The sequence below is a fragment of the Microbispora sp. CA-102843 genome (assembly GCF_050936215.1).
Lineage (GTDB): Bacteria > Actinomycetota > Actinomycetes > Streptosporangiales > Streptosporangiaceae > Microbispora.
Map to the genome: position 1 here is coordinate 7,635,190 of NZ_JBNJNF010000001.1, position 113,262 is coordinate 7,748,451.

General features: G+C 71.8%; 102 protein-coding genes and 1 pseudogene (2 of these 103 cut by a window edge). 47 read left to right on the top strand and 56 right to left on the bottom strand.

The features are described from left to right. A protein-coding gene (locus ACQEVJ_RS35355) for an N-6 DNA methylase (RefSeq protein ID WP_433108749.1) crosses the window boundary here: on the bottom strand, positions 1-1,240 show its 5' portion. Its footprint begins 755 nt before the window's first position; only the first 1,240 of its 1,995 coding nucleotides appear in the window; it begins with the start codon at positions 1,238-1,240; its stop codon lies beyond the left edge, outside the window. Positions 1,241-1,386: 146 nt separating this feature from the next. Between ACQEVJ_RS35355 and ACQEVJ_RS35360 the strand changes: the two genes are divergently transcribed. Both ACQEVJ_RS35360 and ACQEVJ_RS35365 read left to right on the top strand, forming a co-directional pair. Next, positions 1,387-1,866, top strand: coding sequence for a hypothetical protein (locus tag ACQEVJ_RS35360; protein WP_433108751.1), 480 nt, complete (start codon positions 1,387-1,389; stop codon positions 1,864-1,866). 242 nt (positions 1,867-2,108) lie between these two features. Next, positions 2,109-2,891 carry a hypothetical protein gene (locus ACQEVJ_RS35365; protein WP_433108753.1) on the top strand — a complete coding sequence of 261 codons (783 nt, stop codon included), beginning with the start codon at positions 2,109-2,111 and terminating at the stop codon, positions 2,889-2,891. Positions 2,892-3,029: 138 nt separating this feature from the next. On the opposite strand, the gene treZ is transcribed toward ACQEVJ_RS35365, so the two are convergent. The 5 genes from treZ to ACQEVJ_RS35390 form a co-directional block, all read right to left on the bottom strand. Further along, entirely contained in the window at positions 3,030-4,727 is a 1,698-nt protein-coding gene (gene treZ, locus ACQEVJ_RS35370) for a malto-oligosyltrehalose trehalohydrolase (protein ID WP_433108755.1), read from the bottom strand. Between the two features lie 28 nt (positions 4,728-4,755). Then, positions 4,756-6,990, bottom strand: a complete 2,235-nt coding sequence (gene treY, locus ACQEVJ_RS35375; protein ID WP_433108757.1) for a malto-oligosyltrehalose synthase — start codon at positions 6,988-6,990, stop codon at positions 4,756-4,758. A gap of 186 nt (positions 6,991-7,176) precedes the next feature. Next, positions 7,177-9,330: a glycogen debranching protein GlgX gene (gene glgX, locus ACQEVJ_RS35380; protein ID WP_433108759.1), complete on the bottom strand. Its 2,154-nt coding sequence runs from the start codon at positions 9,328-9,330 to the stop codon at positions 7,177-7,179. A 315-nt stretch (positions 9,331-9,645) separates the two neighbouring features. Continuing rightward, positions 9,646-10,395 (bottom strand): MBL fold metallo-hydrolase, encoded by a 750-nt coding sequence (locus ACQEVJ_RS35385; protein ID WP_433108761.1) that lies wholly within the window; start codon positions 10,393-10,395, stop codon positions 9,646-9,648. A 55-nt stretch (positions 10,396-10,450) separates the two neighbouring features. After that, positions 10,451-10,822, bottom strand: coding sequence for a winged helix-turn-helix transcriptional regulator (locus ACQEVJ_RS35390; RefSeq protein WP_433108763.1), 372 nt, complete (start codon positions 10,820-10,822; stop codon positions 10,451-10,453). 76 nt (positions 10,823-10,898) lie between these two features. Here ACQEVJ_RS35390 and ACQEVJ_RS35395 point away from each other — a divergent pair, with 76 nt between their 5' ends. Then, positions 10,899-11,759 (top strand): SDR family oxidoreductase, encoded by an 861-nt coding sequence (locus tag ACQEVJ_RS35395; protein WP_433108765.1) that lies wholly within the window; start codon positions 10,899-10,901, stop codon positions 11,757-11,759. A gap of 153 nt (positions 11,760-11,912) precedes the next feature. Further along, complete coding sequence (locus ACQEVJ_RS35400) at positions 11,913-12,518, top strand: hypothetical protein (protein WP_433108767.1); 606 nt, start codon at positions 11,913-11,915, stop codon at positions 12,516-12,518. Between the two features lie 3 nt (positions 12,519-12,521). On the opposite strand, the gene ACQEVJ_RS35405 is transcribed toward ACQEVJ_RS35400, so the two are convergent. From ACQEVJ_RS35405 to ACQEVJ_RS35415, 3 genes are all read right to left on the bottom strand, one after another. Further along, positions 12,522-15,824: a BTAD domain-containing putative transcriptional regulator gene (locus ACQEVJ_RS35405; protein ID WP_433108769.1), complete on the bottom strand. Its 3,303-nt coding sequence runs from the start codon at positions 15,822-15,824 to the stop codon at positions 12,522-12,524. 99 nt (positions 15,825-15,923) lie between these two features. Continuing rightward, entirely contained in the window at positions 15,924-17,243 is a 1,320-nt protein-coding gene (locus tag ACQEVJ_RS35410) for an ATP-binding protein (protein WP_433108771.1), read from the bottom strand. Positions 17,244-17,265: 22 nt separating this feature from the next. Continuing rightward, positions 17,266-17,949, bottom strand: coding sequence for a response regulator transcription factor (locus ACQEVJ_RS35415; RefSeq protein WP_433108773.1), 684 nt, complete (start codon positions 17,947-17,949; stop codon positions 17,266-17,268). 156 nt (positions 17,950-18,105) lie between these two features. Here ACQEVJ_RS35415 and ACQEVJ_RS35420 point away from each other — a divergent pair, with 156 nt between their 5' ends. Further along, positions 18,106-18,759 carry a hypothetical protein gene (locus ACQEVJ_RS35420; RefSeq protein ID WP_433108775.1) on the top strand — a complete coding sequence of 218 codons (654 nt, stop codon included), beginning with the start codon at positions 18,106-18,108 and terminating at the stop codon, positions 18,757-18,759. A gap of 26 nt (positions 18,760-18,785) precedes the next feature. Here the strand turns inward: ACQEVJ_RS35420 and ACQEVJ_RS35425 are convergent, their stop codons facing one another. Beyond that, entirely contained in the window at positions 18,786-19,496 is a 711-nt protein-coding gene (locus ACQEVJ_RS35425; protein WP_433108777.1) for a DUF305 domain-containing protein, read from the bottom strand. A 393-nt stretch (positions 19,497-19,889) separates the two neighbouring features. On the opposite strand from ACQEVJ_RS35425, the gene ACQEVJ_RS35430 reads away from it, so the two are divergent. Then, positions 19,890-20,894 carry a LacI family DNA-binding transcriptional regulator gene (locus ACQEVJ_RS35430; protein WP_142624718.1) on the top strand — a complete coding sequence of 335 codons (1,005 nt, stop codon included), beginning with the start codon at positions 19,890-19,892 and terminating at the stop codon, positions 20,892-20,894. Continuing rightward, a complete protein-coding gene (locus tag ACQEVJ_RS35435) occupies positions 20,881-22,350 on the top strand; it encodes a protein kinase domain-containing protein (protein WP_433108780.1) in 1,470 nt (489 codons plus the stop codon). Before ACQEVJ_RS35430 ends, ACQEVJ_RS35435 begins: the two co-directional genes overlap by 14 nt. Before the next feature lie 91 nt (positions 22,351-22,441). On the opposite strand, the gene ACQEVJ_RS35440 is transcribed toward ACQEVJ_RS35435, so the two are convergent. Further along, on the bottom strand, positions 22,442-23,158 hold the full coding sequence (locus ACQEVJ_RS35440; RefSeq protein ID WP_433108782.1) for a class I SAM-dependent methyltransferase: 717 nt from the start codon (positions 23,156-23,158) through the stop codon (positions 22,442-22,444). A 104-nt stretch (positions 23,159-23,262) separates the two neighbouring features. Here ACQEVJ_RS35440 and mscL point away from each other — a divergent pair, with 104 nt between their 5' ends. After that, complete coding sequence (mscL, locus tag ACQEVJ_RS35445; protein WP_433108784.1) at positions 23,263-23,691, top strand: large conductance mechanosensitive channel protein MscL; 429 nt, start codon at positions 23,263-23,265, stop codon at positions 23,689-23,691. Between the two features lie 93 nt (positions 23,692-23,784). Here the strand turns inward: mscL and ACQEVJ_RS35450 are convergent, their stop codons facing one another. The 7 genes from ACQEVJ_RS35450 to ACQEVJ_RS35480 all read right to left on the bottom strand — a co-directional run bounded on the left by ACQEVJ_RS35450 (position 23,785) and on the right by ACQEVJ_RS35480 (position 33,456). Next, a complete protein-coding gene (locus tag ACQEVJ_RS35450; RefSeq protein ID WP_433108786.1) occupies positions 23,785-24,549 on the bottom strand; it encodes a DUF6082 family protein in 765 nt (254 codons plus the stop codon). 166 nt (positions 24,550-24,715) lie between these two features. Beyond that, entirely contained in the window at positions 24,716-26,692 is a 1,977-nt protein-coding gene (locus ACQEVJ_RS35455) for a glycosyl hydrolase family 28-related protein (protein WP_433108788.1), read from the bottom strand. Further along, complete coding sequence (locus ACQEVJ_RS35460) at positions 26,689-28,257, bottom strand: glycoside hydrolase family 13 protein (protein WP_433108790.1); 1,569 nt, start codon at positions 28,255-28,257, stop codon at positions 26,689-26,691. The genes ACQEVJ_RS35455 and ACQEVJ_RS35460 overlap by 4 nt, the downstream gene beginning before the upstream one ends. Positions 28,258-28,308: 51 nt before the next feature. Next, positions 28,309-29,286, bottom strand: a complete 978-nt coding sequence (locus ACQEVJ_RS35465) for a carbohydrate ABC transporter permease (protein WP_433108792.1) — start codon at positions 29,284-29,286, stop codon at positions 28,309-28,311. 11 nt (positions 29,287-29,297) lie between these two features. After that, positions 29,298-30,221, bottom strand: a complete 924-nt coding sequence (locus tag ACQEVJ_RS35470) for a carbohydrate ABC transporter permease (protein ID WP_433108794.1) — start codon at positions 30,219-30,221, stop codon at positions 29,298-29,300. Between the two features lie 99 nt (positions 30,222-30,320). Next, positions 30,321-31,700: an extracellular solute-binding protein gene (locus ACQEVJ_RS35475; RefSeq protein ID WP_433108796.1), complete on the bottom strand. Its 1,380-nt coding sequence runs from the start codon at positions 31,698-31,700 to the stop codon at positions 30,321-30,323. 745 nt (positions 31,701-32,445) lie between these two features. Then, complete coding sequence (locus ACQEVJ_RS35480) at positions 32,446-33,456, bottom strand: LacI family DNA-binding transcriptional regulator (protein ID WP_079319737.1); 1,011 nt, start codon at positions 33,454-33,456, stop codon at positions 32,446-32,448. Positions 33,457-33,806: 350 nt separating this feature from the next. Here ACQEVJ_RS35480 and ACQEVJ_RS35485 point away from each other — a divergent pair, with 350 nt between their 5' ends. Further along, positions 33,807-36,629 (top strand): discoidin domain-containing protein, encoded by a 2,823-nt coding sequence (locus ACQEVJ_RS35485; protein ID WP_433108799.1) that lies wholly within the window; start codon positions 33,807-33,809, stop codon positions 36,627-36,629. 79 nt (positions 36,630-36,708) lie between these two features. On the opposite strand, the gene ACQEVJ_RS35490 is transcribed toward ACQEVJ_RS35485, so the two are convergent. Then, the gene (locus ACQEVJ_RS35490; protein ID WP_433108801.1) at positions 36,709-37,701 is read right to left on the bottom strand and encodes a LacI family DNA-binding transcriptional regulator; all 993 of its coding nucleotides are present in this window, start codon (positions 37,699-37,701) and stop codon (positions 36,709-36,711) included. Positions 37,702-37,831: 130 nt separating this feature from the next. Between ACQEVJ_RS35490 and ACQEVJ_RS35495 the strand changes: the two genes are divergently transcribed. Then, entirely contained in the window at positions 37,832-38,203 is a 372-nt protein-coding gene (locus tag ACQEVJ_RS35495) for a hypothetical protein (RefSeq protein WP_433108803.1), read from the top strand. Positions 38,204-38,684: 481 nt separating this feature from the next. Here ACQEVJ_RS35495 and ACQEVJ_RS35500 read toward each other — a convergent pair whose 3' ends face one another. The 5 genes from ACQEVJ_RS35500 to ACQEVJ_RS35520 are packed head-to-tail and all read right to left on the bottom strand — an operon-like array spanning position 38,685 to position 40,412. Beyond that, entirely contained in the window at positions 38,685-38,930 is a 246-nt protein-coding gene (locus tag ACQEVJ_RS35500; RefSeq protein ID WP_433108805.1) for a hypothetical protein, read from the bottom strand. Next, on the bottom strand, positions 38,923-39,150 hold the full coding sequence (locus tag ACQEVJ_RS35505) for a DUF6158 family protein (RefSeq protein ID WP_079319741.1): 228 nt from the start codon (positions 39,148-39,150) through the stop codon (positions 38,923-38,925). The genes ACQEVJ_RS35500 and ACQEVJ_RS35505 overlap by 8 nt, the downstream gene beginning before the upstream one ends. Positions 39,151-39,162: 12 nt before the next feature. After that, entirely contained in the window at positions 39,163-39,309 is a 147-nt protein-coding gene (locus tag ACQEVJ_RS35510) for a hypothetical protein (RefSeq protein ID WP_179155478.1), read from the bottom strand. 33 nt (positions 39,310-39,342) lie between these two features. Then, complete coding sequence (locus ACQEVJ_RS35515; protein ID WP_433108808.1) at positions 39,343-39,564, bottom strand: DUF397 domain-containing protein; 222 nt, start codon at positions 39,562-39,564, stop codon at positions 39,343-39,345. Continuing rightward, the gene (locus ACQEVJ_RS35520) at positions 39,561-40,412 is read right to left on the bottom strand and encodes a helix-turn-helix domain-containing protein (protein WP_433108810.1); all 852 of its coding nucleotides are present in this window, start codon (positions 40,410-40,412) and stop codon (positions 39,561-39,563) included. Before ACQEVJ_RS35520 ends, ACQEVJ_RS35515 begins: the two co-directional genes overlap by 4 nt. Positions 40,413-40,562: 150 nt before the next feature. On the opposite strand from ACQEVJ_RS35520, the gene ACQEVJ_RS35525 reads away from it, so the two are divergent. The 14 genes from ACQEVJ_RS35525 (at position 40,563) to ACQEVJ_RS35590 (ending at position 55,075) form a co-directional block, all read left to right on the top strand. Continuing rightward, positions 40,563-41,006, top strand: coding sequence for an ATP-binding protein (locus ACQEVJ_RS35525; RefSeq protein WP_433108812.1), 444 nt, complete (start codon positions 40,563-40,565; stop codon positions 41,004-41,006). 103 nt (positions 41,007-41,109) lie between these two features. Continuing rightward, a complete protein-coding gene (locus ACQEVJ_RS35530) occupies positions 41,110-42,549 on the top strand; it encodes an MFS transporter (RefSeq protein ID WP_433108814.1) in 1,440 nt (479 codons plus the stop codon). 128 nt (positions 42,550-42,677) lie between these two features. Beyond that, positions 42,678-42,809: a hypothetical protein gene (locus ACQEVJ_RS35535; RefSeq protein ID WP_256863183.1), complete on the top strand. Its 132-nt coding sequence runs from the start codon at positions 42,678-42,680 to the stop codon at positions 42,807-42,809. 200 nt (positions 42,810-43,009) lie between these two features. Next, a complete protein-coding gene (locus ACQEVJ_RS35540) occupies positions 43,010-43,849 on the top strand; it encodes an LLM class flavin-dependent oxidoreductase (protein WP_433108816.1) in 840 nt (279 codons plus the stop codon). 118 nt (positions 43,850-43,967) lie between these two features. Then, positions 43,968-44,471, top strand: coding sequence for a PH domain-containing protein (locus ACQEVJ_RS35545; RefSeq protein ID WP_433108818.1), 504 nt, complete (start codon positions 43,968-43,970; stop codon positions 44,469-44,471). Then, on the top strand, positions 44,468-46,075 hold the full coding sequence (locus ACQEVJ_RS35550; protein WP_433108821.1) for a PH domain-containing protein: 1,608 nt from the start codon (positions 44,468-44,470) through the stop codon (positions 46,073-46,075). Before ACQEVJ_RS35545 ends, ACQEVJ_RS35550 begins: the two co-directional genes overlap by 4 nt. Positions 46,076-46,109: 34 nt before the next feature. Further along, positions 46,110-47,123, top strand: a complete 1,014-nt coding sequence (gene speB, locus ACQEVJ_RS35555; protein ID WP_433108823.1) for an agmatinase — start codon at positions 46,110-46,112, stop codon at positions 47,121-47,123. 73 nt (positions 47,124-47,196) lie between these two features. Continuing rightward, positions 47,197-48,186: a hypothetical protein gene (locus tag ACQEVJ_RS35560; RefSeq protein ID WP_433108824.1), complete on the top strand. Its 990-nt coding sequence runs from the start codon at positions 47,197-47,199 to the stop codon at positions 48,184-48,186. A gap of 97 nt (positions 48,187-48,283) precedes the next feature. Then, positions 48,284-49,318: a rod shape-determining protein gene (locus ACQEVJ_RS35565; protein ID WP_433108826.1), complete on the top strand. Its 1,035-nt coding sequence runs from the start codon at positions 48,284-48,286 to the stop codon at positions 49,316-49,318. Next, positions 49,315-50,151, top strand: a complete 837-nt coding sequence (gene mreC / locus ACQEVJ_RS35570; protein WP_433108828.1) for a rod shape-determining protein MreC — start codon at positions 49,315-49,317, stop codon at positions 50,149-50,151. Before ACQEVJ_RS35565 ends, mreC begins: the two co-directional genes overlap by 4 nt. Next, entirely contained in the window at positions 50,151-50,732 is a 582-nt protein-coding gene (locus ACQEVJ_RS35575; RefSeq protein WP_433108830.1) for a hypothetical protein, read from the top strand. Before mreC ends, ACQEVJ_RS35575 begins: the two co-directional genes overlap by 1 nt. Further along, entirely contained in the window at positions 50,725-52,773 is a 2,049-nt protein-coding gene (gene mrdA / locus ACQEVJ_RS35580) for a penicillin-binding protein 2 (RefSeq protein WP_433108832.1), read from the top strand. The genes ACQEVJ_RS35575 and mrdA overlap by 8 nt, the downstream gene beginning before the upstream one ends. A gap of 76 nt (positions 52,774-52,849) precedes the next feature. After that, positions 52,850-54,016, top strand: a complete 1,167-nt coding sequence (gene rodA, locus ACQEVJ_RS35585) for a rod shape-determining protein RodA (protein WP_433108834.1) — start codon at positions 52,850-52,852, stop codon at positions 54,014-54,016. A gap of 15 nt (positions 54,017-54,031) precedes the next feature. Next, positions 54,032-55,075 carry a DUF2293 domain-containing protein gene (locus ACQEVJ_RS35590; RefSeq protein ID WP_433108836.1) on the top strand — a complete coding sequence of 348 codons (1,044 nt, stop codon included), beginning with the start codon at positions 54,032-54,034 and terminating at the stop codon, positions 55,073-55,075. Positions 55,076-55,084: 9 nt separating this feature from the next. On the opposite strand, the gene ACQEVJ_RS35595 is transcribed toward ACQEVJ_RS35590, so the two are convergent. Together ACQEVJ_RS35595 and ACQEVJ_RS35600 are read right to left on the bottom strand one after the other, a co-directional pair. Next, entirely contained in the window at positions 55,085-55,975 is an 891-nt protein-coding gene (locus ACQEVJ_RS35595) for a serine/threonine-protein kinase (protein WP_433108838.1), read from the bottom strand. Positions 55,976-56,095: 120 nt separating this feature from the next. Next, complete coding sequence (locus ACQEVJ_RS35600) at positions 56,096-58,147, bottom strand: N-6 DNA methylase (protein WP_433108840.1); 2,052 nt, start codon at positions 58,145-58,147, stop codon at positions 56,096-56,098. A gap of 58 nt (positions 58,148-58,205) precedes the next feature. On the opposite strand from ACQEVJ_RS35600, the gene ACQEVJ_RS35605 reads away from it, so the two are divergent. Next, positions 58,206-58,940 (top strand): PP2C family protein-serine/threonine phosphatase, encoded by a 735-nt coding sequence (locus ACQEVJ_RS35605; protein ID WP_433108842.1) that lies wholly within the window; start codon positions 58,206-58,208, stop codon positions 58,938-58,940. Between the two features lie 58 nt (positions 58,941-58,998). On the opposite strand, the gene ACQEVJ_RS35610 is transcribed toward ACQEVJ_RS35605, so the two are convergent. Next, positions 58,999-59,511, bottom strand: a complete 513-nt coding sequence (locus ACQEVJ_RS35610) for an effector-associated constant component EACC1 (RefSeq protein WP_433108844.1) — start codon at positions 59,509-59,511, stop codon at positions 58,999-59,001. Positions 59,512-59,835: 324 nt separating this feature from the next. On the opposite strand from ACQEVJ_RS35610, the gene ACQEVJ_RS35615 reads away from it, so the two are divergent. Both ACQEVJ_RS35615 and ACQEVJ_RS35620 read left to right on the top strand, forming a co-directional pair. Continuing rightward, the gene (locus ACQEVJ_RS35615; RefSeq protein ID WP_433108847.1) at positions 59,836-60,912 is read left to right on the top strand and encodes a M48 family metalloprotease; all 1,077 of its coding nucleotides are present in this window, start codon (positions 59,836-59,838) and stop codon (positions 60,910-60,912) included. Between the two features lie 11 nt (positions 60,913-60,923). After that, on the top strand, positions 60,924-62,156 hold the full coding sequence (locus ACQEVJ_RS35620) for a hypothetical protein (RefSeq protein WP_433108849.1): 1,233 nt from the start codon (positions 60,924-60,926) through the stop codon (positions 62,154-62,156). Positions 62,157-62,386: 230 nt separating this feature from the next. On the opposite strand, the gene ACQEVJ_RS35625 is transcribed toward ACQEVJ_RS35620, so the two are convergent. Continuing rightward, positions 62,387-63,136: an SDR family NAD(P)-dependent oxidoreductase gene (locus ACQEVJ_RS35625; protein WP_433108851.1), complete on the bottom strand. Its 750-nt coding sequence runs from the start codon at positions 63,134-63,136 to the stop codon at positions 62,387-62,389. Positions 63,137-63,255: 119 nt separating this feature from the next. Further along, on the bottom strand, positions 63,256-63,798 hold the full coding sequence (locus ACQEVJ_RS35630) for a CGNR zinc finger domain-containing protein (RefSeq protein ID WP_433108853.1): 543 nt from the start codon (positions 63,796-63,798) through the stop codon (positions 63,256-63,258). A 98-nt stretch (positions 63,799-63,896) separates the two neighbouring features. On the opposite strand from ACQEVJ_RS35630, the gene ACQEVJ_RS35635 reads away from it, so the two are divergent. From ACQEVJ_RS35635 to ACQEVJ_RS35645, 3 genes are all read left to right on the top strand, one after another. Next, the gene (locus ACQEVJ_RS35635) at positions 63,897-64,661 is read left to right on the top strand and encodes a class I SAM-dependent methyltransferase (protein ID WP_433108855.1); all 765 of its coding nucleotides are present in this window, start codon (positions 63,897-63,899) and stop codon (positions 64,659-64,661) included. Between the two features lie 69 nt (positions 64,662-64,730). Further along, a complete protein-coding gene (locus ACQEVJ_RS35640; RefSeq protein ID WP_433108857.1) occupies positions 64,731-65,831 on the top strand; it encodes an acetate/propionate family kinase in 1,101 nt (366 codons plus the stop codon). 59 nt (positions 65,832-65,890) lie between these two features. Then, a complete protein-coding gene (locus tag ACQEVJ_RS35645) occupies positions 65,891-66,673 on the top strand; it encodes a PhzF family phenazine biosynthesis protein (protein WP_433108859.1) in 783 nt (260 codons plus the stop codon). Positions 66,674-66,700: 27 nt separating this feature from the next. Here the strand turns inward: ACQEVJ_RS35645 and ACQEVJ_RS35650 are convergent, their stop codons facing one another. Then, positions 66,701-67,258 carry an NADPH-dependent FMN reductase gene (locus ACQEVJ_RS35650; protein WP_433108861.1) on the bottom strand — a complete coding sequence of 186 codons (558 nt, stop codon included), beginning with the start codon at positions 67,256-67,258 and terminating at the stop codon, positions 66,701-66,703. 145 nt (positions 67,259-67,403) lie between these two features. Here ACQEVJ_RS35650 and ACQEVJ_RS35655 point away from each other — a divergent pair, with 145 nt between their 5' ends. Further along, positions 67,404-68,339 (top strand): AraC family transcriptional regulator, encoded by a 936-nt coding sequence (locus tag ACQEVJ_RS35655; RefSeq protein WP_433108863.1) that lies wholly within the window; start codon positions 67,404-67,406, stop codon positions 68,337-68,339. 13 nt (positions 68,340-68,352) lie between these two features. On the opposite strand, the gene ACQEVJ_RS35660 is transcribed toward ACQEVJ_RS35655, so the two are convergent. Continuing rightward, entirely contained in the window at positions 68,353-69,396 is a 1,044-nt protein-coding gene (locus ACQEVJ_RS35660) for a carboxymuconolactone decarboxylase family protein (protein ID WP_433108865.1), read from the bottom strand. 161 nt (positions 69,397-69,557) lie between these two features. On the opposite strand from ACQEVJ_RS35660, the gene ACQEVJ_RS35665 reads away from it, so the two are divergent. Further along, a complete protein-coding gene (locus ACQEVJ_RS35665; RefSeq protein ID WP_433108867.1) occupies positions 69,558-70,943 on the top strand; it encodes a sensor histidine kinase in 1,386 nt (461 codons plus the stop codon). After that, a complete protein-coding gene (locus ACQEVJ_RS35670; RefSeq protein WP_433108869.1) occupies positions 70,940-71,614 on the top strand; it encodes a response regulator in 675 nt (224 codons plus the stop codon). Before ACQEVJ_RS35665 ends, ACQEVJ_RS35670 begins: the two co-directional genes overlap by 4 nt. A gap of 114 nt (positions 71,615-71,728) precedes the next feature. Here the strand turns inward: ACQEVJ_RS35670 and metE are convergent, their stop codons facing one another. Continuing rightward, positions 71,729-73,969 carry a 5-methyltetrahydropteroyltriglutamate--homocysteine S-methyltransferase gene (gene metE / locus ACQEVJ_RS35675; RefSeq protein WP_433108871.1) on the bottom strand — a complete coding sequence of 747 codons (2,241 nt, stop codon included), beginning with the start codon at positions 73,967-73,969 and terminating at the stop codon, positions 71,729-71,731. Positions 73,970-74,134: 165 nt separating this feature from the next. Continuing rightward, positions 74,135-74,986, bottom strand: a complete 852-nt coding sequence (locus tag ACQEVJ_RS35680) for a helix-turn-helix transcriptional regulator (protein WP_433108873.1) — start codon at positions 74,984-74,986, stop codon at positions 74,135-74,137. 85 nt (positions 74,987-75,071) lie between these two features. On the opposite strand from ACQEVJ_RS35680, the gene ACQEVJ_RS35685 reads away from it, so the two are divergent. Then, complete coding sequence (locus ACQEVJ_RS35685; protein ID WP_433108875.1) at positions 75,072-75,881, top strand: SDR family NAD(P)-dependent oxidoreductase; 810 nt, start codon at positions 75,072-75,074, stop codon at positions 75,879-75,881. Between the two features lie 33 nt (positions 75,882-75,914). Here ACQEVJ_RS35685 and ACQEVJ_RS35690 read toward each other — a convergent pair. From ACQEVJ_RS35690 to ACQEVJ_RS35700, 3 genes and pseudogenes are all read right to left on the bottom strand, one after another. Further along, positions 75,915-76,157: pseudogene (locus tag ACQEVJ_RS35690) on the bottom strand (DUF6247 family protein); the annotation flags it as partial. A 153-nt stretch (positions 76,158-76,310) separates the two neighbouring features. Continuing rightward, positions 76,311-76,652 (bottom strand): MmcQ/YjbR family DNA-binding protein, encoded by a 342-nt coding sequence (locus ACQEVJ_RS35695; protein ID WP_433108877.1) that lies wholly within the window; start codon positions 76,650-76,652, stop codon positions 76,311-76,313. Between the two features lie 148 nt (positions 76,653-76,800). After that, on the bottom strand, positions 76,801-77,541 hold the full coding sequence (locus tag ACQEVJ_RS35700; protein WP_433108880.1) for a methyltransferase domain-containing protein: 741 nt from the start codon (positions 77,539-77,541) through the stop codon (positions 76,801-76,803). 10 nt (positions 77,542-77,551) lie between these two features. On the opposite strand from ACQEVJ_RS35700, the gene ACQEVJ_RS35705 reads away from it, so the two are divergent. Continuing rightward, positions 77,552-77,686, top strand: coding sequence for a MerR family DNA-binding transcriptional regulator (locus ACQEVJ_RS35705; RefSeq protein WP_433108882.1), 135 nt, complete (start codon positions 77,552-77,554; stop codon positions 77,684-77,686). 194 nt (positions 77,687-77,880) lie between these two features. Here ACQEVJ_RS35705 and ACQEVJ_RS35710 read toward each other — a convergent pair whose 3' ends face one another. Beyond that, positions 77,881-79,218: an MFS transporter gene (locus ACQEVJ_RS35710; RefSeq protein WP_433108885.1), complete on the bottom strand. Its 1,338-nt coding sequence runs from the start codon at positions 79,216-79,218 to the stop codon at positions 77,881-77,883. A gap of 148 nt (positions 79,219-79,366) precedes the next feature. Continuing rightward, on the bottom strand, positions 79,367-80,359 hold the full coding sequence (locus ACQEVJ_RS35715) for a helix-turn-helix domain-containing protein (protein ID WP_433108887.1): 993 nt from the start codon (positions 80,357-80,359) through the stop codon (positions 79,367-79,369). 108 nt (positions 80,360-80,467) lie between these two features. On the opposite strand from ACQEVJ_RS35715, the gene ACQEVJ_RS35720 reads away from it, so the two are divergent. From ACQEVJ_RS35720 to ACQEVJ_RS35770, 11 genes are all read left to right on the top strand, one after another. Further along, entirely contained in the window at positions 80,468-81,496 is a 1,029-nt protein-coding gene (locus ACQEVJ_RS35720) for a saccharopine dehydrogenase family protein (RefSeq protein ID WP_433108889.1), read from the top strand. Positions 81,497-81,695: 199 nt separating this feature from the next. Continuing rightward, entirely contained in the window at positions 81,696-82,517 is an 822-nt protein-coding gene (locus ACQEVJ_RS35725) for an SAM-dependent methyltransferase (protein ID WP_433108891.1), read from the top strand. A 143-nt stretch (positions 82,518-82,660) separates the two neighbouring features. Further along, the gene (locus tag ACQEVJ_RS35730) at positions 82,661-83,557 is read left to right on the top strand and encodes a LysR family transcriptional regulator (protein ID WP_433108893.1); all 897 of its coding nucleotides are present in this window, start codon (positions 82,661-82,663) and stop codon (positions 83,555-83,557) included. Positions 83,558-84,118: 561 nt separating this feature from the next. After that, the gene (locus ACQEVJ_RS35735) at positions 84,119-84,562 is read left to right on the top strand and encodes a DoxX family protein (RefSeq protein WP_433108895.1); all 444 of its coding nucleotides are present in this window, start codon (positions 84,119-84,121) and stop codon (positions 84,560-84,562) included. 172 nt (positions 84,563-84,734) lie between these two features. Next, positions 84,735-85,271, top strand: coding sequence for an RNA polymerase sigma factor (locus ACQEVJ_RS35740; protein ID WP_433108897.1), 537 nt, complete (start codon positions 84,735-84,737; stop codon positions 85,269-85,271). Further along, positions 85,268-85,777, top strand: a complete 510-nt coding sequence (locus ACQEVJ_RS35745; RefSeq protein WP_433108899.1) for a hypothetical protein — start codon at positions 85,268-85,270, stop codon at positions 85,775-85,777. The genes ACQEVJ_RS35740 and ACQEVJ_RS35745 overlap by 4 nt, the downstream gene beginning before the upstream one ends. Before the next feature lie 260 nt (positions 85,778-86,037). Further along, positions 86,038-87,777: a glycoside hydrolase family 9 protein gene (locus tag ACQEVJ_RS35750; protein WP_433108902.1), complete on the top strand. Its 1,740-nt coding sequence runs from the start codon at positions 86,038-86,040 to the stop codon at positions 87,775-87,777. Positions 87,778-87,882: 105 nt separating this feature from the next. Beyond that, entirely contained in the window at positions 87,883-88,488 is a 606-nt protein-coding gene (locus tag ACQEVJ_RS35755) for a cellulose binding domain-containing protein (RefSeq protein WP_433108904.1), read from the top strand. 13 nt (positions 88,489-88,501) lie between these two features. Continuing rightward, positions 88,502-91,246 carry a glycoside hydrolase family 9 protein gene (locus ACQEVJ_RS35760; protein WP_433108906.1) on the top strand — a complete coding sequence of 915 codons (2,745 nt, stop codon included), beginning with the start codon at positions 88,502-88,504 and terminating at the stop codon, positions 91,244-91,246. After that, complete coding sequence (locus ACQEVJ_RS35765) at positions 91,243-92,808, top strand: cellulose binding domain-containing protein (RefSeq protein ID WP_433108908.1); 1,566 nt, start codon at positions 91,243-91,245, stop codon at positions 92,806-92,808. The genes ACQEVJ_RS35760 and ACQEVJ_RS35765 overlap by 4 nt, the downstream gene beginning before the upstream one ends. Positions 92,809-92,901: 93 nt before the next feature. Then, entirely contained in the window at positions 92,902-93,663 is a 762-nt protein-coding gene (locus ACQEVJ_RS35770) for a ribonuclease HII (protein ID WP_433108910.1), read from the top strand. A gap of 56 nt (positions 93,664-93,719) precedes the next feature. Here the strand turns inward: ACQEVJ_RS35770 and ACQEVJ_RS35775 are convergent, their stop codons facing one another. From ACQEVJ_RS35775 to ACQEVJ_RS35835, 13 genes are all read right to left on the bottom strand, one after another. Beyond that, positions 93,720-94,358, bottom strand: a complete 639-nt coding sequence (locus tag ACQEVJ_RS35775) for a hypothetical protein (RefSeq protein ID WP_433108912.1) — start codon at positions 94,356-94,358, stop codon at positions 93,720-93,722. A 14-nt stretch (positions 94,359-94,372) separates the two neighbouring features. Next, the gene (locus ACQEVJ_RS35780) at positions 94,373-95,392 is read right to left on the bottom strand and encodes a LacI family DNA-binding transcriptional regulator (protein ID WP_433108914.1); all 1,020 of its coding nucleotides are present in this window, start codon (positions 95,390-95,392) and stop codon (positions 94,373-94,375) included. Next, entirely contained in the window at positions 95,389-96,474 is a 1,086-nt protein-coding gene (locus ACQEVJ_RS35785; RefSeq protein WP_433108916.1) for a Gfo/Idh/MocA family protein, read from the bottom strand. The genes ACQEVJ_RS35780 and ACQEVJ_RS35785 overlap by 4 nt, the downstream gene beginning before the upstream one ends. A 1-nt stretch (position 96,475) precedes the next feature. Next, positions 96,476-97,318: an amidohydrolase family protein gene (locus tag ACQEVJ_RS35790; RefSeq protein ID WP_433108918.1), complete on the bottom strand. Its 843-nt coding sequence runs from the start codon at positions 97,316-97,318 to the stop codon at positions 96,476-96,478. A 61-nt stretch (positions 97,319-97,379) separates the two neighbouring features. After that, a complete protein-coding gene (locus ACQEVJ_RS35795; protein WP_433108920.1) occupies positions 97,380-97,847 on the bottom strand; it encodes a VOC family protein in 468 nt (155 codons plus the stop codon). Continuing rightward, positions 97,844-99,121: an ABC transporter permease gene (locus tag ACQEVJ_RS35800; RefSeq protein ID WP_433108922.1), complete on the bottom strand. Its 1,278-nt coding sequence runs from the start codon at positions 99,119-99,121 to the stop codon at positions 97,844-97,846. Before ACQEVJ_RS35800 ends, ACQEVJ_RS35795 begins: the two co-directional genes overlap by 4 nt. After that, positions 99,111-100,622, bottom strand: coding sequence for a sugar ABC transporter ATP-binding protein (locus ACQEVJ_RS35805; RefSeq protein ID WP_433108924.1), 1,512 nt, complete (start codon positions 100,620-100,622; stop codon positions 99,111-99,113). The genes ACQEVJ_RS35800 and ACQEVJ_RS35805 overlap by 11 nt, the downstream gene beginning before the upstream one ends. Next, positions 100,616-101,599 carry a sugar ABC transporter substrate-binding protein gene (locus ACQEVJ_RS35810; protein ID WP_433108926.1) on the bottom strand — a complete coding sequence of 328 codons (984 nt, stop codon included), beginning with the start codon at positions 101,597-101,599 and terminating at the stop codon, positions 100,616-100,618. The genes ACQEVJ_RS35805 and ACQEVJ_RS35810 overlap by 7 nt, the downstream gene beginning before the upstream one ends. Before the next feature lie 79 nt (positions 101,600-101,678). Beyond that, on the bottom strand, positions 101,679-102,674 hold the full coding sequence (locus tag ACQEVJ_RS35815; RefSeq protein ID WP_433108928.1) for an alpha-ketoacid dehydrogenase subunit beta: 996 nt from the start codon (positions 102,672-102,674) through the stop codon (positions 101,679-101,681). After that, positions 102,667-103,614: a thiamine pyrophosphate-dependent dehydrogenase E1 component subunit alpha gene (locus ACQEVJ_RS35820; RefSeq protein ID WP_433108930.1), complete on the bottom strand. Its 948-nt coding sequence runs from the start codon at positions 103,612-103,614 to the stop codon at positions 102,667-102,669. The genes ACQEVJ_RS35815 and ACQEVJ_RS35820 overlap by 8 nt, the downstream gene beginning before the upstream one ends. After that, entirely contained in the window at positions 103,611-104,981 is a 1,371-nt protein-coding gene (locus tag ACQEVJ_RS35825; RefSeq protein ID WP_433108932.1) for a class-II fumarase/aspartase family protein, read from the bottom strand. Before ACQEVJ_RS35825 ends, ACQEVJ_RS35820 begins: the two co-directional genes overlap by 4 nt. A 2-nt stretch (positions 104,982-104,983) precedes the next feature. Beyond that, positions 104,984-105,742, bottom strand: a complete 759-nt coding sequence (locus tag ACQEVJ_RS35830) for an SDR family NAD(P)-dependent oxidoreductase (RefSeq protein WP_433108934.1) — start codon at positions 105,740-105,742, stop codon at positions 104,984-104,986. Positions 105,743-105,980: 238 nt separating this feature from the next. Next, on the bottom strand, positions 105,981-107,756 hold the full coding sequence (locus tag ACQEVJ_RS35835) for an aldehyde ferredoxin oxidoreductase C-terminal domain-containing protein (protein ID WP_433108936.1): 1,776 nt from the start codon (positions 107,754-107,756) through the stop codon (positions 105,981-105,983). Between the two features lie 223 nt (positions 107,757-107,979). Between ACQEVJ_RS35835 and ACQEVJ_RS35840 the strand changes: the two genes are divergently transcribed. After that, positions 107,980-108,615 (top strand): hypothetical protein, encoded by a 636-nt coding sequence (locus ACQEVJ_RS35840; protein WP_433108938.1) that lies wholly within the window; start codon positions 107,980-107,982, stop codon positions 108,613-108,615. Positions 108,616-108,689: 74 nt separating this feature from the next. Here ACQEVJ_RS35840 and panD read toward each other — a convergent pair whose 3' ends face one another. From panD to ACQEVJ_RS35865, 5 genes are all read right to left on the bottom strand, one after another. Next, positions 108,690-109,115, bottom strand: coding sequence for an aspartate 1-decarboxylase (panD, locus tag ACQEVJ_RS35845; protein ID WP_433108940.1), 426 nt, complete (start codon positions 109,113-109,115; stop codon positions 108,690-108,692). Between the two features lie 154 nt (positions 109,116-109,269). After that, positions 109,270-109,872 carry a sarcosine oxidase subunit gamma gene (locus ACQEVJ_RS35850; protein WP_433108942.1) on the bottom strand — a complete coding sequence of 201 codons (603 nt, stop codon included), beginning with the start codon at positions 109,870-109,872 and terminating at the stop codon, positions 109,270-109,272. Beyond that, complete coding sequence (locus ACQEVJ_RS35855) at positions 109,865-112,744, bottom strand: 2Fe-2S iron-sulfur cluster-binding protein (protein WP_433108944.1); 2,880 nt, start codon at positions 112,742-112,744, stop codon at positions 109,865-109,867. Before ACQEVJ_RS35855 ends, ACQEVJ_RS35850 begins: the two co-directional genes overlap by 8 nt. Beyond that, positions 112,741-113,019, bottom strand: a complete 279-nt coding sequence (locus ACQEVJ_RS35860; RefSeq protein WP_433108946.1) for a sarcosine oxidase subunit delta — start codon at positions 113,017-113,019, stop codon at positions 112,741-112,743. Before ACQEVJ_RS35860 ends, ACQEVJ_RS35855 begins: the two co-directional genes overlap by 4 nt. A 13-nt stretch (positions 113,020-113,032) precedes the next feature. Continuing rightward, on the bottom strand, positions 113,033-113,262 hold the 3' portion of the coding sequence (locus tag ACQEVJ_RS35865; RefSeq protein WP_433108948.1) for a sarcosine oxidase subunit beta family protein. It continues 1,018 nt past the right edge of the window; only the last 230 of its 1,248 coding nucleotides appear in the window; its start codon lies off the right edge, out of view; its stop codon occupies positions 113,033-113,035.

Genomic DNA, 113,262 nt, shown 5'->3' on the forward strand with positions numbered 1-113,262 from the left:
CCGGCTCGTCCAGCTCGCGCCCCTCGCCGAACTCCCGCCACGCCGCGACGGCCACGCCGGCGTAATCGTCCGGCCTGCCGGAGGTGTCGACCATCAGGACATGGCTCGGTGTGCCGCCTTCGGCGGGCTGGCACAGGATCCACAGCGTGAGGCCGACCGCCACGTTGGGCACGGCGCCCTGCGGGAGCGTGATGACCGCGCGCAACGCGCCGCGCCGCAGCAGCTGGGACCTGATCCGCCTGCCCGACCTGCGGCTGGCGACGGCCGGGGGCATGAGGAGCACGGCCACGCCTCCCGGCGTGAGGTGGGCGAGCGCGTGCTGCACCCAGGCCAACTCGGGCTCCACGCGCGGCGGCAGACCGTACTCCCACCGGGGGTCGGCCGTCAGCTCCTCGTATCCCCAGTTGCGGTCGTTGAACGGCGGGTTGCACACCACCGCGTCCACCAACTCGCCGGGGAAGGCGTCCGCGCGCAGGGAGTCTCCCGGCCTGATCCGCGCGTTGTCGCAGCGCAGCGCGAGCCGTACGGCGGTGAGCCGGGCGGCCACGCGATCGATGTCCTGGCCGAGCAGCCGGGCTCCGGGCGAGCGCTCAAGCGCGCGGCCGAGGATGCGGCCCGAGCCGCAGGCCGGATCGAGCACGGAGCCGAACCCCTCGCCCACGAGGTCGAGCGTGAGCGTGACGATCTCGGCGGGGGTGGAGTAGACGCGCCGGGTGTGCACCTCGAAGTACCGCTCGCGCAGGAACTCGAAGGTGCCGCGGGCGCCGCGTTCCGCGGCCAGCCGGGCGATCGAGCGGACCAGCGGCACCCGGGTCGCCGGAACCGTCTCGGGGAACGCCTCCGCGCCGGCGGTCTTCTCGCACGTCGCGCGCACCCGGGCCGGAAGTTCCCGCGCCACCTCCTCGTCGGTCCCGGCCGAGAGCCCGTCCCAGTCGTCCGCCTCGTGCTGCACGTACACCAGGAAGGCCCCGAGGTCGGCGATCAGGTCGGCGAGGTCGTCGTCGTCGACGGTGGTGCGCAGGTCCTGCCAGAGCCACTCGTCCGGGGGGAGGTCCCTGCCCTCGGCGTGGCCGCGCAGCCAATCCCGGATCTCCGCGAGCGAGAACGCCGGGCTGGTGGACGTGCCCCCCACGGGCTCGGGAAAGTCGTCGTGCCTGCGCCGCCAGTTGCTGACCGCCGCACGTCCCACGCCGGCCAAACGGGCGATGTCCGCCGCGGTGACGTGTACGTCTCGCCGCACGCCGCTCCGCCTTCCGCCAGTTCTCCGATCAGACCGGACCATATCCGATGCCTCGGACATGGGCAACGTCCCGCCAAGTACTGGTTGATTGTGTCAACACATGGTCTAATGGACGCCAGGAGTTGTCATGGAAGGGAGCAATGATCGTGAGCACCCCCATCACACGCATCAGGTCACTTCGCCGTGGGCGCGCGATCCATCTCCTGGACATCGAGAACCTGACCGGGTCTCCCCTTCCGACGACCCACGACGTGCGGCGGGTGATGAGCGCCTACCAGCGCACGGTGCCGGTCGGGCCGCTGGACCAGTTCATCGTGGCGGTCAACCACAACGCGCTCGTCTCCGTGGGGATCGCGCTGCGCGGGGTGCAGTTGCTGGCCCGCTCGGGACCTGACGGCGCCGACCACGCCCTCGACGAGGCGGCCCGTACGACCCGGGTGGACCTGCGGTTCGAGCGGGCGGTGATCGGGTCGGGCGACGGCTACTTCGCCGACCTGGCCCTCTGGCTGGCGGGCTGCGGCCTGCACGTCACCGTCGTCTCCCAGCGCGACCACCTGAGCTGGCGGCTCTACACCGCGGTCCCCGACACCGTCACCTTCGAACTTCCCGTCGCCCAGGCCGCTTGAGCGAGCGGCCCACTGATTGGACGAGAGGCTGATCTGAACGCCTGTAAACGCTGAAGAGAAGGGCCCGGCACACAGCCGGGTCCTTCTTCTTTTCCCGCTTGACGGACCGCCGCCTTGCAATTCTCTTGCAGGGCGGACCGGCTAGCGGAGATCAAGGGACCTGAAAGGGGGCGGCCGTTCACTGGGTGCACAAGCCCGGCAGCCAGGGGCAACGCCGGGAGGCACCCCCTGAGGAGATCATTATGAAGCGCACCGCTCTTGGCATGGCCGCCGCCGCGATCACCGGCCTCACCGCCCTCCCCGCCGTCGCCACTCCCGCGTCCGCCACCGACTACGGTCCCGACACCTGTGCGAGCGGCTACGTCTGGCGCGAGGCACGCCCCTCCGACCACGTCTGCGTCACTCCCGCCGTCCGCACGCAGACCGCCAATGACAACAGTGTCAGGTTCTCCCGCTGGACCAACGGAGCATACGGCCCGCACACCTGCGTGACGGGCTACGTCTGGCGCGAGGCTTTCACCGGTGACGACGTCTGCGTCACGCCGGCCGTACGTCAGCAGGCGCGCGACGACAACGCCGCCGCGGCCGGCCGCCGGGCCTCGTCCTCCGGCATCGCCTCCCCGATCGTCATCAACCGTAGGGTCAACTTCAGCGGAGGGGTCCCGGTCGGTGGCTGGACCTCGCTGACCGTGTACCGCGACGGGACGTACCAGTGGTCCGGGCACATGCACGACTCGGGCGGCACCAGCTACAACTTCTCGGGCGTCTGCGTCGTCCGCACGTCGTCAGGCTCGGCTTTCGTCTTCGAGACCTTCGGGCGGCTCCACGGGACGTTCGACTCCGGATCCCGCGACCACAACTGGAACAAGTCAGGCACTATCTCCTCCCTGCCGACGGCCTGGCGTGCGTCCTCGGGGTACACGTGGAGCTGCCAGAACAGCGTCAAGCTCAACCTCGACGGCACGGTGAAGACCGCGCTCGACGCCGTCGGATACGTCAAGTCGTTCATCGCGATCGTCGCCTAGAGCGATCACCCGGTGGATCGGACAATCGAGAGGAGGGTCGGGTCGCCCGACCCTCCTCTCACACCACCACACCGGCACCGCCCGTCTCCTCGGCCTGGTCGGCCTGGCAGACCGGTGGTAGTGATCGTGGACGCCGTCTCAGACCTCCGCGATGGCCAGGGAGCGGCCGGGCAGGTCGAGAACCTCATCGGTCAGGCGGGCGGACTCGTCGGAGGCGAGCAGGAGCCGCGACGCGGCCAGCCGTACGGGGACCGGGCCTTCGGCGAAGTTGGCGGCGATCCGCAGCGAGCCGCGTTCGATCACCACGACGCGCCGGTCCTCGTCCACCTCGACCCGCACCCGGTCCAGGCGGGGATCGGTGAGATCGGGATGAGACTTGCGGAGCGCGAGCAGGTCTCGATACCAGCCCAGCAGCGAGGCGTGCTCGTCCTTGGTCAGCTCCTCCCAGTCGAGCTTGGAGCGCAGGAACGTGTCCTCGTCGCCCGGCTCGGGGGCCTTCCAGTCGTAGCCGAAGCCCTCGAACTCCTTCCTGCGCCGTTCGCCCTCGCCCGCCGCGAGGTGCGGCTCGAAGTGGTCGGTGAAGAAGTAGAACGGGGTGGTCGCCCCCCATTCCTCGCCCATGAACAGCATCGGGGTGAACGGCGAGGTGAGCAGCAGTCCGGAGGCGAGGCGGAGCTGCTCGGGCCGCATGCGGTCGCCCTCGGGCCGGTTGCCGATCTGGTCGTGGTTCTGCGCGCAGCAGACGAACCGGTGGCCGGACACCCCGGTCGCCGGCCTGCCGTGAGAGCGGCCGCGGAACGACGAGTAGGTGCCGTCGTGGAAGTATCCCCTGGTCAGCACCTTGGCGAGGGACGACAGAGTGGCGAAGTCCCCGTAGTAGGCGTTGGTCTCCCCGGTGACGTTCGCGTGGATGGCGTGGTGGACGTCGTCGTTCCAGCTCGCGTGCATGCCGAGGCCGCCGGCCTCGCGCGGGGTGACCATGCGGGGGTCGTTGAGGTCCGACTCGGCGATGAGCGTCAGCGGACGGCCCACGGTGGCGGACAGCGCGTCGACCTCGGCCGACAGCTCCTCCAGGAAGTGGACGGCGCGCTTGTCGTGCAGGGCGTGCACGGCGTCGAGGCGCAGCCCGTCGACGTGGTAGTCGCGCAGCCACTGCAGGGCGTTCTCGATGAAGTAGCGCCGCACCTGGTCGGAGCCGGGCCCGTCCAGGTTGACCGCGTCGCCCCAGTAGGACCCCTTCGCGTCGTGGAAGTACGGCCCGAACTTGGCCAGGTAGTTGCCCGACGGCCCGAGGTGGTTGTAGACGACGTCGAGGATCACGCCGAGACCGGCCCGGTGGCAGGCGTCCACGAGGCTCTTGAGCCCGTCCGGCCCGCCGTACTCCTCGAAGACCGCGTAGAGGTCCACGCCGTCGTAGCCCCAGTTGCGCTTCCCTGGCACGGGCGGCACCGGCATGATCTCGATGAAGTCGACGCCGAGGTCCACCAGATGCTCCAGCCGGTCGGCCACTCCGCGGAAGGTGCCCTCGGGCGAGAACGTCCCGACGTGCAGCTCGTAGATCACCGCGCCGCGCAGGTCGCGGCCGAGCCAGTCTTGGTCTCTCCACGTGAATTCGTCGTGGTGGTAGACCCGGCTCGGGCCGTTCACCCCGTGCGGCTGCCGCCGTGTCCGGGGGTCGGGGAACGGCCCGTCGCCGTCCACGAAGAAGGCGTAGTCGAGGTCGTGCTCGTCGCCGGGGGCGCTCCACCGGCCGCCCTCGCCCCGCGACATCTCGTGCCGGACGCCTCCGTACTCGACCTGGACCCGCACCGCCTCGGGCGCCCAGACCTCGAACATGCGCATCTCTCCCTATTGGACGAAGCCGTCAGCCTTCGAGAATCGCGACCGGATACGCGGACAGCAGGTCGGCCATCCGCACCTCACCCGCGTACTCGTCGCCGGTGAGCAGGTCGCGCCAGCGCCCCTGCGGCAGCGTGATCGTCTCACTTCCCCAGCCGCCCCTGCGCTCCAGCCCGACCGGCAGCCGGGTCGCGACCACGACCGCGGCCGTCCGCTGCCCGGGAACGCCCCGCGTGAACGCGACCGCGTGCTCCCCCGCCTCGATCGGCGCGTACGGCGCCTCGGGGTCGAGCCGCGTGCGCAGGCCCAGCGCGGCGGCGGTGACGCGGATCTTCTGGCCGTCCCAGCTGTCGTCGGGATCGGCCAGCAACCGGCGGCGCCGCTCGAAGTCCACCGGCCGCCGGTTGTCCGGGTCGACCAGGGAGAAGTCGGTGATCTCGTTGCCCTGGTAGACGTCCGGGATGCCCGGCATGAGGAGCTGGACGGCCTTCTGCCCCAGCGAGTTGACCCGGGCGTACCGGTCCACGACCTCGGTGAACGAGGCGACCGAGTAGCCGCAGGCGTCGACGGCCCGCCGGGCGAAGTCCCTGATGCCCTCCTCGTACGCCGGGTCGGGGTTCAGCCAGGAGATGGACGTCTTGGCCTCGCGCGCCGCCTTGAGCAGGTAGTCGGTGAAGCGGTCGAGGGAGATCGGCCAGGCCGCCATCAGCGACTGCCAGGCGAGGTAGTCGAGCTTGGGGTCGAACGACACGGCCGCCGCCCAGGAGTCGACGGCCATCGCCCACTCCTCGGGCAGCTCCGACAGCACGGCCAGGCGGGCGCGCACGTCCTCCGACCGCTTCGTGTCGTGGGTGGACAGCGTGGTCATCGTCCGCGGCGGCAACCCGGCGCAGAAGTCGTGGAACTCGGCAGGCGAGACCCCGAACCTGTCGGGCTCCCCGCCCACCTCGTTGAGGCAGGCCAGCGGATACCACCGGTAGAGCGCGGTGTCCTCGACGCCCTTGGCCATCACCGGCCCGCAGGTCTGCTGGAAGCGGACGACCGCCTCGGGCGGGCCGTACAGGACGAGCTTGGCGGCCTTGGCCACCGCGTCGGGGTCGGTCCTGGTGGCCGCCACCCCGGCCGCCTCCTGGACGATCGCCTCCGACTCGGAGGACGGCTGCTCGCCCGGGTTGACGTACGCCCGGTAGACGGGCATCGCGGCCAGCAGTTCCACGACGGCCTCGCGCAGGTCCGGGTCGCCGAGGTCGTCGGTCAGCCGGTCGACCTCTCCCGTGAAAAACAGGTCGATGACGTATTTCTTGGAGTCGTGGCGCACGGTCTCGTAGTCGTCGCGTACGCCGGTGTGGCGGCCGAACGTCTCGACCAGCGCGTCGCGGCCCGCCGGGTCGACGAACAGCCGGGTGACCATGTTGAGCGCGTCGTATCCGGTGGTGCCGTCGCACGGCCAGTCGGCGGGCAGCCGTTCGCCGTCGATGAGGATCTTCTCCACCCACAGATGGCCGGGCACATGCGGGCGCAGCCACCGGAGGTAGCCGCGGGGGTCGGCCAGTCCGTCCGGGTGGTCGACGCGCAGCCCGTGGACCAGCCCCTCCTCGATGAGGCGGAAGGTGACGGCGTGGGTGGCCTCGAAGACCTCGGGGTCCTCCACACGCAGGCCCATCAGCGACGACACGTCGAAGAACCGCCGGTAACCGGGGCTCTCCCGCCAGTGGGCCAGCCGGTAGTGCTGGGCCTCCAGCAGTTCCGGCAGCGGCAGGTGCTCGGTGCCGGGCCTGATCGGGAACGCGTGGTCGTGGTAGCGCAGCACCCTGCCGTCCACGCCGCCGTCCATGCCGCCGTCCACGCCGCCGTCCACGCGGAGCGCCTCGTCGGCGTCGTCGCCGAGCAGCGGCAGCGTGACCGGCCACTGGAAGTCGAACCACCGGGAGGCCGGCGACCCCGGGCCGTCCCGCAGCGCCGCCCACAGCTGGGCGTTGTCCGACTCCGGCACCGGCACGGTCATGTGGTTGGGCACGATGTCGGAGACCAGCGGCATGCCCTCGGCCGCCAGCGCCCGCAGGCCCTGCTCGCCGCCGAACTCCTCGCGTACGCGGCCGTGGTCGGTCACGTCGTACCCGTGCTGCGACTCCCGGCAGGCCTGGAGGATCGGCGACAGGTAGAGGTGGCCCACCCCCAGCTCGCGGAGGTATCCGACGAGGCTCGCGGCCTGGGCGAATCCGAAGTCAGGCGTCAGCTGCACCCGATAGGTAGAAGTCACCGAACCGCCTTTCGCAACGCGTTTCCGGAGGTCGTGTTCATAGTGCACGTCACGACCGCGCCCCGGCCAGCACCGCGACGGCCAGGAGGAGCGCCGGACCGGCTCCCCTCCTGCCCAATGTGACGCGGACTAACGCCGAAGCGCACTCTAGTGCGGCATCGCCCCTGGTCAGGCCATCGCACCACGTCAGACGCGGCGCAGCACCCGCACCGACCGCCCGGTGACGGGCACGGCCTCGCCGGCCCGGCACACGCGCGACTCACTCAGCACCGGCATCGCCGAGTCCAGCTCGGTCGCCCACAGCTCGCCGTAGTCGTCGGGGATCGTGAACTTGATGACCTCGTGGTGGGCGTTGAACAGCAGCAGGAACGAGTCGTCGGAGATCCGCCGGCCGCGCCGGTCGGGCTCGGTGATGGCGTCGCCGTTCAGGAACACCGCCAGCGCCTTGGCGTAGCCGTTCGTCCAGTCGGCGTCGGCCATCTCCGTGCCGGACGGCGTGAGCCAGGCGATGTCGCTCAGCTCGTCGTGCGATCCGCGTACGGGCCGGCCGTAGAAGAAGCGGCGGCGGCGGAAGACCGGGTGGTCGCGGCGCAGCCGGGCCAGGCGCCGGGTGAAGTCGAGGAGCTGGCGCTTCTCCCGCGTCCCCGCGTCGTCCTTCGCGTTGGAGTCCCTCGCGCCGGCCTCCAGGATCGCGCCCCAGTCGACCCAGCTGATCTCGTTGTCCTGGCAGTAGGAGTTGTTGTTGCCCTGCTGCGTGCGGCCGATCTCGTCGCCGTGCGACAGCATCGGCACGCCCTGCGACAGGAACAGCGTGGCCAGGAAGTTGCGCTTCTGCCGCTCGCGGAGCTGGGCGACCGGCCCGGTGGCCGGGCCCTCCACCCCGCAGTTCCAGGAGCGGTTGTCGTCCGCGCCGTCGCGGTTGTCCTCGCCGTTGGCCTCGTTGTGCTTGTCGTTGTACGACACCAGGTCCTGGAGCGTGAAGCCGTCGTGGCAGGTGACGAAGTTGATCGACGCGGCCGGGCGGCGGCTGTCGTCCTGATAGAGGTCGCTCGACCCGGTGAGGCGGCTGGCGAACTCCGGCAGCGCGGCGGGCTCGCCCCGCCACAGGTCGCGGATCGTGTCGCGGTAGCGGCCGTTCCACTCGGTCCAGCGGGCCGGGAAGTTGCCGACCTGGTAGCCGCCGGGGCCGACGTCCCACGGCTCGGCGATGAGCTTGACCTGCGACAGCACCGGGTCCTGCTGGACGAGGTCGAAGAACGCGCTCAGCCGGTCGACCTCGTGCAGCTCGCGGGCGAGGGAGGCCGCGAGGTCGAAGCGGAAGCCGTCCACGTGCATGTCGCGCACCCAGTAGCGCAGCGAGTCCATGATCAGCTGGAGCGCGTGCGGGCTGCGCATCAGCAGGCTGTTGCCGGTGCCGGTGGTGTCCATGTAGTACCGCCGGTCGTCCTCGACCAGCCGGTAGTAGTTGGCGTTGTCGATGCCGCGCATGGACAGGGTCGGGCCCAGGTGGTTGCCCTCCGACGTGTGGTTGTAGACGACGTCGAGGATCACCTCGATGCCCGCCTCGTGCAGGGCCTTCACCATCGCCTTGAACTCCAGCACCTGCCCGCCGCGCTGCCCGGAGCTGGAGTAGGCGTTGTGCGGCGCGAAGAAGCCGATCGTGTTGTAGCCCCAGTAGTTGGACAGTCCCCGCTTCTCCAGCATGTGGTCGGTCACGAACTGGTGGACCGGCATGAGCTCGATCGCGGTGACGCCGAGCGAGGTGAGGTGGTCGAGGATCTCGGGGTGGCCCAGGGCGGCGTACGTGCCCCTGATCCGCTCGGGGATCTTCGGGTGGCTGATCGTGAGGCCGCGCACGTGTGCCTCGTAGATCACCGTGTCGTGGTACGGCGTGGCCGGCGGCCGGTCGTGTCCCCAGCCGAAGAAGGGGTTGACGACGACCGACCTCGGCACGTACGGCGCCGAGTCGCTGTCGTCCCGGCTGTCCGGCTCGCCGAAGCGGTAGCCGTAGACCGCCTGGTCCCAGTTGACGGAGCCCTCCACCGCCTTGGCGTACGGGTCGATCAGCAGCTTGTTGGGGTTGCAGCGCAGGCCGTCGGCGGGCGAGTAGGGCCCGTGGACCCGGTAGCCGTACCGCTGGCCCGGCCCCACCCCGGGCAGGTAGCAGTGCCAGACGAAGCCGTCCACCTCGCTCAGCGTGACGCGCTCCTCGTTGCCGTCGTCGTCGAAAAGGCACAGCTCGACGCGCTCGGCCACCTCGGAGAAGAGCGCGAAGTTGGTGCCCGCGCCGTCGTACGTCGCCCCGAGCGGATAGGAATCCCCCGGCCAGATCTCCCTCACTGGACCTCCTCGCCCTCCGGCTCGGCGGTCATGCCGGGAAGGTCCCGGAGCCCACCGGCTCTATGGTCGCGCTCGCTCACGGTCCGGCCCCTCCCGGGAATCCCGCGCACGAGATCGTGGTGCTGGATGTCGTTCACAAGACATCGTGCCTGCCCAGAAAAGGCTTCGACAGTCCCGCCACGTTAACTGCGTGTATGGCAACGGGGTGAACCGGCCATCAACGAGCAAAGCGCCGGTGACCTGGACCGACTCGCCGCTTCCGGACACGGGGGCGTCCGTCCCGCCCGTCACGGAGCGCAGCCGTTCCGCTGTGACTCACCAGGGAGCGGGCGGCGCCCCGGCGAGGCCGCGTACGGCGCCGATCGCCCGGGCGACGCGGTCCCCGGTCGCGGTGGGCCCGTGGGCCGAGGCGACAGCGATGATCTCCATGGCCGCGAGCCGGTCGACATACCGGCCGAAGACCCGCGGGTCGAGCCAGCGGTGCCAGGGGCTGAGCCCGGAGCCGAAGGCACGCACGGCCTCCAGGTAGTCCTCAAGCGGGAGGTCCCCCGCGTCCGCGGTCGCGAGCGGCGTCTCGGCCCCGAAGCAGTCGGCCGCCCAGTAGACGCCGCTGCGGTCGTCGTACAGCCCGCGGGTCGCCGGCGCGTCGTAGAGCGGGGGCCGCACCGCGGTCAGCCGCCGGTCGCCCGCGTCGAACGACTCGTCGTCGGCGATCCGGCGCGTGCGGCCCGGCGGCGGCGCGAAGCCGCGCCCCGGACGCGGGGGCGAGCCGGTGACGAGCGTCGCGGCCGGGCACATCTCCAGGGCGACCTCCAGGTTGCCCGCGTGGTCGGGGTCGTCGTGGCTCAAGAAGATCCACCGCACGTCGCGCGGCTCCACGACCGCGAAGACGTCCTCGGTCCAGCGCTTACGGTGCCCGGCCGCGCCGGTGTCCACGATCACCGGCTCGCGTCCGGTGATGACCATGGAGTTGGTGTGCGCGTACCCCGTCGCGACCGGTTCGATCACCGGGACGAGCACCACGTCGGGCGCGATCCGCCAGGGACCTGTCAGCTGTGTGTCCATGTCCCACAGACTCGGCGGACGGTCTTGTTCCGAACTTGGCGCGGGCTTGCCGGGTTCACCGTCCCTCGTGGCGCTCCCGGGCGGCGACGACCTCGGGCATGCGCTCCTCCGTCCAGGCGATGAGCGGGAGCAGGCGCTCGGCGGCCTCGCGGCCGAGCGGGGTGAGGCTGTATTCGACCCGGGGCGGGATCGTGTGCTCGGCCTCCCGCAGCACCATGCCGTCGCGTTCGAGCGCCTGGAGGGTCTGGGACAGCATCTTCTCGCTCACCCCGTCCACGCGGCGGCGCAGCGCGTTGAAACGGTAGGGCCCCTCGTGCAGGGCCGCCAGCGCCAGGATCGCCCATCGGCCGGTGAGGGTCTCCAGCACGGTGCGCGAGGTGCACTTCCGTGAGAAGACGTCGGCGACGAGCTCCTCGAACTCCTCCATGGCCGCCAGCTTACGCTCTCGAAGTACTTTCTGATAGAAAGCACTAACCAGTAGAAAGCACTGTGGAGGGGAAACCATGATTGTCGTGACCGGAGCCACCGGGCACCTCGGCCGGCTGGTCGTCGAGGAACTCGCCGGGCGCGTGCCCGCCTCGCTGATCGTCGCGGCGGTGCGCAGCCCGGAGAAGGCGGCCGACCTGGCCGAGCGGGGCATCCAGGTGCGCGAGGCGGACTACGACAGGCCCGCCACGCTGGGACCGGCGTTCGAGGGCGCGACCAGGGTGCTGCTCGTCTCCGGCACCGAGCCCGGCCGGCGCGTCGACCAGCACAAGGCCGTGGTGGACGCCGCCCAGGCGGCCGGCGCCGAACTGCTCGCCTACACGAGCATCCCGCGCGCCGACACCACCCCGCTGGGCCTCGCGCCCGACCACAAGGCGACCGAGGAGTACATCCGCGCGAGCGGGCTGCCCTTCGCCTTCCTGCGCAACGGCTGGTATCACGAGAACTACATCGCGACGGCCCGGCAGGGCGCGCAGAGCGGCGTCATCCTGGGCAGCGCCCGCGACGGCCGCGTCGCCTCGGCGGCGCGCGCCGACTTCGCCGCCGCCGCTGCCGCGGTCCTGGCCACGGAGGGGCACCGGGACGCGGTGTACGAGCTGACGGGCGACGTCGCCTGGAGCATGCCCGAGCTGGCCGCCGTGGTCTCCGAACTGTCCGGCACGCCGGTCGAGTATCGGGACCTGCCGGTCGCCGAGTACGCCAAGGCGCTGGAGGCGAACGGCCTGCCCGAACCGGTCGCGGCCCTGTTCGCCCAGGTCGACGCCGACATCGCCGACGGCTGGCTCGGCGAAACCCCCGGCGACCTGGCCCGCCTCATCGGCCGCCCGACCACCCCGCTGCGCGACACCCTCGCGGAAGCCCTGAAGAACGGCGAGTGACCGGCGGCGGCCGGGACCCGCACGGCTCCCGGTCGCCTTCCGCCGGACCGTCGCGGTGTCGGGCAAGCATTTCGCAAGTCGTGTCGGCCCGTTGAAAGCGGCCGGTCGTACACCTGAGGCGTCCACCCCGTCCTCCTGGAAAGGACCAGTCCGATGGGCCGCGCCTCCCGCTCTCTCCTCGGTCTCGCCACCGCTGTCGTCACCGCTGCCGGCGCCGTGGCCACCGTCCTCGCGGCCGGCGTCTCCCCCGCCGCCGCGGCCACCTGCGACCCCGCCCTCGTGGCCCCCGCGGGCAGCCTGGTCGGCGACCTGTGGCGGTCCAACGGCGGCGAGAACAGCGTGTACGGCTGCCCGATCACCAAGGAGTACGGCTTCGCCGGCAAGCGCGGTTCCTACCAGGAGTTCCGCAACGGCAAGATCGTGTGGTCGCCCAACCTCGGTGGAGGCGCCCTCGTCCGCGCCTACTACGCGCAGGGCAAGGCCGTGTTCCGCTGGAGCGGCCTCGGCCGTGACTGGGACTTCTTCAACGTCCGCTGGAGCATGGACGGCGGTCCCGCCACCCAGGTGAAGGTCGGCAGGCTGACCCCGTGGAGCGGCGCCTACTCTATCGACCCCTACTGCGGGAACGGCGTCTGCAGCACCACCAACGGCCACGCGGTCAACCGGGTCGTCTTCGTCGTCCAGGGCTGCGACCGCGGCACCTTCAGCTCCGACTGCGGCCCGTGGAGCATCGCCACCTCGGTCAGGCTCGCCCACTGACCGTCACAGGCGAGCGAGCAGGGCCAGGATCGGCTTCTCGTAGAGGGTCGCCCCGGAGCGGCGGACGAGAGCGAGCGCGGCGCGCAGGCGGCGGGCCGCGTCCTCGCGGTCGTCCAGGGCGAGCGCCAGGCGGGCCAGGCACAGGTCGGTCACCGACCAGCCGAGCAGGCGGCCCTGATGCGGCAGGAGCAGGTCGTGCAGCGCCGCCGCCGCGGCCGTGTCGCCCAGGGCCAGGCACACCTCGCTCAGCAGGTCGGGGATGAACCGGTAGGCGAGGTCGCCCCGCATGCCGGCGAAGCCGTCGCGGGCCAGCCCCGCGAGGACCTCCACGGCCTCATCTCTCCTGCCGAGGTCGAGCAGGGCCGCGCAGCGCAGCACCCGCCATCCGGGCTGGCCGCCGGGCCGCCGCGCCAGCGCCTCCTCCGCCAGCGCCAGCGCCGCCGCCGCGTCACCCCGCGTACGCGCTTCCAGGCAGCGGAACACGCGGGCCCGGCTCTCGGCGTGGTCGCGGCCGAACGCGCCCTCCGGATGGAGCCGGGCCGACTCCTCCGCCTCCGCCAGAGCGCGGCCGGGGTCGCCGCGGAGATAGGCGTGGATCGCCGACAGCCAGGCGGTGAGACTGAGCAGGGCGGGCTGCCTGATCCTGCGCGCGGTGTCCGACAGCCACGTCAGCAGCCGGTCCGCCCGCTCCAGCTCGCCCTGTTTGACCAGCTCGACGTGCTCGGCCTCCCGGGCCAGCCATTCGGCCACCAGGTCGCCGGTCCGGCGGGCCACCTCGGCCATCTCGTCGATGGCCGCCTGCCGCTCGGCGTGCCCGGCGACCCCCCGCGAGAGGATCTCGTACGCGCTCAGCGCCCGCAGCAGCGACCTGTCGTCCTCCCGCAGGCGGGCCTCCCTTACGGCCTCGGCCGCGAGTCCGCAGCTCTCCTCCACCGGCCGGGTGAAACAGCCCGTGATGGCGAAGGCCGCCAGAAGCTGGGACCGCCAGGGCGAGCCCTCCCCCTGGCTCCGCAGCGCCCGCTCGATCCGCCCGGTCAGCGCGCCGCCCGCGGACCATTCCTCGTACATCGCCCACGACAGCGGATCGGAGAACCCGAGCGCGGCGCGGGCCAGCCGGTCGTCGTCCCCGAGAGCGTCGGCGATCTCGGCCGCCTCCTCCAGCGAGGCGTGGACCTGCGTGCTCATCCCGGCCGCCGACCGCGCCTCGGCGAGGCCGAGCAGCAGGTCACACCGCAGCACGCGGCTCTCCCTAGCGGCGGTCACGGGCAGCTGGGCGGTGAGGGCGACGGCCTGCCGCAGGTGCTCGACGGCGTCCTCGTAGGCGAACTGGGCCATGGCGTGGGCGGCCGCCTGCCGGGCGTACTCGATCGCCTTGGCCGCCATGCCGGAGATGACCAGGCCCTCGCGGTAGTGGTGCGCGAGCTCGGCCAGGTGTGTGCCGCGCCGTTCGAGCACGGCCGCGATGCCGGCGTGCAGGCGGCGCCTGCGCAGCGGGGCGAGGCCGTCGCGCAGCACGTCGCGGACGATGTCGTGGGCGAACCTGTAGACGAGGTCGTGCTCGGTGAGCAGGCGCGCCCGGACGGCCGCGTCGAGCACGTCGAGCACCTCGTCGCGCGGCACGTCCATCACGTCGTGCACCACGTCGAGCAGCACGTCCAGCGGGGCGTCGCGGCCCAGCAGCGCCGCCGCCGACAGGACACCGGGCGCGCCCGGCGATATCGCCGCCATCCTGCCGCGCAGCACGTCCGCGACCGCGCCCGGCACCTCGCCACCGTCCAGGTGGACGAGTTCGCCCAGGAAGAAGGGGTTGCCGCCGGTCCGCCTCGCCACCTCGGCCGCCCGCGTGGCGTCCGCGCCCGCCCGACGCAGATACTCGGCGATGGCGTCCTCACCGAGGCCGCCCAGCGTGATCCGCTCGACGTGCGGGAGCCGTACGAGCGTGGCGAGCGTGCGGGCCAGCGGCCCGCCGACCTCCGTGTCGCGGTACGTCGCGATCACGGTCAGCTCCGGGCACGCCCGCGTGGTGGCGAGGAACTCCAGCAGGCGCAAGGACGAGGCGTCGGCCCACTGCAGGTCGTCGAGGACGACGAGCACCCTGCCGTGCGCCGCGGCGTGCTCCGCGACGAGCCGGGCGAACGCCTCGTACAGCGCGAACTCCCCGGTCGCGCCGAGCATCTCGGCCAGTTCGCCGTGCCGTCCGGTGAGCTGCCGTACGGCCTGGGCCCAGGGCCAGAACGGCGGCGCGCCCGTGCCGTCCCAGCAGCGGCCGAAGACCGCCACGGGCGCGTGCGCCGCGGCGTCCTCCGCCAGGCTGGTCTTGCCGATGCCCGGCTCGCCCGCCACGAGCACGATCCGCGGGCCGTCCGCGGTGACGGCGCGGCGCAGGGCGCGTGATTCGGCCGCCCGCCCGATGAGCGCACCCTCCCGCTGTCCGGGGCCGTCCGTGTCCGCCCCGTCACCGGGCACGGAGGTCGCGACCGCACCGGGCACGGTGGGCGCGGCGGCCACGGGAGCGGGGTCGCGGGGAGTCGCGGGCGGGGGCGTCAGCGCGGGGTCCTGCTCCAGGATCCGCCGCTCCAGCTCGCGAGAGCCCGGATCGGGGTCGAGGCCGAGTTCGCCGACGAGCAGCCGGCGGCCCTCGGTGAGCAGGGCGAGCGCGTCCGCCTGACGGCCGGCCTGATAGAGGGCGTGCGCGCCGAGCCTGCGCAGCCGCTCGCGCAGGGGATGCGCCGCCACGAGCCTCGTCAGCTCGGGCACCAGCGCCCGCCCGAACCCGAGCGCGAGCTCGGCCTGGGCCACGTCCTCGACGACCGAGAGCCTGAGCTCCGCCAGATGGGCGATCTCGTCGCGCGCCCAGGGCTCGTCCTCGAACCCCGCCAGCGGCTCGCCCCGCCACTCCCGCAGAGCCAGGCGGAACTGCCCGGCGGCTCCCGCGTGGTCGCCCGCCTCCAGCAGCCGCCTGCCCGCCGCGACGGCCGCCGCGGCACGACCGAGGTCGAAGCTCTCGGGTGGCAGCTCGATCGCGTACCCGCCGGGCCTGCTCACCAGCACCGACGGCTTCGCCCTGCGCACCCGGCCGGGTTCGAGCACGCGGCGCAGCTTCGACACATACGCCTGCACGGTGTTGACGGCCCCCGGCGGCGGCTCCTGTTCCCAGAGCGCGTCCATGATCCTGGCCGTGCTCACCGGACGCGGCGCCGCCAGCACGCACAGGGCCAGCACCGCCCGCTGCTGGGACGGCCCGATGTCGAGCGGCGTCCCCCCGTCGTCGAGCACGACGACCGGGCCGAGCACGCGGAACTCCAACGCGATCCCCTCCGGTTGCGGTCCCCCGAATGTATCCCGCCCCAGTCGGGCCTTTCGGACAATCCGGCGGACGATCAGCGGACGATCGGCGGCAAAGGGTCAGTGACGGGAGCCGCGGGCGCGCCCCAGCAGCCGGCGGCGCGGGCTGGCGGCCCGGCCGTCGGTGTGCAGCCAGAGGTTGACGCCGGTTCCTCCGAGCGCCGAGGGCTCGATGCGCACTCCGCCGCCCGTCGACTCGGCCAGGCGCCGGGCGATGTCGAGGCCGAGCCCGGTGGAGCCGGCCCCGCTGTTGCCCCGCCGCAGCGCCTTCTCCGGATCGGGGATGCCCGGGCCCGCGTCCGCGACGAGGATGCCCACCATGCCGCTCCCCCGGTGCAGGGTGACGCGGAAGGCCGTGCCCTGCGGCGTGTGGCGGAAGACGTTGCCGAGCAGCGCGTCGACCACCGCGCCGAGATCAGCGGCTGCGACCGGCACAGGGCTGGGCTCGTCCGCGCCGACGAGCTGCCACAGTCGCGCCTGGTCCTCGGCCAGTGCCGACCAGAAGGCGAGCCGTTCCCGCAGCACGAGCGCGGCGTCGCAGCCCGCCGGCACGGCCCTGGACGGCCGCCGGGCGGCTTCGATGATCTCGTCCACGGCCTGTTCGAGCCGGTCGATGGCGAGCCTGCGCTGCTCGGCCTCCGGACCGGTGCCGCCGAGGTTGAGCCGCAGCGCGGTCAGCGGGGTGCGCAGCCGGTGCGACAGGTCGGCGGCGAGTTCGCGCTCGGCCGCGAGCAGTCCCGCCACCTGGTCGGCCATCGCGTTGAACGCCCGTCCGGCGGCCACCAGCTCGGGCGGGCCGTCCGGGACGATGCGCACCGTCAGGTCGCCCGCTCCGAGGACCGCCGCCGCCTGCCCGAGCCTGCGGGCCGCCCGGACCACCCGGGCCCCGAGCCGGTCGGCCACCACCACCGACCCCACCACCAGGGTGACCGCGACGCCGGTCAGCACGGCCCAGGAGGTGGACACGCCCTTCCTCGCGTCCGCCTCGGGCGCGTACACCTCGATGACGACCCGCCGGCCGCCGCCCAGCGCGACCGGCCTGAGCAGCACGTATCCCTTGCTGACCGGCACGGTCCTGGCGCTTTCCGCCGCGCTCGCGACGTCGGCGGCCGCGACCCGGGAGCGGCCCACCGTACGCCCGCCGGGGAGGTGGACGGCCAGGCGCGAGGTCCCCGCCGGAGTGCTGGCCAGCGCGCGCTCCAGTGCGGCCGCGTCGTCGGTCACGACGAGGGCGGGCACGATCGTGGCGGCCTGGCGCTCGGCGTCCGCGAGCGCGCGGCTCTCGGCGATCTCCTTGACCGCCACGGCCAGCGGGATGAGGAAGGCCAGCGCGACCATCGCCGTCACGGCCACCGCCACCAGGGCCAGGCTCCGTCTCACCGCCGCTCCCGGGCCTCGGGGCTCAGCCCTCGGCAGGCGGGCTGAGGCGTACGCCGACGCCCCGCACGGTGTGCAGATATCGGGGGCGGGAGGCGCTCTCGCCGAGCTTGCGCCGCAGCCAGGACAGGTGGACGTCGATCGTCTGGTCGTCCCCGTACGACTGCCGCCACACCTCGGCCAGCAGTTCCTTACGCGAGATCACGCGGTCGTGGCGGGCGGCGAGGTAGGCCAGCAGGTCGAACTCCCTGCGGGTGAGGTCGAGCGACACGCCGTCCAGGCGGGCCTCCCTGCGGTCGGTGTCGACGACCAGGCCGCCGACCCTCGCGACCGACGACGGCGCCCCGGGCCTGGCCCGGCGCAGCACGGCCTCCAGGCGGGCGTTGAGGTGGTCGCCGGAGAACGGCTTGACCAGGTAGTCGTCCGCGCCGTCGCGCAGCAGGCGGACGATCTCGGCCTCGTCGTCCCGCGCGGTGGCCACGATGACCGGTACGTCGGAGATCGCCCGGAGCATCTTCAGCGCCTCCGCGCCGTCGAGGTCGGGCAGCCCCAGGTCGAGGACGACCACGTCGGGGGCGACGTGGGCGATCTCCCGCAGGGCGTCGAGCGCCCGGCCCGCGCTGCGGACCGCGTGGCTGCGCCCGGCCAGGTCGCGGATGATCGCGGACCGGACGAACTCGTCATCCTCAACCACCAGAACGGTCGCCATGGGGCAGAAACGTACACTCCCGCCCGGTACGGCGTCCCGGGAAGAGCAATCCGAAACACGGGGATTTGTGGCTATTTAAGGCATGCACAAATCCATAGAGGTTGCCCGAAAACAATCGAGCGGCCAATCGGATGGCGAGATAGAGTGAGCGGCCACATGAGAAGGGCCGCCGGTTACTTGATCGCCTGGTGCGGGGCCACCGCACTCGCCGTGGGCGTGTCCTGGCTCGGCGTGCGCGACGTGCTGCGCAGCGCGATCCTGGACGAGGCGCCGCTCGCGCCCGTGGTGGCCGTCGCCGCGCCCCTGTCCGCCTCGGCGGGCGCCCCCGTTCCCACCCCGCAGGACACCCCGGACGGCGGGGCCTCCGGCGGCCCGTCCGAGAAGCCGACCGTGGAGCCGACCTCGGGGCAGACCGAGGAGCGGCCCTCCGCCGGCGCGACGCCCGGCCGCCCGTCCCCCACCCGGCCCACCGCCGCTCCGGTGCGGACCGCGCGGACCTCCCCGGCTCCGCGCCCGGCCCGTGCCACGCGACCGGCGAGATCGACGGAGTCCTCGCCCAGCCCCCGGCAGCGCAAGGCCGCCGCCGGGGAGAGCCTGCACACGTTCACGCTGAAGGGCGGCCGGGCGACGATCGCGGTGACCTCCGGGGACTGCCGCGTCGTGACGGCGACCCCGAACGACGGCTACGAGGTCAAGGTCTGGGAGGCCGACCAGTGGCTGCGGGTCGCGTTCCTCCGGGGCACCCACGAGTCGTCGGCGTTCTGCACGTGGAACGCCCTGCCGCCCAGACTCGACACGTACGAGAACTGAGGGGCCCCGGCCGTCCGGCAGGGGACTCAGTCCAGCAGGGCGCGGTACTTCTTGAGCTCCTTGACCTCGGCGCCCAGCGAGGTGGCGGTGGCGACGGCCAGCGCCTTGGCTCCCTCGAAGGCGCCGTCGGCCTGCTCGGTCCTGGCGAGCTTGATCGCGCCGTTGTCGTGCTCGATCATCAGCGTCACGTACTTCCGGTCGAAGGACGGGCCGTTCAGCTTGGCGAGCGCCTCGATCTCGGCCCGCGTCTGCGCGCCCGGCATCTTGTGGTCGCGCGGCAGCGGCTCCGCGCCCCACATGTCGAGCCAGTCCTTGAACGTGCGGATGTCGGTGTCGCGAGCCGTGGCGACCTTCGCCGCGAACTCCCTGACCCACGGATCGCCCGCCCGCGTCTGCGCGAACCTGGCCATCTCCAGGGCCTGGAGGTGGTGCGGGACCATCTGCCGGGCGAACGCCACGTCGGCGGCGTTGGCCCCGGCGGACGGCTTCGCCGCGCCGGTCTCGTCCGGCGTGGCGCTGAGCGGGGCGTCGGGGGTCGGCGTGGCCTCGGGGCTCGGCGTGGCCTCCGGGGTGAGCGCCGTCCCCGGAGTGGTGGCGGGCGCGGCGGCGGTCGGGACCGCCGGGGCGGGCGAGGCGGCCCCGCCCGCCAGGTCCGGCGCGCCGCATCCGGCGAGCAGGGCCGTCACGAGCACGCCCGTTAACGCGCTCGGTAACGCGGCCGTCACACGAGCCGTCACAGCGGGGAGCCGGCGGATAGTGGTCGTCACTGGAGGGCCTTTCCGGTTCTGGCTCGGGGACGGACCGCGCCGGCCGCCGGGGCCGGGCGCGATCGGGTCCGTCCGTGATCCCTATGACGCAGGACCCTACCGCCGGGCGGCGGTTCCGGCCGCCGTCACGTGGCGTTTCGGCATATTTACGGTGATTATCGGACAAGCTGGGCATCACGTGTCAAAATTCCCATTCGCTTCCCTGTATCACCCCTGTGCTCTAGCCTCCAACTGTGCCAAAGGGGAGCGAAACTCTACGAAAGGTTTCACACCGAGGAAACCTCTGTTGACACGAGCGAAACAGTGATACTTTCGCTTGGGAGCGCTCCCAAGCCGTGTGAACCTTCGGGCCGAGGAGACCGGATGGCCGATCTTCCCACCCTCGCAGAGGTAGCCGCCGCAGCCGGCGTCTCCCCGGCAACAGCTTCCCGGGTCCTGACCGGCTCGGTACGCGTGACCACGTCGACCCGCCGACAAGTCCACGACGCGATGTCGCGTCTGGGCTATGTACGGCGCCGCGCCCCCAGGGGATCCGCGGGCAGGCGGGCCGAGCAGATCATCGCCGCGGTCGTCTGCGAGCACAGTCCACGCCTTTTCACCGAGCCGTTCTACGCCAGGCTCCTGTCCGCCTGCGAGGAGGTGCTGACGACGCATGGGGTCCCGATGGTCGTGATGACCGCGACCCCTGCGACGGCCTCCATCGCCGCACCGCCGCTGGTCGCGGGCGCCGTCGACGGCGTCCTCCTGATCGGGGCACGCGCGCGGCACCCCCTCGCGGTCACGCTGGCGGCCTCGGGCGTCCCGGTGCGCTGTGCCGGGCGGCCGCCAGACGGCATCGACCTCCCGTTCGTCGACATGGACAACCGTGACGGCGGACGGCAGGCGGCCGAGCACCTGCTGCTCAGCAACCGCAAGCACATCGCCACGATCGCCGGGCCGCCGACCCTGCCGGCCGCCCGCGACCGGCTGGAGGGCTTCCGGCAGACGCTTCGCGACGCCGGTGTGCTCGACATGCCCGTGGCGTACGGCGACTTCACCCACGCGTCGGGCGCGCACGCCATGCAGTGGCTGCTGCAACGGGCGCCGCACCTCGACGCCGTGTTCGCGGCGTCGGACGTGATGGCGGCCGGGGCGATGCAGACGCTGCGCCGCGCCGGGCGGAAGGTGCCGGACGACGTGGCCGTCATCGGGTACGACGACGCGCCCGTGGCCAGGCACACCTCTCCGACGCTGACCACGGTCCGGCAGCCGGTCGAGGAAATGGCCACGCTCGCCGCTCGACTGCTTCTCATGACACTCGGGGACGGGGACAATCCCAAGGGCAATCCGGTGCTGCCCACGGAACTGGTGGTTCGTGAATCGGCCTGAGCTTCGAGAAGGCGACGTCCTGACCCGTCGTTATCTGCTCCAGGAGCGCATAGCGACGGGCGGGATGTCGGTCATCTGGCGTGCCTTCGACCAGTCACTTCAGCGCATGGTCGCGATCAAGGTGCTGGACGGCTCGCTCGACGACGACAATCCCGGGCGGGAACTCATGCGCCGGGAGGCCAGGGCAACCGCCCGGCTGATCCACCCGGACGCGATCGAGGTCTACGACTACGGCGAGACGGTCACGAACGGCGGCAGGCTGGCATCCTTCGTGGTCATGCGCCTGCTGGAGGGCCGGTCGCTGGCCGACCGGATCACCGAGGGCCCGCTGCCCTGGGCCGAGGCGGTGGAGATCGCCACCGGGCTGGCGAAGGTGCTGGCGGCGGCCCACGACCGGGGCATCGTCCATCGGGACGTCACCCCGGAGAACGTGCTGCTCGCCGACGACGGGCCCAAGCTGCTCGACTTCGGCATCGCCGCGTTCATCGGCGAGGCCGACGACCAGCTCGTCGCCGACTTCGGCACGCCGCCGTACGTCGCGCCGGAGCGGCTGAAGGGGACGACGGCCGACCCGGCCGTGGACGTCTACGCGCTCGGCGTGCTGCTGTTCGAGATGCTCACGGGCGCCCTGCCCTACCCGGAGAAGACCTGGGAGGCGATCGAGGCGGCACGGCGGGAGGGACCGCCACCTGCGCCCGAAGGGGTGCCGGGCCTGCCGCAGGAGGTCGCCGACCTGTGCCGGCGCTGCCTGTGCCCCGACCCCGTGGACCGGCCGAGCGCGCGGGCGGTCGCCGCCGCCCTGACCGCGGTGAAGAAGCCGCCCGGGCCACGTGGGGCCGGCTGGGGCGCCGCCGCCGTCGGAGCCGCGGCCCTGGGCGGCATCCTCTGGTTCACCCAGACGGGCGGCCCTGAGGTCGGAGCCGCCGCCGTCCTGCCCAGCCCGTCACCCGCGTACGCGCAGGCCACCGCCTCTCCGCCGCCGCGGGCCGAAGCCGTCGCCGAACCCCGGCACACGGTCGCGCCCGTCGCGGACCCCGTACGCACGGCCGCGGCTCGGCACCACCCCTCCCCCTCGGTCAGCGTCAAGGTCGTCGCGAAGGACCGGCACGCCGGAGACACCGTCAGGCGGCCGAAGACCTCGGCCACCCGCAAGTCCGACGTGGCGCCACTGCCGCTGGCCACCACGGCCGCGCCGCTGCGGGTCGACACCGCGGTCCGGCAGTTCAGCCTGCTCCTGGATGGTGCCGAGGCCACCCACGACATCGACGACGACGTCGCGCTCGACCTCAAGCAGGTGCTGCGCAACGCCGTCGGCAACGGTCAGGGGCTGTCCACCATACGTACCAAGATCGAGGTCCGGTACCAGGAGGGACGGCTGCCGCTCACTTTGAAGGGGGAACTGCTGGCCGCGCTCGACCGGGTCGAAGCCGCGCTCACCGAGGCCAGCGACACCTGAAGTGGGAGCGCTCCCAGAACAACCCTCTGTTGAGTTCGGTCAGGACCAAAAGTCCGACCGTGTCCGTTAAGCGTCCGCATCGCGACCGAAATCATCGTCTACTGCCGTTGGGCCGGCCGACGACGCCCAGCCCCGGCACGGCGGATGTCTGGTTCCGTCTGATCGTCGCGAGCCACGCCGGTGCGCCGTCGTCGTGATATCTCGTCTGAACCCGGTCCGGTTCGATGGTCGCGACCTTCCATCCACTGCCGGGATTGAACGCCGCTCTCAGCTCATCCTGACTGACGGGGTGCGGGCCGGCATCGGGGCCGTCGTCGCTGAAGCACAACACGTACAGGGTTCCACCGTGTTCGGTCACCGACGCCAGACTCGTCGCGAATTCGGATCGCTCGTCGCCGTCGAACGTGTGGAACAGCCCGCAGTCCAGCACCGTCTCGAACCTGCGCCCCAAACGCTCCAGATGGAGAGCGTCGGCCGCGGCGAACTCGACCGCGATCCCACGGTCGCCGGCCTTCGCCCGGGCGATCGCCACAGCCGTCTCGGCCACGTCGACACCCAGAACCGGCGATCCCAGCGAGGCGACGTGAAGAGCGTTCTCCCCCGTCCCGCAGCCCGCGTCGAGAACCGCTCCGGTGAATCCGCCTTCGGATGCCAAACGCACTATCGCGGGCTGCGGCCGTCCGACGTCCCAAGGCGCGGGACCGTCGTGGTACGACGCGTCCCAAGGCAGTCCCGTCATCCGTTCATGACTGGTCGGATGCCGACCGCCGAACGGATCGTCGGCGAGGCTTTCCGATCGCTCCTGCAACTTCTTCCCCTTCCCTCAACTGATCTTTCCGCCAGATTCGACAACGGGTCCGCCCGGGTCACCCCCTTGCACAGGGAAGGTAAAACCGGATAAGTCGTTGCCCCATGAGCGGATTCAAGAAGTTCCTCATGCGGGGCAACCTGGTGGAGCTCGCTGTCGCCGTGGTCGTGGGCGCGACGTTCAGCGGACTCATCCAGGCCCTCGTTCAGGACCTGATCACCCCCCTGATCGCGGCCATCTCCGGCGGGAAGCAGCCCGACTTCTCCAGCTACAAGTTCACCCTCAACGGCGCGGTGTTCAAGTACGGCGACTTCATCAACCACCTGCTGACGTTCCTGATCGTCGCCGCCGTGATCTACTGGCTGGTCGTCCTGCCGATGACCCGCTTCCTGGCCCTATTCGACACCAAGAAGGAGGCCACCGAGAAGAAGTGCCCCGAGTGCCGGTCGGACATCCCCGTCGACGCCCGGCGCTGCGCCTTCTGCACCGTTGAACTGTCCACCGTCCCGGTCGCCGAGAAGCCCCCTGCCTGAGCACCATCGGCATTTGGTGCGGGCCGTAGGGCCGTTCGTCTGGCTGTTCCAGGCATCCCGCGGGGACGGCTCCGATCGCGCAAGGCGCCGGGCTCACCCGACCAGCGGCCGCGACTCTGATTGATCTCTCCGGAACAGGCGCCTTCCCGCCTTTGGCGTCAGGAGGACAACGGCCGCCGCTGCTATCGGCACGGCGGCGACCCACCACTTCCGCCTCGACCTCGCCGAAACCGGCGATATACGCCTCTCCGGTCTCTCCTGCCAGGAGAGACCGGAGGGCTCCAGAGTCAGGGCTCTGCGGTATTCGCTGTCAACGATCTCGTAGAACTTCCTCTCGGCACGAGAATCTCGCGTTCCTTCATACCAGTCGCCCCGCGCTTGCTCCCACCAGTCTCTTCCGGATTGGCTTGTGAACATGCCTCTGAGCATTTCTTTCCGTAAGGGCGACTCGAGCACCACCCTCTCCTCGAAGGCAAGGCGCATGTAGTTCATCCATAGCACCGCATAGAAATGCTGTCGAACGTCATCGTCGGTCGCGTGCCCGGCAGCGCCTATGACTGGCCGATACAGAGACGGATTCTCCATTGCCATGCGGAGCAGGTCTCGATGTATGTTCCGCACCACCTGCACCCGAGCAGACCTGAGTTGCGATGCCTGCAGCATGAGCGAGATAGCGATGGCGACGAACGCGAGTGCGGCGAGTACAGCCGAAGCCCCTCCGTAGGTCTCACCGACCTGCCCGACAAGGCCCCAATCTATCGCGATCACTCTCGAAATCAGGTCCAAGAACATAGGAGATGCCACGACCACGATCGCCACCAGCAAGGCCACTGTTAACCAATAGAGATAGCGCCTCATCTTCCCCTCCGGATCGCGAACACTTTTCCTCAGGACCTGAACCGTCGCTCCGAGCCAAAATACAGACCCACAGGGTGGCACGTATAGCAAAAGGACTCCCAGCCCCTATTGAGGCTGGGAGTCCAATTCGTACCGGCTTCAGGCCGGGTCGCTTTGACCTGGGTACTTACCAGGGGGAGGGGGCGGGCGGGGGGACGACCGGTGGGCGGTCGTCGCAGGTGATGGTGTTGGGCAGCATCCAGGGGGCGAGCCAGCCGCCGTCGTTGCCGCCGAGGTCGGTCAGGGAGAACTCCGACCCGGTGGGCGGGAAGTTGAAGGACCCGCAGTTGTTGACGCCCACTGCGCCGACGTTGCGGGCGTCCACGTTCTCGAAGGACGCCGAGCCCTTCACGCGGGCGCTGACCACGGAGGTGCCCGTGCCGTCGACCCGGATGTCCTTGAAGCGGACCTTCGGGATCGCGTACAGGTCCTTCACCGACCACTCGCTGACCAGCATGATCGCGTTGTACGTGCTGTCCAGGTAGTGGTCGCCGCTGACCTCGATGTCGGCGCCGATGTCCTTCTCCAGGGCGTAGAACCAGATGGCCCCCAGGCCGATCTTCCAGTTCAGCTCGAACGTGCCGGCCCGTACGGTCGTGTTGCCGGCGATGCGGAGCTTGCCGGCGAACGGCTCGGCGCCGAACCGGGAGCCGACCTGGATGGCGCTGCCCTCCCTGATCGGGTCGGCGATCAGGTTGTTCGAGACCGTGTTGTCCGTGCCGCCGTAGATCGCGACGCCGTTGGCGAGCACAGGCGTCTGGATCGTGTTGTGGTCGAGCGTGTTGCCCGCGTCGGCGGTCTTGTCGGACCACATGGCGAGGGCGTCGTCACCGGTGTTGCGGAAGAAGTTGTTCGACACGACGGACCCCGTCACGCCGGTGTGGAAGTTGAGCCCGTCCGCGATCTGGTCGACGATCACGTTGTTGGTGATCTTGAGGTTGCGCATCGGGCCGTCGAACCACATGCCGACCTTGGTGTGGCGGATGTAGAGCCCGTCGATGGTCGAGTCGCTCATCGCGCCGCCGACGCCGTTGACCTGGTCGGTGTCGATCCGCTCGCGGACGTCGCCCTCGATGGCGAAGCCGGACAGGTGGACGTTGCGGCTACCGCCGGCCGAGGCGTCCTTGCCGTAGAAGCCGACACCGGTGTGCACCGAACCGTCCGGGGCCGGGTTGTCCAGGTCGACCTGGCGGCCCTTGATGATCGTGTACCAGCTTCCGGCGCCCGTGATCGTCACGTCGTCCACGACGATGTGACGGTTCACCTGGTAGGTGCCCGGCGGGATGTAGACCTTCAGGTGCGCCCGTTTGGCGAAGGCGATGGCCTTGTCGATCGCCCCGGCGGAGTCGCGCCTGCCGGTGGGGTCGGCGCCGAAGACCAGCACGTTCGCCGCGACGACCTCGACGCGCGGCAGGCCGATCAGGTGCGAGTCGAGCAGGTCGACGACCGTCCACGCGGCCTTGCTCCCGGCCGGGACCGTCAGCCGCACCGTGTCGCCCGCCCGGTACGTACGGCCGAGCAGGAGGCGCTGCTCGTCGTAGAAGTGGTTCGGGCGGAACGGCTTGGCGATCTCCGGGGCCGGCGTGGTGGCGTCCGGCACGCAGGAGCACTCGGTGATCCACCAGTCGGGGTGCAGCAACCCGGCGTTCGGATCGTTCGAGAACGGATACTGGTTGTAGAGCCAGGCGTACTGCGACGTGAGGGTCATGGTGGCCCGCTTGTGGCCGTCGACCGCGACGTCGAGCGGCGCGGTGATGCCGCCGCCCCCGGGAGCGTCCGGGATGCTGTACCGCACGGTGATCGCGTTGGCCGCCTTGGGCAGCGTGAACTCGACGTACTGCCCGGGGGTCAGCTTGACCGCCTTGCGGCCGGACGCCTCCGCGGGCAGCGTGTACGCGTCGCGGCCGGGGCCGATGATCGTGCCGTTCGTCGTGGCGTTCTCCGCCTCCTGCTCGGCGAAGTCGACCTCGGCCCCGCGCCCGGCGACGAGTGCCGGGTCGAGCGCGGCCCGCGTCACGACGGGCGCCTTCGCCGAGGCGGACGCCGGGGCCTGGAGTGCCACGAGCCCCGTGACGGCGACGGCCGCCGCCAGCAGAATCCTCATCGGGCCTCCATGATCCAGGCCGCGGTGTCGGACGGGAGCAGGCCGCCGTCGAGCGGACCGCTGGCCAGCAGCACCGAACCCGCCTCCGGGAGCGCGACCGGCTCGGCGCCGAGGTTGACCAGGCAGACCAGGCCGGAGTCGCGGCGGAACGCGATCACCTCGTCCCCGTACGGCAGCCAGGTCAGCGTGCCGTCACCGAGCAGTTCGCGGCGCAGACGCAGGGCCGAGCGGTAGAGGCAGAGCATCGAGCCCGGGTCGGACTCCTGAGCCTCCACGGTGAGGTCGCGCCAGCCGGCCGGCTGCGGCAGCCAGGGCTCGCCCGTGCTGTATCCGAAGGGCGGCTCGGTGTCCGACCACGGCAGCGGCACCCGGCAGCCGTCGCGACCGCGGACCGTGTGGCCGGAACGCTCCCACATCGGGTCGTCGATGAGCTCCTCGGGGATGTCCTCGACCTCGTTCAGACCGAGCTCCTCCCCCTGGTAGACGTAGACGCTCCCGGGCAGCGCCATCGCGAGCAGCGCCGCCGCCCGTGCCCGGCGACGGCCGAGATCCAGGTCGGACGGCATGCCGTCCCGGCGCTCGGCGTTGTCCCAGGACGTGACGGCCCGGCCATACCGGGTGACCGGACGGGCGACGTCGTGGTTGGACAGCACCCACGTCGCGGGCGCGCCGATCGGCACGTGGGTGGCGAGGGTCAGGTCGATGCTGCCGCGCAGCGCGGCCGGCTCCCACGCACTTGACAGGAAGTCGAAGTTGAACGCGGTGTGGAGCTCGTCGGGGCGCAGGTAGTTGGCGAACCGCTCCTGGTCGGGCAGCCACACCTCGCCGATGAGAATCCGCCCGCCGTAGGAGTCGGACACCCGCCGCCACTCGCGGTAGATCTCGTGGACCCCGTCGTGGTCGGTGTACGACTCCTCCACGCTGTCGAGGTCCTTGACGAGCACGGCCGCGGAGTCGATGCGTACGCCGTCCACGCCCCGGTCGAACCAGAACCGCAGCACGTCCAGGAACTCCTGGCGTACGACGGGGTTGTTCCAGTTGAAGTCGGGCTGTTCGGGGGCGAACAGGTGCAGGTACCACTCGCCGTCCGGCACCTGCGTCCACGCCGGGCCGCCGAAGATCGACTGCCAGCCGTTGGGCGGGCCGTCGCCGACGCCGGGGCGGAACCAGAACCGCTCCCGGGCCTCCGAACCGGGACCGGCCGTCAGGGCCTCCTGGAACCAGGCGTTCTGGTCGGACGCGTGGTTGGGGACGACATCGATGATCGTACGGATGCCCAGGTCGTGGGCTTCCTCGATCAGCTTCTCCGCCTCTGCCAGGGTGCCGAAGACCGGCTCGATGCTGCGGTAGTCGGCGACGTCGTAGCCGCCGTCGGCCATGGGAGAGGGATACCACGGGTTCAGCCAGATGGCGTTGACGCCGAGATCCGCCAGGTAGGGCAGGCGTGACCGCAGCCCCGCCAGGTCACCCGTCCCGTCGCCGTTCCCGTCGGCGAAGCTGCGCAGGTAGACCTGGTAGATCGCGGCCCCGCGCCACCAATCGGGGGTCGAGGTGTTGCCGGGCATGCTGAATACAACTCCTTACGGGGTGACGAGTGCTGAGCGACGGGAGGTCTGTCAGCCCTTGAGGCTGCCGGCGGTGAGACCGGCCATGATGTGCCGCTGGAACATGAAGAAGACGACGATGGTCGGAATGCTCGCGATCACCAGGGAGGCGACCAGCACGTTCTGCGGCATCTGCGAGGAGAGCGAGGCGATGCCGATGCTCACCGACATCTTGTCGCTGTCCGGCAGGACCAGCAGGGGCCAGACGAAGTCGCGCCACACGTTGACGACGGTGAGGATGGAGACCACGCCGAGGATGGGCCGGGAGATCGGTATCACCACCGACCACAGGATGCGGCCCGGCGACGCGCCGTCGATCTCGGCGGCTTCGAGCAACTCCCTGGGGATCGAGTCGAAGAACCGCTTGAGCAGGAAGACGTTGAAGCCGTTGGCCGCGGCCGGCAGCCAGATCGCCCACGGCGTGTTGAGCAGGTTCCAGCCGAAGATCGGCACTTCCTTCACCGTCAGGTACGCCGGGAGCATGATGACCATGGGCGGGATCATCAGCGTAGACAGCATCAGGGCCAGCACGACCTTGCCGAGCGCCGGGCGGAGCTTCGACAGGGCGTATGCCGCCGAGACGTCCACCGCGAGCGTCAGCAGCCAGGCGCCGCCGGCGTACAGGGCGGTGTTGCCGAGCAGTGTGCCGAGGCCCAGCAGATCCCACGCTTCCAGGTAGCCGTCCAGGGAGAAGTGCGACGGCAGGAAGGTCGGCGGGATCGCGTTGAGTTCCTCGGTGGACTTCATCGCACCGGTGATCATCCAGTAGAGCGGGAAGACGAACGCGGCGGTGAAGCTCACCACCATGATCACCAGCACGATCCAGTAGATGGTCCGGCCGCGGGTCGTGTTGAGCTGGTGCGGCGAGACGGCGGTGCGGAACTGCGTGTTGATCGGCTTGCGGGGCCGCCGCTGCCCGCGGCGCTCGTGCCGGGCGGAGGTGGCCGGCGGCCTGGCCGAGCGGTCGGGCATGACCGTGGTGTTGGACATGGTCGCTCCCCTCACACCGTGTTGTCGCGCGAGACGCGCAGGTAGATCGCGGAGAACACCATGAGCACGATCATGAGCATCAGGCCGAGCGCGTTGCCCGCGTTGAGATTGCCGAAGTTGAAGGCGTACTGATACATGAGGTAGACGACGCTGACCGTGGCGTCCTCCGGGCCGCCGCCGGTGAGCAGGTAGGGCTCGATGAAGACCTGCATGGTCGCCACGATCTGAAGAAGCAGCATCACCAGCAGGATCAGCTTGGTCTGCGGAATCGTGACGTGCCAGATCCGCTTGAACAGGCCGGCGCCGTCGAGCTCCGCGGCCTCGTACAGCTCGCTCGGGATCGTCTGCAGGGCGGCGAGATAGATCAGCGTGCCGCTGCCCATGTTCATCCAGGTGGAGACGATGACCAGTGAGATCAGCGCGGTGCTCGTCGAGTTGAGCCACTGCAGGCCGGGCAGGTGGAACAGGTCCAGGACCTGGTTGAACAGCCCGTAGTCGGGGTTGTAGAACCACTGGAACAGCAGGACGCTCACCGCCGGCGGCAGCATGACCGGCAGGTAGACCACGAAGCGCAGGTAGGCCCGGGCGTGCCGCAGCTCGTTCAGGACGATCGAGGTGACGAAGGGGATCCCGTAACCGCACAGCAGGGCGAGCACCGTGAACAGCGCGGTGTTGACCCAGGCCGGTCCGAACGCCGGGTCGTTGACGACGGTGCGGAAGTTCTCCAGCCCCACCCATTTGGGCGGGTCCACGAAGTTGGTCTTCTGGAAGCTGAGGATGACCTCCCGGATCATCGGATACCAGGAGAAGAACGCGAAACAGATCAGAGCGCCACACAGGAAGCCGTAGGCGGTCACGTTGCGCCGCACGGCGCGCCGCAGTTTCGTCGGCTGCCGCCGCCTGCCGCTCCCTGCCGGGATGCTCGCTGTGGTCATCGTTGTGAATCCGATCTCGACGTGATTGCCGGGGCGCCGGCCGCGCAACGGTCACGGCCGCGGGCGGCGCCCCGGGTTAGGCCCGGATTATCAGGGCGCTCAGCCCTTCGAGGCCAGCAGGGAGTTGACCTTCGACTCGGCGTCGGACAGGAGCTGGTCGATGTTCGCGTCCTTGCGGGTCAGCACGGCCGACATCGGAGTGTCGAGGATCTTGTAGATCTCCTGGGCGTACGGCCCGGGCTCGGCCTTGGGCGGGATGCCCTTGGAGCCCTCCACCCATCCGGCGAACTGCGCGGGGTCGATGTTGGCGTTCGCCTTGCGCAGGTCGTTCACGGCCTGGCCGGACGGCGTGTCCGCGCCGTACAGGTCGGGGTACGGCTGGCCGACGGTGAGGTTCGCGCCCTTGGCCCGCACATAGTCGAACTGTCCCTTGCCGGGGGTGAGGAACTTGTACTCGATCCACTTGAGGCCGGCCTTGATCTGCTCCGGCGTGGCCTTCGGGTTGATCATGTAGCCGGCGCCGCCGTTGAACAGGGCTTTGGCCTCAGGCTGGGCCGTGATGGCGTAGTTCTCGAACTTGCCGCCGAAGTCGTTGCGGAGCGAGATGAGCACGTCGGGCGCGCCCAGCATCATGCCCATCTTGCCGCCGGCCATGCCCTTCATCAGGGCCGGCCAGTCGATGTAGAGCTGGGAGCCCATGCTGTTGTCGGCCCACCGCATCTGCTGGAGGTTCTCCAGCACGGCCTTGCCCTCAGGGGTGTTGAAGGCGGCCTTCTTGCCGTCGTCGGTGATGACCGATCCGCCGCGGCCGTAGATGGAGGCGGTGAAGTGCCAGCCGCCGACGTTGTTGCCGCTGTACTCGCCGTATCCGACGTAGCCGGGGCCGAGCCCGGCGATCTTCTTGGCGGCGGCCTGCACGTCGGCCCACGTCTTGGGCGGGTTGTTCGGGTCGAGACCGGCCTTGGTGAAGACCTCCTTGTTGTAGACGAGGCCCATGCCGTAGCCGTCGGTCGGCAGGCCGTAGATCTTGCCGTCCTTCTTGAAGAGGTCGATCGAGCTGTTGTAGTCCTGGAACGACTTGAGCTCGTTGACGTACGGCGTGATGTCGGCGGCCTGGCCGCTCTCGATCAGGCGGCCCACGTTGGGGAAGTTGACGTAGAACACCGTCTCGAGCTCGCCGCTCGCCAGCTTGGGCTCGAAGGTGCGCGGGTCGTAGCAGGGGAACGCGTCCGTGACCTTCGAGACCTTGATGTTGGGGTTCAGCTGCTGGAAGGCCGCCAGGTCCTCCTCGAAGGTCGCCCGCTCCGCCTTGTTCGTCTTCGGCGGCTCGCAGTTGACCGAGATCGACACCGGCCCGGCGCTGCCGGGCGCCGCGCTGGCCTTGTCTCCGCCGTTACCGCTGTCGTCGGTGCCGCACGCCGCGGCCGCTGCAATGGCAAGTCCCGAGACCAGCAGTATCGAGAGCTTGTGGGATTTCATCCTCGTTCCCTTCTGGAACCGCGCACCACGACCCGTCGAAGCACACGGCTCGGGGGCCGACTGGAGCGCCCCGATCCGCTCGGTTGCGAGAAACATACAGAGGCATGCAGGAGTGAGCAATAGTCCGTCATTAACTCTGCAAAAAAGTGACAGTGATCGGTCTGTCACCGGCATGCCGCGGGAAGCCCGGATGGTCGGGCAGGAACCGCAGCAGTTGGAGACGCGCGACGGCTCAGGCACCACGCGCTCACGATCCTGCTCTGGCTCGATGAGGCCGCACATGCCCAAGAGCCTGCTTTGGCTTGTTGAGGATGGACGCGCTCAAAGCGGGCGGGTGCTCCGGCCGGCCGTGATAGTCGCGGTCCGGTGAGCCGCGGGAGCGGCCATCGCGGGCGCGGTGGTACCTGGCACGGTCTTACGCCGGCCTCCGCACCCGCCCGCCCCGGCGCTCCGCGCTGATTGACGGTGCGCACAAACGTTCACCGGGAGCGAGGGAGCGGAGCGGAAGGGAGCGAGGACCGCAGCGAAGGCCCAGCGAAGCGGGCTTCGCGAGGACCGGAGGTTCCTTCCGGCGCAGTGACCGCCCCGCCCAAGGTTCGTGACAGCGACCGCCCCACCCAAGGTCCGTAACAGTGACCGGCCCGCCCAAGGTCCGTAACAGTGACCGGCCCGCCCAAGGTCCGTGACAGCGACCCAACCCCGCCCTAGGGTTCGTGACAGTGACCGGTCGGCCAAGGACATCCCGTCAGGAGCGGGGGGCGGGGGCGGTCGAGGCGCGTACGACCAGCTCGGGCTCGAACAGCAGCTCGTCCCCCGGCACCACGGCGGCGTCGATCTGCGCCACCAGCAGCTCGACGGCCGCCCTGCCCATCGCGTCGATGGGCTGGCGGACCGTGGTCAGCGGCGGGTCCACGCAGTTCATCAGCGCCGAGTCGTCGTAGCCGATGACGGAGACGTCCTCGGGCACCGACAGCCCCGCCCGGCGGGCCGCCCTGATCGCGCCGAGGGCGAGCACGTCGCTGGCGCAGATGATGCCGGTCACGCCCCTGGCGACCATGCGCGTGGCGGCGGCGTGCCCGCCTTCCAGCGAGAACATCGTGTGCTCGACGTGGTCGGGGTCGAGTTCCAGGCCGTTGGCGGCGGCGTACGCGCGAAACGCGGCGAGCTTGCGCTGGGACGGCACGTGGTCGGGCGGGCCGAGCAGCATCGCGACCTGGCGGTGCCCGAGCGCCATGAGATGCGCGAGCGCGATCTCGGCGGCGGCCACGTCGTCGCACGACACCTGCGGGAACCCGAGATGCTCGACCGCCGCGTTGACAAGCACGGTCGGCAGCTTGCGTTCGAGGACCCTGCGGTAGTGGCTGTGGGAGGCGTCCCCCTGGGCGTACAGGCCGCCGGCGAAGACCATGCCGGACACGTGCTGCTGGAGGAGCAGGTCCACGTAGTCGGACTCGGAGACACCGCCCACGGTCCGGGTGCACAGCACGGACGTGAATCCCTGCTGGGCCAGCGCGCCCCCCACGACCTCCGCGAACGCCGGGAAGATCGGGTTCTGCAGCTCGGGGAGGACCAGGCCGACGAGCCGGCCGCGGTCGCCGCGCAACTGGGTGGGCCGTTCGTATCCCAGCACGTCGAGCGCGGTGAGCACCGCCTCTCTGGTGGCGTCGGAGACGCCCGGCTTGCCGTTGAGCACGCGGCTCACGGTCGCCTCGCTCACGCCCACCTTTTTGGCCACTTCCGCAAGCCGTCGTGTCATGGACGCAACTATACGACAGCGAGCGCAAACGCTTTCATCCGCTTGCGCATGCGCTCACGAACAGCACGTCAAGCCCCTGCCTCGCCCTGGGATCGGGCCGGTGGGCTCTCCGCGTCGATCGCGATTCGCGCCACCGCCCAGCTGTTCCGGCGGACGCGCGGAGCGTTCCAGAGCGCGAGGGGCTGGGGTTACGTGGTGTCGTAACGCGCATGTCATCTTGCGATTTCTCGTCGCAATATTGCAGAAGGATGTTCGTCAACTTATCGTGTGGGCCACTCACCTTCTTCGGAGGTGTGGCGGTTCAGCGTCCACGCCGCATCTCCCGGGTCTCGCATGCAGAAAGGAACCTCATGAGAAGATCCGGAGCCGCCACCGCGGTGGCGGGGGCGCTGATCGCTCTGGGGAGCGTGGTGGCGTTCCCCGGGACGTCGTCGGCGGCGACATCGCCGTCGCCGTTCTCCGTCCCGGGAAGAGGCGCGACCGTGCCGTTCGCGGAGATCGAGGCCGAGGCCGCCGCGACCAACGGCGAGCAGATCGGCCCGGACCGCGTCTACACCCACCTGCCGTCCGAGGCGTCGGGCCGACGGGCCGTACGGCTCGACGCGCCGGGAGAGTACGTCGAGTTCACCCTGCCCAAGCCCGCCAACGCCATGACCGTGCGCTACAGCGTGCCGGACAACGCGGCCGGAACGGGCATCACGGCACCGGTGGACCTGAGGATCAACGGGACCAAGGTCAAGGACCTGCAGTTCACCTCCCGGTATGGCTGGTTCTACGGCGGCTACCCGTTCGGCAACACGCCCGGCGACAAGCCGCACCACTTCTACGACGAGACCCGGACGATGTTCGGGTCAACGCTGGCGGCGGGCACCAGGGTCAGGATCCAGGTGGCCTCCACCTCGGTCGCGCCGTGGGTCGTCGTTGACCTCGCCGACTTCGAGCTCGTGCCGGACGCGATCCCCCGGCCCGCCGGGTCGCTGTCGGTCGACGACTTCGGCGCCGACCGCGACGGCACGAGCGACTCCACCGCCGCCTTCCAGGCCGCCGTCGACGCCGGAAAGGCCCAGGGCAAGGAGGTCTACATCCCCGCCGGGACGTACACACTGTGGGATCACGTGGTCGTGGACGGGGTCACGCTGCGCGGCGCCGGGCCCTGGTACAGCGTGCTCACCGGCCGCCATCCCACCCAGCGCAACCGGGCCGTCGGCGTCTACGGCAAGTACGTCAGCGGCGGCGGCTACACCGGCGGGATCCGGCCGCACGAGGCAGGCGGGCCGAGCCGCAACGTCACCCTGCGCGACTTCGCGATCATCGGGGACATCACCGAGCGGGTGGACGACGACCAGGTCAACGCCCTCGGGGGCGCGATGACCAACTCGGTGGTCGACAACCTGTGGATCCAGCACACCAAGGTCGGGGCCTGGATGGACGGCCCGATGGACAACTTCACGTTGAAGAACAGCCGCATCCTCGACCAGACGGCCGACGGCGTGAACTTCCACACCGGGGTCACCAACTCCACGGTGACCAACACCTTCGTCCGCAACACGGGTGACGACGGCCTGGCGATGTGGCCCGACCGGATCGCCAACGCGAACAACGCCTTCACGTTCAACACCGTGGTCGCGCCGGTCCTGGCCAACAACATCGTGACGTACGGCGGCCGGGACATAAAGATCACCGACAACGTGGTCAGCGACACGCTCACCAACGGCGGCGGCATCCACGTCGCCAACCGCTATCCGGGGGTGAACTCCGGCCAGGGCACGGCGGTGGCCGGCACGATCACCGTCGCCCGCAACACCCTCATCCGGGCCGGCAACAGCGACTACAACTGGAACTTCGGCGTCGGCGCGATCTGGTTCGACGGCCTCAACGAGCCGATCAACGCGACGATCAACGTGACCGACACCGACATCATCGACAGTTCCTACGAGGCCATCCAGTTCATCGAGGGCAGCACCCAGACCGTCAACTTCTCGAACGTGAACATCGACGGCACCGGGACGTACATGATCCAGGCGCAGGCGTCGGCGAAGACGAGCTTCACCAACGTCCGGGCGGCCCACATCGGCGCGGGCGTCGCGATCCACAACTGCGTCGGCACCGGATTCGCCCCCACGTACGGCACGGGCAACTCCGGCTGGAGCCTGAGCTCCACCGTCTGCACCGGCCAGTGGCCCGCGCCGAACTACATCTACGACGGCGGCGACCCCAGCCCGAGCCCGTCGCCGTCCACCTCGCCCTCTCCCTCCTCCTCTCCCTCGCCCTCGCCCAGCCCGACGGCGTGCGCTCCCGGCAGCGGCGACCTCGCCCGGGGCAAGACCGTCACGGCGACGAGCAGCACCCAGACGTATGCCGCGGCCAACGCCGTGGACGGCGACGCGAACACCTACTGGGAGTCGGCCAACAACGCCTTCCCGCAGTCGATCACCGTGGACCTGTGCGCGGTGACGCCGGTCCAGCGGGTGGTGCTCAAGCTGCCGCCGAGCGCGGCCTGGGCCACCCGCACCCAGACGCTGACGGTCCTCGGCAGCACGGACGGCACGAACTACACCACGTTGTCTCCCTCGGCGGGCCGCACCTTCGACCCGGCCACCGGGAACACGGCGAGCATCTCCTTCACCACCGCGGACGTCCGCTACGTGCGGGTGACGGTCACCGGCAACACCGGCTGGCCCGCCGGGCAACTGTCGGCCTTCGAGGTGTACGGCACCGGCGGCACCCCCAGCCCGTCACCCAGCCCCTTGCCCACGGGGAACCTCGCCCGGGGCAGGACCGTCACGGCGACGAGCAACACCCAGACATACGTCCCGGCCAACGCCGTGGACGGCGACGCGAACACCTACTGGGAGTCGGCCAACAACGCCTTCCCGCAGACCCTGACCGTGGACCTCGGCGCGTCCGTCACGGTCGGGAGGGTGGTGCTCAAGCTGCCGCCGAGCACCGCCTGGGGCGCCCGCACCCAGACGCTGTCGGTCCTCGGCAGCACGGACGGGACGAACTACACCACGATCGCCGGGCCTTCGGGCTACACGTTCGACCCGGCGACCGGCAACACCGTCACCGTCACCGTGCCCGCCGCCGCCCGGCGCTACCTGCGGCTGAACGTCACCGGTAACACCGGCTGGCCGGCCGCGCAGATCTCCGAGTTCGAGGCGTACGCCTCGTAACCCGGAACGGGACGCCCGGAGGAGGAGTGGACGCCTCCTCCTCCGGGCTCCCCCACACAGCATGGCCCCCGGCAGGCCGTCAGGTTACGGGGACGCCGACGCGGCCGGTGGAGGAGCGGACGACCAGCTCCGGCTCGAACAACAGCTCGCCCGTCTGGACGGCGGCACCCTCGATCTGGCTGACCAGCAGCTCCACCGCGGCCCGGCCCATCGCCTCGATCGGCTGACGCACCGTCGTCAGCGGCGGGTCCACGCACGTCATGAGCGCGGAGTCGTCGTACCCGACGACGGACACGTCCTGGGGCACGCGTTTGCCGGCCCGCCGCGCCGCGCGGATGGCACCGAGGGCCAGCGGGTCGCTGCCGCAGATGATCCCGGTGACGTCCTGCCGCACGAGCTTCAGCGCCGCCGCGTGGCCGCCCTCCAGCGAGTGCATCGTGTGCTCGACCAGCTCGCCGCCGACGGCCCGGAACGCCTCCAGCTTCCGTGTGGACGGCATGTGGTCGGCGGGGCCGACGACGAGGCCGATCCGGTGGTGGCCGAGCGCGCGCAGGTGGCCCAGCGCCTGCTCCACGGCGATCGTGTCGTCGCAGGAGACGCGGGGGAAGTCCCAATGATCGGCCGCGGCGTTGACCAGCACAGTGGGCAGCCGCCGCTCGACCAGCCGCAGGTAGTGCTCGTGGACGACCCCGGTCTGGGTGTAGAGCCCCCCGGCGAAGACCACGCCGGACACCTGCTGCTGCAACAGCAGGTCCACGTAGTCGGCTTCGGAGATCCCGCCCACCGTACGCGTGCACAGCACGGGGGTGAACCCCTGCTGGGCCAGCGCCCCGCCGACGACTTCGGCGAACGCCGGGAAGATGGGGTTCTGCAGCTCGGGCAGGACGAGCCCGACCAGGCGGGCGCGCTCGCCGCGCAACTGCGTGGGCCGCTCGTATCCCAGCACGTCGAGAGCCGTCAGCACGGCCTCCCGGGTGGCCTCCGAGACCCCGGCCTTGCCGTTGAGGACGCGACTCACCGTGGCCTCGCTGACCCCGACCTTCTTCGCAACCTCCGCAAGCCGTCGCGTCATGGCGGCAAGCATACGACGCGGAGCGGCCGGGCCAAGGATCTTCGATGACACGGTTGCAAGCGGGCTGAAAGCGCCGTGAAAGAGGCGATTCCTAGTGTCTGCCGCGTTGCAGATCTCCCAGGAAGGCACCATGAACATCCTCAGGAACAGCCTCGCCGTCATCGCGGCGTCCGCCCTTCTCAGTCTGACCGCCGCCTGCAGCGGGAGCCAGACGGCCGTCTGCGAGGAGGCGAGCAAGGCGTTCACCGACTACAGCGGCAAGGCCGCCGCCGCGGCCGGCGACATCAAGGGCATCAACGCCGCGACCAGCGACCTGGCCGCGCAGCTGAAGGACCTGTCCGGCAAGGCGGACGGCGACCTGAAGGTGGCGCTCGCCGGCATGTCCGACTCGTGGGCGTCCTTCAAGATCGACCTGTCGGACCCGGCCGCCGCGACCAAGCTCGCCGAGTTCGGTCAGAAGGCCACCCAGGCGACGCAGGAGCTCGCCTCCGCCTGCTCCTGACCTCCAGTCCGCCGCGCGGCACCCTTACCCGCAGCGGAAGCGCATCGCAGATTCCCGGCCGGTTCAGCGATCCGGGCGGCGTGGCGCACCCCCGCCCCCGCCCGCACCGCCGTGGTCCGGCCGGGCCCGCGTACCCGGCATCACGGCCGGGGCCTCTTCGAAGCTCCACCGGTCAGCGCCGGGGGCGGGCGGGTGCGGAGGCCGGCGTAAGACCGTGCCAGGTACCACCGCGCCCGCGATGGCCGCTCCCGCGGCTCACCGGACCGCGACTATCACGGCCGGCCGGAGCACCCGCCCGCTTTTGAGCGCGTCCAGTGTCACAAGCCAAAGCACGCTCTTGGGCATGTGCGGCCCCCAACGAGCCAAAGCACGCTCTTCGGCATGTGCAGCCACAAACGATCCAAGCACGCTCGTGAGCGCAGTCCGGCCTCACGTCCCAGCAGGCCCAGGGGCGAAGCACCGTTCTTCCGGCGCCCCGCCGTCAGTATTCGAGCCCCCAGTCGTGGGCGCCGAGCGTGTAGGCGTCTCCCCTGGGCACCAGCCGCCGGCCGTGAACCAGCCGGTCGAGGCACCGCCGTACGTCGTCCTCCGGAAGCCCGGTCATTCCGACGACCTCGGCGACGGTCGCGCGCCGTTCCTCCACGTTGAGGGCGGCGACGGCCTCGTAGACCGTCATCTCCGCCGTCGTCATCTCCTGGACGTCTTCCAGGCTCTCCTCGTCAGGCACTCCGCTGTCTCGCCCCCTCACGCAGCCGCTCCGGATCGACCTGCCGGTCCGGATAGCGTTCGAGGTACTCGCCTTCCAGCTCCTGCGTCCGCGAGGTGTGGCGCTCCAGCGCGTCGTCCGACCCGTGGAAGAACGTCTCCGACCGGGTCTCGTGCAGGTGGCGCAACTCGCGGATCAGGTCCTCGTCGCCCAGGTCCCGCGGGTCGACTCCCATGGTCATGACGGTCCTCCCTCACACCTCTGTCGGCTTGTCCCACCGCTCGTCGGGGTTCTTGTCGTCTGGCTCCGCGTTGGGCGGATCCGTGGCGGACGGCGTCCACTCACCGGCGATATCCGGTTCTTCCTCGGTATCGATGTATCGGTCGTCTTCCCTTCGCATGCCAGGTCTCCTGCCCGGTGGAGCGCCCGCCATTCAGGACAGGTCGAACTCCCCGCCCTTGACCCCTTCGATGAACGCCTCCCACTCGCCGGGGGTGAACATCAGCCGCGGCCCCTGGGGATCCTTCGAGTCGCGCACGGCGACGCCGTCACGCAGGCGCGCCACCTCCACGCACTGGTTGCCGACGGTGTTCGAGCGCGCCGCCTTGCGCCAGACCGCGCAGGCCAGGTCGTCCGCCGCTACGAGTCCCCTCATCGTCCTGCCATCTCCTTCTCGACCGAAATGATCATTTCCATGGACTTCTCCGGGCCGAGCGCGGCGGCACGAAGATGATCGAAGACCTGCACGTATCCGCGGATCTCCGCCGGATCCTCCAGGTAGAGCTCGCCGCTCATGTTCTCCAGCAGCACCACGTCAGCGTCGCCGGGATCGGGGAAGGCCAGGATCGCCATCGAGTTGCCCATGCCGAGGTAGGCGCCCGCGTCGAACGGCAGCACCTGCACGGTGACGTTCGGCTGGACGGCCGGCTCCCGCAGCCTGCGCAGTTGCTCGGCCATCACGGGCGGGCCGCCCACCGGCCGGCGCAGCGCCGCCTCGTCGACGACGGCCCACAGCTCCAGGGGAGCGGGCCCGGTCAGGCGCCGCTGGCGCTCCATCCGGGCCGCCGCCCGCCGCTCGATCTCCGCCGGGTCCTTGACCAGGGCGGCGCCGATGACCGCGCGGGCGTAGTCCTCGGTCTGCAGCAGCCCGGGAACCAGCAGCGGCTCGTAGTTGCGCACCGACGACGCCTCGGCCTCCAGCCCGACGTACGGCCCGGGCAGGACGTCGTCGTAGGCGCGCCACCATCCCCGCCGGGCGGCGTCCCTGGCCAGCGCGACCAGCGCCTCCCGTTCCGAGCCCTCGACCTCGTAGAGGTCGAGCAGATCGCGGATGGTCCGGGTTTGCGGGCGCGTGTGCCCGGCCTCGATCCGGTACACCGTGGAGACCGCCACGCCGAGCCGCCGCGCGACCTCCTCGCGGACGAATCCGGCTTCACGCCGCAGACGCGTCAGCTCACCGGAAAGCCGGCGGAGCCGGACTGTAGGGCCGCCCACTCCCCTCATGAGCCGAACTCTCCCTTTCGCCGCAAAAGGAAACTATGCAATCGTGCATTCGCCATATTGCGTAGGCGTTTTGCAAAGTGCAGGATGAACGAAGTCTTGCACGACCTCGAATCGCCATCGGCAGACGGGTGCACAGGGAGTTATCACGGGATGACAATTCTCAACCTCTCGGGGAGAATCGCGATCTCACGCCCCTTCTCGGGAGACCCGTCCCAAGTGCGGGCCGCCCGGCGGTTCGTGGCGAGCCGTCTCGGCGACGGCCACCCCTGCCGCGACGACGCCGTGCAGCTGATCGGCGAGCTGGTCGCCGAGTCCCTGCGGCACGCCGTGTCGTGCGAACGCCCCCCGGGGTACGGCGTGTCGGTCCTGGCCACGCCCGCCGCGGTCCGCGTCACGTTGTCGACCCAGGGCTGCGGGTGCTGGACGTCTCCCGAGCTGACGCCGGGCCGCGGCGTCCATCTCGTGGACCTGTTCACCCGGCGCTGGGGGGTGTCCGCCAGCCGCACGGGGGTCTGCGTATGGTTCGAGCTCGGGCACGAGGCCGCCGTACCGCCGCCCAGGGCTGTGGAGAGCGAGAGCACGACGACGGCCTGAGCGCCGATCCGCATCGCCAGGGCCCAGACCGGTGAGAAGCAGAACGAATTTCTGGCCGGATCCGGGGTAGACGGGCGCCATATCTTCCGGAGAAGGGGACGATATGGCGCAAATAAGCACCGACATTCCCGCGCGGCTGGATCGGCTCCCCTGGGCCCGCTGGCACTGGCTCGTGCTCATCGGTCTCGGCACCGTCTGGATCCTCGACGGGCTCGAAGTGACCATCGTCGGGGTCATCGGCCCCCGGATCACGGATCCGAGCAGCGGGCTTGGACTCACCGACAGCGAGGTCGGGATCGCCGCCGGCGTGTACGTCGCGGGAGCCTGCCTTGGCGCTCTCTTCTTCGGCCACCTGACTGACCGGTTCGGGCGCAAGAAGCTCTTCCTGGTGACGCTCGCCATCTATCTGGTCGCCACCGTGGCCACGGCCTTCTCGCACGACGCCTGGTACTTCTACCTGTGCCGGTTCTTCACCGGCGCCGGCATCGGGGGCGAGTACGCCGCGATCAACTCGGCGATCGACGAGCTCATCCCGGCCCGCGTGCGCGGCACGGTCGACCTGGTGGTGAACGGCTCCTTCTGGCTGGGCACCGCGCTCGGCGCGCTCATCGCGATCCCGGCGCTCGACACGAGCCTGCTGCCTGCCGATCTCGGCTGGCGCCTGCTGTTCGGCCTGGGCGCCATCCTCGGCGTGGGGATCCTGCTGGTCCGCAGAACCGTGCCGGAGAGCCCACGCTGGCTGTTCATCCACGGCCGCGGAGAAGAGGCCGAGGAGATCGTGCGGGAGATCGAGACGAAGGTCCGCGAGGAGAGCGGCAAGACGCTCGAACCCGCCCACGGGGAGATCAGGATCAACCAGCGGACGCACACCCCGCTGACGGAGGTGGCGGCCACGCTGCTGCGCCGCTATCCCAAGCGCACGGCCGTCGGCCTGTCGCTGTTCATCGGTCAGGCGTTCCTCTACAACTCGATCTTCTTCACGTACGCGCTGGTGCTGTCGAAGTTCTTCAAGGTGCCGGACGGCAGCACGCCGTGGTACCTCGTCCCGATCGCGATCGGGAACTTCCTCGGCCCGGTCCTGCTCGGCCGGTTCTTCGACACGATCGGCCGCCGGACGATGATCGCGGGCAGCTACGTGCTGTCCGGCCTGCTCCTGCTGGGCACCGCCGCGCTGTTCGACGCGCAGGTGCTGACCCCGGTGACCCTCACGGCCTGCTGGATGGTGGTGTTCTTCTTCGCCTCTGCGGGGGCGAGCAGCGCCTACCTGACGGTCTCGGAGATCTTCCCGATGGAGACCAGGGCCCTGGCGATCGCGCTGTTCTACGCGGTCGGAACCGGGCTCGGCGGCATCATCGGACCGGTGCTTTTCGGCCGCCTGGTGGAGAGCGGGGTCGTCGGCAACGTCGTGGTCGGCTACATCATCGGCGCCGCCCTGATGATGGCGGCCGGGCTGGTGCAGTGGTTCATGGGCGTGGAGGCGGCCAGGCGCTCGCTGGAGGACATCGCCGCCCCGCTCAGCGCGGAGCAGCGCCAGATGGTCTGACCGGGCATACCGGTACGGCTCGCGCCTTCGAGGCATGAGCCGTACCGGCCGGGTGTCCCACGGCTCTCTTGGGTATCAACCCCATCAGATGCGCACATAAGGCGCATCCTCGTACATTCGGGGGAATCATGGCTGACGACGCTCAGAAGAAGAAGCCCGCGAAGTCGACCGGCAAGGCGAAGAGGACGGCCATCAAGGAGGCCCGCTCCGCGAAGCAGGCGAAGAAGGCCAACCGCCCCGCCGAGGGCGCGAGCGAGTGACGGCCGCACGGCCGGTGCCACCATGATCCGGGCCGGGCCCACCGCGGCCCGGCCCTCCTCCTTCACGACCTTCCACGTCCCGCTCCGGCCCGCCGCGCGAGCGATCACGCACTGAGCGGTCCCCGGATGCGATGCCTCCCTCCGTACTGGATACTCGGAAGGCCACAGCGCCGATCTTGTCAGCAACTGGAGGGCCGCCCGTGAGGCTTGGAGTCGTCTTCGACCGCGATCTCCCGCCGGAGTCGCTGCCGCGGTTCGCCGGGGAACTCGACGGCACGGCGGTCTCCGACCTGTGGGTGGTCGAGGACCTCGGCTGGACGGGTGCGATCTCCTCGGCCGCGACGGCACTGGCCGCGACCTCGCGCCTGCGCGTCGGCATCGGCATCACCCCGGCGCCTCTGCGCAATCCGATGCTGCTGGCGATGGAGCTGGCCAACCTCGCCCGCCTTCACCCCGGGCGGCTGGCCGCGGGGATCGGGCACGGCGTGCAGGCGTGGATGCGTCAGGTGGGCGCCGCCGCCGCGTCGCCGCTGTCGCTGCTGGAGGAGACGATCACGTCCGTACGGGCGCTGCTGCGCGGCGAGACCGTCACCCTGCACGGACGCGAGGTGAGCCTGGACGGCGTCCGCCTCGTCCACCCGCCGGCCGAGCCGCCGCCCGTCCTCGCCGGAGTGGTGAGCCCGCGCTCGCTCGCACTGTCGGGGCGGGTGGCCCAGGGCACGATCCTCCCCGAGGGCCTCGCCCCGGAGCGGTTGCGGTCGATGATCGAGCGGATCGGCGCGACCGGTGATCACGAGGTGGTGGCGTTCATCCACCTCTACGTCGGCGACGACGCGCGCGAGGCCATGCGGCAGGCGGCGGAGGAGCAGGCAGGGTTCCTGCAGGTGGCGCCGGAGGAGGTCGTCATGGCGGCGGGTTCGCCGGAGGAGGCGTCCGCGCAGGTCAGGGCGCTGTGGGAGGCGGGCGTTTCCACAGTCGCCGTCCGCCCGGTGGGCGCCGACCCGCTCTCCCACGTCCACAAACTGCTGTCCGCTCTCTGACCCGCCGCACGGCGCGGGGGACGAGCCCCGAACCCGGCCGCGGGCGTGACATTTGTCCCGGGAAGAACAGGATCGGGTCCACTGCACCGGGACGCGGACGATCGGGCAGAGTTGAGGCGTGGACACCCCGACCCTTCGACCCCCTCAGCACCGCGTGAGCCGTACCGCCATCTGGTATTGGACCGCGCGGGCTGCCCTCGGCTGGCTCGTCCTCCTCGCCGCCCAGGTGGCCTGGCTCGTGGCCGACCGCCACGGGAGCGCCCTGCCCGTCACCGCGCACGTGGCCGGTCTCGTCGTCACCGCCGTCGTCGCGGTGGCGCACGTCACGGTCATGCCGCAGTGGCGTTACCGGGTGCACCGCTGGGAGGCCACGTCCGCGGCCGTCTTCACCCAGTCGGGCTGGTTCAAGCAGGAGTGGCGCATCGCCCCCGTCTCCCGCATCCAGACCGTGGACAGCGAGCGCGGCCCGCTGGAGCAGATCTTCCGCCTGGCCAACGTCACCGTCACCACCGCCTCCGCCGCCGGCCCGCTCAAGGTCAGCGGCCTCGACCGGGACACGGCCCAGCGCCTGGTCGCGGAACTCACCGCCACCGCGCAGGCGACGGCGGGTGACGCGACGTGATCGACGCCGTCGAGACGGCCTTGACCTGGCGGCGGCTGAGCCCGCGCATGCTGGTGGTCCACCCGTTCCAGGAGGTCGTACGGGCCGCCCCGGCGCTGCTCGGCCTGCTGGTCGCGGGGTCGAGCAGCGGCGGGCAGGGCCATCTGTGGAGCATCGCGGGCGTCGGCCTCATGGTCGTGCTCGGCATGCTCCGCTGGTTCACCACGACCTACCGCATCACCCCGGAGCACGTGCAGGTGCGGCGCGGCCTGCTGACCCGCAAGGTGGTGACCGTGCCCCGCGACCGGGTCCGCACGGTGGACGTCACCTCCCACGTGCTGCACCGCGTGCTCGGCCTGGCCCGGGTCGAGGTGGGGACGGGCACGTCGGAGCGCAGGCACGAGGGCCGGCTCAAGCTGGACGCGCTGACCGCCGCCGAGGCCGCCCGCCTGCGCGTGGAACTGCTGCACCGCTCTCCCCTCGCCCCCGTCGCCGCTGCCGCGGCGTCCCCCACGGCGTCCCCCGTGGCGCCTCCCGCCGGGAGCACGCCGGCCGCGGAGACCGAGCTCGCGCGGATGCGCCCCGAGTGGGTGAGGTTCGGGCCGTTCACGATGTCCGGGCTCGTCACCGTGGGCGTCGTCGCCGGGTTCCTGTCCCGCCTGGTCTCGGAGGGCAACGTCGACCTCGGCAGGGTCGGGCCCGTCCAGGAGACCTGGCGGTGGTTCAGCGCGATGTCGCTCCCGCTGGAGATCGCGACGGTGGTGCTCGTGCTGGTGGTGTTCGTGAGCGTCGCCTCCACGCTCGGCTACGTCGTGGCCTTCGGCAACTTCCGGCTGACCCGGCACGCCGAGGGCACCCTTCACGTGACCCGGGGACTGCTGACCACCCGGGCCACCACCATCGAGGAACGGCGACTGCGCGGGGTCGAGGTGAGTGAGCCGCTGCTGCTGCGCGCCGTACGCGGGGCCCGCCTGTCCGCGGTGACGACCGGCCTGCGGTCGGCGCAGGGCTCCCAGCGCGGCGGATCGCTGCTGCTGCCGCCCGCCCCGCGCGCGGACGCCGTGTCGGTGGCCCGGCTCGTGCTCCCCCGTGTCGCCGGTGCCCCCTCCGCCTCCGCCGCCTCCGAAGCCTCGCCGGTCACCGCGGATCTGACCGCGCACGGCCCGGCCGCGCTGCGCCGCAGGTTCACCCGGGCGTACGGCGTGCACGCGCTGGTGCTGGCCGCGCTGCTCGCGCTGTGGTGGGGGGCCGGGCTGCCCTCGTGGACGTGGATCACCGCCGCCGTCCTGCTGCCGCTGACCGCCCTGCTGGCCGCCGACCGCTACCGCTCGCTCGGCCACGCCCTGACGTCCGGCTATCTGGTCACCCGCTGGGGCTCGCTCGCGCGCCGCCGGGTGGCGCTGGAGTGCGACGGCGTCATCGGCTGGAACATCGAACGGTCGTTCTTCCAGCGCCGGGCCCGCCTGGCGACGCTGACGGCGACCACGGCGGCGGGCAAGCAGGGGTACCAGGTGCGCGACATGGACCTCGCCGAGGCGCTGCGCCTGGCCGCCGCGGGCACCCCGGGCCTGCTCGATCCGTTCCTCGTCGAGACTGTGTCGCCCCTGTCGCCTAATAGCATGTAATGCCCGATAAGACCGGTTGCACCTAGGAGTTGGATTGTCCCGCTACGGCCAGATGTTCGGCCCCGACATCACGTTCCTCGGCGTCGAGCGGTGCGACCTCGACGACCCGGCCGGCTACGCGGACGCCGACGTCGTCATCCTGGGCGCGCCGTTCGACGGCGGCACCTCCCACCGCCCGGGTGCGCGCTTCGGCCCGAACGCCATCCGGCAGACCTGCTACCTCCCCCACGACGGCTCCCGCCCGAGCCTCGCGCTGCGCGTGGACGCGCTCAAGGACCTGCGGGTGCTGGACGCCGGAGACGTGGAGACCTACGCCGGGGACATCGAGGGCAGCCTGCGCGCGATCGAGGACGCGGTTGCCACGATCGCGGCCTCCGGGGCGATCCCCGTCGTCCTCGGCGGCGACCACACGATCGCCCTGCCCGACGCGACCGGCGTGGCCCGCCATCACGGCTTCGGCCGCGTCTCGATGATCCACTTCGACGCGCACGCCGACACCGGCGACATCGAGTTCGGCCACCTGCACGGCCACGGGCAGCCGATGCGGCGGCTCATCGAGTCGGGGGCCATCCGGGGCGACCGCTTCCTGCAGGTCGGCCTGCGCGGCTACTGGCCGGGGCCGGAGATCCTCGACTGGATGGCCGGGCAGCGCATGCGGTCGTACGAGATGACGGAGATCGTCGCCAGGGGCCTCGACGAGTGCCTCACCGAGGCGTACGCGATCGCGCTCGACGACTGCGACGGGGTCTACCTGTCGGTCGACGTGGACGTCTGCGACCCGGGCCACGCGCCGGGCACCGGCACGCCCGAGCCGGGCGGCCTGTCGGCCCGCCAGCTCCTCGACGCCGTACGCAGGACCTGTTACGAGCTGCCCGTCGTCGGCCTGGAGATCGTCGAGGTGGCCCCGCCGTACGACCACGCGGACATCACGGCGTACCTCGGCAACCGGGTCGTCCTGGAGGCGCTGTCGGCGATCGCCCGCCGCCGCAGGGACGCCGCCGACGGTACGCGCTGGGACCCCACACAGCCCCTCCTCGACGGCCGCTGACCCGCCTCGGGCAACCGGCGCCTGTCGGACATTTCCACCAAAGGCCGGGAGGCGATCTGGTAGGCATGGTCGCGTGACGCGATCGAGAACCGCCGCCGTCCTGGCCGTCGCCGCCGTGCTCCCGGCGCTCCTGACCGGCTGTTCGGACCTGAATCCCGGCTCCTCCCGGCCGTCGGCGCGGACCGAGGGCACGTCCACGGGAGCGGACGCGACGCGCGAGACGACCTTGGAAGCGGCGCGGGAAACGTCCAAGACGGCGCGGAGGACGGTCCCGGCACGGCGGGCGGCCGCCGCGCCGGTGCGGGTGCCCGCCGGCGTCACGGCCGGATACGCCGTGGTCGACGTGACCACGGGCAAGACGGTCGCCCAACGGCAGGCGCACCACCGGTTCCGGTCGGCGTCGGTGGTGAAGATCCTCATCGCCGCCGACTACCTGGAGCGGCACAAGGGGACGATCCCGGCCGGGGACCTGGCGCTCCTCACGCCCATGCTCCGCGGCAGCGACGACGACGCGGCGACGGCCCTGTGGCGGCGCGGCGGCCAGGGCGAGATCGTACGACGGATGGCACGCAGGATCGGCCTGACCGAAACCTCCCCGCCGCCCGCCGCCAAACCCGGCTTCTGGGGCTATACCGCCATCAGCGCGGCCGACATCGCGCTCGTCTACCGGTATCTGCTGCGGCGGGCCGAGCCCCGCGTCCGCGACTTCGTCCTCGGCAATCTGCGCAAGGCGTCCCAGTGCGCCCGCGACGGTTTCGACCAGTTCTTCGGCATCCCCCGCGCCGTTCCCCGGCCCTGGGCGATCAAGCAGGGCTGGTCCGGGTATGGCGCGGTTCCTCCCGTCAAATGCACCCGCGCGAGGACGGCGTCGTACCGTATCGCACCGGTCACAATGGGCGGCAACCCGGTTGATTTCGGCCGTCCGGTGCTCCACACTACTGGCGTGATCGGCGACCGGCTGATCATGGTGGTGCTCACCCTGCAGCCCTCGGGGGCGTCCTTCACGCAGTCGGCCGAGCGGGTGACGAAGCTGGCGAGAGACCTCTATCTCAGCGTCGCCTAGCGGTCCGGTTCGTAGGGGAGGGACCGTTCCGTTTAGAGGCGGGGCCGCCGGGCAGCGATCACGCGTGCTCTCCCTCCTCTCTGAAAGCTGGTCGGCGATGGGTTTCCCGTGGGGGTTGCTCGGCCGGGACATGGCGGTCGATCTCGGAACGGCCAACACGCTCGTGTACGTGCGGAAGAAGGGCGTCGTCCTCGACGAGCCCTCGGTGGTGGCGATCAACCTGCACACGGACAGGATCGTTGCGGTCGGGACCGCGGCGAAGGAGATGATCGGGCGGACCCCGCCCCACATCGCCACGCTGCGCCCGCTCAAGGACGGCGTGATCGCCGACCTCGACGCGGCCGAGCGCATGCTGCGGCACTTCATCCAGGTGGCGCACAAGAACCGCTACCTGGCCAAGCCTCGGGTCGTCGTCGCCGTGCCGAGCGGCACCACGAGCGTCGAGCAGCGCGCGGTCAGGGAGGCGGCGTACGAGGCGGGCGCCCGCCGGGTCCACATCATCGAGGAGCCGATGGCCGCGGCGATCGGCGCGGGGCTCAACGTGGGCGCCACGACCGGCAACATGGTCGTGGACATCGGCGGCGGCACGACGGAGGTCGCGATCGTCTCGCTCGGCGGGGTGGTCGTGTCGAAGTCCGTGCGGGTCGGCGGCGACGAGCTCGACGAGGCGATCGTCAACTACGTCAAGAAGGAACACTCGCTGATGCTCGGCGAGCGCACGGCCGAGCACATCAAGATCAAGATGGGCAGCGCGCGACCGGGCGGCGACGACGCCACACCACTGCCGATCCGGGGCCGCGACCTGGTGACCGGCCTGCCCAAGACCGCGACGATCAACCGGGCGCAGGTCAGGGAGGCGATCGAGGACCAGGTTCAGACGATCGTCGACGCCGTGCAGAGCACGCTGGACCAGTGCCCGGCCGAGCTGGCGGGCGACCTGATCGACAACGGCATCGTGCTGACCGGCGGCGGCGCGCTGCTCGACGGGCTGGCCGAACGGCTCGAGAAGGCCGTCGGCATGCCGATCAACCTCGTCGACCAGCCGCTGCAGTCGGTGGTGCTGGGCGCGGGCCGGTGCGTCGAGCGCTTCGACGACATGCAGGACGTGTTCCTCCCCGAAACGCGCAGATGAGGGCCGCCGGTCGTCGGGCGCCCGCGCTGCTTGTGCTCGTCTCCGCCGCCCTGATCGTGGCCGACACCGTCAACCCGCTCGAACCGCTGCGGACGTTCGGGTCGGCCCTGTACGGCGGGCTGGAGGACGCGGCGTCCGCCGGCGTCCGCTGGGCGTCGGGCGAGCGCCGCCTGGAGGATCTCGAACGCGAGAACGCCCGGCTGCGCGCCGACCTGCTGGCCGCCCGCCGCCCGACCCCGTCCCCCGCTCAGGCGGACGGCTATCGGGTCGTGTCGGCCCACGTCATCGGCTTCGGCCGGGACGGAACGGTCACCGTCGACACCGGCTCCGACGGAGGCGTGGCCCGCGACATGACCGTGTTCGACGGGAACGGGCTGGTCGGCCGGATCCTGCGGTCCGGGCCCGGCACGGCGACGGTCCAGCTCGCCACGGCCTCCGGCGCCTCGATCGGCGCACGGCTCGAGGGTTCGCGGGAGGTCGGCCTGGTGGCCGGTGTCCCCGAGCGCGGGCTGCTGCGGCTGAGCCTGCTCAACCCCTCCGCCGAGGTCAAGCCCGGCGACCGGGTCGTGACGCTGGGCTCGCGCAACATGCGGCCGTATGTGCCCGACGTGCCGATCGGCACCGTGGTCGCGGCCGAGCCCGCGCCGGACGCGCTGACCAGGTCGGCGCTCGTGCGTCCCTTCGCCCGGTTCACCGCGCTCGACCTCGTCACCGTGGTCCTGGGACCGCTGCCGGACGCCGCGGACCCGGCGGTGGACACGTCCGGCGACAAGGGCTCGGCCGAGGCCGAGGAAACCCGGAAGAGCGGGTCGAAGAAGGCGAAGGGGGCGTGATGAGGTCGGTCGTCCTGTCCGTGCTCGTCGTCCTCGTCGCACCGGTGCTCCAGGTCGCCGTGGTGAACGGACTGTCCCTGCCCGGCGGCGGTCCCGACGTCGTGCTGGTCGCCGTCATCGCGCTCGCGCCGCTGCTGCGGCCCAGGCCGGAGGCCAGGGGTTTGCCGGAGCGGGGCGCCGCGGGGGCAGGGGCTGGGGCGTTCCTGGGGTTCGCCGCGGGCCTGGCCGCCGACATCGCGCCGCCCGCCGATCACACCGTCGGACGGCTCGCCCTGGTGTTGTGCCTGGCCGGGTGGGTGTGCGCGCGGGTCACCGCGGACGGCGCGGCCTGGCGGCGCGCCGCCGTCGCCGCCGCCGTGGCCTTGGGCGCGACGCTCGCCGGGGGCGCGCTCGCGGCCCTGCTCGACGGGACGCCGTGGGGCACGGCCCTCGCGCCCGGCGCCGTCGCCTGGACCGTCGGCCTGGCCGCGCTCGTGGCGGTGGCGATCGCCCTGCTGCCCCGTCGCCGGTCGTTCGGGCGGGTGCCGAGATCACGGGACGGATCCCGCGATCCGTACGCGCGGGGGAGGCGGCTTGCGTAGGACTGTCCACCGCGGCCGTCTCACGCTCGTGTTCGTCGTGGTGACCGCGCTCATGCTGACCCTGCTCGGCCGCCTGTGGTATCTGCAGATCGTCACCGGCCCGTCGTACGTCAGGGCCGCCACGGAGTCGCGGGCGCGCTCGGTCGTCCTGCCGCCGGTGCGGGGGCGGATCCTCGACGTACGCGGCCGGGCGCTGGTGGCCAACGAGACCAAACCGCAGGTGTCGGTGGACTACATGGCCCTCATCCACCAGCCCGACGGCGGAAAGGACGTGCTGACCCGGCTCGCCCGGGCCCTGGGCCGGCCCTACCAGGAGATCGCCGACCGGGCCCGGCTGTGCGCCGGGGGCGCGCCCCGGCCGTGCTGGCCCGGCTCGCCCTACCAGCCGATCACCGTGGCCGACGACGTGAGCGTGCGCACGGCGCTGTGGATCGCGGAGCGGCAGGACGAGTTCCCCGGCGTCAGCACCGCGTTGCGGCCGGTCAGGACCTACCCGCTCGGCTCGGCCGCGGCGCACGTGCTCGGCTACCTGCAGCCGCCCTCCCCCGACGACCCCGAGGGAGGCCCGGAGCTGATCGGCCGCGACGGCCTCGAAGCGCAGTACGACCGCGAGCTGGCCGGCCGGACCGGGGTCAGGGAGGTGGCGGTGGACAGCACCGGCAAGGTCACCGGCCTGATCCGCGAGGAGGCCGCCGTGGCCGGGGACACGCTGGTGACCAGCATCGACGCGCGCATCCAGGAGGCGGCCGAGCGGGCGCTGGCCCGGGCCGTGACCGCCGCGCGCAAGCGGGGCGAGCCCGCCGACAGCGGCGCGGCGGTGGTGCTTGAGGCGAAGACCGGGCGGGTGACGGCGATCGCCGACTATCCCACCTACGACCCGAGCGTGTGGACCGGGGGCATCTCCCAGCACGACTACGAGGACCTGCCGCTGGTCAGCGCCGCCGTGCAGGGGCAGTGGCCGCCGGGCTCGACGTGGAAGGTGACCTCGACGGCCGCGGCGGCGAAGGCCGGCTACTCGCTGCGGGCCTCCTACGACTGCCCCGGCGGCTACACGATCGGCGGCCGGGTGTTCCACAACTTCGAGAGCGCCGAACTGGGCCGGATGGACATGCGCCGGGCCCTGGTGGTGTCCTGCGACACGATCTTCTACCGGTTCGCGGAGAAGATGTGGCAGCGCGACGGCGGGCTCAAGCCGGTCAAACATCCCAAGGACCCGATGCAGGCGATGGCCAGGGAGTTCGGGTTCGGCACGCCCACCGGCGTCGACCTGCCGCACGAGGCTCAGGGAAGAGTGCCCGACCGCGCCTGGAAGAAGGCCAACTGGGAGCGGAGCAAGGCCGACTCGTGCCGCCGCGCCAAGACCGGCTATCCGGAGCTGTCCGACCGCAAGCGGGCGGCCTACCTCAAGGCTCTCGCCACCGACAACTGCCGCTCCGGCGGGGTCTGGTGGGCCGGCGACGCGGCCAACTTCTCGATCGGCCAGGGCGACGTGCTGGTGACGCCGCTCCAGCTCGCCCGGGGGTACGCCGCGCTCGCCAACGGCGGCACGGTCTTCAGCCCCAGGATCGGCAAGCAGGTCGTGCGCCCCGACGGCACCGTGGTCCGCACGGTCACCCCGCCCGTCGTGGGCAGGATCGACGCCTCGCGTAAGACGCTGCGGTTCATCCGCGACTCGCTCGCCGGTGTGCCGCGCTCGGGCACGGCCGCTGGCGCGTTCGCGGGCTACCCGTTCAAGCGCCTGCCGGTCGCGGGGAAGACCGGCACCGCCGAGGCGTACGGCAGGCAGGACACCTCGTGGTTCGCCTCCTTCGGCCCGGTGAAGAAGCCCAAGTATGTCGTGGTGGTCGTCGTCTCGCAGGGCGGCACGGGCGGGACCACGGCGGCTCCCGCCGCCCGGGAGATCTGGGAGGGCATCGCCGCCCTCACCCACGACGAGAAAAAGCACGACAAGAAGGACAAGAAGCACAAGAAGGATGACAGGGGGACGCGGTCCGCCTCCCTGCCTCCGGCCGCGTTCGCCGGGGCGGGTGGCACGCGGTGACGGGCAGGGGTCAGACAGGCAGGGCTCAGGCAGGCAGGGGCCAGACAGGCAGGGCTCAGCTGTTCGGAGGCGCGCGATGACGACGCTCGGTCCCCTGTCCGCACGACTGCCTGCGAGCCGGGCGCCCAGGCGCAGGGCGTGGGCGCGCCTCGCCTTCTTCCCCGCCTGGGGGCTGGTGCTGCCCGCGGCAGCGTTGTCGGCGATCGGGCTGGTGCTCGTGTGGTCGGCCACCCGCAACGAGCCGGGCTCGACGCTGCCGCAGCGGCAGGCGCTCAGCGTCGGCATCGGCTTCGCCCTCATGTGGGCCGTCTCGCGGATCGACCTGCGGATGCTGCGGGCCTACGTCCCGGTGCTGTACCTGCTCGGGCTGGCCGGGCTGGTCGCCGTGCTGACCCCGCTGGGCCGTACGATCAACGGCTCGCACGCGTGGATCGTGCTCGGCGACGGACTGCAGTTCCAGCCGTCCGAGTTCGCCAAGGCGGCCACGGTGCTCGCGCTCGCGACGGCGCTCGGCGAGCCGCGCGACGGCGAGCGCAGGCCGGGCGCGGGGGCCGTGCTGCTCGCCCTCGGCCTCGCCGCGCTGCCGGTCGGCTTGATCGCGCTGCAGCCCGACTACGGCACCGCCCTCGTCTTCCTGGTGCTGACCACCGGGATGATCGCGGTGTCCGGCGCGCCCAAGAGGTGGTTCGCGGCGTTCGCCTCCGCCGGGGCCGCCGGGCTCTTCCTGGTGTGGCGGCTCGACCTCATCCGGCCCTACCAGCTCCAGCGCCTGATGGTGCTGGCCGACCCGGCCGCCGACCCGATGGGCGTGGGCTACAACGCCACCCAGGCCAGGATCGCGATCGGCTCCGGGGGCCTGCTGGGCAAGGGGCTGTTCCACGGCGAGCAGACGGCGGGCCATTTCGTGCCCGAGCAGCACACCGACTTCATCTTCACGGTCGCGGGCGAGGAGCTCGGCTTCCTCGGCGCCGCCTGCGTGATCCTGCTGATGCTCGCCCTGCTGTGGCGCGGCCTGTGGATCGCGGCCAAGAGCCCTTCGCCGTTCGGCACGGCGGTGGCCGGCGGGGTGGTGTGCTGGCTGGCGTTCCAGACGTTCGTGAACGTGGGGATGACCATGGGCCTGCTACCGGTCGCGGGGCTGCCGCTGCCGTTCGTGTCATACGGCGGGTCGGCCACGATCTCCAGCCTGGCGGCCGTAGGACTGCTGGCCGCCGTGAACCGGCGTACGCGCACTCCCGCATAGGGCACTCTTGGAGGAATGCGCAGCAAGCTCGGCGGACGGGTGGTCCAGGCGGCGGAGATCGCCCTGGCCACCCGCAAGTACGTGACCCCGATCGACGTCCTCACCGGCCTGCGGTGGCTGCACGACCGCCACGTGGAGACCTGGCGGCAGGGCCGCGCCGACAGCCTGGAACGGCTGGCCGCCGTGGACGCAGGCCGGATGGAGGAGGCCCTGTCGCATCTGCGCGCGTGGGCCCTGTCCCGCGACCTGGTGGAGAGCGAGGCGGCGTACACGGCGGGCACCCGCGACCGGCGGCCCTTGCGCTTCACGGCGGCGGGCGACGAGGGCCTGGAGCGCGCCTTCCGCGTCCACTGGCTCTCACCGCAGCTGAGCGACGCGCGGCGGCGGCAGATCGAGGAACGGCACAGCAAGGCCCCCGACCTCGTGGTGGTCGCGCCGCTGGACGCGTGGACCTGCGCCGGGTGCGGGGACACCGGACCCTATCTGATCATGGAGGATGACCGGCCGCACTGCCTGACCTGCGCCGACATGGACCACCTGTGCTTGCTCCCCGCGGGGAACGCGGCGCTGAGCCGCCGCGCCAAGAAGGAGAGCGGCCTGTCGGCGGTGGTGGTCCGCTTCAACCGGCGGCGCAAGAGATACGAGCGGCTCGGCGTCCTGGTCGAGGAGGAGGCGCTGACGCGGGCCGAGGAGCAGTGCCTGGCCGACGAGGAGGCGCGGCTGCGCCGCCGCGAACGCGACCGCGAGCGCCGCGCAGGTGAGGACGCCGAGTTTCAGGCGAGGATGGCGGCGGAGATCCGCCGCCTGTTCCCCAGCTGCCCGGCCGAGCGGGCCGAGACCATCGCCGCGCACGCCGCCGTACGCGGCAGCGGGCGGGTCGGCCGCACCGCCGCCGCCCGCGTGCTGGACGAGAACGCCATCACGCTCGCCGTGATCGCGAGCGTGCGCCATCTGGACACCGACTACGACGAGCTGCTGATGGCCGGTACGCCGCGGATGACGGCCCGCGAGCGGATCCGCCCCCGGGTCGAGGAGGTCCTGAGGGCCTGGCGCGGCTGAGCGCGGCCTTTATCGGACGCGGCCGACCATCTGGGCGTACATGCGCCCGGGGCTGGGGACCGACGACGGGTTGAGGAAGCCGGGCAGCGGGGGCAGGTCGACCGCGAACGGCTGCAGCCGCTCGAACAGCGTGTGCGCGTCGGGCGGCCGGTTGTCCGGCTCCTTCTCCAGCAGTTCGGCGATGAGGCAGTCGAGCTCGGCGGGGACCCCCGGGACCCGGGGCGGCCGTTCCTTCACCTGCTTGTCGAACACGGCGTACTCCGTGGGCCCGGTGAACAGCTGGTTGCCGGTCAGCATCTCGTGCAGCACGCAGCCGAGGGAGTACAGGTCGCTCTTCGGCCCGGCGACACCCCGCTGGATCTGCTCGGGGGACATGTACGCCGGGGTGCCGAGGATCTGGCCGATCCGGGTGAATTGGGCGACGTCCGCCTCGCGCAGCATGGCGAGCCCGAAGTCGAGCAGCTTCACGCTGCCGTCCGGGCAGAGCATGAGGTTGGTCGGCTTGAGGTCCCGGTGGCAGATCGACAGCTCGTGGGCGGCGGTCAGCACGGCGCACGCCTGGGCGGCGATGGCCGCGGCCCACGGCACCGGCAGCGGGCCGTGCTCGCTCAGCAGGTCGGCGACCGTCACGCCCTCGATGAACTGCATGACCTGGAAGAGCCGCTGCTCGTAGGTGCCGAAGTCGTACAGCACCGGCGCGCCCGGATGGTCGAGCTTCGCGAGGATCCGCGCCTCGCGGATGAACCGGCGCTGCAACTCCTCGTCCGGGCCGTCGGGCAGCCGCAGGAACTTCACCGCCACCTTGCGGTCGAGCCGCCGGTCGTGCCCGCCGTAAACGGCGCCCATGCCGCCCTGCCCCAGGGGGAGGTCGTCCAGGTCATACCGGTCGCCGATGACCATGCGCCCCTCCCGTCGGCCTATCGGGGAAAAAGCTACCGGATTCATCCGCGATGCTCGGGCTCAGCGGCCGGGCGAACAGGACTTTCTCAGCCAAGGAGCTCTCGGCCGGGCCGTCGAGCGTCATCCGCGAGGACGGAGGCGTCCGTCCACCAGCCCCTCGACGCCGAGGCGGGCGAGCGCCTCCCCCGCGGCGGCCGCCTCGCGCAGGCCGTCCTCCAGCGCGAGCAGCCGCCGGAAGGCCGAGCCGTACGTCCGCTGGACGGCCAGGGGAAGCTGGGGGACGCGGGCCCGGCGGGCCTCCACGCGGCTGCTGCCCAGATGCGGCCGGCCGCCGCCCGCCGCGTAGCGCAGGAACCCGGCCAGGAACTCGGGATCCACCTTTTCTGGATGGACGCGGAAAAGGCTGAGATGGGGCCCCAGGACCGCCCCCTCCCCCGCGACCACCCGGGCGGTGACGGCCGACGCCACGACGTCTCCCCGGCGCACGGCGACCAGGCCGGGGGCGCGCGGAATCCGCCGCGACGGCGCCGTCCCGGCCGCGACGTCGTCGGCCGTCAGCACGGGCATCCCACCCTCGGACACCTCGCCGCCGGGAACATCGGCAGGCAGCGCCCGCAGGGTGGAGTGGCGGATGGTGACCAGCCCTGATCTGGCCATCTCGGCGACGGTCGCCCACGACGCGTCCCAGCCCGCCGCGCCGCCGGTCAGCACCTCCAGGTCGGGCACGTCGTCGGCCAGCGCCGCGACCGCCTCCCGGAAGCGCTCCCCGGCCGCGGGAAAGCCCCGGGTGTCGATCCTGGGCGACAGGTGCCGCGCCGGGCTCACGTCCACCTCGTCGTCGAGGATGTCGATGATCCTGACCGTGCGGCCTCCGTGCGGGAGCTCGGTCTCCGCGAGGTGGGCCCGCCAGGCCGTTTCGACGGAGGCCGGGTCGTCTCCCGCGTCGGCCACGAGGATCGCGCCTGGCTGCCGCTCCCCGGGCTCTGGACGGCGCAGCAGCCACAGGTCGGGGCCTCCTGGCGCCAGCGTGAAGACCGCGCGCAGCGCGCCCGTCCGCAGCAGGTTCGCCCGGATGCGGCGTCCGGGGCGGCGGCTCGCCGCGGCGCCCGGCATCAGGATGGCCACCAGCCCGCCGGGCCGCACGTGGGCGAGGCCGTGCTGCACCCAGGCCAGCTCCGGCTCGCCCCGCGGGGGCATGCCGTACTGCCAGCGCGGATCGCCGATGAGGTCCTCGTGGCCCCAGGCCCGCTCGTTGAACGGCGGGTCGCACACCACCGCGTCCGCGAGCGCGTCCACCGGCCGGTCCGGCGGGAACGCGTCGTTCCGCAGCGCGTCCCCGGGGACGACCCGGGCGTCCCGCCCGCGCAGCAGGAGCCGCAGCGCGGCGAGCAGCGCGACCGTCTCGTTGGCGTCCTGGCCGAGCAGCCGCGCCTCGTCCCCCGCCGCACCGTCCCCGGCGGCGTCCAGAAGGAGCGTGCCCATGCCGCACGCGGGGTCGAGCACCGTACGCGCCCCCGTGCAGGCCAGCCGGGTCATCAGGGCGGCCACGTCGGGCCGGGTCAGCGCCAGCCTGCGGCTGTGCGCCTCGGCGTACCGCTCGCAGAGGAACTCGAACGCGCCGGCCGCGCCGTGCCGCTCGGCCATCCCGGCGACCAGCCGGAGCAGGCCGGGCTCGACCGGCGTCTCGTCCCCCGCGCGCGGGGGCAGGTCGGCGGTCGCCTCGGCCACCGCGCGCGGGAGCCGTACGGCGAAGTCGGGGGCGGCGGACAGCCGCTTCCAGCCGTCGGGGTCGCGGAGCGTGTAGAGCAGGAACGCCCCGACCTCCCCCAGCACCTCGCCCAGGCGCAGGTCGTCGGCCGACGCGCGCAGCCGCTGCCAGACGCGGTCGCCCTGGGACACCTCGAACGACTTGCCGTTCCTGCGCAGCCACGCCTCCACTTCGGGAAGCGAGAAAAGCGGGCTGGAGGCGGTACCGCCGACCGGTTGGGGGAAGTCCTCGTATCGGCGTCGCCAGTTGCTGACCGCGGCCCTGCCGACGTCGGCGAGCCTGGCGATGTCGCCCGCGTTCACGGTCGCTTCGACCGCCGCTTCGACGGCGGCCTCGAGCGGGCTCGCGGCGGCGGGGCGCGCCGTCGTGTCCGCCGTGTTGTCCGCCTGGGCGTCGTGGCTCATGAACGCGAGCCTAGCACTGTGCTTGTGAAGTGACTCAACCAATGGTTTACTCAAAACCATGACGCACAACCGTATTCGGTACGCCGCTGGGTCGGACGTCGGGCGCTCGCGTGCCAACAACGAGGATTCGGTGCACGCCGGCGAGCGCCTGCTCGCCATCGCCGACGGGATGGGCGGGCACGGACACGGCGAAGTAGCCAGCGCGGCCGTCATCTCCGCACTGGCCAGACTGGAGGACGGCGCGGCTCCCGCCGACCCCGTGGCCGCCCTCGCGGACGCCGTGCGGGAGGCGGGGCAGCGCCTGGGCGACCTCGCCGCGCAGGACCCGTCGCTCGAACGGATGGGCACCACGGTCACCGCGATGCTGTGGGACGGCCACGGGAAGTTCGCCCTGGCCCACGTGGGCGACTCGCGGGCGTACATGCTGCGTGACGGCGCGCTCTACCAGATCACGCACGACCACACGCTGGTGCAGTCGCTGGTGGACGACGGGCGCATGAGCCCCGACCAGGCCGCCCGCCATCCGCGCCGCTCGCTGCTGCTGCGGGCGCTGGAGACGAGCGGCCTGGCCGAGCCCGACCTGTCGCTGCGCGAGGCGCACCCGGGCGACCGCTACCTGCTGTGCTCCGACGGGCTGACCTCCGTGCTCGAACCCGAGGCGCTGCACCACGTGCTCACCACCGTGGCCGATCCGCAGGAGACGGTCCGCCGGCTCATCGAGCTGGCCAACGAGGGCGGCGGGCCCGACAACATCTCGTGCGTGGTCGCCGACGTCGAAGCCGCCGACGCCTGACCCCTCATGCGGGGGGCGGCGACTTCACCGGAGGCCGCATCAGGTCTCGGGCGCGGGCTCACTCGACTCGGAGGACCTCCTCCAGCGCGAGCTCAAGACCGGCGTCGCCAGGCGGGAGGACCGCCGCTTCGGCACGCCCGCGGCCGGCCTCCGGGATGTTTGAGGGTGTGCCTGTCGGGTCACCTGTAGACGGGCCGGCCGGGGCGCCGCCGTTGTCCACCACCTGCGCGATCTGCTCCACAAGTGCGCGCAGTTGCGCGGCGCCCAGCCCGCGTACGCGCTGAGCCGAGACTTCGAACTCCGCCCCGTCCTGCCGGCGCACTGTCACCGTCGTGTCGGAGGTCCGGTGCCGGATCCAGGAGATCAAGGCCGTGGCGAAGACCACGGCATAGGGGCCCAGTTCGGTCAGCACGGATGCGACGGACTGGCTCATGCCAGCCGACCGCCGGCGTTCGTCCACCAGATGCACGCGACCGCGTAACTGCTCCCTGCCGTCGAGATACGCGGCCAGTTCCTTCTCCTGCTCGCCGGACGCGCGTCCACCACCGCGTACCCGCATGCCGACTCTCATCCCGGGAGCTCCTTTCGCACCGGCCCAAACCCGACATATTCGACCTTCACATCAGGTCAAATCCCCTTTTTTCTGTTTATCGTCGGCATGCTACCGGGTTGCGGCATACTACCGGATGCTCTCGCATCGCGCATACCGCATACGGAGGCGGGCATGGAGCCCCAAAATTGGACAAACGGCCTTGACGCACCCATAAGCAGCAAATCCCCGGGTGAGAAACCTACTTCCGGCTCTCTGATCGAGCGACTCGCCCCTGACCGACCCACCGACTTCCCGAGTGCCATAATTTGGTTCAAATCGAGCATATTTCGCAATCCCCGAGGTGTGGCGGCGGGCCTCGTCGCGGCCTGGTTCTACGTACCCGCCGCGCTGGCGATGGCGACATCGGCGATGATCACCTTTGGGGTCTCCGCCTACTTCATCACTCCCCTCTTGGGAAAGCAGGCGCTTCCCCCGCTGATCAGTGATCTGCCACTGGTGGGCGACGCCGCACAGAATCTGCTCTTCCGGTCCAACGGGGCCATGGCAGGCCTGCTGGGTGTGATCCTCGGAGGCGCGCTAGGGTTCGTTCTCGGCATTGCCTGGGTCTTCGTCGGCCCGTTCGAAGAAAGCGTGGTCGACGGAGTCGCCACAATTCTCGGGTCGATCCTCCTGGGCATCCTGGTCGGGCTGTGCTATGCCGCCTATCGCGTGATATTCGAACGGCGGATACTTCAGGTCACCGGCGCGCGCCGGCTCAGCCGGCGTGAAGCCGCCTTTATCCTGCCGCTCGTGGGCGAAGCGACCGCACGACTGAAGCTGTCGAATCACCCGGTCATACTCATCGACGATACGAGGGACCCAAATGCGTTCGCATACACCCGACATATAGTTATCAATCAGGGTCTACTCGACGAGTTCGCCTACGACCCGGAACCCATCTCCGCGGTACTCGCCCACGAGCTGGTGCACTGGCGCAACGGAGACCCGCTTTCCGCCGTATTCATGCGCGGAGTCGCGCTCCCGCTCTACCTTCTGCAGGCGGGCGGAGGCTGGCTGCGCGCCCAGGCCCGCAACTCGGTGTTGAGGTTCCTCGTCTGGCTCGTCTTCTGGCCGGTCTTCGTGACCGTCCAGTTTTTCGTGGTTCCGATGCAGGCGGCCGACTCACGGCGGGCCGAGTATCGCGCCGACGAGGGCGCCATTCTCGCCGGGTACCGCATCGGCATGCGCCGGGTGCTGACGCGTTTCCGCCGTTCCTTCGAGGGCGGGCGCAACGGCTGGGTCGCGGCCGTCTGCGCTTCGCACCCCCCGAACGAGCTGCGGCTGGAACGGCTGGAAGAGCCCGGGCGCGACTACCCCCTGCCGGACGAGGACTCCCCGGCCCTGCCTCTGCCCGTGCTGTTGACCAACGATCTGGACTGACGGGACAGCTCATGGCCACCTCCGCCGCTTGTCCGAAGTGCCGCACCGCCGCGCCGCCGTCGCGGCCGACGTGCCTGCGATGTGGGCACACCCGTGACACCGCCACTCCGATCTCCCCGTCCTCCGCGGACCGCAACGATCAGGACGCCCGGTTCTGCTCGAATTGCGGGCACCCGCTGGCCGTGCTCGCCGCGCAGCCATACGCACCCGCCGCCCCGATCGACACGACGGATGTCTTCGTCGATTACCGGACGCATCGGGTGCCTGTCGTGATCGGCTTGCTCGTCTTTCTCGTGCTGGTCGTGCTGATCGTCGGCCTCAAGGCCGTCGAGCGCTCCTGCTGTCAGCCGGAGTCCACCGTGGCCCGGCTCTTCGACGCGCTGCGCGACCGGGACGCCACCGGCGCACGCGCACTGCTCCTGCCGGTCTACGATCTCGGTGACCCGGCGCTGCTGCAGGAAAGGGTGCTGCGGTCGCCCGGCTACACCCCGCCCACGGACGTCCATGTGGAGGAGGCGTCCGAAGTCCCTTCCGGGGACGGCGAGGTGTGGGTGGACGTCCGCGCGAGTTTCATGCTGGATCGGCAGAAGCACTGGATGAGCCTCCGCCTTCGCCGCGACGACCATCTCACCGCCGGTCTTTTCCGCCTTTGGCGGATCGAGGGCGGGCTGGACCAGATCACCGTTGCGGCTCCTGGGGCCGATTCCGTCGTCGTCGCGGGGACCAACGTCCCGTTCGTAGACGGCTCCTCCCGCACATTGACTGCCTATCCGGGCGGGTACCGGGTGTCACTGCCCGACCAGCCGCTGTGGGAGGCCGACCCTGTCATGGCGTACGCGGGAGTCACCGACTCGGAATACGCCGGCGGGCAGGCGGCCCTGGAGCCCACGATCAAAGGCAGCGCGCGCGCCTCTATCGACCAGCAGGTGCGGTCGCTCGTCGACGGCTGCGCCCAGAGGAGCACGCTCGCGCCGGAGAACTGCCCCTTCTCCGCGAGCTCCTTGTCGAGTGTGACCGATGTGCGATGGAAGATCGTCAGGTACCCGGAGTACGAGGTGAGCCGCGGCGATTCCGGCGCAGTGGAGGTGAGGACCACCGGCCCCGGTGAGGCCGACGTAACCGGCCGGGCAAAATACAGCTTCAGCGGCGAAACCTACAGCTACAGCTACAGATCAGACATCTATCTCTCCGGCAGCGTGGTCGTCTCGGACGGAGCGATCAGGTTCGAACCGCAACAGGAGTGACCGCGGCGGCATGACGCGCCAGGGTTGCACGAGATCTCCTACGTCGTCGCCGACGTCGAGGCTGTCGGCGCCTGACCGCCGTCTCGGGATCGATCGGAACGGCACCGCGCGCTGTGCCGTTCCGAGTGCGGTGCCGGGCGGAGACGGTTCATCTGTTCCGCCGCGCGACAGCCGGGATGCCGTCCTTGGCCGGGTCGGCGATCGCGGCGAGCAGCCGTGCCAGGACCGCGTCAGACGGCCCAGCCGCCGTCGACGTTGATCGTCGCGCCGGTGACGTAGCGCCCGCCGCCGCCGGCCAGGTGGGCGATGGTCTCGGCGATGTCGTCCGGCTCCGCGTAGCGGCCGAGGACCGTGAGTCCCCGGACCGTGTCGGCCATGGGGCTGTCCGCCGGGTTCGAGGCGGTGTCGGTCGGGCCGGGGTTGACGAGGTTGACCGTGATGCCACGCGGCCCGAGGTCGCGGGCGAGCCCCTTGGTCATTCCGGTCATGGCCGTCTTGCTCATGGCGTACAGGGTGAACCCGGGGAAGACGGTCCGCTCGGCGACGTTGCTCCCGACGGTGATGATCCGGCCGCCCTCGGTCATGTGGCTCGCCGCCGCCCGTGCGGCCAGGAGCGGCCCGCGCACGTTGACCGCGAGCGTATGGTCGACCTCCTCCGGCCCCAGGTCCTCGATCGGCGCGACGTGGAAGACGGCCGCGTTGTTCACGAGGACGTCGAGCCGGCCGAACTCCGCGGCGGCCTCGTCCACGGCCGCGGTGACCGCCGCCGCGTCGCCGTTGTCGGCCCGGATGACCAGCGCCCGCCGGCCCATCCCCTTCACCTTCTCGGCCACGGCGGCCGCGCTGTCCTCGTCGCGCTCGTAGGTCAGCGCCACGTCCGCGCCGCGCTCGGCCAGCTTCAGGACGACGGCCGCGCCGATGCCCCGGCCACCCCCGGTGACCAGCGCCGCTTTGCCGTTCATGTCGTTGATCTCGTTCATGGTGTCGAGCATGCCGACAACGGCGCCGGGAGGTCCGGCGGCGATCGGACCTGGCGTTCGGCCCCAGGGAGAGACCAGGGAAAGCGGGGCGAGGGAGCAGGGAAGGCGCGGCGGAGCGGTCAGGCGCCGCGCGCCCGGAAGGCGGCCGTCTTGACCCGGTTCTGGCAGGCCGTGGAGCAGAAGCGGCGGGTGCCGTTGCGGGAGGTGTCCACGTACACGCGGTCGCAGTGCGGCGCGGTGCACACGCCGAGCCGGTCGTGCAGCTCGCTGCCGAGCACCACGGCGAGGCCGGTCGCGCAACTCGCCGCGTAGTTTCCGGCCAGGGTGCCGCCCGCGCCGTGGAAGTGCAGGTGCCAGGGCTCCCCGTCGTGCCGGTCGAGGTGCGGGCGCGCGTCCGTCTCCGCCAGCAGTCCGTTCACGGTGAGCGCCGCCGCGTCCACGTCGCCGCGCGTCACCGCCTCGAACACGCCGCGCAGTCGCCCCGCGACCTGGGCCAGCGCCCCCGCCTCCGTCTCGGCGACCTCGGGCGCCCGCCTGTCGCCGGTCGCGAGGATGTCGGCGACCGCGGCGGCCCGCGCCTCACCCGTCGGCGGCTCGTACGGCCGGCCCCGCGCCTCACCTGCGGTCAGCGCGTTGACCAGGCCGACGGCGACCGACACCACAGCATCAGTGTGACTGTTGAAGTTCACTTGACCAGTTACGTCCTTGCGTTCTACGTTGTAACTGCCGAAAGCATACACGCCAGTTACAAGGAGACGGCATGCTCACGTTCGACGTAGCCACCCGGTGGATCGACCGTTGGGACCGCCAGCAGGAGGGCTACCTCCCCGACCGGGAGGAGCGCTTCACCGCGCTGATCGACGCTGTCGAGGCGGGCGCGGGCCGCCCGGACCCCCTTGTGATCGACCTCGGCTGCGGCCCCGGCTCGCTGTCGGCCCGCCTGCTGAGCCGCCTTCCCCGGGCCACGGTCGTCGCGGTCGACGCCGATCCTCTGTTGCTGTCGCTCGCCCAGGCGGCGTACGGCGGCCGCGACGGCCTGCGCTTCGCCGACCTTGACCTGCGGGAGCGGGGGTGGAGCGAGGCGCTCGGCCTCGACCGCCCGGCGGACGCGGCGGTGAGCACGACGGCCCTGCACTGGCTGGCCGAGCCCGACCTGCGAGCCGTGTACGCCGAGCTCGCGACCGTGCTGCGGCCGGGCGGGCTGTTCCTCAACGGCGACCACTTCAGCTCGGAGGACACCACTCCGGCGCTGGCGCGGCTGGAGCGGGCCGTGCACGAGAGCGAGGAGCGGCGGCGCTTCGCCGCCGGCCGTCCCGAGGACTGGCGCCAGTGGTGGGACGCGATCGCCGCCGACCCCGAGCTCGCCGGTGTCGCGGCGCCACGGCCCGCCACCGCGGCGCACCACGGCTCGGAGTCGCTCCACCTGTCCACCCACGTCGAGGCCCTCCGCTCGGCGGGCTTCGCCGAGATCGGGACGCTGTGGCAGCGCGGCGACAACCGTCTGCTCTGCGCCGTACGTCCGTAATCTCCCTGGCCCGCCCTGTCCGGCGGCCCGGCGGGGTTTGCCCGCCGGGCCGCCGGAAAGACGGACGCCATGACACCGACCGTGCTCACCGTCAACGCGGGCTCCAGCAGCCTGCAACTGCATCTGGTGCGGGACGGCCGCGTGCTGCGGACCGAACACAGCGAGCACAGCCCCGACCCCGCCGAGTCGGAGCGTACGCTGTCGGACTTCCTGTCCGGGGCGGACGTCGAGGTGACCGCCGTCGGTCACCGGCTCGTCCACGGCGGCGAGGCCGTCCGCGCGCCGGCCGTCGCCGACGACGACGTGGTGAAGGCCGTCCGCGGATACGCCGACCTCGCGCCGCTGCACGTGCCGCCCGCGCTCGCGCTGGTCGAGGCGGCCCGGCGGGTGCTGCCGTCCGTGCCGCACGTGCTGTGTCCCGACACCGCCTTCCACGCCGGACTTCCCTCCGCCGCCGCGACCTACGCCCTGCCGGCCGGGTGGCGGCGCCGGTGGGGCCTGCGCCGCTATGGCTTCCACGGGCTGTCGTACGCCTGGGCGACCCGCCGGGCGGCCGAACTGCTCGGACGCCCGGCGGGAGAGGTCAACCTGGTCCTCACGCATCTCGGCGGCGGATGCTCGGTCTGCGCCGTGCGGAACGGCCGGAGCGTGGACACCTCGATGGGGTTCACGCCGTTGGAGGGCGTGCCCATGAGCAAGCGTTCCGGCAGCGTCGATCCCGGCATGCTCCTGTGGCTGCTGTCCGGCGCGCGCCTCACGCTGGAGGAGCTGCGCGACGGGCTGGAGCACGATTCCGGCCTGCTCGGGCTCTCGGACGGCCTGTCCGGCGACACCCGCGACCTGGTCTCCTCGAAGGAGGAGGCCGCCGCGTCGGCGCTCGACGTGTTCACCTACCGGGTGAGCCGGGAGATCGCCGCCTCGACCGCCGCCCTCGACCGGCTCGACGCTCTCGTGTTCACCGGCGAGATCGGCTGGGACCAGCCCGAGGTGCGCGAGGCGGTGTGCGGCAGGCTGTCGCTGCTCGGCGTCGAGCCGCCCGCCGTGACCGATGTGGACCGGGATCGCGTCGTCAGCCCGCCGGGCGCCCGGCTGCCGGTCCTCGTCGTACGGCCCCGGGAGGAGCTCCAGGTCGCCCGGGAGACCCTCGCCGCGCTCGGCCACCCCGCCTGACGGCCCCACGGGGCGTTGATCGACGGCGACGGGCGAGGCCGGCCGTACAATCAGCCGACATGCGCATCTTCACCGTGGACTCCTTCACCGACCGGCCGTTCCGGGGCAATCCCGCCGCGGTCTGCCTCCTCGACGAGACCGTGCCGGACGAGTGGATGCAGGCGGTGGCCGCCGAGATGCGCCATTCCGAGACGGCCTTCGTGCTGCGGCGCGACGAGGGGCCGCGCTCGCTGCGCTGGTTCACCCCGGCGGTCGAGGTCGCGCTGTGCGGGCACGCCACCCTGGCCACCGCGCACGTCCTCTACTCCATTGGGGAGTCCGGGCGGCTGGAGTTCGACACGAAGAGCGGCGTGCTCGCGACCGAGCAGGCGGACAGCGGGCTGATCGCCATGGACTTCCCGGCGAAGCAGGCCGCGCCGTGCCCGCCGCCGGACGGCCTCGTCGAGGCCCTCGGCGTCACGCCGGTGTGGACCGGCCGCAGCGAGTTCGACCTCCTGGTCGAGGTCGGCTCAGCCGAGGACGTGCGGGCCGCCGACCCCGACATGGCGCGGCTGGCCGAGGTCGAGGTCCGGGGCGTGATCGTGACGGCGTCCGGCGAGGGCACCTCCGCCGACTACGTCTCCCGGTTCTTCGGCCCCCGGGTGGGCGTGCCTGAGGACCCGGTCACCGGTTCGGCCCACTGCGTGCTCGCGCCGCACTGGTCGGGCAGGCTCGGCCGGGACACGCTCGTCGGGGAGCAGGTGTCGCGGCGCGGCGGAACCGTGCGCACGACCCTGCGCGGCGACCGCGTCGAACTCGCCGGGCACGCCGTGACCATATGGTCCGGCGAACTGGAGGTCTGACCTCCTCCGCCCGCGGTCGCCCGCTCGTCACACCCTGACCGTACGCAGGGCCTCCGCCCAGGAGACGACGTGGTCGAGCATGAGCCGCACGGAATCCTCGTGCCGGGCGGCGGGCCGGAAATCGGAGAAGTTCTCGAAGTCGTCGCGGATGGAGAGCGTGACCTGCGGCGCCACGCCTGCGACGCCGGCCGTGGCGAGAATCTGGCGCAGGTGCTCGATGGCGCGTGCGCCGCCGTCCACGCCGTAGCCGACGAACCCGGCGGCCTTGTTCGCCCACTCCGCGTACAGGAAGTCGATCGCGGTCTTGAGCGCGCCCGAGGTCGAGCGGTTGTACTCAGGGGTCACGAAGACGAACGCGTCGAGGGCGGCGACCGCCTGCGACCACCTCCTTGTGTGGGCATGCTCGTACTGCCCGGCCGCCGCGGGCAGCGGCTCGTCCAGGTGCGGCAGCGCGTAGTCCTCGAGGTCGACCAGTTCGTACTCGGCGTCGCCGCGCTTGACGGCCAGGTCGTGGACCCAGCGGGCGACCGCCGCCCCGTTGCGGCCGGGGCGGGTGCTGCCGATGATGACACCTACTTTGATCATGCGAGTGGTCTCTTTCCCTGTAGGAGGGGGACTCGGCGCCGGGGCCCGCGGCGTGTGACGACAACTCTAGGAAGCGGCAGAGAGAAGACCAATGCGTGTGGATATGGCATTTATACGCGAGAGTCTTGCGGCCTAGACTCTCCGCATGGATGTCCTGAGCGACGTCATCGCCATCATGCGTACAGGCCGCCCGCGCTCCGCACGCGTCTCCTGGCGGGCTCCCTGGGGACAGCGCTTCCCGGCGGAGCCCGGCTCCGCGACTTTCCAGGTGGTCCTGCGCGGGTCCTGCTGGTTCCTCCCGCCCGAGGGTGAGCCCGTCGCGCTGAGCATGGGAGACGTGGTGTTCCTCCCGCAGGGCGGCGGGTACGGCCTGGCCGACAGCCCCGCGACTCCCCTGGCCGAACCCGTCTGCGACCCCTACCGAGACGTCGGCATGATCAGTTCGGCCGCTCTCGGCGGCACCGGAGCCGAGACGGTCACACTCTGCTGCGGGTACCGGCTCGACCAGGCCAGGACCCACCCCAGCCTGCGGTCACTGCCAGGCGTGATCCATCTGCCCGCCCGGCTCGGCCGTCATCCCGAGCTGCGAGCCGCGGTGGACCTGCTCGCCCGGGAGATCGAAACCCCCCTCCTGGGCGCGGACACCGTGGTCTCGTCCCTGCTCGACATCCTTCAGCTCTACATCCTGCGGGCCTGGTTCGAGGCCGAGGGAGCGCAGTGCGCCCACTCGGGCTGGGCCGCCGCCCTCGCCGACCCGGCCGTCAGCGCCGCCCTCGACGCCATCCATCGCGATCCCGCCCACCCCTGGACCGTCCAGTCGCTCGGCGAGCGCGCCGGCCTGTCCCGGGCCGCGTTCTCCCGCCGCTTCACCGACCTGATCGGCAAGCCGCCCCTGGCCTATCTCACCTGGTGGCGGCTGTCCACCGCGGCCCGCCTGCTACAGGAGACGGACGCCTCTGTGGCGGAGGTGGCCAGGCGTGTCGGATACGGCTCGGAGTTCGCGTTCGGTAACGCGTTCAAACGCGAGCACGGGATCTCCCCGGGCAGGTACCGCCGTACGGTCTGCGCCCCCGCTTCCTGAAAACCGCCTGGGGTCAGGAGGCCGGCACGGCGAGGGCGGCCTCGATCCGCCGGACGGCGGTGATCGCCCCGAACGCCAGCAGTCGCACGAGGTCCGCGTCGGACCGGCCGCCCCCGGCCTCCCGCCAGGCGGCGACGTCGCCGTCGGTCACCCGATAAGGCGCGAGCGCGGCCAGCAGGGCGAGCCGGGCCGCCGGGCGCTGCGCGGGGGCGACGTCCGCCAGCGGACCGGACGGCCAGCCGGACAGCGGAGGGTGGCCCCCGTCCCAGGCCGCGACGGCCTCCACGACCGCCTCCCCGGCCGTGTCCCCCAGCAGGGCGACTCCCTCCCCCGCCGCGGCCTGCAGCGTGGCGAACGCCGTCCCGGCCGCGGCGCCCGCCGCCCAGGCCGGGGCCGGGCCCGACGGCAGCCCGCGCAGCAGCGGCAGCGCCTCGCCCTGCGGCAGCCTGCGGCGCACCGTCCTGGCGAGGGCCCTGCCGCCCAGGCCGCGTACGAGCCGGGACCGCTGCAGTCCGGCGGGCAGGAGGTTGTCGGTCAGCAGCGACGACACCATCCGGTTGATGAAATGGAAGGCGAGGGCCGTGCCGATGTGCTCGGCCGCGTGACCGGGCGGGCACGGCGGCGCCTGCCCGGCCGTGGCCGTGCCGGTGGCCCAGGCGAACAGCCGGGCGTGGTCCGGATCGGACGGCGCCTGCCCGCGCGCGACGGTCTCGGCCAGTTCGTGCTCGCCGGTCGCGTGCAGGAGCACGGTGTGCGCGTCGACGCAGAACGGGCACTTGTTGGCGAGGGAGACCCCGGCGGCGACGACCTCCTTGGCCGCCCTCGGGGCCTGCCCGGCCAGCAACGACTCACGCAGCATCGCCCACGTGGGAGCGAGCACCTCGGGGGCCGGGGACAGCGTCAGGAACAGCGGCATGCGGGCCATGCCGAAATCACGCGCGATCTGGCCGTAGACCTGGGCGATCAGCCCGGCCGCCGCCTCCGTGGGTACTGGGGTCACATAGCGGTATGGCGTCGCCATCCCGGCCTCCTCGTCGGTCGTACTGTCATGCGTCACGATCCTGCCGAGCGCGGCCGCCGCCGTCGTCGTACGGCGGAATGCGTTCCCGGCCGCTCCCGGAACAGCTGAAAGGCGGCGGCCGTACTCCGCCGGGAGTAGTGCAGGATCGGTCCGCCGGGAGGAGGCGGCGCGCAAGAGGCTCGGTTTACTCTTCTGACATGGACGGCGATCGCGGACGGCAGGCGTCCCCAGAGCCATCCGTGATCACCAAGTCATCGGTGATCACGGATGCACCCGCGTCCCCCGCCCGGCGGGCGTTAGCGGACCTGTTGACCTTCCCGGACGGAACGGCCCTCTCGGACGGCCGGACGGAGGCCCGGCCCCGCCGCGTTCCCCGGGCCTACGCCTCGGACGCCGCGATCGCGGCTGTCGTGGCGGTGCTGCTCGCCGGCGCCACCCTGCTTCCCGGCTCGCCGAACGGCCCCGCGCAGGTGGGGGTGGTGGGCTACCTGCTCCTGATCGGCGGATCCGCCGCCTTGGCCGCGCGGCGGCCGGCGCCCGTGACGGCGCTCGTCGTCGCCGCGGCCTGCATGCTGGCCTACGCCCTGTGGGCGCATCCCGAGACCACGACCGCCTTCCCCGTCCTGGTCATGGTGTTCTCCGCGGCCACCGCGGGCCGGCGCGTGTGGGCGGCGTCGGTCAGCGCCGCCTACGTCACCGGTGTCCTGCTGGTGGAGCTGTCGGATCTCGGGGCGCGGACCCCGCGCGAGGTGGTGGACAGGGTCGGCCTGCTGCTCGGCTGGTTCGTCGCCGCCAACGTGGCGGGGGTCGTCCTGCGGCAGCGCCAGGCGTACCTGCGCCAGGCCGAGCAGCGCGCCATCCAGGCGGAGCGCACCCGCGAGGAGGTCGCGCTGCGCCGGGCCGGCGAGGAGCGGCTGCGCATCGCCAGAGAACTGCACGACTCGCTCACCCACAGCATCTCGATCATCAAGGTGCAGGCCGGCGTGGCCGTCCATCTCGCGCGCAAGCGAGGCGACGACGTGCCGGCCGCGCTGCTGGCGATCCAGAACGCGAGTGCGGACGCCATGCGGGAGCTGCGCGCGACGCTGGAGGTGCTGCGCGAACCCGGCCCGGACGACGCGCCCGGCACGGCCCGGGCCGACCGCATCGGCGAGCTGGTCGAGCGGGCGCGGTCGGCGGGCGTGCCGGCCACGCTGGCGATCACCGGCACACCCCGCGCCCTGCCGCCCGAGGTCGACCTGGCCGCCTACCGGATCGTGCAGGAGGCGCTCACCAACGTGGCGCGGCACGCGGGCCCCGCCTCGGCGTCCGTGCACGTCCGCTATCTGCCCGACTCCCTCGTCGTGCGCGTCGAGGACGACGGCAGGGGCCTGCCCGCCGCCACGCCGCGACACGGAGCGGACGGGACCTCCGAGACGGCCACGGTGGTCCGGCCCGAAGCGGTTCGCGTGGGCGTGGGACTCACCGGCATGCGGGAGCGGGTGTCCGCGCTCGGCGGGCGGCTCCAGACCGGTCCGGGGGCGGACGGCGGTTTCACCATCCACGCCGAGCTGCCCTTGCCGGTCCAGGAGGGAGCGGCGTGATCAGGGTGCTGCTGGTGGACGACCAGGCGCTCATCCGGGCCGGGTTCAGGGCGCTGCTCGACGCCGAGGACGGCGTGGAGGTGGTCGGCGAGGCGGGCGACGGCAGTCAGGGCCTGGTGCTGGCCGAGCGGCACGTCCCCGACGTCGCGCTCGTGGACATCCAGATGCCGGTGATGGACGGCATCGAGACGACCCGGCGCATCGCCGCTGATCCCCGCCTGGCCGCCACCCGGGTGGTGATCCTGACCAACTACGGGCTCGACCGATACGTGTTCGACGCGCTGCGGGCGGGCGCGAGCGGCTTCCTGCTCAAGGACACCGACCCGGTGGAGCTTCTCCAGGCGATCAGGGTCGCGGCGCGCGGCGACGCCCTGCTGTCCCCGGCGGTCACCCGGACGCTCATCAGCGAGTACGTCTCCCGCCCGCCGGACGCCGTGCCGACGGCCGCCCTTGAGGCGCTCACCAACCGCGAACGGGAGGTCGTCGCCCTGGTCGCGCGTGGCCTGACCAACGAGGAGATCGCCGCGCACATGGTGATCAGCCCGTTCACCGCCAAGACCCACGTGAGCAGGGCGATGACCAAGCTCGGCGCGCGGGACCGCGCCCAGCTCGTCGTCTTCGCCTACGAGTCCGGCCTGGTGATCCCCCGAGGTTCCGCCAAGCCCGGCTGACCCACGAGATCGTGCTGACCTGCCTGGACGGCCGCGGCAGCCCGCTCGGGCTCTAGCGCGGTGCCGTCCTGGCCGGCGTCGGCCCGTAGACGCCCTTCCAGGCCTGCGTGATGCTCAGGCCTGGCGCTCGCGCAGGCGGGCCGCCGCTTCGACCACGTTGGCGAGCGCCGCCTCGACCTGCTCGTACGAGCGGGTCTTCAGCCCGCAGTCGGGGTTGACCCACAACCGCTCGGCGGGCACCGTCCGCAGCGCCTCCGCGAGCAGGCGCTCCACCTCGTCGGCGCCCGGCACGCGCGGCGAGTGGATGTCGTACACGCCCGGTCCGAGTCCCCTGGGGAAGGCGCCGACCGCGCCGAGCAGCCGCCCCCGCGAGCGTGCCGACTCGATGCTCGTGACGTCGGCGTCGAGGGCGTCGATCGCGGCGAGGATCTGGTCGGCGTCCGAGTAGCACAGGTGCGTGTGGATCTGCGTGTGCTCGCTCGCACCCGAGGTGGCCCATCGGTAGGCCGCGACGGCCCACTCCAGATACGCGGCCTGCTCGGCACGCCGCAGCGGCACCAGCTCGCGCAGCGCGGGCTCGTCGACCTGGATGACCCGGATGCCCGCCTCTTCCAGGTCGCCCACCTCCTCCCGTACGGCGTCGGCGACCTGGAACACCACCTCGCGCAGCGGCAGGTCGTCGCGGACGAACGACCACGCCACGATGGTCACCGGGCCGGTGAGCATCCCCTTGACCGGCTTGCTCGTCAGCGACTGGGCGTACCTCGCCCAGCGGACGGTGATCGGCTCCGGCCGCCGCACGTCGCCGTGCAGGATGGGCGGGCGGGTGCAGCGCGAGCCGTACGACTGGACCCAGCCGTGCCGGGTGACGGCGAAGCCGTCGAGGTGCTCGGCGAAATACTGCACCATGTCGTTGCGCTCGGGCTCGCCGTGCACGAGGACGTCCAGCCCCAGCCGCTCCTGCAGCGCGATCACCTGCTCGATCTCCGCCCGGACCATGCTCTCGTACGCCGCCTCGCCGATCTCCCCGGCCGTCAGGGCAGCCCGGGCCCGGCGCAGCTCGTCCGTCTGGGGGAAGGAGCCGATCGTGGTGACCGGGAGGAGCGGCAGCTTCAGGTGCTCGGCCTGCGCCGCCGCCCGTACGGCGTAGGGGGCGCGGCCCTCCGCCGTCCTGACCGGGAATGCCTGCGGACGGTCCTGCGCGACGGGGTGTTCGGGCAGGTGACGGCCGAGTGTGGCGGCGAGCAGAGCCGCCAGTTCGACCACCTCGGCGACCTTCTGCTCGGCGAACGCCAGCCGCTCCCGCAGCGCGGGATCGAGGCCGGTCTCCCGTTCCGCGTCGTACGGCACGTGGAGGAGGGAGCACGACGTGCTCACCACGACCCGCCCGGCACGCTCCCGTACGGCGAGCAGCGTGGCCAGCGCGCGGTCCCGGTCTGTGCGCCACACGTCCCGGCCCGACACCACGCCGGCCACGACCGTCTTGCCGGTCAGGGCGTCCACACCGTCGGCCGTGCCCCGGACGAGGTCCAGGCCGACGGCCTCGACCGGCGTACCGGCCAGCACGGGCAGCGCGTCGCCGAGATCCCCGAAACAGGAGGCGACCAGCAGCGCGGGCCGATGCTCCAGCCGTCCCAGCCGGCCGTACGCCGTCTCGACCGCGGCCAGCTCGGCGGGGGTGCGGTCGGCGACCAGGGCGGGCTCGTCCAGCTGCACCCAGCCGACGCCCTCCGCGGCCAGCTCGGCCAGCAGTTGCGCGTACACCTCGACGACGTCGTCCAGCCGGTCGAGCGGAGCGAAGCCGTCAGGGCTGCCCGGGCTGCCCGGGCTGCCTGGACTGTCCGGGGCGGCCTGCGACAGCAGCAGGAATGTCACCGGTCCGACCAGCACCGGCCGGGTCTCCAGCCCCAGCGCACGAGCCTCGCGTACCTCTGCCAGCGGCTTGGCGGCGTCGAGCGAGAAGACCATGTCCGGGCCGATCTCGGGAACGATGTAGTGGTAGTTGGTGTCGAACCACTTGGTCATGCGCAGTGGGGCGATCCCCTCGGCGCCCCGGGCCATCGCGAAGTAGGTCGTCAGGTCGTCGTCGTGCCGGTAACGCGCGGGCACCGCGCCCAGCAGCACCGCCGTGTCGAGCACCTGGTCGTAGTAGGAGAACGTGTTCGACGGCAGGCCTTCCACACCGAGCGCCGCGAGCCGCCGCCAGGTGTCCTCCCGCAACCGCCGCGCGGTCTCCTCCAGGTCCGCCCGGCTGGAACGCCCCTCCCAGTACGACTCCAGCGCCCGCTTCAACTCCCGATCCGGCCCGATCCTCGGATACCCCAGCACGGTCGATGCGGGAAAAGACGACGTCATCACCACTCCTCATGCGTCGAACAGGACGCCCCGCATCCTCCCCTCGCCCGGTGCCACACCGACGGATCTATTGACCGCGCTTATGGATCAGCTCGACGTCGCACTGATAAGCCGCCGGCATCCATAACCTGAGCTCCTCGGCCATACGAGGTTCACCAAGGCTGTTCAGCGGGGGGCGTCCATGCGCTGGGTGCCGATGACCGACAGCAGCCGTAGCGCCTCTTCGGACGGCGACCCGGGGACGGCGGTGTAGATCACCACCTGCTGATCGCGGTCGGTGATGTCAAGGACGTCGCAGTTGACGGTGATAGGGCCGACCAGCGGGTGCTGGAAGGTCTTGCACAGCGTGGACTCGTCTGCCACGTCATGGGAAGCCCACAGCCGTGTGAACTCCGGGCTCTTCGCGAGGAGTTCGTCCACCAGCCCGGTCACCTCGGGCGCGTCGGGGTAGCGAGCGGCAGCGGCACGCAGGCGCCGGGCCGCGTGGCGGGCGAAGTCCTCGGCGTCGGAGACCCCGTACAACCGCCGTCCCTCGCGGTGCGGGCCGAGGAACACGCGGCGCACCAGGTTGCGGTCGCGCCGCGACAGGGCCGAGAAGTCCTCCATGAGGGCGGCCGCCAGCTCGTTCCAGGCGAGCACCTCGAGTGTCGCGGACGTCACGAACGCGGCGGCCTGCGGCAGCCTCCGCAGCAGGTCCAGGATGCTCTGCCGCACCTCCCGCGAGGGCCCTGGCGGCGGGGCGGGCGGGGCGCCGGCGAGGTGGTGGAGGTGGGCGCGCTCGGCGTCCGACAGGCGCAGGGCCCGGGCCAGCCCGGCCAGCACCTCGCGGGACGGGCGCGGACCGCGGGCCTGCTCCAACCGCGTGTAGTACTCGGTCGAGATGAACGCCAGCTGCGCCGCCTCCTCACGCCGCAGCCCCGGGGTGCGGCGCCTGGGCCCGGCGGGCAATCCCACGTCGGCGGGGCTGATCCGCTCGCGCCTGCTACGCAGGAAGTCGGCCAGTTCTCGTCGGTTCACACTTCCAGTGTGCCCAGGGCGCGGAGGCGATCCAGGTATCGCCGATGCCTGGATAGGCCGCGCCCACCGGCGCAGGCTCACTGCCATGGACAACACACCGACCACCGACACACCCGCCCCCACCACGCCCGCCGCTGCGGGCCTGCTGGCCGGCAAGGTCGCCTTCGTCAGCGGCGCCGGACGCGGCATCGGAGCCGCGGCGGCGCGGCTGTTCGCCCGGGAGGGCGCCCGAGTGCTGCTCGCGGCCCGGACGGAGGCCCAGCTGAAGGCGGTGACCGAGGAGATCCGGGTGGCGGGCGGCACCGCAGACTACGTGGTGTGCGACCTGGCGGACGCGGCAAGCGTGCGCGCCGCCGTGGGTCGCGCCGTGGACCTGTACGGCCGGCTCGACGTCGCCTTCAACAACGGGGCGACCATCCAGCAGCCCGGCCCGATGGACCGGATGCCGGAGGCCGACTTCGACCACGTCTACGCCGTGAACCTCAAGGGCGTCTGGCTGTCCATGGTCGCCGAAGTGCAGGCAATCCGGGCCACCGCAGGCACGGGCGCCATCGTCAACAACTCGTCCGTCGGGAGTTGGGGGGGCAACTCCGAGCTACCGGCCTACGGTGCGATGAAACGGGCGGTCAACAGCCTCACCGAGTCGGCCGCCGTCACCTACGGCCCCGAAGGCATCCGCGTCAACGCGATCGCTCCCGGCAACACGCTCACCGAAATGATCCGCGCATGGGAGGCGGAATCCCCTGGTCTCCAGGGGCGGCTCACGGCACAGACACCGCTGCGCCGCGGGGCCGACCCGGCCGAGATCGCCGAGGCCGCCGCCTGGCTGCTGAGCGACCGCTCCTCCTTCGTGACCGGCGCCGTCCTGCGGGTCGACGGCGGCGCCCGGGTCTGAGCATCGACTGTCTACAGTGCTCAGCTGTACCAGGTGACGTGAATGATCTCTACCTATCCTGGCCACATGCCACCAGTGAGCGAGCGCGTTCACCGGCGCGAGGTCCAGTTCCTCGGTGGCCTTGGCCATGGCCCGTCGATAGTCCCTGTCGAAGTAGTCGCGATCAGCCGGGGGAAGGCACGCACGAATGTTGCGCGGAGTCCGATCGACCTTCAGAGACTCCACGATCTGTTCCGGCGTCCGGACGCTGATCAGATCGTGCGGCTCGGCGGTCATGTCGCCTCCTCCTCACGCTCATGAATGCCCCGGCTCGATGGGCGGTGCGACACCTCGCGTCGAACTTAGCCGTTCTCGCCGACGCGGGCCTGCCCGCCGGCCATGCGAAGGTCTCCGCGCCCTGGAGCCCGGCTCGATGGCTGGGCTCCGCGGTCAGCTCGCGTCGTATGCGGCGGCCACCCGTTTGGGCACGACCATGCGCCAGGCGTCGACGACGAGCTCCCGCATCTCGGTCTCGTCGATGGCCGCCATCCTGACCCGGACCCACTGGTAGCGCTCGTCCGAGGGCAGGGGCATGAGGAACTTCTCCGGGTCTGAAGCCACGAGGGCCGCCCGCTCCTCCTTGGGGAACCCGAAGCCCATCAGGGTCTCGTCCGGGGAGATGGAGGCGTACACGATGCCCCTGACCCGGAACTTCACATGGTCGCGCACCAGCGCTTCCTCGGTGCGGGGCAGTGCCAGCGCGACCCGCCGCACGTCGTCGACCGTGACCATCAGGCGCCTTCCTCGACGCGGACGGTTCCCGCCGTGGCCGGCAATGAAAGATCGGACATCGTCACGGACGAACGGTAGCGGCGGCCACCGACATTCCGGCCGATCCCGTCGCGCGCGGGCGGTGACCGCCCTCGACGAGCCGTACGTCTCACGGGCGCTTGGCGGCGGCCAGGAACATGGGCACGGCGAGGAACAGCCTGCCCCGCCGCGCGCGGCCGGTCTGCTCCGCGATCCAGTCGTCGGCCTGCCGCCGGGTGACCGCCCCCGCCGCGTACGCGCCCTCGGCCACGCCGGTGACCATAGGCAGGAGCGAACCGTCCGTGAAGACACCCGTGCGGACCTCGGCGGTGACGTCCGCGAAGCCCGCGTCGAGCAGGAGGTTGCGGTGGCGGCGGGCCGCGTGCGGGCTGGGAACGGCGTCCGCCCTCGCCTGCACCATGGCCCGGGTGAGAGCGGGGTCGTCCGAGTCGATCACGAACGTGTCCCAGTCCTGCCCCACCAGCGCGATCCGCCCGCCCGGGGCGAGCACCCGCCATGCCTCGGCCACCGCCCGCGCCGGGTCGGCCAGGCCGTGGTAGACCTTGTCGGCCCGATAACCGGCCAGTTCGCCGTCCCCGAACGGCAGGGCGCAGGCGTCCGCCTGGCGGAACTCCATGCCCGGGTGCCGGGACCGGGCGACCTCGATCACGTGCCCGTCCACGTCCAGGCCGATCGGTTCCGCGCCCAGGGCGGCCATCTCCGCGACGGCCAGTCCGGCGCCGCAGCCGACGTCCGCCACACGGCTCCCGGCGGCCAGGCCGAGAAGTTCGTACGAGCGGGTGCGCAGCGCCACCTGGCCCGGGTGCCTGTCCACGCGGTCGAGAAGGGAGATGAGGGATTGGTTCGACATGGAGGACAGCGTGCGACTTAATGTCGACATGAAGTCAAGCGCGACCATCGGCATCGGCGAGGCGGCCGCCCGGTTCGGCCTCGCGACGCACGTCCTGCGGCACTGGGAGTCGGTGGGACTGCTGACGCCCGTCCGAGCGGCGTGAGATCCTCCGCCGCCGGCAGGCCGAGCTCCGGCGGCGCATCGAACAGGCCCTGGCGGCGCTGGAGGTGGTCGAGTGCGCACTGGGCTGCGACCACTACGACGTCACCGGCTGCGCGCACTTCCAGCGGGCCGTACGCGAGCGGATCGGCCTGCCGGCTCCCGCGCCGCTCGCCGGCGCCCGATGACGCGGGACGGTCATCCGGCGGCGTCCCGGTCCTCCAGGCCCGGCACCGTACGGAGGGTGATGACGATCGCGACGATCCACAGATGGGCCGCCAGGCCGCCGGCCCATCGCAGGCCGGCGGTGAACCTCCCGGCGTCGGCGGGGTCCTGCACGATGGCGCCCAGGACGGCGACGCCGAGGGCGCCGGCCGCCTGCCGTGCGGTGTTGTTGACGCCCGAGGACAGGCCGGGACGTGAGGGGGGCCCGGCGCTCAGCGCCGCCGCGACCACGGACGCGGTGAGCAGGCCCATGCCCAGGCCGAGGCCGATGAGCGAAGGGAGGAGCGCCGCATAGGAGCCGGTGGGGGTGACCAGCGACAGGCAGGCGGCACCGGCCGCGCCGAGCAGCAGCCCGCCCAGCATCGGGAGCCGGGGCCCGTAGCGGGCGGCGAGCCGCCCGGTGATCGGCGCGCACAGCGCGAGGGGGGCGAACAGCGGCAGCAGCATGGCGCCGGCGGACAGGGCGTCGTGGTGGCGGACACCCTGGAGATACAGGGTGACGACGAAGACGAAGCCGATCCCGACGAAGTTCATCAGGGCGGCGACGGCATTGGCGCCGACGAAGCGGGAGCTGCCGAGGACCGACGGCGGGAAAAGGGGCTCGGGAGCCCGGCGCTCCCACCAGACCAGGGCGGCCGTGCCGAGCACGGCGACCACAGCGGCTCCCGCCGTCTGGGCGGACAGGCCCGAGTGGCCGTACGCGATGGCGCAGTAGGTGAGGGCGAGCAGGGCGACGGCCGCGGCGAGCACCCCCGGGACGTCCAGCCGCCGGTCGGGTGCGGGCTCGTCCCTGCGGACACGGCGGAGGGTGAGCACGATGGCGACCACGACGACGGGCAGGTTGACGAGGAAGACCGAGCGCCAGCCGGCGAGGGTGACGAGCAGGCCGCCGAGCACCGGGCCGCAGGGCAGCGCCAGGGCGGATACGCCCGCCCAGATACCGAGGGCGCGGGCCTGTTCCGCGCGTTCCGGGAAGGTCGTGTTGACCACGGCGAGGGTGCTGGGCAGCAGCAGCGCGGCGGCGAAGCCCTGCAGCGCGCGGGCCGCGACCAGCGTGCCGATGCCGGGGGCGAGGCCGCACAGCAGGGAGGCGGCCCCGAAGAGGGCGAGCCCGGCGACGGCGACGGTGCGGTGTCCCAGCCGGTCTCCCACGACGCCTGCGGCGAGCAGGCACGCGGCGAGGACGACGGTGTAGGAGTCGACGACCCACTGCATGCCGGGCAGGCCGGTGTGGAGGTCCGAGCCGATGTGCGGCAGGGCGACGTTGACGACGGTCACGTCGAGTTGCACGAGGAACATACCGGCGCACATGACGACGAGGATCGTCCGGCGTCTCTGGCGCGCCGCGGCCCCGTCGGGGCCGGAGGTGCTATGAGGAGTTCTCGTCGACGACATACCGTCATCGCTGCCCGCGATGAGTTCGGCCAACGCCGAAGCGTGGCGGAATCCTCGCCTCGTCCTATGGGCCGAGTGGGGCGTCGGGGTGTTGCCCGCTGTCGTCCGCGCCGGGGCGGGTCCGCGAGCGGAAGGTGCGGCGGTAGGTGTCCGGAGGCACGCCGACCGTGCGGTTGAAGTGCCTGCGCAGTGTCGTGGCGGTGCCCATGCCGGTGGCCGCCGCGATGGTGTCGATGCCGTCGTCGGTGGTCTCCAACAACTCCTGGGCGTGGCGGATCCGCTGGGTCAGCAGCCATTGCAGCGGGGTGGTGCCGGTCACCGACCTGAAGTGGCGGCCCAGGTTGCGCGAGCTCATCCGCGCCTGGCGGCCCAGGTCCTCCACGGTCAGCGGATGGTCCAGCCGTTCCATCACCCAGGGGAACAGCTCGGCGAGCGGGTGGTTGTCGGGGGCGGGCACCGGGGTGGTGACGAACTGGGCCTGGCCGCCGTCCCTGTGCGGCGGCACGACCAGGCGGCGGGCGACCGTGTTGGCGATCGAGGAGCCGTGGTCGAGACGGACGAGGTGCAGGCACAGGTCCATGGCCGCGGCCTTGCCTGCGGAGGTGAGCACGCTGCCGTTGTCCACGTACAGGACGTCCGGGTCCACTGTCACCTGGGGGTAGCGGTCGGCCAGGTCGCGGCTGTGCGCCCAGTGCGTGGTCGCGCGCCTGCCGTCCAGCAGGCCGGCGGCGGCGAGCACGAAAGCGCCCGTGCAGAGGGAGGCCACGCGTGCGCCCGCCTCGTGGGCCGCGCGCACCGCGTCGACCAGGTCGGCGGGGGGATCGACATCGACGTCGGCCCAACCCGGGACGATCACGGTGTCGGCGCGCCGGAGCTGGTCGAGGCCGTGATCGGGCTCCAGCCGGAACGGGCCGGCCCGCACGGCGCCGGGACCGCAGACGACGAGGTTGTACCAGGGGCCGGCCGCGCCGGTCAGGGCGGTCCCGAAGACCTCGTACGCCAACGACAGCTCGAAGTGCAGCATTCCGTCGGTGACGGCCAGCGCCACAGTGCTCATGTCCGGAATTGTACGGGTAATGGCGTTCCAGACACTCGTGCGGGACATCCATCCTCGTCAGGATGTCCACGACGGATCGCAGCAGGTCATTGAGTAGGAGGAGAACCGATGGGATCGGGGCTCACGGTGGCGGTGTTCGGCGCGTACGGGCACACCGGGCGCTTTGTGGTGGCACAGTTGCGGGATCACGGGTTCGTCCCGGTTCTGTCCGGGCGGGACGCCGACAAGCTGACGACGCTGGCGTCCGAATCCGGGCTGGAGGCCCGCCCGGCGTCGGTCGACGACCCGGCCTCGCTCGACCGCGCCCTGGCCGGCGCGGCGGCCGTGATCAACTGTGCCGGGCCCTTCGCCACGACGGCCGCCCCCGTGATCGAGGCGGCGCTGCGCGCCCGGATCCCCTATGTGGATGTGGCGGCCGAGATCGAGGCGAACGTCGACACGTTCACGCACTTCGCGGACCGCGCCCGCGCGGCGGGAGCGGTGATCGTCCCCGCGATGGCCTTCTACGGCGGCCTCGGCGACCTGCTGGCCACCGCCGCGATGGGCGACTGGACGGCGGCCGACGAGGCGCACGTCGCGTACGGGCTGAGCGGTTGGCACCCCACCGCCGGGACACGTGCCTCCGGCGTGGTCTCCGGGCAGCGGCGGGACGGCCGGCGCGTCCGTTACGCGAACGGCCGGCTGGAGTATCGCGACGACACCCCGCCGACCCTGGAGTGGCCCTTCCCCGGCCCGATGGGGCCTCGGGCCGTCATCGGGGAGTTCACGATGGCCGACGTCGTCACCATTCCCAGCCACCTGTCCATCCCCGATGTGCGCACCTACATGACGGTCGAGGCCGCCAGGGACCTGTCGGACCCGGGCACGCCGACGCCGGCCCCGGTCGACGAGCGTGGGCGGTCCGCGCAGACCTTCCTCGTCGACGTCGTCGTGCGGTCCGGCGGCAGCGAACGGCGCGCCGTGGCAAGCGGCCAGGACATCTACGCCGTCACCGCGCCGCTCGCGGTGGAAGCGGTCGACCGCATACTCACCGGACGGACCAGGACCGTCGGCGTCGCCTCCGCCGGCGAGATCTTCGACGCCCCCGACTTCCTCCGCGCGCTGTCCCCGTACGTTTCCCTGGAACTGCGTCGGTAGCGGGCGGACCCCCATGCCGCCGCACGCCGCTCAGGGGTGGGCGCGAAGGGCGGCGAGGAGCCAGGCGTCCATGACGCCGAGCATGAACCGTCCAGCGGCTGGAGACTCAAGCCCTTTCTGTATCGGCCTTTTCCCCGCTTTGCGGCGGGCCCGCCAGTCTCTATGGTGTGGGGTGATCAGGCGACGGCAGGAGGACCGGGTGAGCGAAGGCTCGGCGGACGGCCCCGGCGAGGAGCAGCGTCCCAAGCTCGACACGAGCGTGCCGCACTCGGCACGCATCTGGAACTACTTCCTGGGCGGCAAGGACCACTTCACCGTCGACCGCGAACTCGGCGAACAGATCTGGCAGGCGTACCCCGGCATCGTCGACATCGCCCGGCAGTCGCGGGGCTTCCTCGGCCGGGCCGTACGGTACCTGGCGGGCGAGGCGGGCGTCCGCCAGTTCCTCGACATCGGCACCGGCCTGCCGACCGCCGACAACACCCACCAGGTGGCGCAGCGGGTGGTGCCGGAGTCCCGCGTCGTGTACGTCGACAACGACCCCCTGGTGCTGGTGCACGCCAACGCCCTGCTGACCGGCAGCCCGCCCGGCGTGACCGACTACATCGAGGCCGACGTACGCGAACCGGACAGGATCCTGCTCGCAGCGTCGAAGACGCTCGATCTCGGCGAGCCGGTGGCGCTCATGCTGCTGGGGATCATGGGCCAGGTGCTCGACGACGAGGAGGCGTACGGGATCGTGCGTCACCTCATGGACGCCCTGCCGTCCGGCAGCCACCTGGTGTTCGAGGACGGCACGAAGGTCGTCCTGCCCGAGGCGGCCGACGAGGCCGAGCGCATCCGCGCCGAGGGCGGCGACCCCTACCGGCTGCGGACGCCCGAGCAGATCGAGCGCTTCTTCGACGGTCTCACGCTGCTGGAGCCGGGGGTGGTGTCGGTGTCGCGGTGGCGGCCCGACCCCACCCAGTTCGGAGAGGCGCCCGTGGTCGACGCGCTGTGCGGGGTCGCCCGCAAGGACTGACTCCCACACGCCCCCAAGCCCTGGCCCCGACGCGCCCTCACCACGGGGCACGGCGCGCCGCGTCGTCACGTGGACGTTCAGCGGCACCCGCACGGGCTGCGACCTGCGTCTGCACAGGTCCGCCTGACCTCCCATACTGGAGCGTGGACTCCGGCCCGCCGCTGCGCGACATCGGTTGCTTCGCCCTCGTCGCCCGGCACCTCAGCTTCTCCCGCGCCGCCGCCGAACTGGGCGTCTCCCAGCCCGCCGCGAGCCAGGCCGTCGGCCGTCTCGAGCGCGCGCTCGGGGTCCGCCTGTTCGAGCGGACCAGCCGGGAGGTCCACCTGTCGCCGGCCGGCAAGGCGCTGCTGCCGTACGCCGAGGGGTTGCTGGAGTCGGCGGCCGCCTTCTCGGCCGAGGCGAGGCGGCTCGCGGCGCCGGAGGGCACCGGTGTCCGCCTGGCCTATCCCCCGCCGGCCGGCGGGCTCGCGGCGCGGATCGCCCGCCGGATGGCACGCCGCGATCCCCCGGCCGAGGTGGAGCTGCGCCCGGCCGGCCGGGCCGCCGCCGTCGCGGCCCTCGCCGCCGGCGAGGTGACCGCGGCCATCCTCGCCGCCCCCTTCCCGCGTGAGCTGACCACCGCCGCCCGTTTCCACGTGCCCGTCGGGCATCTGGCCGTACCGGCCGGGGACCCGCTCGCCGGCCTGCCCCGCCTGCAGCCCGAACGGCTCGCGCGGCACCGCGTCCTGCTGCCGCGCGAACGCCCGCCCGGCGGGATGTGGGCACGGCTCGCCGCCCGCGTCGGGCCGCACCGGCAGCACGTGATGGCCGACGAGATCGACGACTTCGCCGCCGCGCTCGACCTGGTCGCGGCCGGCGTCGGCCTGCTGCCCACGCCCTCCCTGGTCGTCACGTCCGTCCGCAGGGACGACGTCGCCTTCGTCCCCCTGGACGCGGGCGACCTTCGCCTGACGTACGCGCTCGCGTGGCAGGGCGAACGGCTGTCGGCGGGGTTGATGGCACTCGTGCGGACGGCGCAGGAGTGCCTCTGGACGAGATAGCCCGCGGGTTCCCGGCGGTGATCCGAAGAGAAAGTTTCACGCCGTCTCCCGGGACGGGATCGTCCGCGTCCCCGGAATATCGGCTGGTTATCGGGGTGTCGTCACGGATTCACCGACGCGGTGTCGCCGCTTCCTGACAGAGGATTACTTGAACCCTTGACCAGAGGTATCCCCACGAGCATTCTTGGGACTACGCCGCCCCGCGCGTATTCGCCGCCGAATAAGCGAGGCGCGGCCACCGTGGTCCACGGGCGAACCGCCGAAGCCATCAGCGACGATGCTGCTCATTTCGGGCTTTGACCAGCGGTTCTGGCTCTTTTGCTCACACATCCGCGCGGCTTCACGTCGCCGGACGTCCAATTCGCCGACAATGTGAGCCACGGAACGTAGGAAATGACGGCCGATTTACTCTGCCATGACTTCGAATAGGCAACGGCCGGGGTTTCCCGTTTCCCTTCCGCCGGATCCAGATTTTCCGGCGCGTTCCCATCGGCCGGCCCGGATCGCGTTCGCGCGTACGCGGCGCGGCCCGCCCGGCAGGCACGACAAGAAGGTGATCACATGAAATCGGACCAGATCAGGGAACCAGTCCTCTCGCTTTTCCGCATCGTGACGGGACTGCTGTTCGTCTGCCACGGCGCGGCGACGATCTTCGGCGTGCTGGGCGGCAACCGCGGCACCGGTCACGCCATGGCGTTCGGCACGTGGCCGGGCTGGTGGGCGGCGGCCATCCAGCTGGTCTTCGGGACGCTCGTCCTCGCCGGGCTGCTCACCCGGGTCAGCGCGCTGCTGTGCTCCGGCTCGATGGCGTACGCGTACTTCGTCGTCCACGCGCCGCAGGGCATGTTCCCGATCCGCAACGGCGGCGAGGCCGCGGCGATGTTCTGCTGGTCGTTCTTCCTCATCGCGGTCTTCGGCCCCGGCGCCTGGGCGCTGGACACACTGATCCACCGGATTCGGCACCACGAGGTCGAGGCGTACGCGCCCGCTCCGGCGCAGGCGTAGCCGGACCGCACCGCCGCCCGCAGGCCTGACTCGAACGCCGGGTCCGGCACGACCCGCGCGTGTGCCCCCGCGCGGCCAGGACCTGCCTTCGTCACCGGAGGCAGGTCCGACGCGTGCCGGCGTGAACCTGATCGGTCCCTCGTCCGACTGTGCAGGGTGACGGGAGGACGAGATGACCGACGAGTTGCTGGTGGTGCGCGCCCAGCTGGGCGAGCGTGCGGCGCTGGCCGAGCTGGTGGCCCGCTGGCGGGTACCCGTGTGGACGTACGTGCGGCGGATGCTCGACGCCGAGCGGGCCGATGACGTGACCCAGGAGATCTGGCTGGCCGTGATCCGCGGCCTGCCCCGGCTGCGGGAACCCGCCCGGTTCGCCCCCTGGCTGTTCACCATCGCGCGCCGATCGGTCACCGACCGTCTGCGCGGCCAGTACGCCAGGGAACACGAGCACGTGCGCGAGGCCCTGACGGCCGGCGACGTGACCGTCGACGACCCGGTCGACGCCGCGGTGGACCGCGCCGAGCTGGTGAGCCTCCTGTCGGGCCTGCCCATGCCGGAGCGGGAGATCCTCGTCCTGTTCTACCTGCAGGACCTCTCGGTGGAGGACTGCGCGCAGATCTGCGAGATCCCCGCCGGGACGGTCAAGTCCCGGCTCAGTCGCGCCCGTCGCCTGTTGCGCGCGCATATCGAGGAGAAGGGATACCGGCAATGACTGAGGAGCCGCGGCTGTCGGCGCGGGAGATGATCGAGCAGCTCGAACCGGCGCTGTCCCGTGCCAGACGTGTCCGGGCGGTGATATCGCTGCTGTCCGGGCTGTCCGGCACGGCGTTCGTGACCGCCCTGTGGGGAGGCGAGCCAGGCCCGCTGCCCGGCCGCACGCAGTTGATGTTCGCCCTTCTCTCCGTGATCTGCCTGGCCTGGGCGAGCTACGGCGGATGGCTGCTCATGCGCCGGGTGCCGCTGTTCGCCACCGACCGGGTGGTCGCCGCCTGGATCGCCCTGGTCGCCTCACTCGCCACCACCGCCGTCCTGACCGTTCTGGCGGTCCGGCGCGGCACCGGCCTCGGCCCGGTGCTGGCGGTCGGAGGGCTGTTCGTGACGGCCGCACTGGTGCTGGCCGTGCGCGCCCATGCCCACCGGGCGGCGCTGCTGCGCAGGGCACGCGAACTCGCCGCCGGGCGGACGTATCCGCCCACCTCCCACACGTCCGGGAACTGAACTGGTCGTCGCCGGGATCCTCCTCGCGGGTGTGCTCATGCCGCGGCTCTGAGCACGGCGTGAGCTGAAAGTTTCAGCTCCGCGGCATACCCTCGACCGCCCTGACCTGGCCGTACGGCTCCGTGACCGGAGCGTGCTTGGATCGCGCCACCTCGCGTACGCACGATCCGGGCGGGATCCATCCCGAGATCGTCCCGCCCGTTCCCGGGGCGGCCCCGCACGAACGGGGCCGGCCCGTCGTCCTTCCCGAGGGGCACTTGATGCGACTACCGCGACGGCTGCTGAGCGCGAGCACGGCGACCGCACTGGCCGGCGCCCTGCTGGCCGTCACCTCGACTTCCATCCCCGTCTCGGCCGCCTCCTTCAACTACGGCGAGGCGCTGCAGAAGTCGTTCCTGTTCTACGAGGCGCAGGAGTCGGGGCACCTCCCGTCCACGAACCGGGTGACCTGGCGGGCCGACTCGACCGTCAACGACGGGAAGTCCGCCGGGGTGGACCTGTCGGGCGGCTTCTACGACGCGGGCGACCACGTGAAGTTCGGTTTCCCGATGGCGGCCATGACCACCACGCTGGCCTGGGGCGGCGCGGACTACCGGGCGTCCTACGAGAAGTCTGGCCAGCTGCCCTACCTGCTGAACACGCTCCGGCAGGCCGGCGACTACTTCATCCACGCCCATCCCGAGCCGAACGTCCTGTACGTCCAGGTCGGCGACGGCGGTGAGGACCACTCCTACTGGGGAGCGCCGGAGACCGTCGAGGCCAAGGGCCACAAGCGGCCGGTCTACAAGATCACCGCGTCGTGCCCGGGCACCGACGTCGCCGCCGAGACCGCCGCCGCGATGGCCGCCTCGTCGATCGTCTTCCGGCCGACCGACCCGGCGTACGCCGACACACTGCTCACCCACGCCAGGCAGCTGTTCACGTTCGCCGACACCACCAAGGGGACGAACGGCCGCGACACGGCGTACGTGAACTGCGTCAGCGCCGCGCAGGGGTTCTACAACTCCACGGGCGAGGGCGGCCAGGTCGAGGGCGCCACGAAGATGTACTGGGACGAGCTGGCCTGGGCCTCCGTCTGGCTCTACCGGGCCACCGGCACCGCGAGCTACCTCGACCGGGCGCGCGAGTTCTACCCGAAGATGGGCACCCAGGAGGACCCGGGCAGCAACGGGCAGCAGGTGCCGGTCTTCAACTTCGGCTTCGGCTGGAACGACAAGCAGTACGCCGTCTACGAGCAGATGGCCGAGCTGACCGGCGAGCAGAAGTACAAGAACGACGTCCAGCGCTACCTCGACTACTGGACCACCGGATACAAGGGCAAGAAGGGCACGATCACGCCCGGCGGCCTGGCGTACATCTTCTACTGGGCCTCGCTGCGCATGGCCGCCAACACGGCCTTCGTCGCGTTGAAGTACGCCGACTTCCTCGGCTCCGGCGACCCGCTCTACGCGCGCTACCAGGACTTCGGCAAGCGGCAGATCGACTACGCGCTCGGCGACAACCCCCGGCACTCCAGCTACATGATCGGCTTCGGGACCAACCCGCCGCGCAACCCGCACCACCGCGGCGCGCACGGCTCCTGGACCAACGCGGGTCCCGACGGCGAGCCCGCCGTCAGCAGGCACGTCCTGTACGGCGCGCTGGTCGGCGGCCCGGACGGCGCCGACGCCTACACCGACAGCCGGGGCGACTACGTCAAGAACGAGGTCTCCCTCGACTACAACTCCGGCATCACCAGCTCGCTCGCCGTCCTCTACGGCAAGTACGGCGGGTCGCCCCTGGCCACGCTGCCGCGTGAGACGCCCGACGGCCCGGAGTTCTACCTGGAGCCGACGATCACCCACACGACGCGGGAGACGGCGGCCAAGACCTTCGTCATCAACAAGTCGGCCTGGCCGGCGACCGTGCTGGACAAGGCGAAGTTCCGCTACTACTTCACGCTGGACGGCTCGACGACGGCGAGCCAGGTCACGGTGAGCACGTCCTACACCCAGTGCTAGCAGCCCACCGGGCCACACCTGCTGGAGGGGCGCACCTACTACGCCGAGGTCGACTGCACCGGGACGCTCATCTTCCCCGGTGGCCAGTCGGAGTATCGCCGCGAGGTGCAGCTCAGGATCGGCGTCGCCGACGGCGCGACGTGGGACCCGTCCAACGACTGGTCGGCCAAGGGCGCGGACCACATGACCCTGTACGGCAACGACGGCCGCCTCATCTGGGGCACGCCGCCCGGTGCCGAGCCGTCACCCAGCCCCAGCGCCTCCCCGTCCGCGTCGCCGTCACCGTCCCCCTCGGCGTCGCCGTCCGCGTCTCCCTCGCCGTCCCCCAGCCCGTCGGCTTCGCCGAGCCCGTCCCCCTCGCCCAGCCCGTCGCCGTCGCCATCTCCATCCGCCGGTGGCGGGTGCAAGGTGACCTATGGCACGAGCGACTGGGGTGGCGGGTTCACCGCGACCGTCACGATCGCCAACACCGGCACCACGGCGGTCAACGGCTGGACACTGAAGTTCGCCTTCCCCGGCACCCAGAAGATCACCCCACCCGGCTGGTCGGCCACCTGGACCCAGACCGCAACCACCGTCACCGCCGCCAACCTCGACTGGAACAGCACCATCACTCCCGGACAGTCCGTCCAGATCGGCTTCAACGGCACCTACACCGGCAGCAACCCCAAACCGACCGCCTTCACCCTCAACGGCACCACCTGCTCCTGAGACGAGGCCATCCATGAGACTCCTGTCCCTGGGCGGGGTGGCCGCCGTGCTGGCCGCCCTGCTCGTCCCGGGCCCGGCGCCCGCCCAAGCGGCGAGCTCGTACGACTACACCGAGGCCCTGCAGAAGTCGATCTACTTCTACGAGGCGCAGCAGTCTGGCAGGAAGCCCGCCTGGAGCCGGGTGGAGTGGCGCGGCGACCGCACGCTGAACGACGGCAAGTCCGCCGGGGTGGACCTGTCCGGCGGCTGGTACGACGCGGGCGACCACGTCAAGTTCGGCTTCCCGATGGCGTTCACCACCACCATGCTGGCCTGGGGGCTGGTCGAGAACCGCTCCGGCTACGGGACCCAGCTCACGCCCATGCTGAACAACCTCAAGTGGGCCACCGACTACCTGATCGCCGCCCACCCCGAGCCGGAGACGTTGTACGTCCAGGTGGGCGACGGCAGTGTGGACCATGCGTACTGGGGTCCGCCCGAGGTGATCGACATCAAGGGCATGTCGCGGCCGGTCTACAAGATCACCCCGACGTGCAAGGGCACCGACGTCGTCGCCGAGACGGCGGCGGCCATGGCGGCCTCCTCGATGGCCTTCCGCCAGGCCGACCCGGCGTACGCGGACACGCTGCTGACCCACGCCAGGCAGCTGTTCACGTTCGCCGACACGACCAAGGGCTCCAACGGCCAGGACACGGCGTACACGAGTTGCGTGCCGGGCATCTCCGGCTACTACAACTCGACCTGGGAGGGCGGCTCCGACCACCCGGGCGCGACCAAGATGTACTGGGACGAGCTGGCCTGGGCTGCCGTGTGGCTCTACCGGGCCACCGGCACCGGGAGCGACCTGGACAAGGCCCGCGAGTTCTATCCCAAGATGGGCAGCGAGCCCGACGTGGGCCAGGGCGCGGGCGGAACCACCGTCCCCGCCTACAGCTTCGGCCTGGGCTGGAACGACAAGGAATACGGCGTCTACGCGCTGATGGCCACGCTGACGGGCGAGCAACGATACAAGGACGACGTCCAGCGCTACCTCGACTACTGGACCGCCGGATACAAGGGCAAGAAGGGACCGGTCACCCCCGGCGGGCTGGCGTACGTCTTCAACTGGGCGTCGCTGCGTATGGCGCTGAACACCGCCTGGGTGGCCCTCGTCTACGCCGACCACCTCGGTCCCGGCGATCCGTTCTACGCCCGCTACCACGACTTCGCCAAGCGGCAGGCCGACTACGCCCTCGGGGACAATCCCCGCCACTCCAGCTACATGGTCGGCTTCGGGACCAACCCGCCGACGCACGTCCACCACCGGGCGGCCAGCGGCCAGTACCTCGGCTACATGAGCGACACCACCGGCCCGAACCTGCACGTCCTCTACGGCGCGCTCGCCGGCGGCCCGGACCAGAGCGACGCCTACACCGACAGCCGTACTGACTACGTCCGCAACGAGGTGGCGATCGACTACAACTCCGGCATCACCAATGTGCTCGCGCGGTTCGCCAAGGAGTACGGCGGGACGCCGGTGCCGGGCTTCCCCGCCCCGGAGGAGAAGTACGAGGAGATCTACGCCGAGACCGGCAACGTCTACAGCGGTGTGGACGGCACCTCGCTGACCGTCACCGTCACCAACAAGTCCAACTGGCCGCCGCGCGTCCTCCAGTCGGGCAAGGCGCGTTACTACTTCACCCTCGACGGCTCCACCTCGATCTCCCAGGTGAAGGTGACCGGCGGCGACAGCAACGGCTGTGCCGTGAGCGGGCCGACGCTCGACCGGGACCGCACCTACTACGCCGAGGTCGACTGCACGGGCAAGCCCATCTATCCCGGCGACGCCCAGCTCTACCGGCGCGGCACGCAGTTGCGGATCTCGGTGCCGAACGGCGCGGCCTGGGACCCGGCCAACGACTGGTCGGCGTCGGCGGCGTCGCACGTGCCGGTGTACGACGGGAACACGCTGGTGTGGGGCACGCCGCCCGGCGGCACGCCCAGCCCGTCCCCCTCACCCTCACCGTCGCCTTCGCCGTCCCCCTCACCCTCACCGTCGCCTTCGCCTTCGCCGTCCCCCTCACCCTCGTCTTCGCCTTCGGTGGACACCACGCCGCCGAGCGCGCCCACCGGGCTACGGGTCTGCGGAGCGGACTTCGTCAACGCGGTCCCGATGTGCTGGACGGCCTCGACCGACGACACCGGGGTCGCCGGCTACGACGTCTACATGAAGCAGGGCGCCGGCTTCACCAAGATCGGATCGTCCACGTCCACGCTGTACGTCGCGGACAAGCTGGTGGCCGGGACCGGCTACACGTTCTACGTCGTGGCCAGGGACGCGGCCGGCAACACCAGCCAGCCCTCGGCGACGCTCACTGCGACCGCCCAGTCCGGCCTGCCCAGCCCGTCCCCCAGCCCGTCGGTCTCGCCCAGCCCGTCTCCGTCTCCATCGCCATCCGCCGGTGGCGGGTGCAAGGTGACCTATGGCACGAGCGACTGGGGTGGCGGGTTCACCGCGACCGTCACGATCGCCAACACCGGCACCACGGCGGTCAACGGCTGGACACTGAAGTTCGCCTTCCCCGGCACCCAGAAGATCACCCCACCCGGCTGGTCGGCCACCTGGACCCAGACCGCAACCACCGTCACCGCCGCCAATCTCGACTGGAACAGCACCATCAGCCCCGGACAGTCGATCCAGATCGGCTTCAACGGCACCTACACCGGCAGCAACCCCAAACCGACCGCCTTCACCCTCAACGGCACCACCTGCTCGTGACCCCCCAACTCGCGGTCCGGCGCACCCGGGTGCGCCGGACCGCCCGCAGAGAGGTGATCCAGATGCCCGTCAAGGGTCTCCGAACAACCGCCGCTCTCCGCACCACCGCCGTTCTCCTGGGCGCCGGGCTCGTGGGCGCCGGGCTCGTGGGCGCCTCCGGCCTCGCATCGGCGAGGGCCGCGGACGGGGACACCACCCCGCCGAGCGCCCCGGGCACCCTGTTCCACTGCCCGCTGCCCGCGGGTCCGGGGTCGGACCTCGGCATCGGCGTGTCGCTGTGCTGGGGCGCCGCGACCGACGATGCCGGCGTCACCGCCTACGACGTCCAGGCGGAACAGGACGGCGTCTTCGCCACGATCCGCACCACGACCGGGTCGAGCGCCATCATCAGCGGGCTCGTCAACGGCCGGCTCTACACCTTCCGCGTCATCGCCAGGGACGCCGCCGGGAACGCCGGCCCGCCGTCCAACGAACTGACCCTCAGCGCGGGCCGTCTCAGCGGGATGGTCCCCTCCAGCCCACCGCCGAGCCCGTCCCCGATCGACAGGACCCCGCCCACCCGCCCTGAGAACCCGCAGCCGTCCGGCGTCTACGTCAACGGCGCGGCCGGCCTGGTCTGGACCCGGTCCACCGACGACGTCGCGGTCTCCGCCTACGAGGTGTACGCCCAGATCGACGGCCGCGCCTTCACTCGCGTGCAGGCCCAGGTCTCCGCGCAGCCGGACGACAAGGTGCAAGCCGTCGTCTACGGCCTCACCCCGGGCCGCGACTACCTGTTCTACGTCCTCGCCAGAGACGCCGCGGGCAACCTCAGCGCACCCTCCGACCTGGTCCGCGCCCGGGCCATGGTCGAGCCGCCCGCCGCCAGCCCGAGCCCAGGGACGGACACCACGCCTCCCGGCACTCCGACAGGGCTGACCGCCGTGACCGGGATGTCCATACCCGGCGGCGTCTTCCTCGCCTGGAACACCGTCAGCGACGACAGCGGGGTCCCACCCCGTTACGACCTGTTCCGGCAGACCGACCACGGCTACCTGTACGAGGGCGAGAACGCCACCCCCCGTGACATCGTCTCCGGGCTCGAAGGAGGCAAGCCGTACACCTTCCAGGTCGTCGCCCGCGACGCGGCCGGCAACCTGAGCGACCCCTCGGCGCCGTACACGGCCATCGCACAGCCCGAGGCAACGCCCTCACCCAGCCCGTCGCCGTCCCTCGGCCCGCCAACCCCCAGCCCGTCGCCGTCCCCATTCGGCTGCAGGGTGACGTACACGACCACCACCTGGGACGGCGGGTTCACCGCCACCGTCACGATCACCAACACCGGCACGGCCGCCATCGATGGATGGAAGCTCGGCTTCGGCTTCCCGCTCGCCTCCCAGCGTGTCACCAACGGATGGTCGGCCGTCTGGACCCAGTCCGGCGCCGGTGTCACGGCCGAGAACTACGAATGGAACAAGACACTCAAGCCGGGCCAGTCGCTGTACCTCGGCTTCAACGGCGCCTACACCGGCAGCAACCCCAAACCGACCGCCTTCACCCTCAACGGCACCACCTGCTCCTGACCCGGACCCAGCGGCCCGGCCGTCCTCTCCCAGACGCGCCGGGCCGCGACCGACACCGCCGATCAGCCTGCCGGTGCCTGGGATGATGTCGGGATGACCGACGCGTTGCCCGGGCTCGAACCCGGCGCTGCACCCGCGCCCACCGCCCCCGCCCGGCGGGTGGCCGGATACGAGATCGAGGACGAACTGCGCGCCGCCGGTGCGGTCCACGTCGCGGGCGTGGACGAGGTCGGCCGCGGCGCGTGGGCGGGCCCGGTGGTGGTCTGCGCGGCCGTCACCGCCTTCGGCTCACCGCCCGAGCTGCCGGGACGCGGGAAGCGCACGGTCCGGCTGACCGATTCCAAGCTGCTCGGCCCGGCCCAGCGGGAGGCGTTCGCGGCGGTCCTGCCGGACTGGCTCACCTGCCATGCGTACGGCGAGTCCGCACCGGAGGAGATCGACGAGGTCGGCATGACCGAGGCGCTGCGCCGGGCCGCGTGCCGGGCGCTGGAGGCCCTGCCGCTGCGGCCCGACGTGGTGCTCCTCGACGGCGCGCACGACTTCCTCGGGCGGCCGTGGCGGGTGCGGTGCGAGGTCAAGGCCGACCAGCGCTCGGTGTCGGTGGCCGCCGCGTCGGTGCTGGCCAAGGTGCACCGCGACCGCCTGATGGCGGAGATCGGCGAGGAGCATCCGGCCTATGGTTTCGCCGCCAACGCGGGCTATCCCTCCCCCGTCCACCAGCAGGCTCTGGCGGAGACGGGGCCGACGCCGCACCACCGGCTGTCGTGGTCGTACCTCGACGACCTCCCCCAGTGGCGGCACCTGCGCAAGCACCGCGACCCCCTCGCCGGCTCCGGCCAGATGACCCTCCTCTGACGCGCCCCCGCCGGGCGTCCGTACGCCGCTCGTCGGGGCCTCAGGTGTGCTGACGGTCAGTCGGCCCGAGGCGGGACGGCGCAGGCCACCGCGACAGTGGTCCGCGTGCGGTGCCCGGCCATGCCCTTCTCCGCCGCGCCCTTCTCCCTCGTGGCCTTGCCGGGGGCCACCCTCTCGGTCGTGCCGCTCTCTGTGGTGCCCTTCTCCGGGGCATCGGGCGCGCTCTCGATCGTGCCCTTCATGGCGGTGCCGGGCGCTCCCAAGTCCGCACCTGGCTTGGCGGGGATGGCCGGGACGGCGCGCACCCGGTCGCCGGGCTTCAGCTCCCGCAGGCCGCTGCCGTCGTCGGCCAGGAGCTTGCCGTCCTTCTCCACCACCTTCACCGTGTGCGGGCACGAGGATGTCGCCGGAACCCCGGTCCTGCTTCCGGCCGCCCTGCCGTCGGGCGTCTCGCCGGCGTTCGCGGCGGCGGTGAGCGTGGCGGCGAGGAGACGGGCGTGAAGGTGCGGGTGACGGCCGATCCCGACGTGGTGGTGGACGGCTCCCGCCACCACCTCGCCCGCCTGGTCACCAACCTCGTCGACCAACGCCGTACGGCACGCGTCGTCGGCCGTCGAGGTGCGGGTCCGGGCGGAGGAGGCGGGCGCGCTGCTGGAGGTGCGCGACGACGCCCCGGGCGGCGGCGCGTGCTTCACCGTACGGCTCCCGATCAGCCGCCCGGACCCCCGCTGACCGGCGGGGCGGTGGAGCGGCGGGCGATCAGCTCTATGGGGCCGTCGAGCACCTCGGCCACGCTGTCGTCCGGCTTGAGGCTGCCGAGCAGTTCGACGCCGCGACGGCCCAGCTCGGCGAGCGGCATGCGGACCGTGGTGAGCGGGGGCGCGAGGTAGCTCGCCAGGTCGAGGTCGTGCACCGCCACCATCGAGACGTCCCGGGGGATGTCCAGCCCCGCCTCCCGTACGGACTCCATCGCACCGATCGCCGAGGCGACGTTGGCGACGAAGACGGCGGTCGGCGGCTCGGGGGCGGCGAGCAGCGCGGCCATCGCCGCGGCCCCGCCGGCCGGGGTGTAGTCGGCCGCGACGATCGGGCCGTCGGGCAGTCCCGAGTCGCGCATGGCCGCGCGCCACCCCGCCGACCTGCGCAGCGCGGTGTCGGCGCCCTCGGGACCGGCCAGGTGGGCGATCCTGCGGTGCCCGAGCCCCACGAGGTGCTCGACCGCGAGCCGGGCGGCCCGCTCGTCGTCGAGGATGACGTAGCGCTTGACGGCCGGGCTCCTGCGGTTGAGCATGATCCACGGCACGACCATCCGGTCGAGCTGCGCGAGCAGCTCCGACTCCCCCTCGGCCCCGGCCAGCAGCAGGCCGTCGATGCGGCCCTGGCCGAGCAGGTCCATGTAGCCGCCGAGCCCCGCCCCGGTGGAGCTGCCCGTCACCAGCACGCAGCCGAGACCGGCCGCCGCCGCCTCCGCGCCCTTGATGATCTCCGCGTACACGGGGTTGGCGAAGTCGGGCAGGAACAGGCCGAACATGTGCGCGCGGGCCGTGCGCAGGCTGCGGGCCGCGGCGTTGGGGCGGTAGCCGAGCTGCGCCACCGCGGCCAGCACCCGCTCGCGCGTCTCCGGCCGGATGCTGAGCGCGGGATCGTTGTTGACGACCCGCGAGACCACGGCACGGTCGACCTTCGCCAGCGCGGCGACGTCGGCCAGCGTCACCCGGGCGCGCTTCACAACGCCCCCGGCCGACGGCTCTCGCCGGTCTCCATGGACTGGTACAGCGCCTCCATGAGACGGAGTGTGCCCAGATTGTCGGCCGCCGCCGTCTCCGGCTCGCCGCCCTCGGCGATCGCCGCCAGCAGCGACCCCATCGGCCCCGCGACCGCGTCCGGCAGCCACCGGGTGGTCACCGGGTAGGGCAGCCAGCCGTCGGTGGGCAGCACGCGGCTGCTGACCTCCAGCGTGTCCGGGCGGCCGTGCGGGTAGTCGTACAGCAGCCCGAGCGTGCCCCTGATCGCGCCCTCGGTGCCGTCGATGCGGAACGCCGCCTCGTAGTCGCCGGTGCGGTTCTCGTGGTGGGCGTGGACCAGCGCGCGCACGTCGCCCGGGTAGACCAGCACGCTCATCGTGCGGGTCTCGCCCTCGGCGACCTGCCCCGCCGTACGGCTGCCGGTGCAGAACACGGTCTCGGGGTCGCCGAGGATCGAGCGGATGGCGTCCAGGTAGTGAATGGAGTGGTAGACGATCTCCAGGCGGTCGGTGGAGACGAGCCAGTCCCAGGCGCTCCAGTCGGTGAAGATGTTCACGGTGAACGTCATCGCCGTCGGCTCGCCGATCCAGCCCGCTTTCACCATGGCGCGGGCCGCGGCGATGCCCTCGTCGAAGCGCAACTGCTGGTTGACCGCCACCTTCAGCCCGCGCTCTGCGGCCAGGGCGACGATCTCCCGCCCGGTGGCGAGGTCGGGCGCGAACGGCTTCTGGCACAGCAGGTGCCTGCCGGCCTCCAGCGCGGCCCTCGCGATGCCGGGCTGCGCGTTCGGCGCCACGGCGATGTCCACCACGGCCACCCGCTCGTCGGCGAGCAGTTCCTCCAGCGAGCCGTACACGCGGGGCACGCCGTGCCGTCCGGCGACCTCGCGGGCGCGCTCGGCGTTCAGGTCGAAGATCCCGGCGATCTCCAGCCCGGCCTTCCGGTACGCCGGCAGGTGGGCCACGTCGACGATCGCCCCGGCGCCCACGACCGCGATCGGCAGCCGGTGCGCCTCGGGGATCGCCAGGTCGGCGGCGGCCGCGATCGGCGCGAAGACGTCCAGCACGTCACACCTCGATTCGGTAGAAGCGGGCGGCCGTGCCGCCGAGCACGGCCGCGCGGTCGGCCTCCGACAGCCCGGCGAGCAGCACGTTGGTCTCGCGCCACACCTTGGCGTAGTCGCCGGCGAGGATGGAGACGGGCCAGTCGCCGCCGAACATCAGCCGCTCGGGGCCGAACAGCTCCATCGCGTGGTCCACGTACGGCCGCAGGTCGTCCGCCGTCCAGCTCTCCGGGTCGGCGGCGGTGTTGAGCCCCGACACCTTGGCGTACACCTGGGGATACTCGGCGGCGCGGGCGATCAGGCCCGCCCACGGCTCCCAGCCCTTCTCCCTGACGGGCGGCTTGGCCAGGTGGTCGATCACCATCCGCAGCCCGGGGATCCGCTCGGCCAGCACCGGCACGTGCTCCAGGTGGCGGGGCAGCACGGCGACCACGTCGAACGGCAGGCCCGCCTCGGCGAGCACCCCCAGGCCCTCGATCACCGCGTCGCGGAGCAGCCAGTCGGGGTCGGGGTCGTCATGGATGAGGTGGCGGACTCCGGCGAACTTCGGATGCCTCCGGTATCGCTCCAGCGCCTGCGCCGCCTCGTCCGGCCGCTCCAGCGGAACCCAGCCGACCACGGCGGCGGCGAAGTCGTACGCGTCGGCCTGCGCGAGCATGGCGTCGGTGTCGGCGTAGGAGTCCATCGCCTGGACGAGCACCGTGTAGTCGACCCCGGCCTCGGCAAGCTGCGGGATCAGTTCCTCCGGCTCGAAGGTGCGGTGTATCGGCCCGGCGTCGGGCGTCAGCCAGGGGTAGGAACCGGTCTCCAGGTTCCAGAAATGCTGATGCGCATCGATGACGGGCATCCGCCCCTCCTCAAGATCAATAGGTTGAGCCTGCACAAGCTAGACGCGGGCCACAAGTGTGTCAACGGAGCCGGTCGGACGGGGGCTGCACCAGCTCCAGCGTGATGTCGTCGGGGTCGAGGAAGTAGCAGGCGTAGCCGCCCGCGTTGATCCCCGCCGTGATGGCGTTGGGCGGCGAGACGAACCGTACCCCGGCCGCCGACAGCCGCGCGTGCTCGGCGAGCGCGTCCTCGACCGTGAGCGCGAGGTGCGCAGCGCCGGGCAGGTGCCTGGCCGGGTCGCGCGCCTCGCCACGGGGATGTACGTACTCCACCAGCTCCAGGTCGTGGGTGGACACGCCCCGGGGCTGGCCCGGCACGGCGAGCTGGGCGATGCGCAGCACCGCGTCGGGATAGCCCACGAGCCTGCGGGTGTAGTCGTTGTCCTGGTCCTGCCGGTGCACGAGGGTGAACCCGAGCAGGTCGCGGTAGAAGGCGACGGATCTGTCGAGGTCGGCGACCGTGAACGAGAAGTGCCAGACGCCTCTCATCGCAGCGACTCCTGTCTCGTGGGCTCCACGCCGGACTCCTCGGATGGTTGCGGCGCGGCCTGCGCCTGTGAGTCGCGCACTCTGCGGACCTGGCGCTGGCGGCCGGCGATCGTGTAGATGGCCGCGGCGACGATGACGACCGTGCCGACGATCACGCCCTGGTAGTTGGCGCCCAGGTTGAGCACGTTGAAGCCGTTGTCGAGCGTGAAGAGGATCAGCGCGCCGACGACGGACTTCAGCACGCTGCCCAATCCGCCGAACAGCGAGGTGCCGCCGAGGATGGCCGCGGCGAGCACGGTCAGCTCGGTGCCCTGCAGGCCGGTGGGGTTGATGGCCAGCAGCTTCGCGGCGAACAGCACGCCGACGAAGCCCGAGCCGAGCCCGTTCAGGACGAACGCGCCGATCCGGTAGCGGTTGACGTTGATGCCGGACAGCCGGGCCGCCTCGGCGTTGCTGCCCACGGCGTACAGGCGGCGGCCGATCACCGTGTAGCGCAGCACGGCCCAGGTGACGCCGGCGATGACGATCAGGTAGTAGGTGGGCTTGCTGAGCCGCAGATCGAAGCCGAGCACGGGGTCGAGCACGGCCACGACCAGGCCGGCCGCCGCGATCACCGCGCCCTTGAGCGGGCTCCCGCCGGTCCGGCGGGCGAGCAGCGCCACCACGGCGCCGACGACCAGCGCCGCCACCCCGAGGATCGCCAGGATGTGCGGGACCGTCCAGTAGCCCGACTGCAGCGCGATCAGCGCCTGCTGCGACTCCGGGTCCTTCGCCGTGATCGTGCGTCCGTCGGTCAGGATCAGCACCAGGCCGCGTACGGCCGTCATCGTGCCCAGCGTCACGATGAACGCGTTGATGCCGACGAGCTGGACGATCAGGCCGTTCACCGCGCCGCAGACGAGCCCGGCGGCCAGCGCGACGGCCATCGCCAGCGGCAGGCCGAGCGAGCCGACCAGGCTGAGCGCCATCGCCGCGCCGAAGGCGGACACCGACGCGATGGACAGGTCGAAGTTGCCGCTGATCAGCACCACGGTGGTGAACACCGCGAGGATCGCGACCAGCGACGACTGGTCCAGGATGTTGATGACGTTGGTCGGCGACAGGTAGCTCGGCCGCCCCATCTGGCTCGACAGCAGCGTCAGCACGGCCACGATCAGCACGAGGGCGTAGACGACGCCCGCGTTCCCGGGGCGCAGCGCGGCGGCGGCGCGGGCGCCGAACGTCTTCCCGCGCGCCGTGTCTCCCGCGGCGCCTCCCGCGCTCTCAGGCGGCATCGTGCGCACCTCCGAATCCGTTGGCCAGCATCAGCAACTCCTCCTCGGATGTCTCGTGCGCCGGTCGCTCCGCGACGATCCGGCCCTCGCGGACGACGAGCACGCGCGTCGCCACCGCGAGGATCTCCTCGAACTCGCTGCTCACCACGAGCACGGCGCCGCCCTCGGCGGCGAACCTGCGGACCAGGTCGAGGATGTCGGCCTTCGCCCCGACGTCGACTCCGGCCGTGGGCTCGTCGAGCATGAACACCCGGGCCCCGCCGTACAGCCACTTGCCGAAGACGACCTTCTGCGCGTTGCCGCCGGACAGCTCGGTGACCAGGGCGTCGGGGCCGGGGCAGACGATGCCGAGGTCGCGGATGGCGCGCTCGGCGCGGTCGGTCTCGGCCGCCTCCCTGGGCAGCGCCCGCGCCGACGACAGCGACGTGAGGTCGGGCAGGGAGATGTTCTTCCAGATGGGGAACGCGCCCACGATTCCCTGCGCGTTGCGGTCCTCCGGGACGAGGGCCATCCCCGCGGCGACGGCCGCCCGGGGGCCGCGCCGCACGGGGCGGCCGTCCACCAGCACCTCGCCGCGGGCGCGGGAATCCGCGCCGTACACCGCGTGCAGGATCTCCGACCGGCCGGAGCCGAGCAGGCCCGCGATGCCGATCACCTCGCCGCGGCGCACCTCGAACGACACGTCGCGCACCCCGGCCGGCGAGCTGAGGTTCCGTACGGCGAGGGCCACCGGGGCCTCGGCGGCGACGGAGGCCGGGGCGCGCCGCTCGGCCGCGAGCAGGTCCCGCCCGACGATGGCCTGGACCAGCCGGTCCTCGTCGTAGGCGGCGGTCAGGCCCTCCTCCACCACGGTGCCGTCCCGCAGCACGGTCACCCGGTCGGTGAGCGACAGCACCTCGTCGAGGAAGTGCGACACGTAGAGGAAGGCGGTGCCCTGCGCCGACAGCCTGCGCACCACGTCGAACACCACCTGGCGCTCGCCCTCGGCGAGCGAGGCGGTCGGCTCGTCCATGACGACGAGGTTCGCGCCGATGGCGAGCGCCTGCAGGATGGCGACCATCTGCCGCTCGCCGATGGCCAGGTCGGCCACTTCGGCGTCCGGGTCGATCTCGTAGTGCACCCGCTCGAGCAGCCGGTCGAACTCGCGGCGGCGGGCGCGTGGCAACCGCCACGGCCCGGGGGCGCCGAGGAAGACGTTCTCCAGCACGGTCAGCGTGGGCGCGAGCGGGACGTGCTGCATGATCGTGGCGACGCCGGCCTTCCTGGCCGCGCCGGGGTCGCGCCAGACGACCTCCTCGCCCTTCCAGCGGACCGTGCCCGCCGTCGGCGCGTGCGCCCCGGCGATGACCTTGATCATCGTGGACTTGCCCGCGCCGTTGGCTCCGACCAGGCCGTGCACGCTGCCGGGGAGGACCGTGAGCCGCGCCCCCCGGAGGGCGACGGTGCCGTTGGGAAACGACTTGCCGACGCCCTCGAGGGACAGCAGCGGGGTGTCTACCATTGCGGCGTGCAGTCGGCGACGTTGTCCTTCGTGATGGCCGGGGTGTCGTACGTCACGAAGGCGGCGTCCTGCTTCTGCTCGCCGGTCAGGTGCTTGTAGAGCGTGTCGAGGGCGAGCTTGCCGAGGTCCTCGGGCTTGAAGCAGACGGTGCCGGCGATTTCGCCGGACGTCACGGCGTCGACGCCGAGCTTGCTGCCGCCGATGCCCACGATCTTCGCGGTGGAGTTGGCCGACTTCACGGCCTTGGCGCAGCCGACCGCCATGTCGTCCGACTCGGCGTAGAACAGCTTGACGTCGGGGTTGGAGGCGAGCATGTTCTGGCAGGCCGACTGGGCCTTGTCCTGCACCCAGTCGCCGGGCTGGCGGGCCACGACCTCGAACTTCGCGCCCTTGGCCTCCGCGGACTTCGGGAAGTCCTGGTAACGCAGGACGACCTCGGCGAAGCCCGCCGCGCCCTCGACCACGGCCATCTTGCCGCCCTCGGGGAGGATCTGCGCCGCCATCTCGCCGGCCTTGCCCCCGGCGGCCGGCTCGTCCTGCGTGACGAGCGCGACCAGACCGGGATAGACGTCCTTGAGCTGGCGGGTCTTGGGATCGCCGACCTGGGACGCGACGGCCACGGTCGGGATGTTCGACGCCTTGAGCTTGTCGGCCAGGCCCTGGGCGACGCCGGAGTCTACGGGCAGCAGCAGCACGCCGTCCGGCTGCTGCGCGATGAGGTCCTGCACGTCGTTGCTCTGCTTGTCGGCCTTGCCCTGGGCGTCCAGCTCGGTGATCTTCACGCCGAGCTTGGCGGCCTCGTCCTTGATGCCCTTCCCGATGGCGGAGGGGAACGGGAAGCTCAGGCCGAGGTTGGAGACGCCGATCGTGTATTCCTTCTTTCCCGAGTCGGCCTGGGTGGCGCCGTCGCCGCCGGAGCCGCCGCAGGCCGTCGCGCCGACCGCCAGGGCGGCCACGACGAAGAGTGCCTTCTTCATTGTTTCTCCTGCTCAGGGGAGGTCAATCGTTTGCTCAAATCGGGTGATGACATTTCATGACGTGCTCGCTCAAGGGCTCTCAGCCCTTCACGAGCGCTCGCACCTCCCCCGCGATGCGATCGGCATCCGGCAGCAGCGCCTGCGCCAGGATCGGCGCGGCCGGCATCCGGACATCGGGCGCCCCCACCCGGATGGGCGGCGCCAGCAGCGGGGCGCCCGCCCCGGCGACCCGCGCCACGACCTCGGCTCCGAACCCGCCGGTCACGTTGGCCTCGTGGACCACCGCGAGCCTGCCCGTACGGCCCGCGCTCGCGAGCACGGCCTCGGTGTCGAACGGGTTGAGCCAGGGCGTCTCCAGCACCTCCACCTCGATGCCGTCGGCGGCCAGCGTCTCGGCGGCTTCGAGCACCCGCGCGGTCATCGCGCCCCAGGTGACCACCGTGACGTCGGAGCCGTGACGGCGCACCCGCGCCCCGCCCAAGGGCTGGACCGGGCCGCCGACCGTCACCTCCTCCTTGGCGCCGAAATAGAGGCTCCTGTTCTCGATGACGAGGACCGGGTCGTCGCAGTGCACCGCGGTCACGAGCAGGTCGTAGGCGTCCTGCGGCGTGGACGGCATGCACACCCGCAGCCCGGGGACGTGCAGGAACAGCGCCTCCAGGCACTGCGAGTGCTGGGCGCACGCGCCCGGGGCGTTGCCCTGCTGGGTGCGGATCGTCATCGGCGCCTTCAACCGGCCCCCGGAGACGTAGCGGACGTTGGCCGCCTGGTTCACGATCTGGTCGAGCGCCACCAGCGAGAAGTCGGCCCACATGATCTCGACGATCGGGCGGCGGCCCATCATCGCCGCGCCCACCGCGCTGCCCAGGATGGCCGACTCGCTGATGGGCGTGTCGAAGGCCCGGTCGCCGAACTGCTTGCGCAGCCCGCGGGTGACGCCGAACACGCCTCCGGGGAGGCCGACGTCCTCGCCGTACACGAGGGTCTCGGGCAGCTCCGCCATGAGGCGGTGCAGCGCGGCGTTGACGGCCTCGCCGTAGTTCAGTTTCCGGATCTCCTGCATCGTCTCAGGCATAGAGGTGCTCCCTCGCGGTCGCGGGGTCGGCGAACGGCGCGGCCAGCGCCGCCGCGGCGGCGGTCTCCATCTCGGCTCTCGCGCGGGCCTCGACCGCGTCGATCTCGGCGGCCGGCACCCCGTCGGCGAGCAGGCCCGCGCGCAGCCGGGCGATCGGCTCCCGCGTCCTGATCCGGTCCATCTCCCCCGGCTTGCGGTAGTTCTCCGCGTCGCCGATGTAGTGGCCGACGATGCGCTCGGTCATGCACTCCAGCAGCGTCGGGCCGCCGTTCTCCTTGGCGACCTCCAGCGCGTCGCGCACGTGGAAGCGGACGGCCTCCACGTCGTTGCCGTCGATGCGGTAGCCCGGCATGCCGTACGCCGCCGCGCGGTCGGCGAGCCTGCTCAGGCGGACCATGTCGGCGATCGGGGTCAGCTCGGAGTAACGGTTGTTCTCGCAGACGAAGACCACAGGCAGGGAGAAGGCGGCGGCGAAGTTCATCGCCTCGTGCACCGCGCCCTGGTTCATCGCGCCGTCGCCGAACACGGTGACCGCGGCTCGGTTGGATCCGTCGTAGCGTCCGGCGAGCGCCGCGCCGCAGGCGATCGGGGCGCCCGCGCCGACGATCGAGTTCTCCCCGTGGAAGCCGTACTCGGCTGCGGTGAAGTAGGCCGATCCTCCCCTGCCGCCGTTGACGCCGGTCTCCCGGCCGAGCAGCTCGGCGAACATCCGCTCGGCGGGCACGCCCCTGGCGAGGGCCCAGCCGTGTCCCCGGTAGGTCGCGAACAGCGCGTCCTCGGGCTCGAGCACCTCGCAGGCGCCGACCGGGATCGCCTCCTGCCCGATGCACAGGTGGACGGACCCGACGATCGGGCCCGCGAGGCGCAGCTCCCGCACCTTTTCCTCGAAGGCGCGCACGCGCCACATCGCCAGCAGATCCGCAAGCCGTCGCTCGCTCATTCGCCGGACTCCTCGTTCTCGTGGGTCATGGTTGCCTCGCCGCGCCATCCCGCGAGCGCGGCCACGCAGACCGCCTCGGCGTCGCCGACGTACGACTCGGGGGGCAGCGGCAGCGAGCCGAGCGTGGCCAGGTCGTCGGGACCGGCCACCTCGCGCAGCGTGTCGGCCAGCGCGCCGCGCCGGGCCCGCGCCTCGTGCGCCGCCTGGTAGACGAGGTCGTGCGCCCGCTCCCGGCCGAGCGCCGGGGCCAGGCGCATCATGTACGCCTCCGCCATGATGAGCCCGCCCTCCGCGTCGAGGTTGGCCCGCATGGCGTCGGGGAAGACGCGCAGGCCCTCGGCCACCTCTGCGGCCGTGGCGAGCGCGCCTGCGGCCAGCTCGGCCAGCAGCGGGACGGCGTACCACTCGATCTGCCACTCGCCCGCGGCCCGCTCGTGGCCGGCCTCCATCGCCCGGAACAGGGCCGAGCTGAGCGCACCGGCCGTGGCCGACATTCCGATGACGGCCTCGCAGCCGATCGGGTTGGCCTTCTGCGGCATCGTCGACGAAGCTCCGCGGTGGTGCCCGCCCGCCTCGCGCACCTCGCCGACCTCGGTGCGGGACAGGTCCACCACCTCGCGGGCGAACCGGGCGGCGGTGGCCGCCACGCTCGCGCACGTGACGCCGAACTCGGCGATGCCGTCACGGGCCACGTGCCAGGGCACGTCGGCGGCCGCGAGGCCCAGCCGTACGGCCATGCCCTTCCTGACCTGGGCCGCCTGCTCGCCCATGGCGGCGGAGGTGCCTCCGGCGCCGAAGAGCGAGACGACGCGGACCCGGCGCTCGGCCGCCCTGACACGCTCGCGCTGCCGGGTGAGCTCCGCCAGCAGCACCGCGAGCTTCGCCCCGAACGTCGTGGGCACGGCCTGCTGGGCGTGTGTGCGGGCGGCGATCACGGTGCCCGCGTGCTCCTCGACCAGCCGGGCGAGGGCGTCGCCGAACGCGCCGAGCAGCGCGGCGAGCCGGTCCAGGGCCTCGCCCATCTGCAGCGCCACGCCGCTGTCCATGATGTCCTGGGTGGTCGCGCCGTAGTGGACGCGGCCGTTCGGCCCCTCGGGCAGCGCCGCGGCGATCATGCGGACCAGCGGCAGGATCGGGTAGCCGACGTTCACCGCCTCCCGCCACAGGCGCTCGACGTCGACGTTGTCCAGCACGCAGGCGCCGGTGATGGCCTCGGCGTCGGCGACGCTGATCACGCCCGCGTCGGCCTGCGCCTGCGCCAGCGCGGCCTCGACCCGCAGCCAGGCGAGCACGGTCCGATCGGCCGAGAAGATCGTCGCCATCCCGGCGTCGCCGAACAGCTCCGGCAGGAGCTTGAAGGTCTGCATCGTCAGTCCATCTCCAGTCCGCCGTCGACGTTGAGCGCCTGGCCGGTGACGAACGAGGCGAGGTCGCTGGCCAGGAACAGCACCGCTGCGGCGATCTCCTCGGGCCGGCCCGGCCGCCGCAGCGGCGACCGGTCGCTCACCTCCTGGAGGTATCGGGCGCCGGCGTCGGGGCCGAAGTGCTCGTCACGGTCGGCCATGATCTCGTCCCACATGCGGGTGAGGATGACCCCGGGGCAGACCGCGTTGACGCGCACCGGGGCGAGCGCGAGCGCCGCCGACTTCGTCAGCGACAGCAGGGCCGTCTTGGTGGCCGAGTAGTGCGCCGCGTTCGGCCGTCCCGACCGGGCGGCGACCGAGGCCAGGGCGACGATCGACCCGCTCCCCTGCTCCACCATGCGCCGACCGGCCGCCTGGGTGAGCCAGAACGCGCCGTTCAGGTTGACGTCGACGATTTTGCGCCACTCGTCCGCCTCGACCTCGAGCAGCGGGGTCGTCCGCATGATGCCGGCGCAGTTCACCAGGACGTCGATACGGTCGAGACCGTCCACCAGCGCCCTGGCCTGGCCGGGGTCGGCGATGTCGGCCGCGCGGGCCTCCGCCCCGACGGCGGCCGCGGCCTCGGCCAGCGGCGGCCCCTCCAGGTCGGACAGCACCACGCTCGCGCCGGCGTCGGCGAGCGCCCGGGCGCACGCGACGCCGAGCCCTCCCGCGCCACCGGTCACGAGCGCCGTGCGCCCGCTCAGGTCGATAGTGACTGCCATCCCCGATGGTCTCCCTTGGTCGCGTCCGGCCGATCGCCGTCCGGTCGCTCGTGTCCCGGTGGCTGTACGGCGGGAACGGAACGGCCTCGTACGCCGTTGTCCGCCACAGCTCGTCAAACGATTGACCAGACCATAGCAGCGGCCTCACAAACCGGACAAGAGGTTGGTCAATCGTTTTTCTTGCGCGATTAACGGGAGCGCCACGGCGTCGTCACGCCCGTGAGCAGGCCCTCCGGCGTCAGCGCCAGCCGAGTTCGGCGTGGAAGGCGTCGAGCGCCCGCGCGAAGTCCTCGCGGGCCAGCCGCGCCCCGGCGTACGGCCCGGCCGTGACCGGCTCGTCGTGGAACCGGGCGGGCAGCTCGTCGGGCCCGCCGCCCTCGCGCAGCGCGTACGCGCGCATGAGGTCGAGCCGCGCGGCGCCCGCCGCGAGCAAATCGTCCAGCGTGCACTCGGCCCCGGTGACGGCCGTGACCAGCGCCGTCAGGCGGTCGAGCGTCAGCGGCCTGGTCGGCGACGAGGCGAACAGGCAGATGTTCCACGCGTCGAGGGCGCTCCACAGGCGCAGCAGGCGCGCGGTGCGCCGCCCGCGTCCGGCGTCGAGCAGGCCGACCGGCGCGGGCTCGGCGCCGATTCGCGCCGCCTCCGGCAGGCAGTAGGCGAGCGCGCCTCCGGGTTCGAAGTCCAGGTCGTGCTCCAGCGCGTCGTAGCGCGGCCCGTTGGGCGCGGCGGCGTAGCCCAGCCCGAGGCCCGGCTGCACGCGCGGGTCGAAGCACGGCACCTCGGCGCCCTTCACGGTCATCGCGTACGGCGCGGCGTCGGCCCCGAGCTTGTCCGCGGCACGGGCCGAGCCCTCGGCGAGCAGGTCGCCGAGCGCGCCGCTCCTGGTCGCGACGTCGCGGGCGAGCACCGTCACCGCCGCCGCGTCGCCGAAGGAGGGCCCTTCAGGAAGCAGGCCGCGGGCCGCGCACTCCATCGCGAAGGCGACCGTGCCGCCGAAGGAGACCTGGTCGAGACCGAGGTCGTCACACAAGGCGTTCAGCGCGAGCACGGCGCCGGTGTCGTCGATGCCGAGATTCCAGCCCAGGGACGGGAACGCCTCCTGGCCGAGCCCTCCGGTCCTGCGCTCCGGCGCGTCGAGCGGCGCGTACGTCTTGAGGCAGTCGTTCGGACAGCCGGGGCAGCTCCCGCTCGTGGCCACGGCGCGCCCGTCGTAGTCGGCCGTGGACGGAACCCGAAGCCCGCTGTCGCCGGTGTGGGAGAAGTTCCGCACGCTCAGGTAGCCGGGCGCGGGCGGCTCCCCCGTCCAGGCGCCGAACCCCGGATCGGCGTGCTGCCAGGCCGCGAGCGCGTTGCCGGGCAGCGCGGCGCGATAGAAGGCCGCGATCTCGGCCAGGGCGCGCGGGTCGGACACGGCGGCCGGGGCGTCCCCCACGCAGACGATCGCCTTGAGGTTCTTGGCGCCGAGCACCGCGCCGAGGCCGTACCGGGCCGCGGGGTAGGCGTAGTCGGTCACCACGCTCGCGTAGCGGACCAGGCTCTCCCCCGCCGGCCCGATGGCGGCGACATGCGCGCGCTCGCCGTGCCGCGCGCGCAGCGCGTCCGTGGTGGCGGCGATGCCGAGGCCGCGTAGTTCCTCCGCCGGGTGGACGCTCAGCCGGCCGTCCTCGACCAGCAGGTACGACAGCCGCGCCGCCCGGCCGGTGATCGCCAGCGCCTTGGCGCCCGCGCCCCGGATCCCGGCCGCGAACGGCCCCAGGGCGTGGGCCTCCCCCGCCACCCCGGTCAGCGGCGACTTGGCCAGGAACACCGCCTTCGCGAGCCCCGGCGCGGCCACCCCGCCGAGGATCCCGGCCGCGACGTACAGCAGGGCCCGGGGATCGTACGGGTCGAGCCCGGCCGTGGTGCGCTCGGTCAGCAGCCGCAGGCCGAGGATCGACCCGCCGAAGTGGCCGGTCTCGGCGGACCGGTCCTCCCGCTCGACGGACCCGTCGGTGAGATCAACGACAAAGGGCACGAGTGACACTCCTCACAAAGGGGGCGATTGTGGCGGATAACCTACTCGCCCTCCCCGCGGAGCATCGACACCGTGGGGCTCGCTCCCGCAGGGACCGGGTCTTTGTCATCTCGGCGGCCTGGGGGCGGACACGCAGAAGCCAGCCGTTCGCCATCACCTCCGAGGAACAGGCCGAACTCGACCGCCTCGACAAGGAGTACGCCGCCCTGACACCCCCGCCACCATGCTGGCCGTCGCCCAGCTCTACCTGCGGGACGTGCCCGGCCTGGCGGGGCCGCCCGGCGCCGACGTCCTTCAGCTCCTGTGGTGCCCACGCGATCATCGGCCCCACTACTGTCCCTCGCCCATGCTGCGCTGGCGACGCTCGGCCGACGTCACCGACGTGCTCACCGAACAGCCCGAGCCCGAGGTGATGGAGTATGACAGCTATCTGCCCCTGCCCTGCGTTCTGTATCCCGAGCAGGTCGTCGAGTACCCCTACGAGGACTTCCTGCCCAGGGATCTGAGGAAGCGGATCCGGACCTGGGAGAAGTCCAGCGGGCGCCGCTACTTCTCCGAGCTGTCGATCGCCGGCGGCTGGAAGGTGGGCGGTTACGCGGCCTGGAATCTCACCGACCCCTACCCGATGGTCTGTGAAGACTGCGGGGCCGACATGGACCTGCTCATGAAGATCGACAGCGGAGAGTGGGACGGAACGGAAAGCTGGCGGCCCCTGGAGGACGCCGGGCCCGAGAACGAGTTCAACGAGCACCCGAACCGATGGCAGCCTACGGAGATCACGATCGGCCGTGGGTATGCGCTCTGGATCTTCACCTGCCCCGTCTCGTTCGACCACCCGCACGGAGTGAGCATGCAGTAGCCGGAACAAGACCTTGATCAGATACTCAGGCCTGGATGACGTGGTCGAAGTGGCGAAGCTTGCCGTCGGGCGGGTCAGGACGTGGCGGGTGGGGCGAGGTCGCCGGGGATCAGGCCCATGCCGTCGGGGACGGCGGCGGGGTCGGAGCCCACATGCAGCGGCTTGTTGTCCTTGTCGACGAAGACGACGCGGGGCTTGAGCGCCTTGACCTCCTCCTCGGCGACCAGCGCGTACGCGATGATGATCACGAGGTCGCCGACCGAGATGAGCCGGGCGGCGGCGCCGTTGATGCCGATCACCCCGGAGCCCGCCGGGCCCTCGATGACGTACGTGGACAGGCGGTTGCCGTTGTCGATGTCGACGATGTCGACCTTCTCACCCTCGACGAGGTTCGCCTCGGCCATCAGGTCCGCGCTGATCGTCACCGAGCCGACGTAGTGCAGATCGGCCTGCGTGACGGTGGCGCGGTGGATCTTCGACTTCATCAGCGTGCGGAACATGATCTCCCACCGGGGTACGGACGGCCCTCCTCACGAGCGTCCTCGATGGTATGTCACGCCCCGAAATGCCCAGTCGTCAGCCTTCGACGGCGGCGCGCATCGGCCCGGCGAGGTGCGAACTCGCGCGGGCCGATGCGACATCCGCAACAGTCGCTTATCCCCCGGCCACGTACTCGACGGACGCGTCGAGCAGCCACGCCGCGACGTATTCCGCGAAGGACGAGCGGACCAGCACGCGGAAGCCGTCCTCACCGGCGACCAGGACGACTCCCGCCCTGGCCAGCATGGTCTGGGCGCACCGGCCCGGACCGAACACCCGGGGGTGCAGGTCCAGCGCGCAGCCGTGGGCCAGCACGTCCCGCGCCCGGTCCCCGGCAATCACCAGGGTGGTGCGCTGGGCCGACACGTCGACGATCGAGACGTGCTCACCGTCCACCGCCTCCATGAGACGCTCCACCAGGCCGGGGGCGGCGCCGTCGGGGCCGACCACCAGCCACTCGTCGGGCCCGAGCCACAGCACCTCCAGGTCGCCGCCGCCCACCGCGATGCCGGGCTCCACCGGCAGCGGCACGCCGATCGCCGTCCCGATCCGCTCCGCCGCCGGGCTCTTGGGGTCCACCCGGAGGTTGATCTGGGTCAGGAAGGGAATCTCGGCCAGGCGCAGGCCGCCGCCCGCGCTCGCCGCCTCGAACCTGGCCGCGAACGCCGCGGCCGGACTCCTGCGCTCAGCCGTCGGCTCAGCCGTCGATTCAGCCATCGCGGCGCGCTCCTTCCGGGTCGTACAGGACGTGGGAGGTCACGGTGACGGGCACCAGGTCCGCCCCGACCGGCGCGTACAGCCGCTCGCCGACCCGCTCGCGTCCGCCGCTCACCAGCGCGAGCGCGAACGTACGGCCCAGCGCGGCGCTGCGGTAGCTGGAGGTCACGAAGCCGAGCGTGGGGACCGGCGGCTCGGGCAGCGCCGAGGTCTCCACGAGGTGGGCGCCTTCGGGCAGCAGCACGCCGGGGTCCTCGGGCAGCAGCCCGACCAGATGCTTGCGGTCGGGCCGGGAGGTGTCCGCCCGGGCGTAGGACCGCTTGCCGACGAAGTCGGCCTTCTTCTTCGACACGATCCAGCTCATGCCGAGGTCCTGCGGGGTGACCGTGCCGTCGGTGTCCTGGCCGACGATCGGGAACCCCTTCTCCGCGCGCAGCACGTGCATGGTCTCGGTGCCGTACGGCGTGACCTCGCCGGACGCCATGACCGCCTCCCACAGGGCGAGCCCGAGCCAGGAGGAGACGTTGATCTCGTAGGCCAGCTCGCCGGAGAAGCTGATCCGGCAGACCCGCGCCTCGATCCCGGCGACCTCTGCGTCCCGCCACGTCATGAACGGGAAGCTGTCGTTGTCCACCGCGAGGCCCGGCGCGAGCCGCCCCAGCACCTCGCGGGAACGCGGCCCGACGAGCGCCACGGTCGCCCACTGCTCGGTGACCGAGGTGCAGCAGACCCGCAGGTCGGGCCACTCGGTCTGCAGCCACTCCTCCATCCAGTCGAGCACCGCCGCCGCGTTGCCGGTGGTCGTGGTGACGAGGAAGCGGTCGCCCGCCAGGCGGATGACGGTGCCGTCGTCGAAGACCATGCCGTCGGGACGGCACATCACGCCGTAGCGGATGGAGCCGACCTTGAGCGTGCTCATCATGTTCGTGTAGAGCCGGTCGAGGAACACCGCCGCGTCGGGCCCGACCAGGTCGATCTTCCCGAGCGTGGAGGCGTCCATCGCCGCCACGTCCTCGCGCGCCGCCCGGCACTCGCGCAGGACGGCGGCCTCCATGTCCTCACCCGGCCGGGGGTAGTACCAGGGCCGCTTCCACTGCCCGACGTTCTCGAACAGCGCCCCGCGCGCCACGTGCCACTCGTGCATCGCGGTGACGCGCACCGGGTCGTGCAACCGGCCCCGGTCGCGGCCGGCCAGCGCGGCGAACGAGACCGGTGTGTACGGCGCGCGGAACGTCGTGGTCCCGAGCTCGGCGACGTCGACGCCGAGCGCGTGCGCCACGACGCCGCCGGTCAGCAGCCCGGACGTCTTGCCCTGGTCGTGGGCCGTGCCGGCGGTGGTGTAGCGCTTGACGTGCTCGACCGAGGTGAGCCCCGCGCCGGTCGCGCGCAGGACCTCCGCCACGGTGACGTCCCGCTGCAGGTCCACGAAGTGCGTGCTGTAATCGTCGGCCTCGACAAGCCACAGGTGCTCGGCGGGCGCGGCGGCGGGCTCCTCCTCGGCAGTCGGCACGGTGTTCACGGACGGCACGGTGACCGCGGACGACACCGCGAATCCGGCGGCGGCCAGCGCGCGGCGGCCCGCCTCGGCGCCGTCCTCCAGGCATTCCCGGAGCGTGCGGACGCCCCTGGCGAACCCGGCGGCCTCCACCGCCTGGCGGGTCTCGCCGGGCGTGAACGCGCCCAGCCCCTCGTCGTGGCGCAGCGTGCCCCCGGCCTGGCTGAACAGGTGCACCACGGGGGTCCAGCCGCCCGACACGAGCAGCAGGTCGGCGGGCACCTCCCGCACGTCGCCACCCTCGCCCTGTGTTTCCGAGCGGGGGGCGATGTCGACCGAGGAGACCTCGCCCTCGCCCCTCGCGGCGGTTACCACGTGGCCGGTCAGGACCTCGATGCCGCGCTCGGCGCAGCGTGCGGCCCACGCCTCGCCGGGAGCCCGCCGTACGTCGGCGATCGCGGCGATCTCGACGCCGGCGTCGGCGAGGTCGAGCGCCGCAGCGTACGCGCTGTCGTTGGTGGTGAACACGACCGCCCGGCGTCCGGGCAGGACGCGGTAGCGGTTGGCGTACGTGCGGGCCGCGCCGGCCAGCATCACGCCGGGCAGGTCGTTGCCGGCGAAGGCGACGAACCGCTCGTGGCCGCCGGTCGCCAGCACCACGCGCTTGGCCCGGATCCGCCAGACGCGCTCGCGCGCCGTGTCGGCGGGGGCCTGGGCGCCCAGGTGGTTCGTCCGGCGCTCCACCGCGACGACGTAGTTGTCGTCGTAGTGACCGACCACCGTGGTGCGGCGCAGCACGGTCACCTCCGGCAGGGCGGCCAGCGCGGCGACCTCCTCGGACGCCCACTCGCGGCCCGGCCTGCCGTCGAGCGTCTCGGTCGTGCCGAGCAGGCTGCCGCCGGGCTCGGGCCGCTCGTCGGCGAGGATCACCCGCGCGCCTGCCCATGCGGCCACGCCCGCGGCGGCGATGCCGGCCGGTCCCGCGCCGACCACGAGCACGTCGCAGTGCGCGTGCACGGCGTCGTAGCGTGCCGGGTCGGGGCGGTCGGCCAGCCTGCCCTGTCCCGGCAGGCCCGTGGCGACCAGGCCGTCGTACAGCTCGACGGTCGTGGCCTGGAGCATGGGCTCGGGGAAGGGCTCCTCGATCTGAACGAGCGCGTTCGGCTCCTCGCAGCCCGCGGCGTACACGCCGCGCGGGCGGCCGAACTTGACACTGCTCGCCACCGCGCGCACGCCGTTGGCGAGCAGCGCCGAGGCCAGCGTGTCGCCTTCCAGGCCCTCGTACTCCCGGCCGTCGAACCGGAAGCGGAGCACTCGCCCGCTCGCCCCCTCGCGGCGGTACGGCTGCGCGCCGGACCCGCTGGTTCGCTCGCTCATGCGCTTACCGGCCGCGGCTCGCCCGCCCGGTAGACGGCGTGGATCTCGTTGGTGGCGGTGTCCCGTACGGCGTTGAACCAGCGGCGGCATCCGGCGGTGTGGCTCCACCGCTCCGCGAACAGGCCCTTGGGGTTGTCGCGGAAGAACAGGTAGCGGGCCCACTCCTCGTCGGAGAGGGCGGCCGGGTCCTCCGGATAGGCGACGTGGGCCTGCCCCCCGTAGTGGAACTCGGCCTCGTCCCGCGGCCCGCACCACGGGCAGGGAATCAGCAGCATTCTGTCTCCGGTGTTAATGCGCGACGGCGGCGGCGCCGTGCTCGTCGACGAGCTTGCCGGTGGTGAACCGGTCGAGTGAGAAGGGGGCGTTGAGCGGGTGGGGCTCGCCGGTGGCCACGGTGTGGGCGTAGCACCAGCCGACGCCCGGGGTGGCCTTGAACCCTCCGGTGCCCCAGCCGCAGTTGACGTACAGGTCCTCGACAGGGGTGAGGCCGACGACGGGCGAGGCGTCGGGGGTCACGT

Bases quoted from the DNA above. Each gene is read 5' to 3' on its own strand.
- ACQEVJ_RS35365 (WP_433108753.1), top strand. From the start codon at position 2,109: ATGAAGCGCACCGCTCTTGGCATGGCCGCCGCCGCGATCACCGGCCTC.
- treZ (WP_433108755.1), bottom strand. From the start codon at position 4,727: ATGTTCGAGGTCTGGGCGCCCGAGGCGGTGCGGGTCCAGGTCGAGTAC.
- ACQEVJ_RS35385 (WP_433108761.1), bottom strand. From the start codon at position 10,395: ATGGACACACAGCTGACAGGTCCCTGGCGGATCGCGCCCGACGTGGTG.
- ACQEVJ_RS35390 (WP_433108763.1), bottom strand. From the start codon at position 10,822: ATGGAGGAGTTCGAGGAGCTCGTCGCCGACGTCTTCTCACGGAAGTGC.
- ACQEVJ_RS35395 (WP_433108765.1), top strand. From the start codon at position 10,899: ATGATTGTCGTGACCGGAGCCACCGGGCACCTCGGCCGGCTGGTCGTC.
- ACQEVJ_RS35400 (WP_433108767.1), top strand. From the start codon at position 11,913: ATGGGCCGCGCCTCCCGCTCTCTCCTCGGTCTCGCCACCGCTGTCGTC.
- ACQEVJ_RS35415 (WP_433108773.1), bottom strand. From the start codon at position 17,949: ATGGCGACCGTTCTGGTGGTTGAGGATGACGAGTTCGTCCGGTCCGCG.
- ACQEVJ_RS35420 (WP_433108775.1), top strand. From the start codon at position 18,106: ATGAGAAGGGCCGCCGGTTACTTGATCGCCTGGTGCGGGGCCACCGCA.
- ACQEVJ_RS35430 (WP_142624718.1), top strand. From the start codon at position 19,890: ATGGCCGATCTTCCCACCCTCGCAGAGGTAGCCGCCGCAGCCGGCGTC.
- mscL (WP_433108784.1), top strand. From the start codon at position 23,263: ATGAGCGGATTCAAGAAGTTCCTCATGCGGGGCAACCTGGTGGAGCTC.
- ACQEVJ_RS35450 (WP_433108786.1), bottom strand. From the start codon at position 24,549: ATGAGGCGCTATCTCTATTGGTTAACAGTGGCCTTGCTGGTGGCGATC.
- ACQEVJ_RS35455 (WP_433108788.1), bottom strand. From the start codon at position 26,692: ATGAGGATTCTGCTGGCGGCGGCCGTCGCCGTCACGGGGCTCGTGGCA.
- ACQEVJ_RS35460 (WP_433108790.1), bottom strand. From the start codon at position 28,257: ATGCCCGGCAACACCTCGACCCCCGATTGGTGGCGCGGGGCCGCGATC.
- ACQEVJ_RS35465 (WP_433108792.1), bottom strand. From the start codon at position 29,286: ATGTCCAACACCACGGTCATGCCCGACCGCTCGGCCAGGCCGCCGGCC.
- ACQEVJ_RS35470 (WP_433108794.1), bottom strand. From the start codon at position 30,221: ATGACCACAGCGAGCATCCCGGCAGGGAGCGGCAGGCGGCGGCAGCCG.
- ACQEVJ_RS35475 (WP_433108796.1), bottom strand. From the start codon at position 31,700: ATGAAATCCCACAAGCTCTCGATACTGCTGGTCTCGGGACTTGCCATT.
- ACQEVJ_RS35480 (WP_079319737.1), bottom strand. From the start codon at position 33,456: ATGACACGACGGCTTGCGGAAGTGGCCAAAAAGGTGGGCGTGAGCGAG.
- ACQEVJ_RS35485 (WP_433108799.1), top strand. From the start codon at position 33,807: ATGAGAAGATCCGGAGCCGCCACCGCGGTGGCGGGGGCGCTGATCGCT.
- ACQEVJ_RS35490 (WP_433108801.1), bottom strand. From the start codon at position 37,701: ATGACGCGACGGCTTGCGGAGGTTGCGAAGAAGGTCGGGGTCAGCGAG.
- ACQEVJ_RS35495 (WP_433108803.1), top strand. From the start codon at position 37,832: ATGAACATCCTCAGGAACAGCCTCGCCGTCATCGCGGCGTCCGCCCTT.
- ACQEVJ_RS35505 (WP_079319741.1), bottom strand. From the start codon at position 39,150: ATGACCATGGGAGTCGACCCGCGGGACCTGGGCGACGAGGACCTGATC.
- ACQEVJ_RS35510 (WP_179155478.1), bottom strand. From the start codon at position 39,309: ATGCGAAGGGAAGACGACCGATACATCGATACCGAGGAAGAACCGGAT.
- ACQEVJ_RS35515 (WP_433108808.1), bottom strand. From the start codon at position 39,564: ATGAGGGGACTCGTAGCGGCGGACGACCTGGCCTGCGCGGTCTGGCGC.
- ACQEVJ_RS35520 (WP_433108810.1), bottom strand. From the start codon at position 40,412: ATGAGGGGAGTGGGCGGCCCTACAGTCCGGCTCCGCCGGCTTTCCGGT.
- ACQEVJ_RS35525 (WP_433108812.1), top strand. From the start codon at position 40,563: ATGACAATTCTCAACCTCTCGGGGAGAATCGCGATCTCACGCCCCTTC.
- ACQEVJ_RS35530 (WP_433108814.1), top strand. From the start codon at position 41,110: ATGGCGCAAATAAGCACCGACATTCCCGCGCGGCTGGATCGGCTCCCC.
- ACQEVJ_RS35535 (WP_256863183.1), top strand. From the start codon at position 42,678: ATGGCTGACGACGCTCAGAAGAAGAAGCCCGCGAAGTCGACCGGCAAG.
- ACQEVJ_RS35565 (WP_433108826.1), top strand. From the start codon at position 48,284: ATGGGTTTCCCGTGGGGGTTGCTCGGCCGGGACATGGCGGTCGATCTC.
- mreC (WP_433108828.1), top strand. From the start codon at position 49,315: ATGAGGGCCGCCGGTCGTCGGGCGCCCGCGCTGCTTGTGCTCGTCTCC.
- ACQEVJ_RS35575 (WP_433108830.1), top strand. From the start codon at position 50,151: ATGAGGTCGGTCGTCCTGTCCGTGCTCGTCGTCCTCGTCGCACCGGTG.
- rodA (WP_433108834.1), top strand. From the start codon at position 52,850: ATGACGACGCTCGGTCCCCTGTCCGCACGACTGCCTGCGAGCCGGGCG.
- ACQEVJ_RS35590 (WP_433108836.1), top strand. From the start codon at position 54,032: ATGCGCAGCAAGCTCGGCGGACGGGTGGTCCAGGCGGCGGAGATCGCC.
- ACQEVJ_RS35595 (WP_433108838.1), bottom strand. From the start codon at position 55,975: ATGGTCATCGGCGACCGGTATGACCTGGACGACCTCCCCCTGGGGCAG.
- ACQEVJ_RS35600 (WP_433108840.1), bottom strand. From the start codon at position 58,147: ATGAGCCACGACGCCCAGGCGGACAACACGGCGGACACGACGGCGCGC.
- ACQEVJ_RS35605 (WP_433108842.1), top strand. From the start codon at position 58,206: ATGACGCACAACCGTATTCGGTACGCCGCTGGGTCGGACGTCGGGCGC.
- ACQEVJ_RS35610 (WP_433108844.1), bottom strand. From the start codon at position 59,511: ATGAGAGTCGGCATGCGGGTACGCGGTGGTGGACGCGCGTCCGGCGAG.
- ACQEVJ_RS35620 (WP_433108849.1), top strand. From the start codon at position 60,924: ATGGCCACCTCCGCCGCTTGTCCGAAGTGCCGCACCGCCGCGCCGCCG.
- ACQEVJ_RS35625 (WP_433108851.1), bottom strand. From the start codon at position 63,136: ATGAACGAGATCAACGACATGAACGGCAAAGCGGCGCTGGTCACCGGG.
- ACQEVJ_RS35635 (WP_433108855.1), top strand. From the start codon at position 63,897: ATGCTCACGTTCGACGTAGCCACCCGGTGGATCGACCGTTGGGACCGC.
- ACQEVJ_RS35640 (WP_433108857.1), top strand. From the start codon at position 64,731: ATGACACCGACCGTGCTCACCGTCAACGCGGGCTCCAGCAGCCTGCAA.
- ACQEVJ_RS35645 (WP_433108859.1), top strand. From the start codon at position 65,891: ATGCGCATCTTCACCGTGGACTCCTTCACCGACCGGCCGTTCCGGGGC.
- ACQEVJ_RS35650 (WP_433108861.1), bottom strand. From the start codon at position 67,258: ATGATCAAAGTAGGTGTCATCATCGGCAGCACCCGCCCCGGCCGCAAC.
- ACQEVJ_RS35655 (WP_433108863.1), top strand. From the start codon at position 67,404: ATGGATGTCCTGAGCGACGTCATCGCCATCATGCGTACAGGCCGCCCG.
- ACQEVJ_RS35665 (WP_433108867.1), top strand. From the start codon at position 69,558: ATGGACGGCGATCGCGGACGGCAGGCGTCCCCAGAGCCATCCGTGATC.
- metE (WP_433108871.1), bottom strand. From the start codon at position 73,969: ATGACGTCGTCTTTTCCCGCATCGACCGTGCTGGGGTATCCGAGGATC.
- ACQEVJ_RS35685 (WP_433108875.1), top strand. From the start codon at position 75,072: ATGGACAACACACCGACCACCGACACACCCGCCCCCACCACGCCCGCC.
- ACQEVJ_RS35695 (WP_433108877.1), bottom strand. From the start codon at position 76,652: ATGGTCACGGTCGACGACGTGCGGCGGGTCGCGCTGGCACTGCCCCGC.
- ACQEVJ_RS35700 (WP_433108880.1), bottom strand. From the start codon at position 77,541: ATGTCGAACCAATCCCTCATCTCCCTTCTCGACCGCGTGGACAGGCAC.
- ACQEVJ_RS35710 (WP_433108885.1), bottom strand. From the start codon at position 79,218: ATGTGCGCCGGTATGTTCCTCGTGCAACTCGACGTGACCGTCGTCAAC.
- ACQEVJ_RS35715 (WP_433108887.1), bottom strand. From the start codon at position 80,359: ATGAGCACTGTGGCGCTGGCCGTCACCGACGGAATGCTGCACTTCGAG.
- ACQEVJ_RS35720 (WP_433108889.1), top strand. From the start codon at position 80,468: ATGGGATCGGGGCTCACGGTGGCGGTGTTCGGCGCGTACGGGCACACC.
- ACQEVJ_RS35735 (WP_433108895.1), top strand. From the start codon at position 84,119: ATGAAATCGGACCAGATCAGGGAACCAGTCCTCTCGCTTTTCCGCATC.
- ACQEVJ_RS35740 (WP_433108897.1), top strand. From the start codon at position 84,735: ATGACCGACGAGTTGCTGGTGGTGCGCGCCCAGCTGGGCGAGCGTGCG.
- ACQEVJ_RS35745 (WP_433108899.1), top strand. From the start codon at position 85,268: ATGACTGAGGAGCCGCGGCTGTCGGCGCGGGAGATGATCGAGCAGCTC.
- ACQEVJ_RS35750 (WP_433108902.1), top strand. From the start codon at position 86,038: ATGCGACTACCGCGACGGCTGCTGAGCGCGAGCACGGCGACCGCACTG.
- ACQEVJ_RS35760 (WP_433108906.1), top strand. From the start codon at position 88,502: ATGAGACTCCTGTCCCTGGGCGGGGTGGCCGCCGTGCTGGCCGCCCTG.
- ACQEVJ_RS35770 (WP_433108910.1), top strand. From the start codon at position 92,902: ATGACCGACGCGTTGCCCGGGCTCGAACCCGGCGCTGCACCCGCGCCC.
- ACQEVJ_RS35790 (WP_433108918.1), bottom strand. From the start codon at position 97,318: ATGCCCGTCATCGATGCGCATCAGCATTTCTGGAACCTGGAGACCGGT.
- ACQEVJ_RS35795 (WP_433108920.1), bottom strand. From the start codon at position 97,847: ATGAGAGGCGTCTGGCACTTCTCGTTCACGGTCGCCGACCTCGACAGA.
- ACQEVJ_RS35800 (WP_433108922.1), bottom strand. From the start codon at position 99,121: ATGCCGCCTGAGAGCGCGGGAGGCGCCGCGGGAGACACGGCGCGCGGG.
- ACQEVJ_RS35805 (WP_433108924.1), bottom strand. From the start codon at position 100,622: ATGGTAGACACCCCGCTGCTGTCCCTCGAGGGCGTCGGCAAGTCGTTT.
- ACQEVJ_RS35810 (WP_433108926.1), bottom strand. From the start codon at position 101,599: ATGAAGAAGGCACTCTTCGTCGTGGCCGCCCTGGCGGTCGGCGCGACG.
- ACQEVJ_RS35815 (WP_433108928.1), bottom strand. From the start codon at position 102,674: ATGCCTGAGACGATGCAGGAGATCCGGAAACTGAACTACGGCGAGGCC.
- ACQEVJ_RS35820 (WP_433108930.1), bottom strand. From the start codon at position 103,614: ATGAGCGAGCGACGGCTTGCGGATCTGCTGGCGATGTGGCGCGTGCGC.
- ACQEVJ_RS35825 (WP_433108932.1), bottom strand. From the start codon at position 104,981: ATGCAGACCTTCAAGCTCCTGCCGGAGCTGTTCGGCGACGCCGGGATG.
- ACQEVJ_RS35830 (WP_433108934.1), bottom strand. From the start codon at position 105,742: ATGGCAGTCACTATCGACCTGAGCGGGCGCACGGCGCTCGTGACCGGT.
- ACQEVJ_RS35840 (WP_433108938.1), top strand. From the start codon at position 107,980: ATGCTGGCCGTCGCCCAGCTCTACCTGCGGGACGTGCCCGGCCTGGCG.
- panD (WP_433108940.1), bottom strand. From the start codon at position 109,115: ATGTTCCGCACGCTGATGAAGTCGAAGATCCACCGCGCCACCGTCACG.
- ACQEVJ_RS35850 (WP_433108942.1), bottom strand. From the start codon at position 109,872: ATGGCTGAATCGACGGCTGAGCCGACGGCTGAGCGCAGGAGTCCGGCC.
- ACQEVJ_RS35855 (WP_433108944.1), bottom strand. From the start codon at position 112,744: ATGAGCGAGCGAACCAGCGGGTCCGGCGCGCAGCCGTACCGCCGCGAG.
- ACQEVJ_RS35860 (WP_433108946.1), bottom strand. From the start codon at position 113,019: ATGCTGCTGATTCCCTGCCCGTGGTGCGGGCCGCGGGACGAGGCCGAG.